We start from the raw sequence: 115343 nt of genomic DNA, 5'->3' as shown, positions 1-115343 counted from the left end.
CGAAAGGCATAAAGCTAAAAGCTATTGTAGCGAATAACCAGCGCGTATATAATGCCGCCTGCGTTATTCGCTACAATAGCTTTCAGCTTTTCCCTTTCTATCGTCAATTTTTCTTTTTTTATTCATCAATTCCCACGTAAAACAATGAAAGCATTAACCGCGTTTATTGCACTCCTGATCCTCGCCGGCACTTTTTCTGTGCAGGCAAAAGATAAAAACAAACACAAGACTAAAAGAGTACTCGTGTTTTCTAAAACAATGGGCTTCCGCCACGACTGCATCCCCGCTGCCAAACTAGCGATTATGCAACTCGGCAAGGAAAACGGCTTCGACGTAGATACGACAGAAGATGCCAGCGCATTTACGGCCGACAACCTGAAAAAATATGCAGCCGTTATTTTCAGCTGCACCACCGGCGATGTGCTCGATGATGCACAACAGGTGGCCTTTCAGAACTACATCCACAAAGGCGGCGCCTGGATGGGTATCCACGCAGCTACGGATACGGAATACGACTGGCCCTGGTACAACAAACTGGCCGGCGCCTGGTTCCTCAGCCATCCTCATCAGCAACAGGCAACACTGAAAGTAGTAGACCACAATCACCCCGCTACCAAAGACCTGCCAGACGAATGGGTCCGCAAAGATGAATGGTACAATTTCAAAGACCTGAATCCCGATGTACATGTGCTCATCAAAATCGATGAAAGCAGCTACACCGGCGGTAAAAACGGCGACAACCACCCCATGTGCTGGTACCACAGCTTTGAGGGAGGACGCGCGTTCTATACTGAAATGGGCCACGTGAAAGAAGCCTACCAGGACCCTGTTTACCTGAAACATTTACTCGGAGGCATTGAATACGCCATCGGCAACTGGTCTCCCAAAAAATAATCCGCTATATCATGAAACATACCATAAAACTTATTTTGCTGCTGGCCCTTGTAATAGGCATGGCGGCGTGTAAAAAGTCGCGTCCGGGCAAACCGAAAGTACTCGTGTTTACCAAAACATCCGGCTTTCATCATAGCTCTATTCCTGCCGGCATCGCCGCCGTACAAAAACTGGGCGCCGAAAACGGATTTGAAGTAGATACCACTACCAATGCCGAAAAATTCAATGAAGACACCCTGCAAATGTACTCTGCAGTCATCTTCCTGAATACTACCGGCGATGTACTCAACAACTACCAGGAAGCCGACTTTGAAAGATATATTCAGGCAGGCGGCGGATACGTAGGCGTACACGCAGCTGCAGACACTGAATACGAATGGGGCTGGTACAACCACCTCGCCGGCGCATGGTTCCAAAGCCATCCTCCAGGCGTTCACAAAGCCATCGTAGACGTGATTGTAAAATCATTCCCGGCTACCGAAGGCCTTCCTGAAAAATGGGAACATACCGACGAATGGTATAACTACAAAAATGTAGATACCACCACAACGGTGTTATTGAAGCTGGATGAGAAATCTTACCAGGGCGGTATCATGGGCGCTAATCACCCCATCAGCTGGTACCATGACTACGACGGCGGCCGCGCCTTCTATACAGGTCTTGGTCATACAGAAGAATCTTACACGGATAGCCTGTTCCTGAAACACCTGGCAGGTGGTATCAAATACGCTATCGGTAAAAACCAGGTCCTGGATTACAGCCTGGCTAAAACCCTGCGTGTACCGGAAGAAGATCGCTTCACTAAAAATGTATTGGTATCCGGTGAGTTCTTCGAACCAACGGAAATGGCTATACTCCCTAACCTCGACATCCTCGTGGCACAACGCCGCGGTGAACTGATGCTCTACAATGCAGCAGAAAAGAAATTGTCGCAGGTAGGTTTCCTGAAAGTATATCACCATACCGATGTTCCTAAAGTGAATGCAGAAGAAGGATTCCTCGGCCTCGCCGCGGACCCCGACTTCAAAAACAATCACTTCATCTATGCCATGTATTCACCGGCAGATACGTCTGTAAACCGTTTGTCCCGTTTCAAATTTGAAAACAACAAACTGGATATGCAGTCTGAAAAAGTAATTCTCCAGTTCTACTCCCAACGCGATATCTGCTGCCATACCGGCGGTTCTATTGCCTTTGGACCAACCGGATTGCTGTATTTATCTACCGGCGACAACACCACACCATTTGATGAACCCGGTCAGAAATATGTAAGTAAAGGTTATGGCCCAACAGACGATCGTCCAGGTCACCTGCAATACGATGACCTCCGCGGATCAGCCAACACCAACGACCTGCGCGGAAAAATCCTGCGCATCAAAGTAGAAGCGGATGGTTCTTACACCATTCCGGAAGGTAACCTGTTCCCGAAAGGCACGAAAGATACCCGTCCGGAAATTTACGCTATGGGTACCCGTAACCCTTATCGAATGTCGGTCGACCAGAAAACAGGTTGGGTATATTGGGGAGAAGTAGGTCCTGACGCCAACAACGACGACTCTCTCCGCGGACCACGCGGATACGATGAAGTCAACCAGGCGAAAAAACCAGGTAACTACGGTTATCCTATGTTTATTGGCAACAATAAACCATACCGTAAATACAATTACGAAACCGGTGAAACCGGACCTTACTACGATCCGAAAAAACCAATGAACGAATCCCGTAATAATACCGGTTTGAAAGAACTGCCTCCGGCTACTTCTGCCCTTATCTGGTATCCTTACGGCAAATCAGATGAGTTCCCGATTGTAGGTAGTGGCGGACGTAATGCAGAAGCAGGCCCTGTTTACCACAGCGAATATTATCCAAAAGAAACCCGTTTCCCGGATTATTTCAACGATAAATTATTTATCTACGACTGGATACGTGGTTGGATTATGGCCGTTACGCTGGATAAAAACGGCGACTTCTCCAAAATGGAGCGCTTTATGCCTCACACCAAACTGAATGCTCCTATTGATATGGAAATGGGACCAGACGGCAGATTGTATGTGCTGGAGTATGGTAATGGCTGGTTCAGCAAAAATGTTGATGCAGGCCTCTCCCGGATCGATTTCAACGGTGGTAACCGTGCGCCGGAGGCTAACATCCACGCCGATCGTTTAACCGGCGGATTGCCCTTTAAAGTGAAATTAAGCGCAGAAGGATCTGTTGATCCGGATGGCGACAAAATCACTTACCTCTGGAACTTCGGTAACGGTACTAAAAAAGAAACCACCGAACCTACCGTTGAATATACCTACACTACCGCCGGCGAATACCAGGCGTATGTAGAAGTAGCAGACGACAAAGGCGCTAAAACAAAGAGCAAATCCATCGATGTTTACGCAGGTAACGAAACACCTGATGTGAAGATTGCTATCACCGGCAACCAGATGTTCTACTTCCCTGGCAAACCCGTACAATACACCGTGAACATCAGTGACAAGGAAGATGGTAACTCCGCAGATGGAAAACTCGATGCCAACAACATCTTTGTAAAAGCAGATTATATCCAGGGCCGTGATAAAGCAGCAGCGCCACAAGGCCACCAGATTATCACCGGCGCTATTGCAGGTAAAAATATCATGGAAGTATCCGACTGTAAAACCTGCCACAAACCAGATGAAAAATCTATCGGGCCTTCTTTCAAACAAGTAACCGAAAAGTATAAAAATGATCCTTCAGCAGCGGAAACACTGGCTAAAAAGATCATCAGTGGCGGTGGTGGTGTATGGGGAGAAACAGCTATGTCTGCCCACCCTGGTATTTCTTTGGGAGAAGCCAAACAACTGGTGGAATACATTTACTCCATTGGTGGCAACGCCCCGAAAGTAAGCTCTCTGCCTATTTCCGGTAGTATCAGCCCGACTATGGGTGGTGAAGCCAAAGATAACGGTGTACTGTATATGCTCGCCAGCTACACCGACAAAGGTGGCCCCGGCATTAAGCCTATCACCGGTACCGCACAAACAGAACTGATCAGTCCTGTATTACCAGCGGCAGACTACAGCAAAGCTGATGGCGTATCTACCTTCGCGGTTGACGGCATGAAATTCCTCATTCCTTCCAACACAGAAGGATGGGTAGTGTACAACAAGCTGGATCTTACAGACGTGAAAGGTATGGAGCTGACTTACATGGTACAGGAAACTCCTCAGCAGGGTTATGTAGTGGAAGCTTTTGTGGATGATGCTAATGGCACCCGTTTGGGAGAAGTGACCATCGGACCTGGCGCACAGCCTAAAACCGCTAACAAAGTAAATTTCAACTTTGCACCGGTAACAGACGGTAAAAAACATAATCTGTATTTCCGTTTCAAAGCAACAGATGCGACGCAGAAAGTACAGTTAGGAATACTGTCATTTACATTGCATTCGTAAGTGTAAATCTCTAATAAAGAAGAAAGGGTGTTTCTGGAAACAGAAACACCCTTTCTTCTTTTAATTCGCATCCCACCATACGCGATCATTCAGTGTCACCTTCTGATCAGGTTGTGGATTGGTCAGCGGCTCGCTGGCCGGATAAGGCCATCTGCGGGGGATGCTGCTTACCACTTCATCCTTATATGGCTTTAACACCGGAAAACCTGTACGTCTCCAGTCGTTGTATACTTCGGGAGATAGGAAATTCGCGATATACTTTTCTGTAATAATCTGTTCCATGGCGTTGGCAGTAGTTAACGCTGGTCTGGAAGCGATATAGGTTTGCTGTGCTTCCGGAGAAATGCCGAGCATAGTCATATGCTGTGCAATGGCATTCTGGTATATTGGCCCAGCGGCAGCAGCGCCCTGCTTAATTAAAGTAGCTTCTGCTTTTATAAATAATGCTTCGCTGTAAGTAGCCAGATAGAGGCTTGCAGCAGCACCAGCATAAAATTCATTCACGCGGGAATAAGATTTAGGATTAGGCGCTGGTACATCTCCTACTTTTCTTCCTACATAAACACCATCCTTACTTTTGCCGGCAATCACTGCCAGACGTGGGTCCTTTCTCGATACCAGTGAATCAATAAATGACTTGGCCATTACCACGCCACCGGCAGCATCCTGCGTATTTACATACCAGGGGCTCTCTGCCTGACCACCACCGGTATAGGCTATTGCAGCATTATCTTTATTATCACTAAATCCGCTTGCCAGGGCAGCCAAAGCTTTATCTGCCTGCTGAGCGGCAGTATGGCCCGGCGCTTTGCTCAGGCGCAGGTAATAACGCGCTTTGAGCATATACACAAACTTCTTCCACTGGTCCATATTACCACCATAAATGTAGTCTTCTGTACCTGGTACTGCCACGCCTGCAGGCTGCGCCATGTAATATAACGCACTGTCTAATGTTTGATCAATCAAAGCGTAAATCTCCTCCTGCTTGTCATAAGGCGTTTGCTTCACCGTTGTTACTTTAAACCCTTTTGAAAAAGGGATATTGCCCCAAAGGTCAGTAGTAATAGCCATGTTGTATGCCATCAGGGTTTTACCAATGGCCACATACCTGTTGTTATGCCGGCTCCTGGCGGAGTCAATCATCGAATTCAGGTTGTTGAAAACATGCGGATATAGGGCCCAACTCCAGGTATTTTCTACGTCTACGGGGGTAACGTTGTAAGATTCTACGCTGGGAGAAGACTGGTTCAGCGACAGCTGTTGCATCCAATACGATGATATAATCCCACAATATCCACCTACTACCCAGGTGCTGGTAGAAACTTCTACCGGCCCCAGAATCATCGACTCCTGTACACTGGGTGGATTATTAGGGTCATCATTGATATCCAGGAACTTTTTACAACCGGTACCCAGCAAAACACCACTGGCCACCAGGTATATCATCAGTTTATTTTTCATGTTGTTTCTTTTGACGTTATTTAAAATGTAACCTTTACACCGGCAATAATGCCTCTGTTGGATGGTACAGGGAAGTTGGTAAATCCTTCACCGTTGCCGCTTCCATACAGTCCCACTTCAGGATCTGATCCGGAGTATTTCTTCTGCAGAATAAAATTGGTACCCGTGAGCGTAACCGTAGCCGACTGAAAGAAAGAATTTTTCAACAGACTGGCGCCCAGGTTATAACCCAGCGTTACCTGCCGCAATTTCAGGTAAGATCCATCCTCTATACTATTTTCACTTACTGCAGAATAATAAGTCTTGTAGTAGGTTTCATCCAATACAATTGATTTAGTGTTAGGCGCCCCTGTTTTCTGGTTTACACCAGGCAATACCACCGAGCCACCTCTATTTTCCGTGCCTTTAGCAGTACCGTAGTAATAGAGAGAAGAGTTATCGAGATTAATAACATCACCACCGTGTTTAGCAGCCAGTACAAAAGAGAAAGTAAATCCTTTGTAAGTGAGATTACTGGTAAGACCGCCGGTCCACTTGGGAGTCGCATTACCAATAGGACCGAAGTCATGGCCCACAATAGGATAGCCGTTATCAGTCAGCACCAGTTCATGCTTATCGTTACGCACGAAACTATTCCCGTAAATAACATTGTATGGCTGATTAGCATAAGCAAAAACACCCAATCCGGTAAATCCGGCCAACTGGATGTAGTTCACGCCATCGGCCAGGTTTAATACCTTGTTATCAATTTTCGTATAGTTGATACCGATAGTCCAGGTCAGGTCTTTTGTTTTCACAGGTGTGTATCCAAGAGATACCTCAAGTCCCTTGTTCTGCATGGCGCCAGCATTCAAAGAGGCTCCATTGTAACCCGTAGCAGCAGATAATGGAGAGCCTGGCGTTATCAGATCACTACTGCGTCTGTTGAACCATGAAACCTCCAGTGAACCTCTGCTTTTCAGGAAACGCGCTTCAAATCCTACTTCAAATTCCTTCAGGGTTTCATTCTTTAACGGGAAATTATACGTAGTATTCAGGGTATATCCGTTTGCTCCATGGAAAGGGAAAAATACGTTACTGATACTATTACCTCCGGCTGCCTGGAACCAGTTGTTGCTCAGTGAATAAGGCTGCACGTTATCATTACCTACTACAGAATAAGATACCCGCACTTTACCAAAATTCAGGATAGGATTATCCTGCATATGCAGCGCTTCTGTAAAAACAAATCCTGCACTGACAGAACCATACGGATAAAACTGTTTATCCTTCGACAATACGGAACTACCATCATAACGACCAGTGAGCGCCAGTGTCAGCATACGCTTATACTCCGCATTGGCCTGACCATAAAAGCCTACCTTCCGGCTTCTGTAATAGTTGTAAGTAGAAGTAACTTTATCTGCATTGCCAATGTTATAGAACTTATTCACGGATAAGCCTACGCCTTGTACAAAGTTATTGTCGTTGTAGTTAGTGAGAATATTATTTCCCAGGAGGACACTGGTGTACCAGTCTTTTCCAAAATCCTTCCGGGCTTCTACCATCAGATCATTACTGAACTGCTGGTATCTGATATCTCTTTGATACACCTGTCCAATGTCGGGGGTAGAACCATTATTTCCCCAACCGATAGCTCCGGGTGCTTCGTGATAGTTGGTACCATTCACATACATATCTGCACCAGCTCTCTCTGTAATGGTGAGCCATGATTTTGGACTATAACTGAGCGATATTACCGGAATAATACGATTGTTTTTGTCTGCCAGTCCGGTGTTATCCAGGATCCAGTAGGGATTGTTACGGGAACCGCGGTATAAACGCTGGCTGCCATCTTCATAAGTAGTTGGGAACGGGTCCCAGGAAATAGGTGCACCATATACAGTCCAGAGCGGATTCACGAAGTTGTTTCCCTCCATGTAACGATGGTTATTGGTCTGGATGTAGTTGAACTGCGCAGAGAGTTGCAGGTTATCCATCAACTTCACACCATAGCGGGTAAACAGGGAATGTCTGGAATAATCCGTGTTAGGAATAGTACCGTTGGTTTTCAGATAAGAATAAGAAACGATATAATTTGATCTATCTGAAAAGCCACTTACATTGACGTTATTATCTGAGGTATGTCCTGTTTTGAAAAACTCTTTCATGGGATTGTGCTTCTGCACCGGCTTCCCATTTACTTTAAGGGTGTCGATCAATGGCCCCCAGGAAGAGGAGCCAAGGTCCCCGTTATTTCCATCTACATATTCACCGCCGGTTCCCTGGGCATATTTATCCTGGAACTCCGGTAATATAGGTGTCTGGAAGGAATAGCTACTGCTGAAGGACACTGTAGGCTTTCCTTTGCCAGATCCCGTTCCATTTTTAGTAGTGATAACGATCGCACCTCTCGCAGCAGCAGAACCATAAATAGCAGTGGCAGCAGCGCCTTTCAATACGGTCATGGTTTCGATGATATTAGGATCAATATCACTGCCTCTGTTGGAGGTACCGCCATTATATTCCGCTCTGTTAGGGTTACCTGCTTCTGAGTTGTCCATAATCATACCGTCTATTACGAACAAGGGCTGGTTATTTCCTACCAGTGAAGTACTACCACGAATCACAATTCTGGCAGAACTACCCGGTACACCGCTGGAGTTATTCACTTGTACACCGGCTACTTTTCCGGCCAGGGCATTCACAACGTTGTCTTGCTTCGCTTCTGTGAGGGTAGCGCCTTTTACTTCCTGTACACTATAGGTAAGCATTCTTTTATCGCGCTTAACACCCAACCCCGTCACTACTACTTCAGTAATGTCTTTGGAATTATCTACCAGAGAAATGGTGATAGGTGCTTTACTATTGGCTTTTACGGTAGTGGTAGTAAACCCGATGGCTGTGATCAACAGTATTTCGCCATCTTTTGCTTCAATTTTAAAGGAGCCATCTGCTGCGGCTGCCACGCCTGCATTACGGCCTTGCACGTGAATAGAGGCGCCGGGTACAGGCGTCCCTTCTTTAGTCAACACCTTCCCGGTAATCACCGGCGATTGGGCGTAGGCAAAAGCTACCGCGAACAGCAGCCATGCTGCCATTGCAATTGTTTTTTTCATAAGTGTTAAATTGTTGAGATTAAACCGCCACTGATGCTTACAAACGAAGCCCATTCAGCATTGTAAGGAATGCAGAAAAACGATTAATGAAAAATGGTAAAGATTTTGTGTCTGATAATTTATATTCGCCTATTGGCCTGTTCATAACATGTACTCTGGTTGATGCGCGCTACTTGTCAATACCGATCACTCTTTTAGCGGAAACAGGATACATAACTTGAGTTTGATGTAAAAGTAAAATTAGATCACATTCCCCGATGTGGTCACACCAGAATTAACCAATTTAATGCAGATATTAACTTGGGGAAAAAATTAAAAACAAGAAAACAAAGTAGGAAAAAGATGCCGCAAAAGCATTGACAGCAGCAATAAAGGTGGGATTAAACGGCCATAAATATTCACATAAGCGTTACAACAAATAACGAAAGCATCACATTCTTATCTCCACTATATTCATCCTATCACACAATAACCCATGTTAAAATTTGCGCACTTTCAATTAAAATATGCGTGTGCGACCTTCATTCATCGCACACGCAAACACCACCGCTATGCAGTGATAAACGCATAATTCTTAATGAGAAACTGATCCTCAAAACCCATTTTCAAATAAATCCCAATCCCCATTTTAGACGCCTGCAACGTAGCATAAGTGGCGTTTAAACCAATAGACTCATTCAATACATATTCCATGATCTCATTGGCAAATCCTTTCTTCCTCATTTCAGGAATCACCCCCACACCATGAATACCCGCAATGCCATCGGCACAATGCAATATCGCCGTACCAATGGGCTGATCGCCCAAATAAACCAGGTAAAAACGAATATCCCGCCAGGTTCTTTTCAGTATTTCACCGCTGATCTGATAACCGAACGACTGCGGATATATAGCAGCCCAGGCATCCGCCTGTTCATTACTGCTCACCAGCTCATAACGAAGGTTTTGCGCACCGGTAAACAGCCGCTCTAACTTCAGCGACATACCCGCCTGCTCAAATGATTTTACGCCGCCCTGTGCTATCATATACTCGTCTGCGTTAGTACCGTAAATATCCCAATAAGGAATCGTCATTTTTCCGCTGGGTAATATTGCCAATGCAGTGGTTAGCAATTCTGGTGTAACATCCTGCTTAAACCACAACCGGTTAGGCCAGTCTGAATCTGGTATTTTACAATAATTGTAGGCGGGTGTTTCTACAAAACCATTAAAAGGAATACCGACCGTTTTCCACAAAGAAGTGAGATTGTCAAGATTGGTTTTAATAATATCAATAGGTGGTGTCATATTTTACGCGATTAAATAACGATCGCAATATCGCTTATCTCCTGCAAAAAAATGGGCCGCCTCCGGAACTACCGGAAACAGCCCTGTCTGATCACTGTTTATAACTACTTCTTAGGCTTTGCCCCCATATAAAAAGTAAGGGTACCGCCATTCATAATATCAGCATGTGTAATATACAACCGGTTTAATGGCGCACCATTCAGTAATAACCGTTGCACATATACGTTTTTATCACTTTGATTCTTCACATCTACCACAAATGTTTTTCCATTCTCCAGCTGCAGCGTAGCCTTATCAATAGCCGGACTACCCAGCGCATACTGATCGCTACCCGGGCAAACAGGATAGAAGCCCAGTGTAGTAAAAATGTACCATGCACTCATCTGGCCGCAGTCGTCGTTACCGCCTAACCCATCCGGGCCGGGATGATACATCTTCTTCAAAATCATGCGTACCCGTTCCTGTGTTTTCCACGGATAGCCGGTCCAGTTATACAGGTAAGCCACATGGTGCGAAGGCTCGTTCCCATGTACGTAGTTGCCGATGATACCGTCGCGGGTAATATCTTCCGTTTCTGCAAAATATTTATCGGGTAATTCCATGGTGAACAATGAATCCAGGTGAGCGGTGAATTGCTTCTTACCTCCCATCATGGCAATCATTTCATTTGGATCATGTGGTACATATAAACTGTAGTTCCAGGCGTTGCCTTCAATAAAGCCCTGATCATGTGTTTGCAACGGATCGAAGCTGACTTTAAAAGTACCATCATTCAACCGTGGGCGCATAAATCCGGTGTTGCCATCGTATACGTTTTTATAGTTGGTAGATCGTTTTATAAACTCTTCATAAATAGCCGTTCTGCCTAACTTCTTCGCCACCTGCGCAATACACCAGTCGTCGTACGCATACTCCAGCACTTTGGAAACGGAAGAACCATTCCTATCTTCCGGAATATAGCCCCGATCCATGTAATACTCCAGCCCATCATAGCTGCGGTGGCGGGCAGTGGTCACGCAGGCATCCAATGCTTTGTTGACATCAAAGGGTGCATTGCCTTTCATGATGGCATCGGCAATAACCGATACACTGTGGTAACCAATCATACACCAGTTTTCATTGGCGTAATGCGCCCATATCGGCAACATATGCTGCGCACTTTGTTCATAGTGGTGCAGCATAGACTGGATCATATCTGCATTGCGCTGTGGCTGAATCACGTTAAACAACGGGTGTAATGCCCGATAAGTATCCCACAGAGAAAAAGTCGTATAATTCGTGTATCCGTTAGCGGTATGAATGTTCATGTCCAGTCCACGGTATTGTCCGTCTACATCCATATAGGTAATAGGATTGATAAACGCATGATACATGGCGGTGTAGAAATTCTCCTTCTCCTCGCGGCTGCCGGACTCAATATGAATTTTATTCAGCTCTTTACTCCACAATGCCTGTCCTTCGCGTTTCACCTGCTCAAAATCCCAGCCGGGGATTTCTGCGCGCAGGTTTTTCAACGCCCCTTCTGTACTCACCGGCGACAACGCCATTTTTATTTTAATCTTTTCGCCGGGTGCAGTTTTAAAATCGAAGTAAGCTCGGATTTGCCTGCCTGCCATTTCCGGGAAGTTCTTTGTCTGATCAAACTTTCGCCAGAAACCTTTGTACACATCCTTAGCATTGTTCTGCTGACCGTATGCTACAAACGGCTTAGAGAACACCATCGCAAAATATTCTATTCTCGTACGTGCCCAACCGTTAGTTTGCCGGAAGCCGGTTACCAGGGTATCATTCTCCACACGAATAAACGTCCATACATTTTTATTCTCGTAGTTATAAATCCCTGACATCATATCCAGGATAATATGCGCCTGATCAGTTCCGGGAAAAGTATATTGATGGAAACCTACGCGGTTGCTGGCTGTCAGTTCCGCCAGAATGTTTCCATCTTCCAGCTTCACTTTATAATACGCGGGTTCCGCAACTTCTGTGCTATGAGAAAAAGGAGAGCGGTAGCCACTTTCCGGATGATCGGCGGTACCAGGGTTTAATTGCAGGGCGCCAACGGTGGGCATAATTAAAAAGTCGCCCAGGTCAGAGTGCCCGGTTCCGCTGAAGTGCGTATGACTAAACCCAACAATGGTTTTATCTTCATATTGATAACCTGCACAATACTTATATACATCCGGGTTATACTTACCATTCATTTCATAGGGAATGGTATCGGTTTCAGGGCTGAGTTGTACCATGCCGAATGGCACGGTAGCGCCGGGATAGGTATGCCCCATTCTCTGGGTGCCGGTAATCGGCTTCACATACTGTATAACGTTCTCCTGCGCCATTGCTGAAGTTGCAGCAAGAAGGAGAACGGGTAATAAAATTTTTCTCATCTCGGTTGATTTAGCTGTTAGCAGTTAGCTATTAGCTGTTAGATAACTATCCGCTGCATTACTAACAGCTAACGGCTAGCAGCTAAAAGCTAAAGAGAGTACATCCCGAAGAGTCGGGATGAAATATTTCAGTGAACAATGAAAATCGTTTACAGATCTATTTGTTCGCGGTAGGCGAATAAGAATATGGATAATCTGCAGTGTTCGCACCTCTTGATTTCTCAGGAGTAGCGCCCATTTTGAACTCCAGGGTACCGCCTTTCTGCAGGTCCTGGTGGCTGATCCAATTCTTAGAATAAGGTTGTCCGTTTAAAGACGCACTTTGTACGTACAGATTAGTATCGCTGTTGCCTGGTGCATTAATCACCATTTGTTTACCATCTTCCAACGTCATTGTGAGTTTGGAAAACAGGGGAGTACCTAACACATACTGTTGTGTACCGGGACATACAGGATAGAAGCCCATCGCGGAGAAAACGTACCATGCGCTGGTTTGGCCATTGTCTTCATCACCACAGTATCCATCGGGAGTGGCTTTGTATAAACGGCTCATCACCTGGCGTACCCAGTATTGGGTTTTCCATGGCTGACCTGCATAATTATATAAGTAGATCATGTGTTGAATGGGTTGGTTGCCATGTGCATACTGTCCCATGTTCATGATCTGCATTTCGCGTATTTCGTGGATAACGGTGCCGTAGTAGCTTTCATCAAAGATAGGCGGCATGTTGAAAACAGAGTCCAGCATATTGGTAAACATTTGCTGACCGCCCATCAGTTTCGCGAGGCCTTGTACATCGTGGAATACAGACCAGGTATAATGCCAGCTGTTTCCTTCGGTGAAAGCATCTCCCCATTTGAATGGGTTGAAAGGTGTCTGGAATTTGCCGTCTTTATTTTTACCACGCATCAGTTTTGTTTCCGGATCAAAGAGGTTGCGGTAATTCTGAGCGCGTTTTTCAAACAGCGCAATTTCACTTTTAGGACGGTTCAATGCTTTCGCCAACTGGAAAATGGTGAAGTCATCGTATGCGTATTCCAGTGTACGGGCGGCGTTTTCATTGATGTTAACATCATAAGGTACGTAGCCGAGTTTATTATAGTATTGCGCTCCTAATCTACCCACAGAGCTCATAGGCCCTTCGTTTTCGGTATTTTTCAGGATGGCTTTGTACAAGTTGTTGATATCATAACCACGGATACCTTTCAGGTAAGCGTCGGCGATGAGGGAAGCGGAGTTGGAGCCGATCATACAGTCGCGGTGACCGGGGCTGGCCCATTCTGGTAACCATCCGCTTTCGTTATACGCGTTAGACAATCCTTCCATGATATGCGCGCTCAGTGTAGGATACATCAGTGTGAAGAAAGGATGTACGGCGCGGAAAGTATCCCAGAATCCGTTGTCGGTGAACATGTAGCCTGGTAATACCTGGCCGTTGAACGGACTGTAGTGTACTATTTCGTTTTTAGCATTGATTTCATAGAACTTCCGGGGGAACAGCATGGTACGATACAGGGAAGAGTAGAAAGTACTCACCTGTTCGCTGGAACCGCCTTCTACAGACAGTCTGCCGAGTTCTTTATTCCAGATATCTTTTGCTTTTTTGCAGGTGGCATCAAAGCTTTCGTTACCTATTTCGCGTTGCAGATTCAGTTCTGCCTGTTCAAAGCTGATAAAGGAAGAAGCAGTTTTGATCCCTACCTTTTCTCCTTTGGAAGTTTTGAAACCTACTACGGCGCCGGTGTGATCGGCTTGTAGTTCCAGCTGACCTTTCACCAGTACGCTGTCGTGCCAGATATTAGCAACGGTAAACGGCTTATCGAAGGTGATAACGAAGTAGTTCTTAAAGTTGGAAGGTACGCCACCGCTGTTTTTGGTGGTGTATCCGATGATTTTCTTTTGCTCCGGTAATATTTTAATGTAAGAACCGTGATCAAAGGCATCTATCACGATGTAGGCGCTGTCAGTAGCTGGGTAGGTAAACCGCAGCTGGGCGGCTCTTTCGGTAGGCGTAATCTCTGTGGTTACATCCGGATCAGCGAGGTATACACTATAATAATAAGGTTTGGCTACTTCTGATTTATGGGAGAACCAGCTGGCGCGGGCATTCTGATCAAACTTCACGGCACCTGTTACCGGCATGATGGCAAACTGTCCATAATCATTGATCCAGGGAGAGGGTTGGTGTGTTTGTTTGAATCCCCTGATTTTATCAGCGGTATATTGATATGCCCAGCCATTACCCATGGTATTGGTTTGCGGCATCCAGAAGTTCATACCCCATGGCAGGGCAATAGCAGGGTAGGTGTTACCATTTGACAGGCTTACTTTAGAATCAGTTCCCATCAGGGTGTTTACCCACTCCGCCGGTTCAGCTACTTTAAGCACTGTTTGGCTGAAGGCGCCATGCAATGACAATAAAGCGGCTGCTAACAGTCCAACTTTTTTCATGAATCAGATATTATAAACAACAAAAATGATCTCTTCGCTAATAACACGCAAAGCTTGCGTAAGTTAACATGAAATTTTCACAAAATCGATTTAGCACAGGTATAGAAAAAAAAGATTCTGCGAATCCTTTCTTCTGTAATCAAAAGCTGGTACTAAAATTATAATTTTTTTTATCATTTGCAAGTATTTAACGCTTTTTTCACGGCGCAGCTTCCCGGAGCCGTCTAACCGCGTTAATACCGCATTTGTTAAGCTGATCCCCGCAAAATAAACTTGCCAGGCAGCTCAATCGCATTTTTCTTCAAAGGCCCGCTGTTTTTATCTAACTGATGCATCAGCAGGTCTATGGCCGTTTTGGCGATGCCCTCAATCGGTTGTTCTATCACGGAGATACCGGGAGGGTATAAACGAAAAATGTCGTGGTCATCGAAGCATAGCACCGCAATATCATCCGGCATCTTCAGTCCCATACGGGCCAGCACTTCCAGTCCCAGGATGCCCAGGTAGTTGGTAGAAAAGAAGATGGCTTCCAGCTCAGGATTAGCTTCTATAAAGTCTTGCAGCTGTTTCAGCGATTCCTCGCGCTCTCTGTGATATTGCAATTGCAGGATATATTTTTTCCGGGAGGGGATCTTATGGTCTTTCAACGCTGTCACATAACCCCGTAGCCGTTCTTCTATCTGTATCAGCTTCACATCTACCATTACAAAGGCAATCTTTGTAAATCCTTTCCCTATCAGATGTTTCATGCCCTGCTGTACCCCGTCGAAATTATTGATGAGTACATAAGGCGTTTTAATGGAAGGGAAGAAGCTATCCATCAGTACTACCGGCTTATGCTGTTGTACCAGGTGCTGAATTTCCTTTTCCATGCCCGGTGCAGGGGTAATCAGGTAGCCATCCACCATTTGGCGGCCTAACATCCGGATCAGCTCTCCGCCTTTCTGGGCATTATTTTCAGTACTGCAGTATACTACATTATAACCCCGGCGCTCCGCTTCGGTTTCAATGGTTTTAGCTAAACTGGCAAAGAAGCTCCCGGAAATACTTTCTACAATAAGGCCCAATGTTTTGGACTGTCCGGTACGAAGATTCACCGCCATACGGTGGGGTTCATAACCCGATTTCTCTGCCACCTGCATAATATGCGTAGCCACTTCATCCCTGATGCGCATTTGCTTCCCCTTTCCGTTCAATACGAACGAAACCGTAGAAGGGGCCACCCCGGCCATTTTCGCAACATCTTTGAGGGTTAATCTCTTCATGTATAGTGATTGGTTTTGGCAACTGTGAAATGGATATTACAGGAACATTTCAACGAACCGGCCAGTTATATAATTTAAGCGCGCCTTGTTTTTCGACAGATTCACTAAAACGGAAATTACAAAAATACCTGTAATTACTACCCGGGAAGAAAAAAAAGGCTATCTTTCGGATAACGTGTACAGTATAATATATCTACCTGGGCCGCGTTATTGTAATTCACCGGCTCCGTTTTGCCAACATTCTTACAACTGTAGTAAATACTCAAGTGCGTATGAAGTCTCTTTCTCAACTAACAGATCCAGTTTACGTAAAACCTGACCATGAAACAGCACTCGACCGGCTTTTCAAAAGCTGGATACGGGATGAGCGCGATCTTCCGTTCGTATACCTGACGGTAAAAATTACACTAACACTATGGCCACTGGCTATTATCCTCTATATCCCTGGTATGAATAACTGGATATGGTGGACGGCAGCCATTGCTTACCAGTTTCTCAACAACCTTACTTTTAAAGGACCTTTCGGATTAATGCTGCATTGTACCAGCCACCGGCAGTTCTTCATTAAAAAATATCAGTTCTGGAATAGTTACCTGCCCTGGGTGATAGGCCCCCTGTTTGGCCAAACCCCGGAAGGCTATTATTCGCATCATATCGGCATGCACCACCCGGAAAATAATATGCCGGATGACGACAGCTGTACCATGATGTATCAACGCGACTCCCTCCGGAGCTTCCTTTTATACCTGTTTAACTTTGTTACACAAGGCGTGTGGGACACCGCCCGTTATCACCTGCGCAGAAAAAGAACAAAACTCATGGTGAAGCTGGTCAGGGGAGAATTCTTATTCATTGCCGCCTGCGTGGGCCTGTCGTTCATTAATTTCCCGGCCACCTTTGTGGTATTTATATTGCCCTTCCTGATTTCCCGTGTTATTATGATGGTAGGCAACTGGGCGCAACACGCCTTTATAGACGCCACCGATCCGGAAAATTCTTACAAAAACAGTATTACCTGCATTAATACAAAGTATAACCATAAATGTTGGAATGATGGCTATCATATCAGCCACCACATCAAACCCAGCATGCACTGGACCGAACATCCCGTATATTTTACCAAAACACTGGACGAATACATCAGCAACGATGCCATCGTATTTGAACACATTCACTTTCTCCATGTATGGGCTTACCTGATGGGAAAACGGTACGACTTGCTGGCAAAACATTTTGTCAACATCGGCGGACGCTTCCAGACAGATGCGGAAATTATCTCGTTCTTAAAACAACGTACCCGTAAAATAAGCACGGTGCCGGTGGCCATAGCCGTTGCTGCTGCCTGATAATTTTATATAACTATAGGTAGATGAATAACAATTTATTCATCTACCTATACACTTGTTTCCCCTTTTATTCTCCTCACAATTTTCCTGCATCACCACATTTTAATGAAATAAATACGTAAAAAGTCGTAAGAAAACTGTCACTTCCATTCTACACAACCGCACAAACCCTTTACTACACTACATTTCAAGGTAAAGTCATAAAAGTTATATTATATTATCTTAATGAATATGCTTAATCATAACAATAAGTAACTAAATTTGCGCTCTAACTTTTTTTATTAAAGTAAAAAATATGCGTACTGTTACACTGAAAAGGGTTGTGGTTACCGGCTTGGGAGCATTAACACCTATCGGGAATGATGTAAATACTTTTTGGAACAATATGAAGGCAGGCGTTAGTGGCGCTGGTCCCATTACCAAATTCGACACCACAGAGTTTAAAACAAAATTCGCCTGTGAAGTGAAAGGATTTGATGTGGAAAAATATATGGAAAAAAAGGAAGCCCGCAAAATGGATTGTTTCACGCAGTATGCCATGGCAGCTGCTCAGGAAGCCGTGCTGGATGCTGGTCTCAACAAAGAAGGAATTGACAAAACTAAAGTAGGTGTCATCTGGGCTTCCGGCAATGGTGGAATGCTCACGTTCGAAGAACAGATCGTTGAATTTACACAGGGTGGCTTTATTCCTAAGTTCAACCCTTTCTTTATACCTAAATTAATATGTGACATTGCAGCAGGTCAGATAGCCATGAAGTACGGCTTTATGGGTATTAACTTCTGTACCGTGTCGGCCTGCGCTTCTTCTACCAGTGCACTGGTGGATGCTTTCAACTACATCCGTTTGGGTAAAGCCAACGCCATTGTAACCGGTGGTTCTGAAGCCCCTGTTACCCGTGCTGGTATTGCTGGTTTCAATGCCCTCAAAGCATTGTCTACCCGCAACGAAGATCCTACCCACGCTTCCCGCCCGTTCGATACAGAGCGTGATGGATTTGTAATGGGCGAAGGCGCTGGCGCCATCATCCTGGAAGAATACGAGCACGCCATCGCCAGAGGTGCTACTATCTACGGTGAAATGATCGGCGGCGCTATGACCTGCGATGCTTACCACCTCACAGCTACCCATCCGGAAGGCCTGGGCGCACGCTTAGGTATGGAACAAGCCCTGGAAGATGCAGGTCTTGCTACTACTGATGTGGATTACGTAAACTCTCACACTACTTCCACGCCAGTAGGAGATCTCAGCGAACTGAAAGCCATCGTAGCTGCTTTCGGTGACCATGCACCAAAACTCAATATCAGTGCTACCAAATCCATGACAGGTCACCTGTTAGGAGCTGCCGGCGCTATTGAAGCCATTGCATGTATCAAAGCTACCCAGGAAGATATCATTCCGCCTACCATCAACACCTCCGTGCTGGGCGAAGGTATCCCTACCAATCTGAACCTGACACTGGGTACTGCACAGAAACGCGAAGTAAATGTTGCGATGAGCAATACCTTCGGTTTTGGTGGCCACAATGCCATCGTAGTATTCAAAAAATATAAAGCTTAATAAATACCAGGGAGATTGTTTTAAACATTCACCGGAATTATTTTTTAAGATTTTAAAAGAATTTTAGCGAAGATTAAAGCACTTTACGGGCTTGATCTTCGCTAATTTTTTTAGCTAAAATCCACCAAATCCTTGTCCCGGTTTGCTCCCAAAAAACCAAAATTCGCAATTATGGTGTAGCTTAGTAGTTTAATATTATGGCAAAGAAAAAAGAGAATGTACCCGCTACTTCCGTTGCGCAAGCCCCGGCAGATGAACAAATAGCCATCTTTGGCGCACGGGAGCATAACCTGAAAAACCTGGACCTGGAGTTGCCCAAAAATAAACTGGTGGTAATCACTGGCATCAGTGGCAGTGGTAAATCATCACTCGCATTTGATACCATTTATGCCGAAGGACAACGCCGCTACATGGAGAGCTTTTCCGCTTATGCCCGCCAGTTTATCGGCGACATGGAAAGACCCGATGTGGATAAAATCACCGGCCTTTCTCCCGTTATTTCTATCGAACAAAAAACTACCAATAAGAACCCGCGTTCTACGGTGGGTACTATTACGGAGATATACGACTTCCTGCGCCTGCTATATGCGCGTGCCGGCACCGCCTACTCCTATAATACCAATAAACCAATGACGCGCTTCTCGGAGGAGGAAATACTGGCGCATCTTTTCAAACATTATAACAATAAAAAGCTCGCCATCCTCGCCCCATTGGTACGCGGCCGTAAAGGCCACTACCGCGAACTGTTTGAACAGGTACGCAAACAAGGCTACCTCAAAGTGCGCGTAGACGGCGAAATACAGGACCTGAAAGAAAGAATGCAGGTGGATCGCTACAAAATCCACGATATTGAACTGGTGATAGACCGCATACAGGTGCAGGAAAGCGCCCGTACCCGTATCAGCCAAAGCGTTCAAAAAGCGCTCACCATGGGCAAAGGACTGCTGTTTATCATGGACCACGATACCAACAAAGTGAGCCAGTACAGTAAACAACTGATGTGTGAAGATACCGGCCTTTCCTACGAAGAGCCCAGTCCCAACACCTTCTCCTTTAACTCGCCCTATGGCGCCTGCCCACGCTGTAAAGGTCTTGGTAGCATCTACCAGATCAATATGGATGAAATCATTCCGGATTACAGCATATCCATCACCGATGGAGGCCTCAAACCACTGGGCGAAGCCCGCGATACCTTTACCTTCAAACAGGTACAACAACTCGCTAAAAAATATAAGTTCTCCTTAACCAGTCCCATTTCCACCATCCCACAAAAAGCCCTCAACGTACTGTTGTTCGGCGATGAAAACGGAAAGCTGGAAGTAGACATGAACTACGACGAAGGCAGCGGCAACACAGAATACGCCACCGAATACGAAGGCGTGGTGAATATGGTACGCCGCTATTTCAATGATACCTCCTCCGATCACGTGCGCAGCTGGGCCGAAGGCTTTATGCAACTCAGCACCTGCCCTGAATGTAACGGCGCCCGCCTCAAAAAGGAAAGCCTGTTCTTTAAGATCGATGAGAAAAATATCTCCGAACTCGGAAACATGGACCTGGATAAGCTCCTGGCCTGGTTTGGGAATATCGAAGACCGTCTCGAGAAAAAACAAAATGCCATCGCTAAAGATATCCTCAAAGAAATCCGCGAGCGACTCGGCTTCCTGCTCAATGTAGGCCTCAATTACCTGACACTGAATCGCCCTACCCGCTCCCTGAGTGGTGGCGAATCTCAGCGTATCCGACTCGCTACACAGATCGGATCTCAACTGATGGGGATTACTTATATCCTCGATGAACCCAGTATAGGCCTGCATCAGCGCGATAACATGCAACTGATAGATGCCCTCCGTAACCTGAAAGACATGGGGAATACCGTGATTGTAGTAGAACATGATAAAGACATCATGCTCCACGCCGATCACCTCGTAGACATTGGCCCAGGTGCTGGTAAACACGGCGGACAAATCATTGCACAAGGCACACCCGCTGCCATACTCAAACTCAATACACCTACCGCTGGCTACCTCAATGGTAAAACCGCTGCGGAAATACCTGCCCGCCGCAAAGGCAATGGCAACTTCCTGGAGCTGAAAGGCGCTTCCGGCAACAACCTGAAGAATGTAAACCTGAAACTGCCCCTCGGCACTTTCATCTGCGTTACCGGCGTTTCCGGCAGTGGTAAATCTACCCTGATCAACGAAACCCTGTACCCCATTCTCTCTAAACATGCGTACGACTCCAAAGCCGTACCCATGCCTTATAAAAGTATCAAAGGACTGGAGTTTATAGATAAAGTGATTGAAATTGATCAATCGCCCATTGGTCGTACGCCACGTAGCAATCCCGCCACCTATTGCGGCTTCTTCACGGATATCAGAACCTTGTTCGCGTCCGTGCCCGAAGCCAAAATCAGGGGTTATAATGCAGGCCGCTTTTCGTTCAACGTAAAAACCGGTCGCTGTGATGTTTGTGAAGGCGGCGGCATGCGCGTCATAGAAATGAACTTCCTGCCCGATGTATACGTACATTGCGAGAAGTGTAATGGTCGCCGTTACAACCGCGAAACACTGGAAATACGCTATAAAGGCAAGTCTATCTCCGATGTACTGGATATGACAGTAGATGAAGCCGTAGAGTTTTTCCAGCCAGTACCCTGGATTTACCGCAAAATAAAAACCCTGCAGGATGTAGGACTAGGCTACATTACGCTGGGACAATCGGCGGTAACACTCTCCGGAGGAGAAGCACAAAGGGTAAAACTGGCCACCGAACTTTCCAAGAAAGATACCGGCAAAACCATTTATATCCTCGATGAACCTACCACAGGACTACATTTCCAGGATATACAACTGCTCCAGAAAGTATTGAATAAACTGGTAGATCGTGGCAACACCGTACTGGTCATAGAACACAACCTGGACGTCATCAAAATGGCGGACTATATTGTGGACCTCGGACCCGAAGGTGGTGGCGGAGGCGGTACCATCTTATGTACAGGTACCCCCGAACAGGTAAGTACCTGTAAGGACAGCCATACCGCCCGATTCCTCAAAAAGGAGCTGGGAATTTAATATCTTGCCAACTTGTAAGCAATCAATGAAAAGGATTTACCAGATATTACTCACAGGTTTCATTTTCGCCGGCGTCATCGCCTGCGAAAATGAAACCAAAGTATGCGATCAGACACTGCGCAATGATCTGCATACCCACTTTAAGCGTGATAGCGCCAATGGTGCTTTTATCAGGGATACCATTATGCCCAAAGTAACGGCATATGCCCTGACAAGAGATACGATTTACAAGAAACAACCGTTGTCTGATATATTCTTTCAACTTTCACCGGTGTCAGATAGCAGCAAGTTTTACCTGCAGGTAGATTCTACTGCAGTAGCGGATACTCTCACTTTCAAGTATTCGCGCGTGAAACACTTTATCTCTCCGGGTTGTGGGTTTGGTACCTACTTCAACCTGGATACCGTCCTTACTACCAAACATACCATCGGGTATATTCAGATTAATAATAAGTCCGTAACCAGCAGCAATGACACGCATCTTCTATTATATTTCATTGTCAGTCAGTAGTATTCTCTTTACTGTTGCTGCTGTTGCTCAAAATAAGCCGGCAGCCATTAAACCGGATACCCTGCACAAAACTATTAAAGCAGATACCACCCATAAAATGGTGATGGATACTGTACATAGAACATTTATACCCGTTAAAGACAGCTCCTGGTACATTCCCGGTGGTATACGCATAGGCGTGGATCTGAGCCGCATCGTTTCTGCCATCTACTATCCTTACCGTAAAGAAGTAACAGTAGTAGCTGACGCCCGCATCAACAGTAACTTATATGCCGCCGTTGAAGTTGGATTCACCAGCACTCCGTATAAAGACACCAACTATACCTACAAAGGCAGCGGTATATTTATGACGGCAGGCGTAGACTATAACTTCCTGAAAAGGCAATACCACTCAGAGAAAAATATGTTCTATGGTGGTATCCGTTATGGATTCTCCCACTTCTCCTACGAAGTGCCTACCTATAAAATGAAAAGTGCCTATTGGGGCGATCAACTGACTGGTAGCGTGCCCAAAACAAATGTAAACGCACACTGGATAGAACTGGTAGTAGGTATGAAAGCAGAAGTATTGAAAAACTTCTTCATGGGCTGGAACATCCGGGAACGTATTCTCATCAACAATGTAAAAACAACGGACTTTACCCCACTGGTCATCCCCGGTTTTGGTAATGGCTCTAAGCGGTCCGTATTCGATGTGCAATACACCGTTTCTTATGTAATTCCTTTCTATCGCCTGAAAGAACATGCTCCCAAAACGGAGGTTAAACAGAAAAAAATACCCAAACGATAAGCTGAAAGCATAAAGCGGAAAGCAAAAAGCTATTATAGCGAATGATTAGCGCGAGTATTTAAATTATTTATCCGCTTTGATCATTCGCTATAATAGCTTTTTGCTTTCCGCTTTATGCTTTCAGCTCCTCAACATCTCAATATGCGGAATCCCATCTTCCAGATAAGTATCACTGGTTTGCTCAAAGCCCAGCGAAGTATAAAACCGCTGTAAATATTGCTGCGCACCTATCTTAATAGGCACCTTGCCATAATGCCCCTGCAACTCCAATATAGAGCGCTCCATCAGCTCCCGGCCTGCTCCCTTGCCACGTGCCAGCGGGGAGGTAACTACGCGCCCAATAGAGGCTTCTGTGTACTTGATACCCGGCGCAAAAAGGCGGGTATAAGCCAGCAATTGCCCCTGCTCATCTGTTCCCATCAAATGCAGCGCTTTCTGATCCGTATTATCTAAATCCTGGTAGGCACAATTTTGCTCTATAATAAATACTTCGCTCCTCAAACGCAATATGGCATAGAGCTCTGCTACCGTTAGTTCCTCAAAGGTTTTTATCTTCCAAATCATACCCTCAATTTGCACATAAATTTACTGGATGCTTTCAATAATACTATTATTTTTATACCGACAGACGAATATTTAGCCCAATCGTGCAAACCATGACAGACAAGCAAACGCCGTTCCTCTCCATGGAACATATCACCGTAAGGTACCTCGACAAAACCTTATTCGACACCCTTACCTGGCAGATCAACAAAGGAGAGCAATGGGCCATTACCGGCCCCAGTGGCTCAGGTAAAACAGCCCTGCTAAATACAATACTTGGTAAATTCAATATTATTAATGGTAGCATTCATTACCATTTTTATGATGACTATTGCAGCCAACATACCATCACTGATCCCTGGTTCAATTACCGCAACCTGATGGCCATGGTAGGCCACCACCATACCTTCCGGAACCTTTCCAATACTACCACCGACTTCTATTATCAGCAGCGCTTCAACAGCATGGACGCCGATAATTCTCCTACGGTGATGGAATACCTGGAAATAAGCACCGTGCCCGCACTGGTACAGGCATTGCGCATTGAGCCACTACTCGAAAAGCGACTCATCAAATTATCTAATGGCGAAACCCGCCGCGTGATGATCGCCCGCGCACTCCTGCAGCAACCACAACTGCTGATGCTGGATAATCCTTACATCGGCCTGGATGTACAAGCCCGCAAGGACTTCAGCCGGATGATCAATGACATCATTGCCGCCGGTACCACCGTTTTGCTGGCTACTACGCCCACCGAAATACCAGACCACATCACCCACGTACTCACACTGGAAAATGGCGCCATCACCGGGAAATATACCCGCGAAGCGTTTTTACAGCTACCATTACCTGCTCTTGTAACCGCGGCACTGCCTACTATGGCAACAGACAAAATCGCGGCACTGGTACAAAACAGCACCAGTAATACGTTTGAAACCATCGTCCGTATGGAAGATATCCATATCAAATACGGCGAAAACACCATCCTCCATGGCATCAACTGGACAGTGAAGCCCAACGATAAATGGGCCTTACTCGGCCCCAACGGCGCCGGCAAATCCACTTTGCTTAGTCTGATCAACGGCGATAATCCACAGGCATACGCCAACAAACTATGGCTGTTTGATCGCAAACGAGGCAGCGGGGAAAGCATCTGGGACATCAAAAAGAAGATAGGCTTTGTGTCACCGGAACTACACCAGTACTTCACTTCCCGCGATAACTGCCTGAAAGTAGTATGCTCCGGTTTTTCCGATGTGATAGGCAGCACCAAACCTGCCACACCGGAACAATTGCAAATTGCCAACGACTGGATGAGCGTACTCGATATATCTGAACACGCCAACACGCCTTTTAAACAAGTGTCTGAAAGCGCCCAGCGTATTACACTATTGGCACGCGCCCTCGTAAAAAATCCTCCGCTGTTAATTTTTGATGAACCTTGCCAGGGATTAGATGCTCACCAGAAAATACACTTCAAACAAGTCATAGAACAACTCTGCGCCCACATGMCTGTTACCCTCATCTTCGTTACCCACTACGAAGAAGAACTGCCCAACTGTGTAGATAAGTTCATTCGCCTGCAAAAAGGCGAAATGGTGTAATAGCTTTTAGCTTTTAGCCATTAGCTTTTAGCAAAATGCAGCAAAGACCAACAGATGATGATCTTTGCTGCATTTTGCTAAAAGCTAATAGCTAATGGCTAATAGCTGCCTCAATCCCTCATGTCAATAAATTTCCCGACATTCGCACCTAATAGTTAATCACCCTAACATCCTTACTGATGCACCCATCAAAACGGCTTACTGTTGTAGCAGCCTTATTTCTTTTCATGGCCACCCTGTTGATTGTCAGTGGTTGCCGTACTACCCGAAAAGAAATGAATCCGGAATTTGCCCGGTATATTGAGGCGTACACCGCTGGTATCATTTCCAAACAAAGTGCTATCCGGGTTCACCTGACCGGACAAACAAATGTCACACATACCCAGAACGAAGCCCTGGACAAAGAGGTATTCGAATTCTCTCCCTCCATCAAGGGTAAATCGTACTGGATTGACGCGACTACCATTGAATTCCGGCCAGATGAAAATCTGCAACCTGGAAAAACCTACCAGGCCAACTTTAAGCTGGGGAAAATCATCGATGTTCCTAAAGACCTGAAATCTTTTGATTTTGAATTCAAGATTATCAAGCCTTCTTTTTCTTATGAAAATTTCGGGCTGAAAGCCAGTAGTAACAACACCCTGGACCGTATGACCTTTACCGGCGCTGTATATACTGCCGACGTAGAAGATCCGCAGTCCATCGAGAAAGTACTCACTGCCCAATATGGTGGTAAAAACCTGCCCATCACCTGGCAGCATAATGCCGCCGAACGCACGTCCCGATTCACCATTGCCAATATTGCCCGCGCTAATATTGCCCGCAACCTGGAACTCAACTGGAATGGCGCTCCACTGAAAGTAGACAACGTCACCGAAAAAAAGACCGTCGAAGTGCCTGCCATCGGCGACTTTAAAGTATTAGACGTGAAAGCCCTCTCTGATCCGGAACAACACCTGTTGGTACAGTTCTCCGATCCGGTGAGCATGGCCCAAACGCTGGAAGGACTCATTGGTATCAGCGGTCAAAGCGATCTACGCTACACCATTGATGGTAGCGAAGTAAGCGTTTATACTCCCACCAGACTGGAAGGCAACTATAATGTATTGATCAATGAAGCCATAACAAACATTACGGATAAACGCCTGGGCAAATCTTTCAGCGCCAACGTCAACTTTGAAAATACGCTTCCTTCTGTMAGCATTCCTGGCAAAGGCGTTATCCTGCCGGAAAGCAATAAACTGGTGATGCCGTTTGAAGCCGTCAACCTCAACGCGGTAGACGTTACCATCGTCAAAATTTTTGAAAACAACGTACCACAATATCTGCAACGCAATAACCTCGACGGCAGCGAAGAATTACGTCGTGTAGGCAAGCCCGTAGTAGAGAAAACGATTCGCCTCGATGTGGATAAATCAGTGAACCTGCATAAGAAAAATCGCTTCTTCCTCGATCTCGATAAAATGCTCCGCACCGAGCCTGGCGCTATTTATCGCATCACCATCGGCTTCCGGAAATCGTATGCCATAACCGCCTGCTCCGCAGACACCACCGGCGACAAAACAACATCCGCCTATGCAGATGAAGGCGACGAAGAAGATTATTACGGCGGCGAAAAAATTGACGAAGATGATTCCTTCTGGCAGCGCTACGACAGTTACTATCCTTATGGATATAACTGGGATCGCCGCAATGACGCCTGCTCCAACTCCTACTATAGCAGAGACAAATGGGCTTCCCGCAACATCATTTCTTCCAATATTGGCCTGATTGCCAAAAGAGGCAATGATAACAGCATGGTAGTAGCGGTAACGGATATACGCGATACCAAACCCATGATAGGCGTGGAACTGGAACTACTCGACTATCAAAACCAGGTAATCTATAAAACCAAAAGCGATGGAGAAGGAATGGCTTCCTTTGATCTGAAACGCAAACCTTACCTCCTCATCGCCAAAAAAGAAAATGAAAGAGGCTACCTGAAACTGGATGACGGAAGCTCCCTGCCATTGAGCCGCTTCGACGTAAAAGGAGAAGAAGTACAAAACGGTATCAAAGGCTTCCTCTACGGTGAACGTGGCGTATGGCGCCCCGGTGATTCTGTTTATCTCACCTTCATCCTGGAAGATAAAGGCGCGAAACTACCTGCCGATCACCCGGTAACCATGGAGTTATATAATCCAAAAGGACAACTATACAAACGCATTAATCAACACGAAGGCCTCAATGGCTTCTACAGCTTTGCTACTGCCACCCAACCGGATGATCCTACCGGTAGCTGGGTAGCGAAAGTAAAAGTAGGTGGCGCCACCTTCCAGAAAAATGTTCGCATAGAAACGGTGAAGCCTAACCGGCTTAAAATAAAAATGGATTTCGGCACTAATATGTCGTTGTCCAAAGGCAGCTCCACTGGTACCCTGTCGGCCATGTGRCTGTTTGGCGCTACTGCCCAGCATCTCAAAGCCAAAGTAGATGTGTCGCTGGTACAAAGCAGCACCAGCTTCAAAAACTTTACGGACTACTCTTTCGATGATCCGGTAACACATTTCGACGCAGAAAATAAAACCATCTTCGAAGGACCACTCAACGAAAATGGTACCGCCCCTGTAAATGCCGACCTCCAACTGGGTAAGGTAGCACCGGGACAACTCAAAGCTAATTTCGAAGTAAAAGTATTTGAGCCGGGAGGCGATTTCAGTATCGACCATTTCTCCATGCCTTATAATCCATTTACTTCCTATGCCGGCTTACGCATGCCAGCAGGTGATCGTACCACCGGCATGTTACTCACCGATCAGCCACATACCATTGACCTGGTAGATGTGGATGACAACGGTAACCTTACCAGAGGCAGCAAAGAAGTACAGGTAGAACTGTATAAAATAAAATGGAGATGGTGGTGGGATGAAGGGTCCGATGACGACTACTCCAACTTTACACAAGACAGCTACAATCAGTTGCTGACTAAAGAAACCGTGACCCTGCACGACGGGAAAGGCAAATGGAACTTACAAATAAACTCTCCCGACTGGGGCAGATACCTGGTAAGAGTAAAAGACCTGCAAAGTGGCCATACCGCTGGTAAAGCAGTGTATCTCGACTGGCCGGGCTGGGCGTCAAGAATGCAGAAAGAAAATCCTGCAGAAGCATCCATGCTCGTGTTTACATCAGATAAACAACAATACAAAACCGGCGACGATATTACCCTCACCATCCCCAGCAGTGAAGGCGGACGCGGACTGGTCAGCATCGAATCCGGAAGCAAAGTATTAAAGACCTATTGGATCTCCACCAAGCAAGGACAAACCTCTTTCAAATTCAAGGCGGAGAAAAACATGACGCCTAATATATACGTGAACGTTAGTTTGCTGCAAAAACATGCACAAACGCTCAACGATTTACCGATCCGTATGTATGGTACCATTCCTATTTCTGTAGAAGATCCGGGCACGATTCTTAAACCGGTGATCACCATGTCCGATAAGCTGAAGCCGGAAACAGAAGCCAGCATTGCCGTGAGCGAAAGTAATGGCAAAGCGATGACCTATACCATCGCCATTGTAGATGAAGGCTTGCTGGATCTTACCCGCTTTAAAACACCGGACCCGCATAGCTCCTTCTATGCAAGAGAAGCGCTGGGCGTAAAAACATGGGATCTCTATGATTTCGTGATCGGCGCATGGGGCGCTGATATGGATCGTATCCTCAGCATTGGTGGTGACGAAGGACTGGACAAAAATGCCGGTGGCGCTAAAGCCAATCGCTTTAAGCCCGTGGTAAAATACATGGGTCCTTTCTACCTGAAATCAGGACAAAAACAAACCCATAAATTCAAACTGCCGCCATATATCGGTTCCGTAAAAGCCATGGTAGTAGCGGGTCAGGATGGTGCATACGGCTTTGCTGAAAAAGCCGTGGCCGTGAAGAAACCGCTGATGTTGCTCACTACCGCACCGCGTGTACTGGGCCCATCAGAAACCATTCAGGTACCGGTAACCGTGTTTGGTCTGGAACCCAATATCCGCAGCGCTAACGTGACCATCAGTACCAGCCCATTACTGGAAATAGTAGGAGAACGAACTAAAACAGTGACCTTCTCTCAACCAGGAGAACAACTGGTATACTTCGATGTAAAAGTAAGACCACAAACAGGCGTTGCTAAAATAAAAGTAGTGGCTACCAGTGGCGCTGAAAAAGCAGAAGAAGACATAGAACTCAATGTGCGTAACCCGAATCCGGTGATTACCAACATCATTGAAAATACCCTCGAGGCTGGCAGAAACTGGGAATCCGCTTATAGCCCGGTGGGCATGGCGGGCACCAACAGCGGTACACTGGAAGTATCTACCATTCCATCCCTTAACCTGGGCAAGCGCTTACGTTTCCTCATTGAATATCCACATGGATGTATTGAGCAAACTACTTCGGGCGTATTCCCGCAGCTGGTACTGAATCAGCTGATGGATGTGAAAGAAAGTCAGCTGGCAGAAATTGACCGTAATGTAAAAGCCGGTATCAATCGTCTGAAGAGCTTCCAGACCTCCGACGGTGGCTTCAGCTACTGGCCAGGCGGCGGCAACTCCGATGAGTGGGGTACCAACTATGGCGGACATTTCCTCATAGAAGCACAGGCACAGGGCTATACATTGCCTCCGGGATTACTGGATCAGTGGAAGAAATTCCAGCGCAACAAAGCCGGTACCTGGGCGCCTAGCACGCTCAACTTCTATGGCGGTGATCTTACACAGGCTTATCGTCTGTATCTGCTGGCATTGGCGAAATCACCGGAATTAGGCGCCATGAACCGGTTAAAAGAATTCAAGTATTTGTCTGTCCCAGCCAAATGGCGACTGGCAGCTGCTTATAAACTTTCTGGTCAACCGGAAGTGGCGAATTCACTGGTGCAAAATCTCCCAACTGACGTGAAACCATATACGCAGTTAGGCGGTACCTTCGGTTCTGATCTGCGCGATAAAGCCATGATACTGGAAACCATTACCATCCTCGGACAACGCAATCGCGCCAACGAACTGGCAAAACAAATTGCCGCACAGTTATCGCAAAACGACCAGTGGTATAGCACGCAGACCACAGCGTACGCTTTAATTGCCGTTGCCAAGTTCTGTGGTAACAATAAAGGAGGCAGCAAGATGAACTTTAACTACACGCTCAATGGTGTTAAAGGCAGCGTAAATGGTCAATCGTTTGTGACGCAGATTCCTGTTAGCTTTAACAGCAATGCAGGCAATATCAGCATCCAGAATAACGGACAGAATGTATTGTATGTACGCCTCATTCTGCAGGGACAACCTGATGCAGGCCAGGAACCAGTAGCCACCAACAATCCGGAAATATTAGGTATGCAGGTGAACTACAGCACCCGCGATGGTAAACCACTGGACCCGGCCACCCTCAAACAGGGCAGCGACTTCATGGCAACCGTTACGATCATCAATCCGGGTAAACGTGGTTATTACGAACAAATGGCCTTGTCGCAGATCTTCCCGTCAGGTTGGGAAATACTCAATACCCGCTTAATGGAAAATGACAGCGCATTCCATTCTTCCCCATCTACGTATATGGATATCCGTGATGACAGGGTATATACTTACTTCAACATTGAGGAAGGCAAGAAGCGTACGTATAATGTATTGCTGAATGCGGCCTACCTCGGCAGATACTACCTGCCGGCTACCGCCTGCGAAGCGATGTATGATAATACCATACATGCCTTCCAGCCAGGCAAGTGGGTGGAAGTAACGAAATAGCAGCTAATAGCAGCCATAAAAAAAGCAAAGGAGATAAACGGTCATCTGTTTATCTCCTTTGCTTTTTTACTAACCCTAATCACTAAAAAGATTCGCTAAAATGTTTAACCGTTCTTACTAACTGCGATACATAGCTCATTTCATTATCGTACCAGCTAACCGTTTTCACGATCTGCTGATCACCGGTAGTTAATACTTTTGTTTGTGTGGCATCAAAGAGCGAACCGTAGTGGATGCCAATCACGTCACTGCTTACTATTTCATCGGTATTGTACCCAAAGCTTTCGTTAGCAGCTGCTTTCATAGCAGCGTTCACTTCATCTACTGTTACTTTGCGTTGCAGCGTTACCGTTAGTTCTGTTAATGAACCGGCAATAACGGGAACACGTTGAGAAGTACCATCCAGCTTTCCTTTTAACTTAGGCAATACCAGACCTATGGCTTTGGCAGCGCCGGTGCTGGTAGGAATAATATTTTGTGCAGCGGCTCTGGCGCGTCTCAGATCTCCTTTACCATGAGGGGCATCATGGGTATTCTGATCATTCGTATAGGCGTGTATGGTAGTCATCAGTCCGTTAACGATACCAAACGAATCATCTAATACCTGTGCCATGGGGGCCAGGCAGTTGGTGGTGCAGGAAGCGCAGCTGATAATGGTTTCCGTACCATCCAGTATATCATGATTCACATTATAAACGATGGTTTTGATGTCGCCGGTAGCAGGTGCAGAGATCACTACTTTTTTGGCGCCGGCTGTAAGGTGCGCGGCCGCCGTGCTTTTATCGGTGAAAAAGCCGGTACTTTCCAGTACCACATCTACCGAATGTAATCCCCAGGGGATCTCCGCTGGATTTCTCTTCGCATATACTTTTATCTCTTTTCCATTTACCAGAATAGCATCTTCTGTAGCAGTAACCGTAGCGTCAAACCGGCCCTGGGCAGTATCGTATTTCAGCAGGTGGGCCAATACAGCAGGACTGGTTAAATCATTGATGGCCACTACTTCCGCGCCTTGCTGATTAAATATTTCACGGAAAAACAATCTTCCAATTCTTCCAAATCCATTGATAGCAATTTTCTTGTCAGACATAGATAAATATTTTAAGTGGTTATAATTTTTTCAAAAAGTCATGTATCAGGGAGGCTACTTCTTCATGGTATTCTTCCAGCATGAAATGGCTGCCATCCAGTAAATGAACCGCGGCATTGGGTACATCGCGTTGATAGGCGACTGCACCAGGCCAGGTAAAGATCTCATCATTCTTTCCCCATACCACTAATACGGGCGGTTGCTGGGTGCGGAGATATTGCTGCCATTCCGGGTATTTCGGGAAATTGGTACTGTAATTCAGGAACAGCGCGATCTGTACTTCCTGCACGCCCGGCCTGTTCATGTAGAAATGTGCCAGCTGATAGCTGTCAGGGCTTATGAGCTCGGCATTGGCGGCGCCTAACAGGTGTTCCTTCTTTATATACTCCAGTGTTAGTTTTTTAGCAATCGCATCCAACAGCGTATCTCCTGCTAATGTGCCCAAAATCTGCACTTCGGGACCTAGTCCATCGTCATAGATATTGGCATTCTGTATCACCAATGCCTTCACCAGGTCAGGTCTTTTGGTAATAATGCGGAAGCCGATAGGGCCGCCGTAGTCCTGTAAATACCAGGTAAATTTTTTCAAGCCAAGCGTATCAATAAACTGCTCTATGATCAGTGCCAGGTTATCGAAGGTATAGTCGAAAGCGGTCAGCGGGGGGATGCTACTAAGCCCAAATCCGGGGTAATCCGGCGCAATAACATGATACCTGTCCGCCAGGTCATTTATCAAATCCCGATACATATGTGAGCTGGTAGGGAAACCATGTAACAGCAGGATTGTTGGTGCCTCTGGTGCGCCTGCTTCCCGGTAAAATATGTCTTGATGATTTACGGTAACGGTCTTATGTAATACGTTGGTAGCTTTCATGTGATAAATTTTGTACTAATTGGTACAATACTGTTAAAAAAAAGAGTGATGGCAAGCTGAAAAGAAAAGGAAGACTATGTTGGATTATTTGGCTTGTGTAGCATGTGGAATGATTTACTGAGATAAAGATATGTATATTTTACCAAATGGTACAAATATTTTTAAAAAAATTTAAAAACTATTAAATCAATTGATTTTCAATAAATTAAATTTAATTCTCTACTAGTTTGCTACGTTTCCGGTATTCAAGCGGACTTTCCCCGCTGTGCTTTTTGAACTGTCGTCCTAAATGACTTTCATCTGTAAAACCCAGTTCGCCGGCAATCTGGCTAATCGTTAAATTACTGAATGCCAACCGCTGTTGCACCATCTTCACCTTATATTGCGTGATATAATGCTGCAAACTTTCGCCGGTAAGCTTTCGGAAATATTCGCCTACATAATTAGCGGAGAGATTAAAGTGCGACGCCAGATAATCGACTCTCAACTTATCTGCATCACTGATATGCTGCCTGATATGAATCAGCATACGGTTAATTAATGGCTCGGCTTCACATTCAGCTGAACCAGCAGTAGGGGCCGTACTATCAGTGACATTACGCGATAGAATATTCAGCAATAAAGTCACGAGGTGCTGCAAATTCTCTTCATGATAAGCCGCTTTGTTTTCATACTCCTGCATCACCAGGTTCATTAAGGTAATAATCTGCTGGCAGTCGCCAGGATCTTTTACCAACAATTGCTGAAAACGGTTATGATGGGAGAAGATATGCTCCAGCTGTTTTAACCATTGCACAATCCTTTCCCGATCCTGCGCATTTTTATATTGCCCCAGAAATACCTCGGAGAAGCGAATAGAACAAAAACGGGTAGGAGTGGTGGCATTAAATCCCCTGCAATCCAGTGGCGTAAACAGGAAAATGCTTCCCTTTTCATAGGGGAAATCATTCCAGTTGGTTCTGCGAACACCCGTCCCCTCCATGATTTGAACGATTTCGAAGAAATGGTAAATCAACGCCCGTTCTTTCCAGCATTCCAGGTCTGATACATATAATTCAAACGGCTGATGTAATACTTTATGCTCCATAGCTGACTGTCTTTATGGGATAACGCCCGTTTCCAACCTCTAAAGTTACAAAAGAAACCCTTCTTTATCACTGTTCCACCGTAACTGCCGCCAGTAATTTTGTATTCATAAAACAGTCCGCCATGAACACACCTGAAAAATTATTATCGCCGCTGATAACGCCTGCTATTACATTTAAAAACCGTGTAGTGATGGCGCCTATGAGCAGACGCCGCGCTGAGCAGGCCATTCCCAGTGCATCCGCGCCACTTTACTACGGCCAAAGAGCAGGCGCCGGTTTAATCATTGCAGAAAATAGCGCAGTGGCGCCTAACGGTGTCGGCTATCTGAATGCACCCGGTATTTATAACGCGCCACAAAAAGCTGCCTGGAAAAAAGTAGTGGATGAAGTACATGCGAGAGATGGGAAAATCTTTGTGCAGTTAGTACACACCGGTCGTATTGGCCATGCACTTAACCATGAAGGTCACCTCCCTTTAGTAGGCGCCTCTTCGCTGAAAGCAGCAGACATCATACGTACGCCCAACAATGAGCACCATCCCATGCCGGAACCGGAAGTGCTGACTACCGAAGGCGCCGCCGCCCTGGTAGACGCCCACATACAAGCCGCTATCACCGCCATGGATCTTGGTTTCGACGGTGTGGAAATACACGGCGCCCATGGATTCCTGCCTGCTCAGTTCCTGCACCCCGTCACCAACCAACGCACCGATCGTTATGGAGGCAGCATCGCTAACCGCAGCCGCTTCCTGCTGGACATCATGGAAGGTGTTACGGCCGCCATTGGCAAGGAACATACCGGCATTCGCCTGTCGCCTTTCGTAGGCATCAACGACCTGCCCACCTATCCGGAAGAAACCGCTACTCATCTGTATCTCACGGATGCTTTACAACAACTGGGCATCTTCTATATTCACCTGTCTGGCATGCCGGTAAATGGCGCTTATACGCTGTCTGCCGATTACCTGCAGCAAATACGCCAACGCTTTAAACAACTGCTGATAGTAGCAGGCGGGTATACCGCCGATTCCGGTGAAGCCCTGCTGCAAGCCGGCCTGGCAGATATGATTGCTTATGGCAAACCATTCATTGCCAACCCGGATCTGGTAGACAGATTCCGTCACCGCACGCCTTTAGCCGTACCTGATCCTGCCGTTTTTTATGAAGGTGGAGATACCGGATATATCGATCTCCCCATTATACATCCGCAACCGGAAATAAAGGCAATGGCGATTAACAGTTGAGATGAATTAACGCGCCGGTGATGGCTGTAACGCTGCTACTGCCTTTTGCAGCGTTTTTCGGGTAGAAGCTGACCGTGTAAGGGCAATGGCTTTATGGTAGTAGTCAATCGCTTTATATACGGCTGTATCAGCCCATAAATAAGCCAATAGGGCATAATAGTAATCATGTTCCATCAACTGTAGCTTTTCTACTTCTCTGATACCCGCTTCATGGCCATGTACTTTTGCATACGCAAAGGCCCTGTTTAGTGCGGTAACAGGCGTATAAGCCACCTGAATCAGTTGATTATAGAGCTGTAAAATATGCTCCCATTTGTGCTGGTCCGTAGGTGTGGTATGCCAATAAGCAATACCGGCCTCCAGGTGATACTGCGAAATAGCTTCTCCGGAACAGGCATTCACCAGGTAGTAATTGCCCTTTTCAATCAGTGGCCTGCTCCACAGGCTACTGTCTTGCTGCTCATATAAAATAGCTTCTCCCATATCATTTTCGCGGGCATCCAGCCGGGAGCTTTGATAACACATTAACGCCAACAGCGCATTGGTGGTGGTAGTACCTGCCAGTGGACTTTCGGTTAAAATAAGTGTAAGCCGCATAGCTTCAGAACAAAGGTCTTTACGAATAGCATGGTTATGAGACGTAGAAAAATAACCTTCGTTAAATAGTAGATACAACGTTTTTAAAACGGTATCCAGTCGTGCTGCAATCATGTTTTCATCCAGCACCTTAATTTGAAAATGATCTTCCCGAAGCTGCGCCCTGGCTCTCAGTAATCTTTTTTTGATGGTTTCTTTTTTGGTGAGAAAGGCGGCCGCGATTTCCTCCACACTAAATCCACAAAGGATTTGCAGGGCCAAACATATTTGCGCTTCTTTAGAATTGGCAGGATTGCAAACGGCAAAAATCATCGCCAATTGACTATCTGTAATAGTTTGAGGAGAGAAATCGAAGTCGGGGTCCTTAGTGGCTTCGCTTGTTCCGATTGCAGGCTTTACCCGTGTTTCAAATACAGACAAGCGTTTAAGATAGTCTTTGGTTTTATTCTTCGCCACGGTGTACAACCAGGCGGCCGGGTTCTCCGGAATACCATTTACTCCCCAGGTTTCTGCTGCCCGCAAAAAAGTTTCGCTGGCAATATCTTCTGCGATGGCAATATGTTGCAAGCCAAAATGACGGCATAATACCGCCGTCATTTTAGTGTATTCCAAGCGGAATAAGTGAGGTAAAAGATCGGAATGTGTGGCGGCCTGTTCTGCCATGGATCACTAGTTTTTTCCAGGTACTGTTAATACCTCTCTGATTTCTATATTTCCGCCCATTTTAATCATGGGATTTTCCTGTGCAATGGCCACTGCCTCGTCGATAGTGGCCGCTTTCAGCAGCATATAGCCGGTAATAAATTCTTTTATTTCTGTGTAAGGCCCATCCGTTACCAGATTGTTGGGCTTTACCGTTTTAGCCCCGGTGGCCGACAGCCGGTTCCCTTTGTCGACCAGCAGATTGCGGGCAGCCACGCCTGCCATCCAGTTCATCCTTTCCTGCAATTGTGCAGGCGATGGGTTGTCATGTGCATCTTTACTGTTTCTGAAAATTAATACGAATTCTTTCATGATCATTCAGTTTTGTTGATTCATCCTCATAACGACCCAACTTGCCGAAAGGGGACAAATAACTTTTCTCAGATACACATCACTTATAAAGTTAACCCTATCTTTGGACACATAAAATTATTACCGGATTCCCTGATGAAGCTATATCGTCTCAAACAATGGTGCCTTAAAAGGAAGTGGTGGCTTGGTGCTGCAGGTATGCTACTCATCGCCTACTATTTTTGTTTACCCAAACAGCTGTTTACTTCTGCTACTTCTTATGTGATAGAAGATAGCAATGGCGACCTGCTGAATGCCAGCATCGCACCAGACGGGCAATGGCGCTTTCCTTACAATGCCCATGTACCCGAGAAGTTTGAGAAATGTATTGTAGCCTATGAAGATAAACGCTTCTATTACCACTGGGGACTTGATCCACTGGCCATGGTACGGGCCGTGAATCAAAATATCCGCGGTAAAAAAGTGGTAAGTGGAGGCAGTACGCTCACCATGCAGGTAATACGGTTATCGCGCAATCAATCCCGTAATATCTGGCAAAAAGTAGTGGAAGCAGTATTGGCTACGCGACTGGAATTTGCCGCCTCTAAAAAGAAAATTATTGCCTTGTATGCTGCCAACGCGCCTTTCGGTGGCAACGTGGTGGGCCTGGAAGCTGCGGCCTGGCGGTATTATGGCCGTAAAGCAGATTTATTATCATGGGGAGAAATGGCGGCATTGGCTGTTTTACCAAACAGCCCTGCGCTCGTGCACCCCGGACGCAACAGGGTAACGTTATTGAATAAACGTAATCAGCTGCTCACCAAACTATACCGGCAGCATACCATCGACAGCATTACCTGTCAGCTGGCCAAGCTGGAGCCTTTACCAGATCAGCCTTTGCCGCTACCACAAGATGCGCCGCATTTACTCGATCTTTTCCGTAAAGAATACCTGCAACAACAATCGGATGCACCTACGCGTATCAAAACCACCGTACTGGCCGATCTCCAACGCAATACCGCCGCTATTGCGGAACGGTATCACAGCACCTATAAAGCCAATGGCATCAATAATGCCGCCGTGTTGGTGCTCGACGTAGAAACCGGTAACACCCTTTCCTATGTAGGTAACATCTATCATCCTGCTGACCCTGAACTGGAAAGCCATGTAGATATTATTCAGGCAAGAAGAAGTCCCGGCAGCACGCTCAAACCCGTGCTATATGCGGCCATGCTCAACGACGGTCTCATATTGCCCAATACCCTCATCCCGGATATCCCTACCCAAATTGCCGGCTATTCGCCACAGAACTTTGATCTCGGCTATGATGGCGCTGTACCAGCCTCCCGCGCCCTGGCCCGGTCGCTGAACATACCTGCAGTACGTATGCTGCAACAATACCGTTACGAACGGTTCCATGCCCTGCTACAAAAAATGGGCATCACCACGCTCAATAAACCGGCAGATCACTATGGCCTATCGCTGATCCTTGGTGGCGGAGAAACCACCCTCTGGGAAATGTGCGGCATGTATGCCAGCATGGCGCGTACACTGCTGCATATGGAGCAATACAAAGGGAAATACAACATGGATGATATCCATCCACCTAATTACCGCCAGGATATACAACGCCCATCCAAATATGGTTTAAGCAGAGATGGACTACTCGACGCCGGCTCCATCTGGTACGCCTTTCAGGCTATGACAGAAGTAATGCGCCCCGGTGAAGAACTCCTCTGGCAACAATTTTCCTCCTCACAGCGTGTGGCGTGGAAAACCGGTACCAGCTTCGGCTTCCGCGATGGATGGGCCATTGGCGTAACACCGCAATATGTAGTAGGTGTATGGGTAGGTAATGCCGATGGAGAAGGCCGCCCGGGATTGATTGGCGTAGCTACGGCTGCTCCCATTCTATTTGATGTGTTCCGCCTGTTACACACCAGCGGCTGGTTTAACACGCCTTACGCACAATTGCGAAAAATAGAAGTATGCCGCAAAAGCGGCTTCCGCGCCAGCGATCTATGTGATGAAAAAGATTCTATCTATGTACCCGTAGCGGGTATGCGGGCCGGTATTTGTCCTTATCACCAGCTCATTCATCTTGATAGAACCGGGCAGTGGCGCGTAACAGAGAGTTGCGAGTCGCCACAGTTCATGCAGCATAAATCCTGGTTTGTATTGCCGCCATCTCAGGAATATTATTACCGTAGTAAAAATTATTATCAGCAGCTACCTCCTTACAAACCTGAATGCCTCGCTTCTCTGGGACAAGATAAAGCGCCGATGGAGCTTATTTATCCACGACCGGATGCACGCATATTTGTACCGATAGAAATTGACGGAAAGCCCGGCCAAACCATCTTTACGGCTACACATCGCAATAGCACAGCTAAAATATTCTGGCACCTGGATAATAATTTTATCGGTACCACCATAGAATTTCATCAGATGGCGTTACATCCCGCAGCGGGGAAACATACGATTACATTGGTAGATGAAAATGGAGAAAGGATAGAGCAGCGGTTTGAGATTTTGGCGAAAGAAAGGGAGTAAAAAAAGAATTACAAATTACGAATTACGGATTTGTGGGTAGATATAAGCGAAGCCGATCTTCGCGTTTACCATCTACCCACAAATCCGTAATTCGTAATCCGTAATTGCTAATAATTATATTTCTCTTTCCACAAATTCTTTAAATACTTCCTCAATTCCTCTTCCCGCGGGTTATTCCCGGGTTCATAAAACTTCATGCCTTTAATCGCATCCGGCAAAAACTCCTGCGTCACAAAATTATTTTCATAGCTATGTGCATAAGCATATCCTTCGCCATAACCCATATTCTTCATCATTTTCGTAGGGGCGTTCCTGATATGCATCGGTACCGGCAAATCACCGGTTTGAGATACGACTGATTGTGCCGCACTGATAGCCGCCACTGCCGCATTGCTTTTTGCGGATGCCGCCAGATAGGTAACACACTGCGACAAAATAATTCTCGACTCCGGAAAACCGATGAGGTTCACAGCCTGGAAACAGCTGGTAGCCAGCAACAACGCGTTGGGATTGGCATTGCCAATATCTTCTGATGCCAGGATCACCAACCGGCGGGCGATGAATTTTACATCCTCTCCACCATCAATCATTCTGGCGAGATAATACAAGGCAGCGTTAGGATCACTACCACGAATAGATTTAATAAATGCGGAAATGATATCATAGTGTTGTTCACCGCTTTTATCGTAAATGGCTACACGCTGTTGTGCAATGTCCATTACTTTGCTATCGGTAATCACAATAGGATCTTCCTGTAGTGTGGTCACCACCAGCTCAAAGAGGTTCAATAATTTGCGGGCATCTCCCCCTGAAATATTAAACAGGGCGCTGGTTTCCTTTAATTCAATATGCTTGCTGCGCAGCCATTCATCCCGTTCCATGGCTTGCTGCAGTAGTGTCATTAGCTGTTCCTTTCCCAATGGCTTTAGTACATACACCTGGCTACGGGAGAGTACCGCCGCATTTACTTCAAAGGAAGGATTCTCTGTAGTGGCGCCAATGAGGGTAATAATTCCTTTTTCCACCGCGCCTAACAGGGCGTCCTGCTGGGACTTATTGAAACGGTGAATTTCATCGATGAATAACACCGCATGCCGTTGTTTCTTCGCCATTTCAATCACTTCCCTGACTTCTTTTACACCGGCGGAAATAGCGCTCAGTGTGTAAAACGGGACCTGCAATGTATGGGCAATAATATTGGCGATGGTGGTTTTACCAACACCGGGAGGGCCCCACAGGATCATGGAGGGGATCATGCCTTGTGTAATGGCTTTTCTTAAAATGCTGTCTTTGCCAGTAAGGTGTTCCTGCCCCACCAGTTCATCTAATGTTACTGGCCGTAACCGCTCTGCTAATGGCTGCATACTACACTGATTATTTAATGGTTAACTGCCTGGGTTAATAAGCGGAATCTTCTTGTTATTGTCGTCGGGATGATTAATCTGGTTCATTTTATAGGCCATGATATCCTTGATGGATCTGGCGCGGGTAATGGCCAGATCTGCGTTTTCGCCTTTGAACAACTCGTTCACGGTACCTTCAAACAAGGATATCCAGCGGTCGAAGTGAGCTGATTCCAGCGGGATCAGTTGATTGATCCTGAAATGAGGCGCCATGCTGTTGCCGCGGTAGTTGCCGCCTTCCAGCAGCAAGCTTTCCCAGAAATCATACATGGTAGGCAGATGCTTGCTCCAGTCTACTTTGGCGATGTCATTAAAAATATATCCGATCCGGTCGTCCACCTGTACTTTTTCATAAAAGCGGTCTACCAGCAACTTGATGTCAGCTCTGTTGGTTATTTCCTTTTTCTCCATAACCGTTTATGTTTGTTATTCTTCCGGGTTATTATGCTCCTGCCGTTGCTGCCATTGACGCAGTATACCGAACGACAACACCGCATTGAGGATCAGAATAATACCAGGTATCAGACAAAATACGCCCGCCACTTGTATCGCGGCTGGTGTGATGGCCTTTTGCTCTTCCGGTGTTGGCAACATGGCGCGTACATCGTTGATAATATTGCCCGATAAGGTGATCAATACTATTCCTACAATGATCATTAAAGAAGAAAAGAGCACTTCGATGACGCCCATAATACGAATTCCTCCAGGGGTATTTTCTTTCAATGGTACTTCCGGCAGCAACATGCTACGTTGCAGATATAAGGATAAAACGCTATGAATGAAGCAAGCCCCCCAAAATAAAAGGCTCATTAAAAACATGGTGCTGATACCCTTGAACAAAATAACAGAAAGGCCTGTGAACACAAAAAAACCTGAAATCATCAACGATAGCGACGTAGTGATTCTGTACAATTTAAACCTGAAATCCATCTATCTCCTAATTTTCGTAATACAAACCTACCTAATTATTTAGAGATTATCCGATTTGATCCTGTCGGCCACCACTACAGAGATTGCCGCTTATAAAAAACCTTTGTAGCAACTTCCTCCCTTTTCCATAACTTTAAATACTAAACCTGTTTTATATATGAAGAAAACCAATGCGGTAAAACTACCGTTGCTGGCTGCCATGGTTACTTTTGCAGCTTGCAATTCCGGCAACTCCTCACACCAGGGAGAAGCAGCAGACACTGTAAAGGTGCCGGCATTCAACCTCGCCGACCTCGACACCACCCACAAAGCCTGCGATGATTTCGACAATTACGCAAATGGCAACTGGAAGAAAAACAACCCTATTCCATCTACAGAAAGTCGCTGGGGAGCATTCAACATCCTCGATAAAGAAAACAAAGAAGTTCGCCTGAAAGGTATTATTGCTGATATCACCAGCAAAAAAGACCTGAAAAAAGGTACCGAAGAGCAGCAAATCGCAGATTACTACACCTCTTTCCTGGATACCGCTACCATTGAACAACGCGGCATCACTCCATTACAACCTTACCTCGATAAAATTAATGCCATCAAAACCCTGGCCGACTGGGCCAGCGTAACCGGCGAATTGCAAAAAATCGGTGTTTCCAGCTTCACCGGATTTGGTGCAGATGCAGATGCGAAAAACAGCAAAATGAACGTGCTGTACCAGGGTCAGGGCGGCTTGAGCCTAGGTGAAAAAAGCTACTACGAAAGACAGGATTCCGCTACCAAAAATGTACGCGATGAATTCGTTGCACACGTAGATAAAATGTTTAAACTGGCCGGCTTTACTGAAGCTACTCCCGGTAAAACGATCCTGGAATTTGAAACCAAACTGGCTAACATGCAGCTCTCTAACGTAGAACTGCGCGACCCGGTTAAAACGTACAATAGAGCAGCGTTTGCTGAACTGAAAAAACTGGCGCCGGATTTCGACTGGGATAACTTTGCTGCGAAACAGGATATTAAAGCAGATACCATTGTACTGCAAAACAAAGAATACCTGACCAAAGCAGGCAACCAGCTGAGAGTTACGCCTATTGAAACACTGAAAACATACACCAAATGGCAACTGCTCACCGGGTTTGCGGGTTATTTACCTGCCTCTTTTGATGCAGAAAATTTCCACTTCTATGGTACCGTGATGACTGGCAAGAAAGCACAGAAAACCCGTGCTGAACGTGCTATCCGCTCTACCGACGGAAAAATGGGCATGCCACTGGGTAAACTGTTTGCCAAGAAATACTTCCCGGAAAGCAGCAAACAGAAAGTATCTGAAATGATTGAAAACGTGCGTAAAGTATATGGCGAAAGAATCGACAAACTCACCTGGATGGGCGATTCTACCAAACTGATGGCACATAAAAAATTATCTTCCTTTACTTACAAGATCGGGTATCCTGACAAATGGAAAGATTACTCTTCTATCAATATCGACAAAGGCAAACTGCTGGAAAACGTAGTAGCAGCCAGCTTATATGAGCACAAAGAAAATATTGATAAAATAGGCAAGCCAGTAGATAAAAGCGAGTGGGGTATGACTCCTCAAACCGTAAACGCTTACTACAATCCGTTAAACAACGAAGTAGTATTCCCTGCCGGTATCCTCCAACCTCCTTTCTACAATCCAAATGCAGATGATGCCATCAACTATGGCGGTATCATCGCGGTAATTGGCCACGAGTTTACCCACGGCTTTGATGACCAGGGTTCTCAGTTTGATGCAGAAGGTAACCTGAAAAACTGGTGGACTGCTGCCGATCGCGCTAATTTCGATAAGCTCACCAAACGTTATATCGATTACTTCAGCTCCCTGGAAGCTTTACCTGGCTTCAAAGTAAATGGTGCGCTGACCATTGGCGAAAACGTAGCTGACCTCGGTGGCTTAACCCTGGCTTATCATGCACTGGTAAAATCTTTTGAAGGTAAAGGTGAACCTAAACCTATCGACGGATTTACCTGGCAGCAACGCTTCTTCCTGGGCTGGGCGCAGGTATGGCATGGTAACATTACCGATGCTGCCCTCCGCAACCAGATTCAAACAGATCCACACTCTCCCGCAAGATTCCGCATCAACGGACCATTACCTCACCTGGCTGAATTCCAGGCAGCATGGGGTTGTGCAGCCGATAGCAAAATGGCGTTACCTGCAGATAAACGTGTAGTAATCTGGTAATAAACATTTTCTCACCATAACATTACGGATTTGTAAGAAGAGCTCCTTCTCGCAAATCCGTAATTTTTTTTATCAATACCTTCGCAAAAAAAACAGCATGAAACATATATTCGTAATTGGTAGCGCATTATTCCTGTTTGCCTGTGCACAACAAAATAAACCAGCTGAAAATAATACCATGCCGGCCACACCAGCTGCGGCTACAGAAAAACTGACCGCAGATGCCAATGGCAAATTACCTGATCCGGTATGCGAAATGCCTTATGATACCAGCTATAAAGAGTGGACTGTATATAAAGGAGATACCCTTCATTTCTGTTCTCCTACCTGCAAAGGGGTGTTTGAAAAAGCGCCGGAAAAATATATGGCCAAACTGGGCAAATAAAAATATTCCTTTAAAAACCGTCCGGGTAAAAACCCGGACGGTATTGGGTTCAGTTTATGAATCTATTGATAAAAAATACCAGAATTGTTGATAAAAGTGAAAGTTACCGGGTGAAGGAGAGCCATACGCATGGTATTGTGTTTCCGCTGCAGGTGATAATGGGTTCCGTGTCGCAAAAATAGGGACCACATATTACCTCATGGTTAAGGAAATATTACCAGCATGTTAATTGATAAAGCATTTACGGAAGGGCTAACAATAATAAGGTTTCGGAGAACAGGATATCGGTACAGGGCTGAAAAGCAGGCCGGAAGTATATATCTCCCGAAAAACAGGATAAAAAATTACCACATATTTTGTTGAGGCGATTGCCGGTTATTATTCGTCAGCATATCCAGGGAAATGTCCAACTGATAATTACGTTCTTCCCTTCTATCAGGCGTAGCACAGGCCAGCTGAAATAAATGCTGACTCTTGTTCATAAAAGGTTTATTGTCTTTGTTACATAACTCCAGCGAAAAGTTAAACCGTTCTTCTACTTCTTCCTCAAACTCACGCAGGCTCAGTGTTTCGTCGATAGGAAATTCTATCAGCACTTCTTCTTCAAAACCGGCTTCTTTAAGGGTATCAAAAGTATTGGCCAGGGAATTACGCACATATACTGCCACATTGCAAAAGAGCAAACGCTGTATTTGCATTTGCAATAGGGAGATAGTCATTAAAGGATGCAACTTCAATACTTTCATCTAGCTTTTTTTCTGCTTTTTAAGACACACTTTATTATTTCTCTGGCAAACTTAACAGTCTACTTTTAATTTAATATTAAGCGCTTGTTATGATTTTGTGAAAATAATATTTAAATATAAATATATAATAAATATATAAATATAAATATGTTTACCTGTTTACTCTTACTGTTATTACGGAACAATGCCCGCTGCTATTGCAAAGTAGCGGGAGCAAGGAGTCATCCGGCAGCATCAGGTTCCAGGGAAAGTAATGATGCGGGTAGGGTCCCAGTCGTTGGTACTATCCTCCTCATCTTCTGCCAGTACAATTTTGGATTTGGTAACCGGATGTTGGTATAGGGTCCATTGTTGATTGGTATATTCGAGAGAAGTAAGACTTTCTACCCAGTCACCAGAATTCAGATAGGTCACGGTTTTATCGCCTACCTGCATTTCTTTAATCAGGGGTTGGTGAATATGGCCACAGCACACTACATCAAATCCTTTATCTACGGCTATTTCGGCTACCGTTTGTTCAAAATCAGAAATAAATTTAACCGCAGATTTTACGCCCTGCTTTACTTTTTTGGAGAACGACATCTTTTCCCGGCCCATACTTTCGAGGGCATTATTCACTAACCGGTTCAGGATAATCAGCAGATCATACCCCTTTCCGCCCAGTTTAGCCAGCCATTTGGAGTTTTTCATGGTTACATCGTATACATCGCCATGAAAGAACCAGTGTTTTTTTCCATTTACTTCCAGTACCAGCTTATTATCAATGGTAAAGTTACCTAGCTCAAAGCCGGCGTACTTGCGGAGGGCTTCATCGTGGTTACCGGTCAGGTAATACACGTCGGTGCCTTTCCCGATCATTTTCAGGATTTTCCGGATTACTTTGGTATGGGCTTTAGGGAAATAGCGTTTGCTAAACTGCCAGATATCGATAATATCCCCGTTCAGTACCAATATACGCGGATCAATGCTATCAAGGTACTGGATCAATTCTTTAGCGTGACAACCGTATATCCCAAGGTGTACATCTGAGATTACGGCTATATCTAATGGGCGTTTGTCTGACATCTATAGGTGGTATGTGCAGGTTGTAGGCAGCCTGTTTATGAGTATAATTTTCAATACAAAGGAAAAATCGCTATATTACTTTTATATTAATCCAGTGTTAAGGAATTATTAATTCGCTTTTTTTGCTGGTGGGAACAGGTCGAGAAAGCTATTTTTGCGGCAAATTATAAACTCAAACGTATGGGAGGCTTCAATTCTTTTGTAAAACTATTCATGCCGAAAGACCGGGTATTTTATTCTTTGTTTGAAGATGTGGCTTCCAATCTTGTAGAAATGGCGACCGTGCTCAACGAGCTGGTAGCGACTACTGATCTGGCTGTGAGAAAAGATAAAGTGCATCTGATAGAGCGCCTGGAGCACAAAAATGACGACTACACCCACCGCATATTTGTAGAACTCGGACAAAACTTCATTACCCCATTTGACCGGGAAGATATCCACTACCTGGCTGCTACACTGGATGATGTTGCTGACTATATCCACGGTTCCGCAAAAAGAATGGACCTGTACAAAGTACATTACATCAATGAGAGCATTCGCAAGCTGGCCGAATTAATCCACCTCGGCGTACTGGAGCTGGCAAAAGCAATCCCAGAATTGCGCAATATGCAGAATATGCGCATCATTACCGATGCCTGCGTAAAAATCAACAGCCTGGAAAACCACGCTGATGACATTTACGACATGGCCATCGCCGATTTGTTCGACACGGAACAAAATGCGGCAGAACTGATTAAAATGCGTGAAATCTACCAGGCCCTGGAAATCGCTACGGACAAATGCGAGGACTGCGCCAATGTAATAGAAACCATTATTATCAAGTACTCCTGATAAGGGGAATACTGTTCTGAACGCATAATTCTCCCTAAGTCATGACATTATTAGTAATAATTATCATACTGGCATTCATATTTGACTATATCAATGGTTTTCATGATGCCGCCAACTCTATCGCCACAATTGTGTCGACCAAGGTGCTGACACCTTTCCAGGCAGTACTTTGGGCCGCAGTATTCAACTTTGCGGCTTTTTTTATTGCCAAATACGTTATTGGTGAGTTCAAAGTGGCCAATTCTGTGGCCAGCTCTGTATTTGAACAATTCATTACACTGAAAGTAATCTTTTGTGGCCTCGTGGCTGCTATTATCTGGAACCTGTTTACCTGGTGGCTGGGGATTCCCTCCAGTTCCTCGCATACACTGATTGGTGGCTTCATTGGCGCCGCAGTTACAGCTTCTGGTGGTAGCATTGACGTTATCAACTTCCACAAAGTATTGCCTACTGTATATTTCATTGTACTGGCGCCGCTGATAGGTATGTTTGTGGCCTTTGTCATTACGCTCATCATCGTAAATGTTTGCCGCAAAGCCAATCCTTATCGCGCAGAAAGCTGGTTCAAACGCCTGCAGCTGGCATCATCCGCTGCATTGAGCCTTGGCCACGGTAGTAACGATGCCCAGAAAGTAATGGGGATCATCTCTGCTGCCATGGTATCTGCCGGCTATATCCAAAATATTAAGGCCATGCCAGACTGGGTGCCACTGGCCTGCTTTACCTGTATCGCCCTCGGTACCATGAGTGGTGGTTGGAAAATCGTTAAAACCATGGGTACCCGTATCACCAAAGTAACTCCACTGGAAGGGGTAGCAGCGGAAACATCCGGCGCCATTACGCTTTTCATCACTGAACACATGGGAATCCCTGCCAGTACCACACACGTAATCACTGGTGCTATCATGGGGGTAGGCGCTACTAAAAGATTGTCAGCTGTTCGTTGGGGTGTAACCGTTTCCCTCCTCTGGGCATGGGTATTAACCATTCCCATCAGTGGATTGCTGGCCGCTTTCACTTATTTTATTGTGAATCTGTTTATATAAAATAACCGACAGAAAGGAAAAAGTAAAAAGCTATTTTCGGGGATATCCACACGAAAATAGCTTTTTGCTTTTTCCTTTCTGCTTTCTGCTTATTTTTGTGCGGCTTTGTGATAATTTAAGAAGCCACAAGCTAGTGACCATCAAAAATTGATCTTGCAAATGAAAGGAATTATCCTGGCCGGTGGATCCGGCACCCGGTTACACCCCATTACGTATGCTATCAGCAAACAGATAATGCCGGTGTATGATAAACCAATGATCTATTATCCGCTGTCTACATTAATGCTGGCGGGAATAAAGGATATTCTGATCATTTCCACACCGCATGACCTCCCCGCTTTTCAACGTCTTTTTGGTAACGGCGCACAACTCGGTCTGAATCTCAGCTATGCAGAACAACCCAACCCTAACGGACTGGCACAGGCATTTGTGATCGGAGAAGAATTTATTGGCAAAGATAGCGTGGCCCTGGTATTGGGCGACAACATCTTCTACGGCGCAGGCCTGGGAACCCAACTCTCCCACAATGCCAACCCCGAAGGCGGTATCGTATATGCTTACCAGGTATCTGACCCCGAAAGATATGGCGTAGTAGAATTCGGAGAAGATATGAATGTACTATCTATAGAGGAAAAACCACAGGAGCCAAAATCCAATTATGCGGTACCTGGCCTCTATTTCTACGATAACTCAGTAGTGGAAATTGCAAAAAATCTGCAACCCAGTGCCCGCGGCGAATATGAAATTACCGACGTCAATAAAGAATATTTAAAGCGTGGAAATTTAAAAGTTTCTATCTTACCCCGCGGTACAGCGTGGCTGGATACCGGTACCTTTGACTCGCTGATGCAGGCATCACAGTTTGTACAGGTGATTGAACAAAGACAAGGAATAAAAATTGCCTGTATCGAGGAAATCGCCTACCGCAAAGGATTTATTAATGCCGACCAGCTGAAAGAACTGGCCAAACCATTACTCAAAAGTGGCTATGGAGCTTATCTTCAATCGCTGCTGAATCAAAAAAATACTTTGAAATAACTAATAAAAGTAAATCTGAAATATCATGAAGGTTCTTGTTACGGGTGGATGTGGCTATATCGGCTCACATACTATAGTAGATCTGATCAATAATGGATTTGATGTAGTGTCTGTTGACAGTAACATCAGGAGTACCACCCAATTATTAGATGGTATAGAAAAAATTACCGGAAAAAAGGTACGCAATTACAAAGTAGATCTTTGTAACCTGGAAGATACCAATGCTGTATTTCATGAAAACAGGGACATTGTGGGGGTTATCCACTTTGCGGCACTGAAAGCAGTGGGAGAATCTGTTACAGAACCCCTGATGTATTTTCAGAATAACCTGACTTCTCTGATCAACGTACTGAAATGCGTAAAAGAGTATAATATCCCTAACCTGGTATTCTCCTCTTCCTGCTCAGTTTACGGCAATGCCAAAGAATTACCGGTGGTAGAAACCACACCTCTTGGTGACGCGCAATCACCTTATGCACGTACCAAACAAATCGGAGAACAAATTATTGAAGATTACAGCCGGGTAAACGATACACAGTCTATCCTCCTGCGCTACTTCAATCCGGTTGGTGCGCACCCTTCTGCACTCATCGGCGAACTGCCACTGGGCAAACCAGACAACCTGGTACCCGTGATCACCCAAACGGCCATCGGAAAAATCCCTAAATTGACCGTTTTCGGTACCGATTACGATACCCGTGATGGCTCCTGTGTACGCGACTATATCCACGTAATGGATATCGCCAACGCACACACGAAAGCATTACAATACCTGCTGGAACACCGCAATGAAAGCAACTGCGAGATTTTCAACCTGGGCACCGGCAATGGCGTTACCGTACTGGAAGCCATCAAAGCATTTGAGAAAATATCCGGCATTAAACTGAACTACACCACCGGCCCACGCCGCGAAGGAGATGTGATTTCTATTTATGCCAATAATACCAAAGCCAAAGAAAAACTCCGCTGGTTACCTGAAATTGGTATAGAAGACAGTATGCGTACTGCCTGGCAGTGGGAGGTGAGTCTCCGCAATAAAGTGCTGAGTAACTAGGATCATCTCTTTTTAATGTTTACTTTTATTCTTCAATTTTAAAAAGACCATAATGGTAAAAGATATTCAACCGCTAAATGAAAAAGAAACCCGTGGAGGGTTTGGTGAAGGGATATTGGAGGTAGGTCGCAAGAACCCCAATGTAGTGGCGCTGACAGCCGACTTACTCGGTTCCATGAAACTCAATGCATTTATTAAGGAATTTCCAGACCGTTTTGTACAGGTAGGTATTGCTGAAGCCAATATGATCGGCATCGCTGCTGGTTTAACCATTGGCGGTAAAATCCCATATACCACTACATTTGCCAACTTCTCTACTGGCAGGGTATATGACCAGATCCGTCAGTCTGTAGCCTATTCCAATAAAAATGTAAAAATATGTGCTTCCCACGCAGGTCTTACCCTGGGTGAAGATGGTGCTACCCACCAGATCCTGGAAGATATTGGAATGATGAAAATGCTGCCTGGCATGACTGTTATCGTACCTTGCGATTTCAATCAAACCAAAGCTGCTACCATCGCTATTGCAGATTACGAAGGCCCGGTATACCTCCGTTTCGGCCGTCCGAAATGGCCTAACTTCACACCGGAAGATCAAAAATTTGAAATAGGTAAAGCACAAATCCTGCACGAAGGAACAGATATTACCCTCTTCGCCTGTGGCCACCTCGTATGGATCGCAGTAGAAGCAGGTAAAATACTGGAAGAGAAAGGCTATAGCGTGGAAATTATCAATATCCACACCATTAAGCCACTGGATGAAGCAGCTGTAATTGCCTCCCTCACCAAAACAGGTTGCGCGGTAACTGCCGAAGAACACAATGTACTCGGTGGTTTAGGCGACAGCATTGCACAGGTAGCTTCCCGTCATATCCCCGTTCCTATTGAATATGTAGGTACTAACGATACTTTCGGTGAAAGCGGTAAACCACTGGACCTGCTGAAAAAATATGGCCTGGATGCAGATCATATCGTAGCCGCAGCCGAAAAGGCAATGGCACGGAAGAAAAAAGCATAAAACACCTATTGTCTACATCAGCATAGTACTGATACAGGTAATTTTTGTTTTGATGATATAAAAGTTTAGCGAAGATGGCAGCAATACCCGCTGCTGTTTTCGCTAATTTTTTTTATACCAATTATTAAAATCGGTATAATCCTGCCACAAGACAAAAGATCGCGTTAAACTTTCCGCTCATTCGTTTGTCTTATCAGCAGGTTTTTATTTACATTCAACTAATTAAAACCTGTCAAGAACCATTTAACCTATGGCCGTTTCACAGGACGATAAAACATTATTGGCATTATACCGCGCAGCTGATACCAAGGAGAAGGGATTTACCCTTATTATCCAGAAGTATCAGGAACGGCTCTACTGGCACATCCGCAGAATGGTCATGGATCATGACGACGCGAATGATGTACTGCAAAATGTATTCATTAAGGTGTGGAAAAACCTGGAAAACTTCCGGGAGGACGCGCAATTGTATACCTGGCTATATAAGATAGCCACCAATGAAAGTCTTACTTTCCTGGAACAACAAAAGCGTAAAACATCCATTTCCCTCTCTGAAGTGGAAACCGGTTTAAGCAATAAGCTCAAGGCAGATCCCCAGTTTGACGCCAACAAACTGGAATGGAAACTCCAACGGGCCATACTTAGTTTACCTGATAAACAAAGGATTGTCTTTAACCTCCGCTACTATGATGAAATGCCATATGAGGAAATGAGCAAAGTGCTGGAAACCTCTGAAGGCGCATTAAAAGCATCTTACCATCATGCGGTAAAAAAGATAGAAGAATTCATCCGGAAAGGAGCTGATATCTAGCCTACAAATATATATTTTAAGTGATTTTTAAAGAATCTTACGAAAAGATTAAAATCGCATTAAACTATTAAATCCCTTCACTGTCTAAAAAACAGTATATGAACAAGCGGACCGACATAGCGAGTGAATTAATGCAAATAGCGCCAGACGCCAACTGGCCAGCTGACGTACCTTTTACGGTACCGGCCGGCTACTTTGAACAACTACCGGCTGCTATTCTGCTGCAAATTCAGCTGGACACACTACGTTCCGGCACACCTGCTGTTCTACAAAACCCAGCCATTCCTGCCGGCTATTTTAGTGAATTGCCCTCAGTCATTATGCAACGAATTAAGGCCGAAGAAGCCTCCACCGTTCCATCAGAACTGGAAGCACTTTCCCCTTTCCTTGCTGCACTGCCCAAGCAGTCCCCTTTTACCGTGCCCGAAGGTTATTTTGAATCCCTTCAAGTCAACCATCTGTTGCCAGCCGCCCCATTGCGGATAGCACACCGGAACCAGGCAAGTACCTGGATAAAATGGACAGTAGCCGCCTGCCTCGCTACCCTAATAGGCAGTAGTACTATCCTCTTTATTACCAGTAAGCATGTTGACATAATAGAAAGAAAACTGGAAAACTTTAACGACCAAGATATCGTTGAATACCTGCAAACCCACACTGATCCTTTTGATAATGATGCTATTTTTGCATCGTCCGCTTCTGTGGAAGCGGCCCCTGTGCAAAATCAGCTAGACGAAGCTGTTCCAGTGGAAGCCATCGAAAAATACCTGCAACAAACAGATTTATCAAAGGAAGTGTTACCTGAAAAGAAATGATGAAACGTCTTAGCTTTATATGGATTACAATGTTTGTCCTACTCTATCCATACGGTGTGAGCAGCGCACAACAGCCTCCATCCGATGACCCCGCCGAAAAAATTAAAGCCATTCAAATAGAATATCTGTCTAAAAAATTGGACCTCACATCCGAAGAAGCACAGAAATTCTTACCCGTATATAATAATTATACCCATGAAGTAGAACAACTCATTGCTGAACGTCATCAGAAAAAAGACCTCGATAAGTTATCTACCGATAATGCCGATGATGCCGCCCGTAGAAATATGGACAAGGAACTGAGCTATGAAAAAAGAATGCTGGACATTCGATCCCGCTACAGTAGTGAATTTCAGCGGGTATTACCTGGAAGAAAGGCTGGTATGGTATTTAAAACAGAAAGAGAATTCCGGAATATCATGATCAATCATGTGAATAAACAACGTATGAATAGAATGGGACAAGGCGGCGGCCCCCGGAGAAGACCATTCTAGCAGTCAGCCATTAGCTGTTAGCGGCCCGTAATTGCTAACAGCTAATGGCTAAAAGCCAACGCTATTTGTAGTGCGCCCTTACTTCACTTACTAACCCTTTTTCATTTAATACCATCATCTCTGCACTCAACAAATTATTTACACTCTTATAGTACAACACTACTGAATTCACTCCCTCCAGTATATGGTACAATTCAAAATGTAATTCAGGATAAGCTACCAACGCCTTACTAAAATAAGCCCGCAGATTTTCCTTTCCCCGGATACACCCGTTGGGATCATTATTTATTTTTTTGATAAAGGGAGAATAAAAAACGATGTTATCATCATAATGAGATAATACCTCTTCGAGGTCGTGTGCATTCCAGGCCCGCACCCAGGCTTCACCAAAGTTGGTCAGATTTTCCATGACTTTTTTTTTGCAATGTAGCGCATTACCACTTCCGGCTATTTGCTAAAAAGATCACTTTCCATTTTGCGCCATTGCAACGGCGTTAATTTAAAACATCGCCTGAACTGGCGATAAAAGTGGGGGATATCTTCAAAACCAACACTGTAGGCTATTTCAGGGATAGATTGCTCAGTGGTTCTTAACAGGAATCCTGCCATTTGCAATCGCTTCGTCCATATCCATTCCATCGGACTACAATGATAAATATTACGAAAACGACGCTTTAAGGTAGCTGTACTCATATGCCCCATGGCCGCCATTTCTTCCAGCAGCCGTACTTCCGGCAAATGAATACTTAGTTTTTCCATCACCTCCGGCAAAGGATACTTCACCGCTCCGGCCAACATGGCACTAATACCTGCATCCTTATTAATCAAGTGGAGTGTATGCGAAATAATTTCATGGTAATCCGGCCCGGTATAGTCCTCCGCAAAGCGCGGCAACAACCATTGGGCAAAGTTTTGCCATTGCTGGTCGGCTGGCAGCGTTGTCAAGGCTTTGGAACAGGCAGCGGATTGCCGGCCTCCTGACTTCAACTCCGCCAGGATCATTTCATCAGGTATCACCAGATTAATGCTCCGATATTGCTGCTGCGGCGGCAGTATCTCCGAACAAAGCAGCGTTCCTGCCGGAATCAACAACGCATCGCCGGCACGTAGAAAATGTACCTGCCTGCCATCATACATCCTTTTCTCTCCCTGTAATACCAGGTTCAATATAGTATGCGGTACATATAGCTCATGCGCCGCCTGCTCACGGTAAAGACTATACGAAGCCCATGCATGGCCTTCCTGCTGCCATGTTTTAATAGCATACTGCCCCGTAAGCGTCAGATTATCAAACAGGGAATACATGGAAATAGTGATTAGTTAGTAAACTTGGTAAAAGGTTCTTTGGTATCGTGGTAGAAAAGGAAAGTCCAACCTTCCTGCTTGCCACGCTCCAGGAATTCCTGCCGTAGCTCCATACTGCGCTTGCCATCATAGTCGTACTTGGCAGCAAAGCGGCTTTTCATCTGGGATATCTGCGGTGCCACATCTCCCCCAAAAAATACCTTATCTTCTCCATCATCTACCAAAAACACCTGGTGGTAAGGACAGTGGCCGCCCGTTACCTCATAATGAATATAGTCATCAATAGTACCATTACCACTGGTAAACACCACATTATCACGCTGCTGCAATAAGATAATATCTTCGGCGAGATATGATTTACCAGAATGCTCCAGTGCATACAACATCTCCTCATTATTTACATAATACGTAGCTCCGGGAAACGTAAGGGTACGCTCCTTTGTAATGGGATCTTCCACAGATACGCCACCAGAATGATCCTTATGCAAATGACTCATCAACACCTTGGTAATCTCCATAGGATTAATACCATGATCAATCAAATGCTGATGGATCTGCAATACCCCATCCGGATTACGGAAACCCAAACCAGTATCGAATAAAATATAATCGCKGTCGGTAATCACCAGGAACGGCTGTATTTCAACCAACAAAGAGCCATGCGGGCGATCCTGCATGCTATCTGTTTCCCGGTTAAAAGGAAGAAATTTCTTGGTCCCGTCTACGGTAAATGACCCTTCGGATAATGGAATAATTCTCGCCATACCGCAAAGATAGCAGAAAGCAGAAAGCCGAAAGCAAAAAGCTATTGAGGCGAATGACTAGAGCGGAAAATAGTATTCGCTTAGATCATTCGCCTCAATAGCTTTTTGCTTTCGGCTTTCGGCTTTCTGCTATCTTAAAACCATCTGCCGGTCGGCATCCAGGCGAAGCAGGATAAATATCATCATCGTAAAGGTCATGAGCGAGGACCCGCCATAACTCACCAGTGGCAATGGAATCCCGATTACGGGCGCCAGACCAATGGTCATCGCAATATTGATAGCCAGGTGGAAAAAGATAATACTGGCTACCCCATAGGCGTAGACTCGCGTAAAGGTCGATCGCTGTCGCTCAGCCACAAAAATAATCCGGAAGAGCAACGCCACATATAACCCCAGGAAGAGCACACTGCCAAAGAAGCCAAAGTCTTCCCCTATGGTGCAAAAGATAAAGTCAGTACTTTGTTCAGGCACAAAGTCGTACCGGGTTTGGGTGCCTTTCAGGTATCMCTTACCCCAGAAACCACCAGAGCCAATAGCAATCATACTCTGGCGGGTGTTGTAGGTCGCTTTCGGATCATTTTCCTTGCCCAGCATTACTTCAATACGGCGTACCTGATAGTCTTTCAACACTTTGGTAAATGCAAAAGGCACCACAAACATGACGAAGAGTCCACAGAAGGCATACACTCCTAAAATCAACGCCAGTCTCGATCGCTTTCGCTTTATTTCGCGCCGGCTGAAATAGATGACCAGCGCCGTGATGACCGTAAATATGGCAAATAGTATATTTCGGTCCACCAACAACGCCGACAATACCAACACAATACCGGAAAATGCAATCACCAGTAACACGCCTGGTAAGCCCTCACGGTACATGACCAGGAAGAAAGAGAAATACACCAGCGCCAATCCCGTTTCATCCTGCAGGATGATGATACCTGCCGGAATCAGGGCTATGGCAGCAGCGATTAACCGCGATCGCAGCTTGTTAAAATCTGTTTCCTGCGACGATAAGTATTTAGCTAAAGCGAGATTCGTACATAGTTTGGTGAGCTCTGCTGGTTGAAACTGGAATCCTCCAACTACCAGCCAGGAATGCGATCCCTTTACATCTTTACCAATCCCCAATACCAACAGCAACAGCAGCAACCCTCCCGCATACGCCAGGTTCGCCGTGGCTGTAAAAAACTTACTGTCTGTAAGCCAGATAACCGATGCCAGGACCAACGATATTCCCAACCATATTAACTGGCGTGAATAGTTTTTCCCCGGATGCAGAATATCCTGCCATACATTATCGTCCCCCCGGTACTCCGCAGCAAAAATGGACATAATGCCGATGATCACCAATGCGAGGTACAGGCCAACTATTGGCCAGTCTATCCCTTGTGTCAGTTTGGCTTGCGAGCGGTTCATTATAAATTATTCGGTTTATTCGATGATTGGGTTAAGGTTTTTTCTTTTTGATAATAGCATTACTATTCAATGAATCCAGATGTGATTTAGCCAACATCGCCGGGTCTATGGTAACTGTTTCCATTACGGTCTTCAATAACGGCTGACGCTTGGTAGAAATACTATCTTTCAGGTATTTCTCCATCATCAAACTGGCTATTGGCGCCGCATATTTAGCTCCAAAACCAGAGTTTTCCACTACTACGGCAATGGCTATACGTGCATGTTCTGCCGGGGCAAATGCCACAAACATCGCATGGTTCTTCAATTTGGTTCTCACACCATTTACAATACCATAGTTTTCCGCAGTACCGGTTTTACCACCAATGGTAATCCCTTCAATCTGCGCAACGCGGCCGGTACCGCTTTCCACCACATCCGTCATCCCGTGAATTACTGCGCTATACGCAGTATCGGAGATTTGAGCTCCCTGGTGCTTTTGCTTGTACTTGTCCAGCAAATGACTATTATCATTATCAATGCTGGCCACAAAGTGCGGAATATAATACGAGCCTCTGTTAGCCACAATACACATGGCGTTGGCCATCTGCAATGGCGTTAACAACAGCTCTCCTTGTCCGATACCCAGGAATACAGATGTACACGAGTTCCAGCTGCCTTTGTAGCGGGCATCATAGTATTTTTTATCAGGTACCAGTCCACGGCCTTCACTGGGAATATCCACACCTATCTTATGCCCGAAGCCAAAGTTGTTCATATAATCGGCCCATTTCTGCATACCACCTACCTTGATGCCGCCAAATTTGCCAGCATCCACGCTCAGGCGATATACGTGCGAGAAGTAGGAGTTACAGGAGTGGGAGAGTGCCAGTCGCAAGTTGGCTGCGTGTCCTGCATCATGGTGCTCACATTTGATAGGGCGGGAACAGCCATAGTAGGCGCCTCCGCAGGGGTAGCCAAAACTTGGTGTAATCACCCCCTCATCCAATCCTACCAGTGCTATCATCGGCTTAAATGTAGAGCCTGGCGGATAAGTTGCCTGAATAGCGCGGTTAAAGAGCGGTTTAGTGGTATCTGTATAGAGTTTGCTGAAGTTAGCACTTCTGTAAGGTCCTGTCAGCAGGTTAGGATCAAAGCTAGGGCCACTCACCATGGCAAGGATACCGCCTGTTTGCGGATCTATGGCCACAATGCTACCCGATTTACCTTTCATGAGCTTTTCTCCGAGCACCTGTAATTCAATGTCCAGCGACAGGCGCAGGTTTTTACCTGCAATAGCGGCGCTATCGAATTCCCCATTTTCATAGGCGCCCTGGGGCCTGTTGAGGTTATCTTTGATCAGGTATTGGATACCGCGCTGTCCCATCAACACCCCCTCATAGGTTTTCTCCAGGCCGGTAAAGCCGAGATAATCACCAGAGTTGTAGGAGTTATAGTTGGCGGTATCTTTCAACATTGCCGGAGAAATTTCCGCGATATACCCAAGGATATTGGCGGCCGCAGCGTAAGGATAGGAGCGGATTTGCCGGGGTACCAGTTCAAAGCCGGGAGAAAACAGGTACATACTTTCCTGTAGCTGACCGAATACTTCGGGTGCGAGCAGGGGAGCAAAAACGGATTGTCTTACCCGGCCATTTTTGATGATGGCGGTAAGCACACGTTTTCTGAATTCTTCCTTATCTATTTTTAAGATATTACAGAGATAGGCGGTATCAATATTTTTTACGCTGGCAGGAGTTACCACGAGGTCATATAGCACGTCATTGCCGAGGATGCTACGGTTCTGCCGGTCATAAATAATCCCTCTGCTGGGATAGATAACCTTACGCAGTACGGCGTTGGCATCCGCCAGCTTGGCGTACTTCTTCTCCACAATTTGCAGAAAGAATAACCGGGTGATGATCAGAACTACCATCCCCAGTATAATCATCTGTATTACTCTCTTCCTGGGCTGATTAAATACTGACAAGGACGGACATGTTTTAGTTCAAAAATAAATCGGGCAGCGGCTTTGAGCTAAAAGCATAAAGCTGAAAGCACAAAGCTATTATGTTTTGTTGTTAGCAGAAAGCTTTGCGCTAAGTAATCTATGATGTTCCCTCTATTCTCCGCTTATATCTACGCTAAAATAGCTTTTTGCTTTGTGCTTTAAGCTTTCTGCTATCCATGATTACATTATTTCCTCGAGAAGAATAGCAATTCATACAGTACAATCAGGAAAAGACTGGCTAACGTTGAAAAAACAATCTTCATTAAGAGGTACAGTATATTGCCTGCTCCGAAAACTTCCAGAGAAAAAAACACGGCGTGATGTAAGAATACCAGGATGGCGGCGTAGATGAGAAATTGCGACACGCCCATGCTGGTCATGGACGGTGTTTTCTGGGTGGTTTCAAATCCGCCCTGTGGCGATAGGATATTTATAATAAACGGGCGCAGATAAGCAATGAATACGCAGGCTGCAGCGTGCATACCTGGAGTATCCATGAACACATCCAGAGAAAGCCCCATTACCAGTCCCAGCAGCATAAGCACGGGGCGTGGCAGGTTAAAGGGCAGCACCAGAATAAAAAGCATGTAAAGATATGGGCTCACCAGCTGGTGCAGCAATATTTTATTGAGCACAAACACCTGTATCAGGAGCAGGAGTATGAAGCGGATTATATTTCTTAACAGTATACTCATTTAATCAACTTATACGTTGAGTCTTCCAATCGTTGTTGTTCGTCTTTCAGCAGGTTTTCTATCACGTACACATATTGCAGGTTAAAGAAATTGGTGGCCAATTTCAAACGGATAGTAAACGAAGTGCTGGCTTTATCACCTATAGCGATGTTTTCTACATAGCCAATAGGAATGTTTTCGGGAAACAGGGCAGAGAAGCCGCTGGTGACAACCGTATCGCCTTTATGGATTTTTGCACTTTTCGGTACATCTTTCAACAGGGCGTAGCCGGCATCTTCACCGTCCCAGTGTACAGAACCCATCTCTTTTCCTTGTCCCAGGCGGGCGCTGATAGATACGGAGTTGGATTTAGACAACATAGACAGTACTACGGCGTAGTTATCACTTACACTTCTTACCACTCCTACCACGCCGCTGCTGCTGATAACGCCCATATTAGGCCGGATTCCCTGCAGGCTGCCGCGGTGAATAGTAATGTAGTTAACAGGCTTATTGATAGAGTTGTTGATCACTTTGGCGGAGAAGTACTCGTAGCGGCGGATCTGTGTGCCGATTACTCTATGGGCGGTGTCATCACTATACTGACGCACGGTATCCACTTTTATCCCGTTGGTGGTGATCATGCTGTCGTAGCTGGTTCTCAGGGCATTATGCAGTCGCATATTTTCATTCACCAGGCTATCATTGGTAGATTTCAGGTGAAAGTAGTACTGCACATTATTATACTTGTCATATAATTTACCACTGACGTCGTTGGCGGAGCTAAGGTAGGCAGTGCGCTGAAAATTGTTATGCTGGAACACCAGTACCAGACAAATCACTTCCAGCAGCACAAATAAGAAGAAGTTAAAGTATCGCCTAAAGAAAATGATTAAATTTCGCACAAGCGCGCACTGGTTTTTAGATTTAGGCGTTTACGGATTTTTCAATGGTGTTACCGGCATTTCCAAATCCGTAAACGTCAAAATAGTTTTATTGCATCAGGAACGGATACTTACCAACATGCTTTAACGCAATACCAGTACCTCTTACCACAGCGCGTAACGGATCATCAGCTACATGCACCGGCAGTTTGATTTTTTGGGTAAGACGTTTATCCAGTCCGCGCAGTAAGGCACCGCCGCCGGTCAGGTATAAACCTCTGCGATAAATATCTGATGCCAGCTCCGGAGGCGTTGTTTCCAGCGCTTTCAGAATGGCTTCTTCGATCTTAAAGATAGATTTGTCGAGGGCTTCCGCAATTTCCTGGTAAGATACCATGATTTGTTTGGGGATACCAGTTACCAGATCTCGTCCGTTAACAGGAATATCATCTGGTGGGTTATCCAGTTCTTTCAGGGCAGATCCGATATGTATTTTAATCTGTTCTGCGGTTCTTTCACCGATCAGCAAGCTATGATAGCGGCGCAGGGCTTCCATGATATCAGCAGTGAATTCATCACCGGCAATACGGATACTCTGGTCACAAACAATACCTGCCAGGGCGATCACTGAAATACCAGTGGTACCACCGCCTATGTCAATGATCATGTTACCTACCGGTTCTTCCACATCGATACCAATACCCAGGGCTGCTGCCATTGGTTCATGGATCAGATATACCTCTTTGGCGCCTGCCTGCTCAGCAGAGTCACGTACCGCTCTCTTTTCCACTTCCGTAATACTGGAAGGAATGCAGATAACCATACGCCAGCTGGGTGCAAACAGTGGCTTTTTGGGGTAAATCATTTTTATGAGTTCCCTGATCATTCCTTCAGCGGCATTAAAATCCGCTATCACGCCATCTTTCAGGGGACGTATAGTACGAAGATATTCGTGTGTTTTTTCGTGCATCATCATGGCCTTTTTTCCAACAGCCACAATTTTGCCACTAGCCCGTTCTATCGCTACAATGGAAGGCTCGTCCACTACCACCTGGTCATTATGAATTATCAGCGTGTTCGCTGTACCAAGATCAATCGCGATTTCCTGCGTTAAAAAATTAAAAAATCCCATTGTTGATACGGTCAAAAATTAGAATGCAAAAATGAATAATTCCAACGAATATACGATGCAAAAAATGGATATTCTTGCAATAATACAGCTAAATATTAAAAAAAGTTATTTGTTGTGCAAACGGCATAGTAACTGCTCTCTTTATGCTCCGACCAGATGAACGGGATTAACCCGTTTTAATTGTTCCTACTGCCTAAAATTGCGCCTTTACAAGTCCCGCTTTTCAAATGTCCTGTACCAGTCCTCCCTACTGTAGATAACTTCTAGCCTTTAGCTATCAGCTGTTAGCCTATCCGGATTCGCTTAAATCCCTAATAGCTAACAGCTAATGGCTAAAAGCTACACAAATTCATATCCGATATCCCGGCGATATCCTTTCCCGTCAAATGTAATCTGCTCGGCTGTTTGTACAGAGTGAGCCAGTGCCATCGACAGGTTGGCGGCCAGTGAAGTAATGGCCAGTACACGGCCTCCATTGGTCAGCACCTCGTTGCCATCCTGCCGGGTACCGGCATGGAACACAATCTGGTCGCGGCCCGGAGCCGGAATACCATTGATTACCTTATTCTTTTCATACGCTTCCGGATAACCAGCCGATACCAGCATAACGGTAGCGGCCGCACGCTCATCAGCGTAAATTGTTTGTTCATTCAGCTTTCCAGCTGATACAGCATTAAACAACTCCAGTAAATCATTCTTTAAACGAGGCATTACTACCTCCGTTTCCGGGTCACCCATGCGACAGTTATACTCAATTACAAACGGCTCCCCTCCTACATTAATCAAGCCAAAAAAGACGAAACCGTAATATACAATTCCTTCTTTCGATAAGCCGTCAATAGTAGGTCTGATCACTTTATCTTCTACTTTCTTCATGAAAGCAGCATCTGCAAAGGGTACAGGAGACACCGCGCCCATACCACCCGTATTCAGACCTTTGTCGCCTTCGCCAATACGTTTATAGTCTTTTGCTTCCGGTAATATTTTATAAGAATGCCCGTCAGTAATGGCAAACACCGATAATTCTATACCTGTAAGGAACTCCTCTATCACCACCGTTTTGCTGGCATCCCCGAATTTGGCAGACTTAATCATCTGCTGAAATTCTTCTACTGCTTCTTCATAAGAGGTAGTGATCACTACACCTTTACCAGCTGCCAGACCATCGGCTTTCAATACAATTGGTAAGGAGTGCTGTTGAATATACGCCAATCCTTCCTCATAATTGGAGGCATTGAACTCGCGATAGCCCGCAGTAGGGATCTTATGTCGCTCCATGAAAAGTTTCGCATACGCCTTACTACCTTCCAGCTGGGCGCCTTCCTGTGAAGGTCCCATTACCGGGATATGCTGCAGAGCAGGGTCTTTCTTGAAAAAGTCGTAGATCCCGTTTACCAGGGCTTCTTCAGATCCCGGCATCACCAGATCAATAGCGTTGTCCAGGCAAAAGGACTTTATCTTCTCAAATTCACTCACGCCCATGTTTACGTTCTGCCCACATTGAGCGGTTCCGGCGTTACCCGGCGCAATAAACAGTTGACCGCAAAGCGGGCTTTGTGACATTTTAAGGGCCAGTGCGTGTTCCCGACCACCACTTCCAAGTAATAGTATGTTCATATGAATTGCCTATAAATGCAGATGCGAAAGAAAATGCAAAGAAAGATCAAAAAAGCGCAAAAAATGAGCATTTATACCATTTTTTTACGCGAATAACTGATTTTATTTAACTTGCCACATTTAAAGGTTCTCGAAATCTAAACAACTATTGCTAAAACTAACCAATTTATGATGCAAACTGCTGTTGCACAAGAGTCCCCTATTGCCTCGGAAAAGGGCCACCCTAAAGGTCTTAGGGTATTATTTGCCACGGAGATGTGGGAACGGTTCAACTTTTATGGTATGCGGGCGTTATTAACGCTCTTCCTGGTAAACGCACTGGCTTTCTCTGAAAAACAATCTTCCATTATGTACGGAGGATTCCTCGGTTTATGTTACCTGACCCCAATGCTTGGCGGATACATCTCCGATAGGTACCTCGGAAACAGGAACTGCATTATATTAGGAGGTTTTACAATGGGTGTGGGACAACTGCTGATGGTATTAAGCGGTATGCTATACGCCACCGACATTGCAACAGCTAAATTAATCGTGTGGCTGGCACTTTTTGTCATCATCATCGGTAACGGCTTCTTCAAACCCAACATCTCTTCTATGGTGGGTCAGCTGTATCCTAAAAACGACAGCCGCCTCGATTCTGCCTTCACCATCTTTTACATGGGTATCAATATGGGCGCCTTCCTGGGTATGTCCATTTGCCCGATCCTCGGCGATGTGAAGATTGAAGCAACTGGTGTTAGAATTGTAAGCGCCTTCAAATGGGGCTTCCTCGCTGCCAGTATCGCTATGTTCCTTGGTACTGTGCTCTTTTACTTCCTGAAAGACAAATACGTAGTAACGCCTGCCGGCCAGGCTATTGGAGGTAAACCTGACTTCTCCAAATCTACCGGTACTACCGCTACCGGTGAATCAGACAAAGCCAAATTCACTTCCGGCGCTATCCTCAGCGTACTGGGTTTATTGGTGGTCCTCTTCGCAGGTATCCACTACCTGTCACTCTCCGACGACCACGATGTCATTAAAGAATGGGTATACCCCTTTATCTATGCCTCCGGTATCAGCCTTGCTGTATTGATCCTGACCGATAAATCTATTACCAAAGTAGAAAGACAAAGAATCACGGTGATCTACTTTGTGGCCTTCTTTGTGATCTTCTTCTGGGCTTGTTTTGAACAGGCTGGCTCTTCCCTCACCTTTATTGCTGACTATCAAACAGATCGTCGCCTCCTTGGCTGGGACATGCCACCAAGCCTGGTACAAAACGCCAACTCTATCTTCATCATCGTATTTGCACTGCCTTTCAGCTGGTTATGGGTGAAATTGCAGAAACGCGACCTCGAACCTATCTCTCCAATTAAACAATCACTGGGACTCGCTTTACTGGCCTTTGGCTTCTTAATTATTGCCTGGCAGATGAAGAGCCTGGGTGCCAACGAAAAGCTCGGTGTAAGCTGGTTAATCCTGATGTACCTGTTCCATACGCTGGGTGAATTGTGCTTGTCGCCTATCGGTTTATCACTGGTAGCTAAACTGGCGCCTCACCGTTTCTCTTCCCTGCTGATGGGGGTATGGTTCCTGGCGAATGCCGCTGGTTATGCACTGGCTGGTACGCTTGGCGCTTTGCTGCCACCTACTATGGATAAATACGCACTGGCTACCAAAAACGGTATTGACCTGAAAGGCATCCTGGATGGTACTATCACCGCTACTGCCCAGCAACTGGATAAATTAAAAGACCTGAAACTGGATGCGCATTACCCTACTTTCGCAGGCTTTACCATTCACAACCTCTATGAGTTCTTCATGGTATTTGTGATCCTGCCAGGAGCGGCTGCCGTATTGCTTTTCCTGTCTTCCGGCTTCCTGAAAAAATGGATGAACGGTGTCAGATAAGCAACAGTTTATATTATATCATTAAAAAGAGGGAAGCAGGTATTATCTGCTTCCCTCTTTTATTTCATCCGCGCCGATGGCGGATGTACCATACCGGTTATCCTACTATTTAGTATCATTGCACAGCCAAAACAGTATCTTTCACTAAATTATAGACCAGAACATTCCACTGTAATTTATAAATACATTTATGTCTGACATTAACTTTAAGCCGTTCGTTCCACCGGGCGCACAAATGAAGGAGTTCACCCTCAAATCCATTTTACTGGGTTGTATCTTCGGTATTATCTTCGGCGCTGCCACCGTATACCTGGCGCTGAAAGCAGGTTTAACGGTTTCTGCTTCTATCCCTATCGCCGTTATTGCCATTACTTTAGGAAGAAAATTTTTCAACACCACCATTCTTGAAAACAATATCATCCAGACTACCGGCTCTGCGGGTGAGTCTATTGCGGCAGGGGTGGTGTTTACATTACCTGGCTTTCTGTTCCTCAGCGATGGGGGCGGCGCCCAGTTCTTCAATTACTTCACCATCCTGATCCTCGCCATCTTCGGTGGTATCCTGGGTACACTGATGATGATTCCCCTGAGGAAATCATTGATTGTAAAAGAACATAAAACCCTGCCTTATCCGGAAGGTACCGCCTGTGGTGATGTACTCATTGCCGGAGAGAAGGGAGGGGACTTCGCCAAAACAGCTTTCTACGGACTGGGCTTCGCTTTCGCCTACGCCGCTTTTCAAAAGATCTTTCATGTGATTGCGGAAACCCCGGAATACATGACCAAACAGGCCAGCAAATTCTTTCCTTCTGCCAAACTCAGTGGTGATATCACACCAGAGTATATGGGTGTGGGTTATATCATCGGTCCCCGCATTGCGGGCGTACTGGTAGCTGGTGGGGTACTCTCCTGGCTGGCGCTCATTCCTTTGCTGGCTTCCCTGTTGCCGGCAGATATGGTGGCTACCCAACTGGTGAAAATAGGCTATCTGGCCAACCTGCAAACACCCGGCGGACAAGGAAACTGGGACCCGCTCACGCATACCTTTACAGATTATTCCGCAGCCATTTATTATGCGTACGTACGACAAATCGGCGCTGGCGCAGTAGCAGCCGGTGGTTTCATCACGCTGTTGAAAACTATTCCTACTATTATTTCTTCTTTCAAAGGCAGCATTGGCGCTGTAAAGGGTAGTGCCGACAGTACCGGTACCCAAGGCAGTGTACCAAGAACAGAGAAGGACCTTAGCCTGAAAGTGGTATTATTTGGTAGTATTGCCCTCATCCTGTTGATGGCTTTCCTGCCACAGCTGCCAGGCGATTCTATCAGCAAAAAATTACTGGTAGGTTTACTGGTGGTGGTATTCGGTGCATTCTTTGTTACCGTATCCAGCCGCATTGTAGGCCTGATCGGCTCTTCCAACAATCCTATTTCTGGTATGACCATCGCTACGCTGATKGGTACCTGCCTGGTGTTTATTGCAGTGGGCTGGACCGGAAAAGTATATGAGCCAATGGCACTGGTAGTGGGTGGTATGATCTGTATTGCTGCCGCTAATGCAGGTGGTACTTCACAGGATCTGAAATCCGGTTACATTGTAGGCGCCACGCCTATGTATCAGCAGCTGGCATTATTTATTGGCGCCATTGTATCTTCTATTGTTATTGGTTTAACGGTGAAGTTTTTGGATAAGCCTACGGCAGATATGATTGCACATGGTGTAAAAGATCATGCGATCGGCACCTCCTACTATCCGGCACCTCAGGGCACGCTCATGGCTACACTGGCAAAAGGTATTCTGTCGTTTAACCTCGACTGGCAATTTGTATTGGTAGGCGTATTCTTGTCTGTTGTGATGGAGCTGTGCGGTGTAAACTCATTGTCTTTCGCCGTAGGTGCTTACCTGCCACTGTCTACTACGTTGCCCATCTTTGTAGGGGGCGCTATTCGTGGAGTGGTGGATTACAAACAAAAGAAAGCAAATAAAACAGTTTCTCCGGAAGAAGAAGAACTGGGTAAAGGCAACCTCTTTGCAACGGGGTTGGTGGCCGGAGGAGCCGTGGCAGGCGTTATCATTGCCATCCTCGCCGGATTCGACTCCTCTTCGGAAGTGTTGGCCAAACTGAATATGCAGGGATTCCTGAGTAATATGTTGGGACAAGGAGGATATTACATAATAGGTTGTGCCTTTTTTGCGTTTATGGGCTGGTATTTATACCGTACCGCACGTAAAGCATAATTAGCCAACTTTTCAAGTTATGAGGCGATGCCGGTAAGTGGGTGTAACAATCCTTTACCGGCATCCGTTTTTGTATTTAAATGATTAATTTAGTCGCTGAATAATTAAAACTGTTTATAATATAACCTATGCGTATATTAGTCACGGCGCTGCTCAGCTCCATTGTATTGCTGACCGTTTCCTGCTCGAAAGATAAAAAAGATGATAGCCGCAACCGTAAATATGTGTCAATGAAACTGGATAACCGGATTTACCTGGGAGAAACCCCTAAAGGCATTATCTATGTTCCAAACTTTACGGATAATGATCCTAACAATGACTACCCCCGCATGGTTATTTCCGGACAAACTTATGGAGGCGATCAAATGTCTTTTACACTGGCCACCCCCACATTGCCTTTTACACCTGGCACTTATCCGGCCACCAAAAAAGGAAACAGCCTGCTCATCATGTTGAATAGCAGCTATGCCACCCTCACCTCCGAAGGCAGCACAGATTTCTATATCACCATTACGCGTATCGATAATATGATGGTGGAAGGCACGTTTAGCGGCACGTTGAAAGAGACCACTGGTGTAGGCGGCCCACGCGGCGTGAGAGACGGTTCTTTCAGAACAACTATTACACAGATAAGTCAATAAGCATAAAGCTGAAAGCACAAAGCATAAAGCTATTGAGGCGAATGACCTAAGCGATTATTTTTCGCTTTGATCATTCGCCTCAATAGCTTTATGCTTTGTGCTTTCAGCTTTATGCGCTAAACAAATTCCATATGTGGATACTGTTGTCGCAAAATAGCCCTGTCATCCGCTCCCAGCCACTTATTTAACAGGGTCGCATATACGCTCTTAAAATCAACTTTATACTGCAAATCCCCTTCTCTCAAATTCATCAAATCCGGTCCATCATTAATAATACCGGGCTGCTTTAAGCCGCCACCTACGAGAAACATGTTGTTGGCCGTTCCGTGATCAGTGCCACCACTGGCATTCTGACTCACCCTGCGTCCAAATTCTGAGAACGTCATTACCACTACATCCTGGAAGCGGTTATTCTTTTTGAGGTCACCGGTGAATACCGTCAACGCATCACTCAACTGGCCAAAGAGGCGTGTCTGCTGGTCCTGTTGATTGACATGGGTATCAAAACTGCCATGCGATACGTAGTACACTTTTGTATTGATGTCAGACATGATGAGGTTGGCAATGGTGCGCATGTTCTTTCCCAGCTCAGTGTTGGGATAGGCTTCGGTAGATTTATATGTCTTAAACTGTTGTTGAATATAAGCAGCCGAAGAAATGGTTTCTCCCATTGTTTTATACAGGTAATCCACATTGCTGTGGTGATCATCCGCAGGCTTGCGCTGCTGCATAAGATCCTTGAAATACTTGTCGTTGCTGGTGCCGAAAAGCCGCGCCGGATCAGTAACCGCCAATCCTTTATCATTATCCCCCTTCAATGCGAGGCTCAACGTGTCATCTATTTCAAGCGCCTGTGTAGGCTTATCACAGCCTTTACATTGCGCATCCAGATAACGGCCTATCCAGCCATCAGACCAGTATTCGTTGGACTGGCTGGCAGAATGCCAGATATCCATGGAACGAAAATGCGACCGGTCCGGATTAGGATATCCTACGTTGTTGAGAACACCCAGGCAGCCATCATCATACAATCCTTTCAATCCCTTTAGTGCAGGATGTATGCCCAGGTTATCGTCCAGCCGCAACGCTGCGTCTTTCTTGATCCCCAATTGCGGGCGCATCATATAATAGATATCATTCCGGTAAGGAATAATGGTGTTCAAACCATCATTACCGCCAGATAACTGGACAACTACCAATACTTTGTTGCCGGGAGGTACGAGTTCTCCGCGTTCCAGCGCTTTCAGAAACTTAGGCATCATCACGGCTGCCGAGGCCAATGAACCTACCTGTAAAAAACGACGCCTATTGAGAATTAACATAGCTTTTAGCTTTTAGCTATTAGCTGTTAGCATTTAACTCTTCGCTTGCTAAAAGCTAAGAGCTAATGGCTAACAGCTAACACAATTGATATTCCGGTGTGCTCATTACATCAATGGTCACCGTTTTAATATAGTTTTCACGACTGCTGCTATCCGCATATTTCTCCAGCATGGGCCGGTTAATCTGATTGGATTGTTGCAGCAGAATACCCGCAATTTCATTGGCCAGATTTTCACGCGGCACCTCGCTGAATCCCTGTATATAAGGGTTCCAGTCGATGGTAGCTTTCACTTTTTTCGAAAATTGATTCTTGAGAAAATCATTGATTTGCAGGGTCATCTTATAATTACTGCCTTCGCCCATTTCGGGTGTTAGTTCTTTTGGCATCACATTAAATGCCTGAGAATATAAAATAACCTGTGGCACCCGCAGCCGGAACATCAGGCTGGAGCTATCAATCCAGTTACGCCCGCCGGGCCACCCGGCTACGTTAGGCGGATAAAAAAGCAGTTGTCCCAACACCCGTTGAAACAGCAGCATGGTTTCTTCCTTCTCGAAAGTCATGGGAATGGTGCGGCGAATACCCACCAGCAGCTCTATCGGCGATTTAATACGATTCCCTACAATACTGCTGTCGTAAAACCAGTCGGCCATAAATATTTCCCGCATCAAAGATTTGATGTCGTAGCCGGAGTGATAGAACTTCTCCGACAGGTCCTGCACCAGCAGCTGATCCACGTTTTCACTGACGAAGTACTGGTAAATTTTTGTGGTAATAAACCTGGCGGTCTGCTTTTGCTCTAATAGTATTTTCAGTACATCATCTCCATTAAAATTCCCCTGTTTACCAAGGAATGTTTTAACGCCATCATCGTGTTGTTTGTCGCGGAATACGAAATTACCCTGCTCATCAAATCCCCATCCGGTGAAGGCTCTGGCGCCTTCTTTCACATCTTTTTCAGAATAATTCCCTCTGCCTAATGTGAATAATTCCATTACCTCACGGGCGAAGTTTTCATTGGGATGTTGTTTGCGGTTTTGTTGATTATTCAGGAACTGCAGCATCGCCGGGCTTTTGGATACGGCGCTTAACAGATCGCCGAAATCGCCCAGGGCATGGTCTCTGATAACACCCAACAGCTGTTGATTGTACAATATATCTTGTGTGCGGCAAGCAAAATGCCCGTGCCAGAAAAGGCTCATTTTCTCACGCAGCGGATGTTCTGTATTGATCATGGAAGTTACCCAGGCCACGTTGAGGTCTTTGATACCCTGGTTGTTCATTTCCTGCACTTTCTTCCTTTCTTCCGGCGTCATATTTTTACGCTTCTTCGTATCCGGAAAATCATCCGCATCCATGACGTCCACGGATGTCATGTGTTTCCTGGTGTGGCCAATGAGTACTCTATTCACGAGTTCTTTTCGTCTACGGCTGTCCCATTCTGAGATAACGGGAAGGGTTTCTCCAAAGCCAGCGCGCCAGGCAAGGTGTTGCAACTGAATTTTGTGGGCAACTTCTGCCATAAGCATTTAATTTATAATAAGACTATTAAATGAAGGACGGGTTTAACGGGTGAAGGACGCGCGCGCAGAAACCAGCGACTGCGGAATATTTGCGGTGTTAACGTATATGCCTGACTGTTGTAAATGAAATACCGCTCAGCGAAATTTCCACACTTGATAACTATTCCCTTTTTCAAAAATATTGTCTTCCAATGGCAAGGTTAAAAAGGCATCGGCTTTTAACAAACTGGCCAGATCGCCGGAACCCTGGTAGGGCTGCGGAATAGCCATCATCCTGCCATCTGGGGACGATTGCAGCTTTACGGGCAAATAATATTCCAATGCCGCATCAAAAGTCACTTTCTCCGATAGCTGTGCATAGACGGGCGCTGGTAAAGTAGCGCCCATAGCGGCGTTTATCCAGGATTGTACATAGCGGTAAAAACACATAAACCCTGATACAGGATTACCGGGTAAGGCAAACACTACCGGACCATTGCTGAAATGCCCGAACAGGAAAGGTTTTCCCGGCCGCTGTTGTACTTTATGAAATACCTGTTGCATGCCCAACTGTTGTAATACCGTGGGGAGATAATCAAATTTACCGGCACTCACTGCACCGGAGCTAATCCAGATATCTGTTTCGGCCAGCAATGCCTGCAGCTGTTCCTGCATAGCGGCTTCCTCATCCGGCAGGTGTATGTAGCGGGCTTTGATGCCCATTTGTTCCAGCGAAGCCAGCATACTGTACACGTTAGACATCCTCACCTGGTGCAGCGCGGGCGTGGTATGTACCGGCACTAACTCGTTCCCGGTGGCAATAAGTACCACCCGGGGCTGTTTACTCACCTGTACGGTAGTTTTCCCTACAGTAGCCAACACACCCGCTTCAGCGGGACCAATGAGCGTACCGGAGGGGATGAGTACCGCACCTGTAGCGATGTCTGATCCTATTCTGTGAATGTTTTGTCCCTGCTTCACCGTTTTATGCACCGTGAACCGCCGAAACCCTTCATGCTCGGAAGCGGTCAGGTGTTCGTAAGGAATAACGGTATCTGTCATATCCGGCAATATGGCGCCGGTCATCACTTCTATGCAGTTGGCGGTATTAGAAAGCTGTAACTGCGGTGTACCCGCAGCTTGTATATCTTCCACCCCAAAAATATGTTGCCCCCGTGCAAAACTTTCGTAGTTCACGGCAATGCCATCCATCGTAATCCGATCAAACGGCGGGAAAGGCCTGTCGGCCAATATAGGCTCCCGCAAAATACGGCCGGTGGCGGATTCGAAAGGGATCGTTTCCGTACCCAGATCCCGCACAGTTTGCATAACGGCTTTATATGCAGCAGCAACAGTCAACATCATTTTAAATTACTTTTGTAAAAGGTGAATTGCTTTAAATTTAGGCTTTTATGTCCAATGAATCAAGTGGTGGTTTTTCTCACCTGAACGAAACCGGTCAACCGGCAATGGTAGATATTAGCGGCAAACTGGATACTTATCGTATAGCCATTGCCGAGAGTCGTGTTTTTTTACCGCAGGTAGTGCGTGATCAATTTCAGGGGCACGACATCCAAACCCGCAAGGGTGGCGTATTTCAAACCGCCATCATTGCAGGTATTATGGCCGCCAAAAAAACACCGGAACTGATCCCGCTTTGTCATACCTTACTGCTGGACGGCTGCGATGTAAACATACAACTGGAAAACACAGAAGCAGTGATCCGTTGTACCGTAAAAACTACCGGCAAAACAGGCGTGGAAATGGAAGCGCTCACCGGCGCCAGCGTTGCCGCACTCACGATTTATGATATGTGTAAAGCGCTGACACAAGAGATGGTAATACGCGAAACCAAACTGATCAGCAAAACCGGCGGCAAACATGACTATACAAGATAAAGCACCCTTAAAAGGTTTAGTGCTCTGCGGTGGCTTTAGCACCCGTATGCAGGAAGATAAAAGCAGCATTGCCTACCACGGCATGCCGCAATGGCGATACCTGGTGCATCTGCTACAATCCCTGCTGCCTGAAGTATATATTTCCTGTAGAGAAGAACAACGGGAGAATTTTAACGCCCATCCTTATCTGATACCTGATACAGTTCCCTATGGTGGCCCTTCCGCCGGGTTACTGAGTGCGCATGCGCTCCAGCCCAATACTGCCTGGCTCGTGATTGCCTGCGACCTGCCACTGATCAGCCAACAAAGCCTGGCATTACTCGTCCAATCTAGAGATACCAGTAAGGCCGCCACTACTTTTGTAAGCCCCTTTAACCAGCTGCCAGAGCCATTAATCGCTATCTGGGAACCTGCCGGATTAACACTGCTGGCGCAGAATGTAGCTGCCGGCAAAAATTGTCCGCGCAAAACCATGCTGAACACGGAAATTGCCCTGCTGGAAAATCCTTATGCCACAGAGCAATTCAATGCCAATACACCCGAAGAAAAAGCGACTATATTTTTAAATTTGGGATTATAKGGAGACAGTATCCTTTTTATGCAGGATAGTATTTAGTTGAAACATCGCGCCGGGTACGTATTCCAGCTTATGCGCCGATTTCTCCATCTGCAAAAAACTCTTTTTTCCAGATAGGTACTGTTTCTTTCAACGTATCTATTACATATTCACAGGCGTCAAACGCAATACCGCGATGCGCAGACGCCACAGCGATTACTACGGCAATATCTCCGGGGTATTTATCTCCTACAGCATGCAGCATGGCCAGTTTTTGAATGGCCCACTTTTCTTTTACCTGCGCCGCAATTTTTTCCATTTCAGAAATGGCCATTGCTTCATAACACTCGTAAAACAGTTTTAGTACGGCTCTTTGCTGCGTATGATTCCGTACCGTGCCGCTAAAAATCACCTGGCCGCCACATTCCGGCGATTGTATAAAATCCAGTGCTTCCTGCACGGTAATCACTCCTTTGATATTGATTAATACATCCATTTTTTTGCTGCTAAAACTACTAACTACTTGTACCTGCCATGGTTGCCTCAACCACCGCTTACCGGCGGAATGACGGCTATTTCATCCTGATCGCTGAGGACCTGCACATCTGTAGCATAACTACGATTCACCGCTATCATCATGGATTTCAGTTGTTGCAGGGAAGGATATACTTCATAGAGCCAGGCTTTCAACGCCGCTACATCATTGATATGCGCGGGTTTTTCCAACACCGGTACACCGGCAATGTCCTTTGCTGCCCCAAACAATAATATCCCCATAGTCGTTAAATTGTTGGTTAAAACTACAATATAGCCCCGATAAAGTAGTAATTTTAATACCGGCGCTTAAATCATTTTTTATGAAAATACGGCTAAGAGGCAACAGCATCAGGTATCGCCTGGATAAGACGGATATAGAACTACTGGAATCCACTGGTAAAGTGGAATCTATCACCCACATAGGTGCGGGTACCCTGCATTTTTGTGTTCGTGGAAAAGACATTACTGATCCGGTGATTAAACTGGAACATGATGGTGTGCATCTGTTGCTACCCAACACCCGTCTTACCGAATGGTATGCACCCGATCAGGTTGGATTTGAACTGATACTACCCAATACCGACGGATCAGAACTGAAAATCCTGGTAGAAAAAGATTTCAAATGCCTCACTGAAAGAAACGAAGACGAAAGTCAGTCGTTCGATAACCCAATGGCTGGCCAAAATTGCTGATAAAATGCTCACAGATGCCCATCATCGCACCATTGATTACGTCAGACTATCGGTAACAGACCGGTGCAATCTCCGCTGCACCTACTGTATGCCGGAGAACATGCGTTTTGTACAGCGGGCATCTCTGTTAACAGATCAGGAGATCATTTCCCTGTTGCAAATACTGGCGGCGGCAGGCATCTCCAAAGTAAGAATTACCGGCGGCGAACCTTTCCTCCGTCCGGGTTTGATGGCCTTGCTGGAAAAAATAAAGTCAATACCCGGCATCCGTGAAATTGCCATTACTACCAATGGCGTGCTCACTCAGCCATTTATTCCTGCACTGCAACAGTTGGGTATTACCAACATCAACCTGAGCCTGGATACCTTGCAGGCAGAGCGTTTTACGCAAATTACCCGGCGCAACCGGTTTACTACGGTCATGGATACACTCCAAAGTTTACTGCTGCATAATATGCACGTAAAAATCAACGCCGTAGTAATGGAAAATGTGAATACCGATGAGCTAACGACGTTCGCTGCACTCACCCGCGACAATGCACTGGCGGTAAGATTTATAGAAGAAATGCCTTTCAACGGCCAGGGACATAGCTTTTCCGGCATCACCTGGAACTATCATAAAATATTGGATACTATCAGCGACGTATATACGCTGCAAAAATCAGATGACGCCCCACACGCCACTTCGCTCAACTACAGCATTCCAGGGCATAAAGGCACTATTGGCGTAATTCCCGCTTATAGCAGAACATTTTGCGGTACCTGCAACCGTATTCGTATATCCGCCACCGGTAGCGTTAAAACCTGCCTCTATGGCAACGATGTATTACATGTAAAGGAACTACTGCAACACGATATATCAGCAGTACTACCTGCAATACAAGCGGCCATCCATGGCCGGTTTGCAGATGGATTTGCCGCAGAGCGGCATCATACCGAAAAAAATATGGAGAGCATGTCTGTTATAGGAGGTTAACTTACTTAATCAACATTCTCACACCGGCATATAAAATTAAAATCGCCGTAGCACCAGCCACCCATCTTGGTTTCAATATTTTTGCACTGAGTAGCGCGCCTATTTGTCCGCCGGCAATGACCGCCAGCAGTAAGGGTCCCGTAAATTTCCAGTCAAATATAATTGCATGTTTGGCAGCTTGTCCGGCTAAACCGGCAATAGAGTTCACGAGTATAAAAAAGCTGCTTAACCCTGCTATATTTTTTGCCGTATCATACTTACCTAAACGCAGTACCGGCGATAAGTAAATACCGCCGCCAATGCCCGTCATACCTGATAACAAGCCAATGGCGCCGCCGATAATACCATAAGCCATTCCTTTTTCTTTATCCGCCGGAATAATCGGCTCTTCTTTTTCAAAAAACAACCGATAACACATGACCAACGCGGCCAGCGTTAATGCAATACCTAATACGAGGAAAAAAGTGGCCTGCTTCATCGGCAAATAACTTCCCAGGAAAGCCAGTGGCACACTTACCAAAGATAGCTGCCAGGCCTTTTTCAGCGGTAGATGCCCACTTCTGTAAAAATGATATACACCACCAATCACTACTGCTACGTTACATATCAGCGCCGTGGATTTCATTAGCTGAAAATCCACACTCCACAAAGCCAGGATAGCGAGATAGCTGGAACCACCGCCAAAGCCTGCTGCTGAATAAGCCAGGGCTACCAGAAAAAAAAGTAAACAGAGTTCTGTGATCACCGTTAATAAGTTTGCATCTGATCGTCAATAGTACTAGCCCAGGCATGAATACCGCCTTCTACATTGTATACCTGATTGAAACCCAGGTCTGTTAAACGCTGCGCTACCGCGCGGCTTCGCATACCATGGTGACAAAGCACCGCGATAGGGGCATCCGCCGGCAAAGCGGCTGTTTGCTGTAATACACGTCCCATTGGGATATGCACCGACTGCGAAATATGGCATATTTCCCATTCATCATCTTCCCGTACATCGAGCAGCATAAAGCGGGTATCTTTTTGCAGCCATTCGGCCAATTGTTCTACAGATAAGGATTGTACGCTATTCACTTCGCAAACTGTTTGTTGATAATTTTGTTGCAGCATAGTTATCTGACGATTGGCTGCTATCGGTGTAATATTAAACACCATTTGGGTATTATGCAAGGTATCGATGGTCAGGAGTTGATTACGCAGTGGCGTACCTATGCCGGTGATCACTTTCACGGTTTCGTTGGCCTGGTAGCAACCAATAAGCCCGGGTAACACGCCCAACACGCCAATGTCGTTGCAATTCAGCATTTCCCCGCTTTCCGGCGCTTCCGGGAAAATACAACGATAGGTGGCGCCTTCCTGATAGTTAAATACACTTACCTGTCCTTCATACTTGTAGATAGCGCCATACACCAGCGGTTTGCCGGTGATCACGCAGGCATCATTCACGAGGTAGCGGGTACCAAAATTATCAGAGCAATCCACTATCACATCGTAGGCACGGAACAAGTTCAACGCGTTATCCGTAGTCAGCCAGGTGTCGTGTATAATATGTTTTACTTCGGGGTTCAGTTGTTGCAGGCGGGCAGCAGCGGTTTGTACTTTAGACGCGCCCTGATCGGCGGTAGTATACAGCACCTGCCGTTGCAGGTTGGTCACATTCACGGTATCATGCTCTACTATTCCGATAGTGCCCACGCCCATGGCGGTGAGGTATTGCAGCACCGGTACGCCGAGGCCACCAGCGCCGATTACGAGTACTTTCGCCTGTTGCAGTAATGCCTGTTTCTGTGGTCCAAATCCTTCCAAACGGGTCTGACGGTCATATCGATCCATGCTGATTCATTTAGACGTTAAAATTAATCGTATTCGGGAGAAATTATGGCAATGGTTTTATTTGCAGGTACATCGTTACCAGGTCAGCATAAGCGCCATTTTTCAGCAGAATAGCTGCAGGCTGCCGTCCGCACTCCTGGAATCCGAAGTTGCGGTACAATTGCATCGCTTTTTCATTGGGCGAAAAAACATGGAGATAAATCATGGCCAGTCCGGGGCGACCTTCGGCCCAACGCAACATAGCGGTGATTAACCGGCGGCCGATACCCATATTCTGCCAGGGACGTTCTACGGCGATTCCCATTTCGGCGGTGTGGGCTTTCTTATGCAAACCGCTGTGGTTCACATTTACAGAGCCAATAATGCGGCCTTTAACGGTGGCTACCAGCAGTAGTTGATGCGGATTATGGAGATAGGATTCAATGTAATCTTCTTCAGAGTGGGTATCCAGCTCCAGGGATTCGGAGTGGGTAAAAAGCAGGTTCTCCGTTTCCGCCGTCAGGCGTTGAAAGCTGGCTAGCAAAGCGGCGGCATCATTGATTTCGGGAGGACGAATGATGAGTTCATCGCCGTTGGGCAGGAAATGTTTCATAAAAAGGCTTTGACGGGCCATTGGAAAAAGCAGTACGGATTTATAAACAGATAACAAGAGATCAATATCATCCCATTACTATCTGCCCACAAATCCGTACTAACAGCTAATAGCTAGTAGCTAGCAGCTATCTATATCATATGGCTACCATAATAGCTCTGCAGCGCAGTAGGTATCTGTATGCCTTCAATAGTCTGGTTATTTTCCAGCAGGCAGGCCAGAATGCGCGGCAATGCCAGGGAGCTGCCATTCAGGGAATGCGCCAGCTGTGGTTTACCATTATTTTCTTTGAAGCGTATTTTCATGCGATTTGTCTGATATGCCTCGAAGTTGCTCACAGAGCTTACTTCCAGCCATTTCTGCTGCGCAGCGCTATATACTTCAAAATCGTAAGTGATCGCAGAAGTGAAGCTCATATCGCCGGCGCATAAACGCAGTATACGATAAGGCAGCTCCAGCTGATTCAGCAGTTTTTCCACATGTGCAATCATTTCGTCCAGTGCCTCAAAAGACTTATCCGGATGTACTAACTGTACAATTTCTACTTTATCAAACTGGTGTACCCGATTTAATCCGCGTACATCTTTACCATAAGATCCTGCTTCACGGCGGAAACAAGGCGTATAGGCGGTCATTTTGATAGGCAGATCTGTATCTTTTACGATTTCATCGCGGTAGATGTTCGTTACCGGTACTTCCGCTGTAGGAATGAGGTAATAGTTATCCTCTGTGGCATGATACATCTGGCCTTCTTTATCCGGCAACTGACCGGTACCATAGGCAGATGCTTCATTTACCATGTAAGGCGGTGCATACTCGGTATAACCATTAGCAGTGTTATAATCCAGGAAATACTGTATCAGTGCACGTTGCAAACGGGCGCCCTTGTTTTTGAATACCGGGAAACCACTACCAGTGATTTTATTACCCAGCTCAAAGTCAATCAGGTCGTACTGTTTGGCCAGGTCCCAGTGAGGAACGGCGCCATCATACAGCTCGGGGATTTTGCCACCGCCACGCACTTCCACGTTTTCTTCCGGTGTTTTACCGGCAGGTACCATGGAAGCTGGCAGGTTCGGGAGTTTTACCAGTGCCTCATGCAATGCTTTTTCTGTAGCATTCAGTTCTTCATTCACTGGTCCGAGACGCTCTTTCAAAGCGGCTACAGCAGCGCGTTGCGCTTCTCCTTCTTCCTTTTTACCCTGGCCCATCAGCTTACCTATTTCTTTGGATAAGCTATTTACCTGCGCCTGTGTATCATCGTATTCGAGGGTTAATTTTTTGCGCTTGTCGTCCAGTGCCAACACTTCTTCCACTACATCGAGGTCCTTAAAGTTTTTAAAGGCCAGACGCTCTAAGACAAACTCTTTATTTTGACGTATAAACGGTACTTGTAACATGTGATTTTGTTCAAATTTTAGCAAAGATAATAAAAGAGCAGAAGGCAGAAAGCACAAAGCATAAAGCTATTACCGCGAATGATTAATGCGATAACTATCCCAGGGCAATAGCTTTTTGCTTTCGGCTTTCTGCTTTCAGCTTAACTCAGATATTTACCCACTATCGGCATTCTCCTTCCTACACCAAAGGCTTTGGAAGATACCCGGATAATAGGGCAGAATTGATTCCGCTTGTATTCATTGGTATTTACCATTTTTAAGGCCCGCGAAACCAATGCCGAGTCAAAGCCCTTTGCTACTATTTCTTTAGGCCCCTGACGGCGCTCTATGTACTGATAAAGGATTTTATCGAGTATAGCGTAATCCGGTAAGCTGTCGCTGTCTTTCTGATCAGGGCGCAACTCCGCAGATGGCGCTTTGTCAATGATATTCACTGGTATAATTTCCTTTTGCCGGTTAATATACCGGGCCAGAGAATATACCTGCATTTTGTACACATCTCCCAAAACAGACAATCCTCCGGCCATATCTCCATATAAGGTACCATATCCGGTAGACAACTCACTTTTGTTAGAAGTATTCAGCAGGATATACCCGAATTTATTCGATAAGCCCATCAGCAGGTTACCACGGATGCGGGACTGTGTATTTTCTTCCGCCACGTTAAACGGTAATCCTTTGAAATACGGCTCCAGCGTGGTTAAGAAACTTTCGTAAATATCATTGATCCGAATAATGTCGTAAGGGTTGCCCAGGTTCTTAGACAAGGCTACGGCATCATCTACAGAATGTTCAGTAGAGTAGGGAGACGGCATCAGCACGGCCCTTACATTGTCTTTACCCAGCGCATCGCAGGCAATAGCCAAAGTAACAGCGCTGTCGATCCCGCCTGAAGATCCGAGGATGGCTTTGGTAAAACCCATCTTCCCAAAATAATCCCGGATACCCATTACCAGGGCATCATAAATGCGATCAATATTATGATCAAACAGCAACTCCGTTAATGGAGCCGCTTCCCGGGGCTGTATAGGCGGCAATTGGCTGTGTGTCAGCTCTTCCAGCGTAATGGCGCCCATAGCCTCCTCAAAGTAAGGTAACTGCTTTACGATATTACCCTTTCCATCATAGATGAGGGAACCGCCGTCAAACACAATTTCCGTTTGGGAACCTACGGTATTGCAGTATAGCAATGGTAATTTATACTTTAATACATTAGCCAGAATGATGGACTTTCTATCTTCATCATGCTCATAGTCAAAGGGAGAGGCAGACAGGTTAATCATCACATCCGGCTCCTGCGCAATCAGCTGATCCATCGGACAGATGCGATATAGCGGGTTATCACCCAGGTTCCAGATGTCTTCACAAATCGTTACTGCCAGCTTTTTACCTTTGAAAGGAATGATGTTCCACTCGTACGCAGGTTCAAAGTAGCGATATTCGTCAAATACATCGTAAGTAGGCAGCAGTGTTTTGTGCACTACCTGCTTTATTTCTCCTTCATATAAAAACCAGGCAGCATTAAACAGGTCCTTGCCCTCCCGCTGGGGGTTATGGGCAGGGGCGCCTACTAATACGGCGATATCTTTTGTATGTGCTTTAATCACATCAATGGCATGATGGCATTGTGCGATAAAATCTTCAAATTCCAGGAAATCGCGTGGAGGGTATCCACAAACAGATAATTCGGAAAACACCACCAGGTCAGCGCCCTGTGCTTTAGCAGCGTTAATCCCGTCAATGATTTTGGCCGTATTTTTCTCAAAATTGCCGATATGATAATTCTGTTGTGCCAGTATAATTTTCATAAATTTTTTTTTAGCAGAAAGCATAAAGCGAAAAGCAAAAAGCTATTGAAGCGAATATCTAATAGCTAACAGCTAATGGCTAACAGCTAGAAAAACACCCCTAATCTGAGTGCAAAGCTATTCATATTTACCCTTCCGTCGTTCCATTTTGCGTTGCGGGTTACATCTACAAATCCGTTCTGATACGTGATACCAGCCATGCCTTTCAGGTTATTGCCCAGTGGATATTCTACCCCTGCACCCAATAACATTCCTACATTGATCCGGTTCATTTCCGGTAATATATTTACGCGGTCGTAGGTGGAACCCATAGATACCACGTTAGCCCGGCCACTCACCGGAAAATCAAAGTAGGTACCAAATTCTCCCCAGAAGTCAACCCCTTCCTGTTCTGTATTGGATTTCAACTTCAGCGCCACCGGAATTTCAATGTAGGTGAGCTTCATATTATATTCAGCCGGATTGGCTTTATAATCATTGAGTCCTTTTCCCGCATCATACTTGAGTTTGCTGCCGGCCAGCAACACCTGGAAGCCCGACGACAGCGCATAGGTGCCTCTATCGTTCAGGTTTAAATCAGCCATCAGCCCGAAATTCAATCCTGCTTTGGCAGCACTGCGATTTACACCGGATTCCTGCGGTTTCAGAATAGACACCAGCGGACTTACCGTAAAGCCCAACTTTATTGTTTTGTTCCTGAAAGTCCGATAGCCTTCCTGTGCCATACCTGCCTTCGCTATGCCCATAATAGTCAGCAAAATGATGATCTTCTTCATAGTATGATGCTAGTTCGTAATTTTTTATAATACAAGGTAAATAATAATTTTACCTTAGATGAGTTTTAAGAGCGATGCAAAGTTACATTAATAAATATACCCTGCTGATAAGTTGCTTCGTGGCCCTGTTAGCCACTGCAGCCTGTAATTCCGGTAAAAAAGCACCGGATGTAAGTCATATACCCATGACCGTTAGTTGGTCGCGCTTCGACTCCGCCCTGTTTACCATTGATACCAACCAGATGCAGCCCGGACTGGCAAAGCTACATGCCGCTTATCCCGTGTTCCTGCCCCTGTATGTAACGGATATCATGAACCTGGGCGCCTATTCCGACAGCAGCGCAGCGGTACAACAGCAATTACATCTTTTCCTCACCACACCAGATTTTCGTCAGCTGGAAAAAGCAGTGGCCGCCAAATATGGTACCGGCGACAAGCTGAAAGCTGAGCTGGAACAGTGTTTCCGGTATACTAAATACTATATTCCTTCGTTTCGTACCCCTAAAGTGGTCACCTTCATTTCCGGAATAGCCAATTATGGTGCCATTACAGTAGATTCTATACTCGGTATCGGACTGGATATGTATATGGGAGAAGACTTTCCTCCTTATGCCATGATCCCTGACTATCCGGATTATATGATTCATCGGTTTACCCCACAATATGTAACCGTGAACTGTATGCAGGTGATTCAGCAACAAATGTATCCACCTGCCCGGAAAAACGGCAACCTCATTGAACAGATAATGGAAGCCGGTAAGCAACAGTATTTCCTGGATAAAGTATTACCGGAAACGCCGGATACTATCAAGCTGGGATATACGAAAAGTCAGCTGGACTGGTGCCGCGACAACGAGCAAATGATCTGGCAGTTTTTCATACAAAATAACCTGGTATACTCCACCGATTGGCAGCAGATCACTCATTTTACAGGTGACGGCCCGTCTACACAAGGAATGCCCGAAGGATCACCTGGTAAAATTGCCAATTTTGTGGGCTGGCAGATTGTGAAAAAATACATGGAAGATCACAAGGAAGTTACCTTGCAGCAATTGATGGAATCCAAAGATGTAATGGAATTGTTCAAAGCCTCAAAATACAGGCCCCGATAGATTTACAGGCTAAACGAAGACAGGAACTAGTTTAATTTGAATGGAACCACCATCTGGAACTCCGGAATTTTAACTTCCAGTATCTTCTTATCCAGTTGGTTTTCCATTTGATAAGTACCGTACATCTTACCGATCTCCGTGCGAAGATTCGATCCCGAGACGTATTGGTATGTTTCACCGGGGGCCAGCAATGGTTGTACACCTACCACACCTTCTCCCTCCACCTCGCGGTGTGTTCCGTTGGAATCGATAATATACCAATGCCGGCGGAGCAGTTTAATAGGGAAAGTGTTATTGTTTTCGATGGTAATACGGTAAGCAAACATGAATTCGCTTCCAATAGGATTAGAATAATCCGGCTGGTAGAATGTTTCCACGCTGATGGTGATGCCCTCTGTTACCTTCTTAACCATAAAATCAACCTTTAACGTAAAAATAAGAAAAATAAAACCAGTGGTTGGAAAAAATATACCGGAACCCCTACTTTAACGATTCTTTAAACTATTTCAATATCGTTGAGTATGTCGGGATCTCCTTCCGAAGCTCTTGCCGCCACTTCCAACTCGTTGTTATAATAGCCTTTACGCAGGTATTGTGCCAGATATTTCCATAAAAAACCATAAAAGCCCAACTGCTGGTACTGTTTCACATGGCAGGCTTCATGTCTCATCCAGGAAACATCTGATAAAAAGCGTTCCCGGGACGCTCCATACAAGTGGATGGTGCGTCCCAGGACCATGGCTACAGACTGCACCCGCATGGAGCGGGCCGCAATTTTGGCTAACCAGGAATTTTCATGTATGCGGCATCTTATTTTTTCCAATCTTTCTTCCCGAATAACGTAAATCTACGGGAAATATTGAATCCCCAGCGGAATTGTCCCTGCAGCCAGGAGGTAGTAGTAGCAGGAATAAACTGGTTTTCCAGGATAGCAGTGGAGTTGGTAAAGGTAATACTGAATACGTGGCCGCCGGTTTCTATTTCCAGGCCCAGCCCCAGCGGGTTATAGAACTTGGTACCCTGGGATTTAAAGTAGTCCTTGCTTTCAGATGTCCGGAACGGATAATAATATTCCGCCAGTAAACCCAGGCGCTTGCTGAGTTTCAGACGGCCGGCAGCCCCCAGCGCAAACATATTATTCATATCCAGGTAACTCACATGATTGCGATGTACATAAGTAGGCATCAGCGTAAGCGATAACCGGTCGGCAAACTTCCGGGATACCAGGGCCTGCGCCACGTACATCAACCGGTCTGACCCATCCGCGAAGTGCGCGGCAGACGTAATATCCGCATTAGATGGCATTCCGCTGATCACCGCATTACCAAATACCGCCAGCGATACCGGAATGTGATTATCCGTTGTTTGTTGCAAAAACCGGTACTTCACCAGTCCTTCATATAACTGCTGTAAGTCCCCGCTGCCCTTGCTTCTACTGATACCCACCATCAGGTTATCACTGATACCATATTCAAAAGCAATGCGGATATCCGTAGAATTATCGGTGCCGAAAAATGTTTTGGAGCCTCCAAATTCGCCACCAGCGTCGCCGAAGCGGTGTGCCACCCGGAAATCCAGCTCATGTTTGCGGAGCATTTCGGTAGATTGTCCCTGTACAATACGGGTAGATTTGTACGTGTCCCGCACTTTGGTATGGGTAACACCGGTAGAATCGAAGAGTTTGTCGAGGCTGCCTTGTGCGGATGCCTGCCAGCTGATCATGCAGCCTAACAATATGATGGAGACTATTTTCATAGAAAAAACTTATTTACTGTAAGGAGTGTAAATGGCATTCACCGTTACGGCTACTACTTCTGCCACATTTTGTATGACTAAAGACGGAATCTTAATACCGTGATCGGCTACACGTACATTGAAGTTAGAGATGACGGTAATGGTATTGCCTTTGGTAACCATTGAACCTTTGGCAGTATACGTTTTTTCCACCCCATGAATATTTAGTGTACCCGTTACCGTAACAGGGTAAGTGCCGTCCTTATTGAATTCCGTCGATTCGTTGATTTTTCCCTTAAATTCAGCAAAGGGATATTTATCACTTTCCAGGTAGTTTTCATTGAAGTGTTCCTGCATCAGCTTCTTTTTGAATTGAAAGCTGCTGATAGGCACCTTAAAGAAAATATCTTTAGTTTTTAGGTTGATGGCAGCCGCCCCTTTATCTGTCTTTGCTTCAATATCTTCCAGGGGGGAGGAGGAAAAAAAGGATAGCCGTGCATTTTTACAGGTATACACATCCTGTGCAGCGGTGGCAGATGCGCACAACCACGCACATATAAAAAGCAGCCAATGTTTCATGCGATTCTGTTTAAGGTTATTGATCCGGCAATCCGTGTGCAATCCAACAGGCGATGGAGTCCTTCATTCCCTGCGACAGTGCCGGGAACGCCTGCGACTGTGGCATATCTGCCTGTGGGCCTGTAACACGCAAGTCGAACATAGCACGGTGGGTGTTGATGTATCCTTTCAATTTGTCGGCAGTGGAAAAATCAGCCACGACCGGAGAATTTCCACCCGGATGACAATTGCGGCTGGTGCAATTAGCCTGTATCGCCCCCAGCACGTAGGTGGTGGTGATTTTGGCTACATCACAATTAATACCACCGCTTACTGGTGGTGGCGCCTGCTCATTTTTACAGGCGGCGAAAGCCATGCAGGTCAATAAGAAAAGAGAAATGCGTATCATAGGTTTTTCCATCATTTGATTGCTGAAGGTGATATACGGGATAGTATTAAAATTGGTTGCTTTATTTCGAAGATAAAATTCTGCTATATTACATGATTAACCACTTATTTTTGCACTAAATAAGATTAGACCGTGAATATTGAACAATTATATAGCATCTATGAGCAGCACCGCTCGGTACAAACGGATACCCGTAAACTGAAGGCCAATGATATTTTCTTTGCGCTAAAAGGAGGGAACTTCAATGGTAACGAATTTGCCGCCCAAGCCCTGGAAATGGGAGCTGCCTTCGCCGTAGTGGATGAAGCAGCTTATTTCACGGTACCAGAAAAAATGATGCTGGTAGAAGATGCCCTCACAGCCCTGCAACAGCTGGCCTTACGGCATCGTCAACAGTTAAATATTCCTTTCCTCGCCATTACCGGTACTAACGGTAAAACCACTACGAAAGAACTGGTCAATGCCGCCTTATCTGCCGGCAAGAAAACCTATGCTACCATTGGCAATCTCAATAATCATATTGGTGTACCCCTTACTATTTTAAGTATACAGCCGGATGTGGAAATTGCCGTCATAGAAATGGGCGCCAACCACCAATTGGAAATAGCCGCTTACTGTAAAATAGCATTGCCAACGCATGGTATTATTACCAACATCGGAAAAGCCCACCTGGAAGGCTTCGGCAGCGAAGAAGGGGTGAAGAAAGCCAAAGGAGAACTATACGACTTTTTACGTGCTAACAACGGTACCGTGTTCGTGTGTAACGACTACGGCTATCTGATAGAAATGGCCACCGGTATTCCACATATCATTACCTATGGCAGCAAGGAAGCCAACTTTACAGGTGAAGCCATCACCGATAGCGCTTTCCTGGCCGTAGAAGTAAGAGGCGATAGCCAGGTAGGATTTATACAAACCCAACTGGTAGGCGCTTATAACTTTCCTAACGTAATGGCAGCAGTAGCGGTAGCCACTCACTTTGGCGTACCTGAAAAAGATATTGCTCCTGCCATTGCCCATTACGCCCCCTCCAACAACCGTTCCCAGGTGATACAGCAGGGCAGTAACACCATCATTATGGACGCTTACAATGCTAACCCATCGAGCATGAAAGCCGCCATCGAGAATTTTGCCAGTATACAGGCGGATAAAAAAGTGTTGCTACTGGGCGCCATGATGGAATTAGGAGCAGACAGCGTAAAAGAGCATACTGATCTCGTTCACTTACTGGAACGCACACACTGGGATGCCGTGGTATTGGTAGGTGGAGATTTTAAGAAAGTAAATCACCCTTATATCTTCCTGGAAAATGCTACAGAAGCCGGAAAATGGTTACAGCAGCAACAATTCGAGCACACACACTTATTAATTAAAGGCTCCAGAAGCACGGGTATGGAAAAGGTATTGGCGTAAACATATCTAGCTCGTCATGCGGTACTAGAAACAAATAGTTCAAATAATTTGTTAACGATTTTATAATTGTATTAATTTTAATACTTGAATCTGTCCTTTGAACTTTGCACAAAATCTGAATCGCATGCACAAAAAAGTCTGGTGTTACCTCATTTGTATGCTTTGTTGCGTACTGGTATTACCTAATGCCCTGTTTGCCCAGGAAACTACCGCCGACATCGCCGGAACCATTGGCAGTAAAGAAGGCCCTGTACCCGGCGCCAGCATTGTGGCCACACATCTCCCTACTGGAACAAAGTACAACACTGTATCCCGTAAAGATGGTCGCTTCAACTTACCCAACCTTCGCGTTGGTGGTCCTTACACCCTGACCGTTTCTTACATCGGCTTTAAAGATGAAAAACGGGAAAACATTAGCCTGTCACTGGGGCAGGAATACAAAGCAGATGTAACGCTGCAACCCAGTACCAGCACCTTAACGGAAATAGTGGTTACTTCTGTTGCACAAAACAAAGTAATCAACAAAGCCCGCACTGGTAGCCAGGAAGTAATTACCCGCTCACAAATGGACAGACTGCCTACTATCAGTCGTTCTATGCAGGACTTTACCCGACTGACCCCTTCCGCCAATGGTCTTAATATTGGTGGCAGAAGCAACCAGTTAAACAACATCACCGTTGATGGCGCCAACTTCAACAACTCTTTTGGTTTGCAGGCTACACTTGGCTCCCAGACCTCTTCTCAGCCTATCAGTCTCGAAGCGCTGGAGCAAATCCAGGTGAACGTATCTCCTTATGACGTAAGACAAGGCGGCTTTTCCGGCGCCGGTATCAACAGCGTTACCAAGAGCGGTACCAACACCTTTAAAGGGTCTGCGTACACTTACATCCAAACACCTGGTTTGCAAGGCCGGAATGTTGGTACTGTAACTGTTCCTAAACCGAACTTCGATTACAACATGCGCGGCTTTTCTGTTGGTGGCGCTTTCATTCCCAACAAACTGTTCTTCTTCGTAAGTGCTGAACAGGAAAGAATTAAAGCCCCTGCTACCAGCCTTGTTGCCAACAAACCTGGTGGCGTACCTGGTGGTAACGTGTCTGGCGCAGTAGCTGATACCCTGGATGCCCTGAAGCAATTCCTGATCAACAAATTTGGATACAATCCAGGTGACTACCAGAACTATACTTATCGTACACAGAGCGATAAGATTACCTTCAAAGTAGACTGGAACGTAAACGATCGTAATACGTTTACCCTGAAATACAGTTACCTGAAATCACTTAGGGATATTGCCGCCAGCAACAGTGGTGCTCCTGGCCCTTCCAGTGTTGGCCGTCAGCCTAGTTCTACTGGTCTGCCTTTCAGCGGTAGTGGTTACACCATCCATAATGATTTCAACATCTTTATTGCGGAGTTAAATACCCGTATCAGTAACCGGGCTTCCAATAAATTCCAGGTGGGATTCTCTGCCATGCGTGATTACAGAGCAGCGCTTTCTCAGGGTAATTTCCCGCTGGTTGATATCATGAACGGACAAGGCGGCAGCTATACTGCCTTTGGTTATGAACCATTTACCTACAATAATAAGCTCAATACCAATGTATACCAGTTGTCCGATATCTATACCATGTATAAAGGCAAACATGAAATTACCATTGGTACTCAAAACTATTATAAAACATTCCTGAACGGTTTTGCACCTAACTACAATGGTAACTACCGTTTCAATACCCTGCAGGATTTCTATGCGAGCGTGAATAATAATAGCTCCACCGCTATCCGTTATGCTTTATCCTATGCTACCACTAAGGATAAGTCCTTCCCATATGCAAAAATAAATATGCTGGAACTGGGTGCGTTCATACAGGATAAATGGAGTGTGAGTAACTTCTTCACCCTTACTTATGGTGTTCGTATAGACTTACCAATTATAGGCAGCACATTTGATAAAAATGATTCACTGACTACTTTAGCCAACTTCAGAGATGGTGTAAGACTGGATGTGGGTCAGGCGCCTAAAACTACGCCGCTGATTTCACCAAGAATTGGTTTCAACTGGGATATCACGCATGATGGTAAAACACAGTTACGTGGTGGCGCCGGCTTATTTGCAGGTCCTCCTCCGGCAGTGTGGATCAGCAACCAGGCGGCTAACAACGGCGTACAGTTTGGATCATTCGTAGCAGCAAACAGTGATAATTCTCCTATCGCCAATTATCCTTTCAACCCTAATCCGGACACTTACCGCGATAACTCCGGACAGCTGTCTAAACAATATAATATAGCCGTTACCGATAGGAACTTTAAATATCCACAGGTAATGAAAGTAACCCTGGCTATTGATCGTCAATTGCCATGGGGTATCATTGGTACATTGGAAGCCAACTATTCCAAAGATATCAATGCCGTATACTTCCAGAACGTGAACCTGCCAACAACAGGATTCCAGCTGGACAGCACTCCTGATAACCGTACCCGTTACAGCAGCACTAAAATATATGGCGCTGGTACCAGCCTCGGTAACCCGAATATCAGCGATGCTATCCTGATGCGTAACACCAACAAAGGTTACTCTTATTTTGCCACTATACAGTTCCAGAGAAACGTGAATAACCTTTACCTGAGTGCAGCCTATACTTATAGCAAATCACGCAGCGTAAATGATGGTGGTACTATTGCACAGAGCAACTGGCGCGATCGTCCGGTACAGGGAGATCCTAACGCCAATGTATTGGGTTATTCCAACTACTACATGCCTCACCGTGTGGTAGCAGCTGCTTCTTACCGCTTTACCTGGGCTAAACATTTTGCTACTTCCGTGGGTATGATTTACGAAGCAGCACCTAGCGTAAACGGTTTGTACAGCACTACTTCCTATACTTATAGCGGAGATGTAAATAATGATGGTTCCGGCGGTAACAACGACCTGATCTACATTCCAAGAAATGCCAGTGAAATCAAACTGGTACCGGTAGGTTATGGTGATAAAACCTATAACCCTGCTACCAATGCAGATAAACGTACCGCTGCTATTATCTGGAACCAGGTAGATAATTACATCAAGCAAGATGCTTACCTGAACAGCCACCGTGGCGAATATGCAGAGCGTAATGCCGTAGTATTACCTTTCGCTAAAAGAATGGACGTGAATATTACACAGGATATTTTTGTGTATAGCGGTAAAGAAAGAAACAAACATACGATCCGTATCAGCTTCGACATTATCAACTTCGGTAACTTCCTGAACAAGAACTGGGGTATTTCCAAAATGCCTAATTCACCTTCTTTCCTGAAGTACGAGGGACAGTTTAAAGATCCAAGTGGTGCTACAACACATGCTGCTGCGTTCTCTTTCCCTTACCTGGATGCTAATAACCAAATTCCGGTTACCAATACCTGGAAAGATAATACCAACGTTATTTCCCGTTGGCAAGGTCAGATCGGTATTAAGTACCTGTTCAACTAATAAAACGAACATATCATAAAAAAGAAAAGTCCGGATAAATGATCCGGACTTTTCTTTTTTAACAAACATGACATCATTTTCTATAATGAAAAAAAACATTCACGTGATATCTTCCACAATAAGCAAATAAGATCAACCCAGCACAACTCCCCGAAATAAAAATATACTTATCACAATTTGTTCGGTACCCTAAGCGTTAATAGCGGTAGCAAATAAGTATAGCATCTGTACTATCCCTCCCTGAAATTATTTTTCTGATTCATCTTGTGCAGCGCTAGCTTTAAAAAAAAGACCTGCAAGCTAAAAAACCCGCAGGTGTTCATAACCTATGCCAACTTTAGAGTAATCGTTAAAACTTAAACCGTTAAAATCTATAAAGCTTAAGTCTTGTAATATTTTGAGTATTGTTCTTTTTTGTATTTGAGTGTTTGTAGATATAACGTTATGGAAAATCTATTTGTTCAGTTTTTTTATAAAATTATTTTGGTTTTAACTTTTTGTGCCCTTTTGGGGGGTGTTTCATAATTACTTACGAATACATAATTCCTTTGGATTGCTAAAATGGAAAAAAAATAAAAAAATTTATTATTATTTAATTTCAATATATATAAGTAAATGTTTACTTGATCTCCTGGCAAATTTCTATCAAAACTCCGTTACTGTGCTTAGGATGAAGGAAACAGATCAGTTTATTATCCGCTCCCTTTTTCGGTGTTTCCTGTAATAAAACAAACCCTTCTTCCTGTAATCTTTTCATTTCTGCATAGATATCTGCTACCTCGAAAGCGATGTGATGCATTCCTTCTCCTTTTTTCTCCAGGAATTTGGCAATAGCACTACCCGGACCAGTAGCTTCCAACAGCTCTATTTTACTTTCTCCCTGTTGAAAAAAAGCCGTAATCACTTGTTCACTGCTGACTTCCTCCTGTTTGTAACAGTTGGTGTTTAAAAGCTTTTCAAATAATGGAATGGAATCCGTCAATGAATTTACCGCAATACCAATATGTTCTATCCTAAGCATGTTTATGATTTTATCAATGTACCCGAAATGCAGTATCCGCAAGACATTTTCGGGGAATGCCTCACCCGGTAAAAATAGAACTTATGTTGTAAATTTGTTAAGTCAGCTATTAGATACCTTGAAACAAAGACACATATGCTACAATTACCTGTTTACCTTGACAATAACGCTACCACGCCCTGCGACCCAAGCGTAGTTGCCGCCATGTTACCTTATTTCACAGAGGTATATGGCAATGCTGCCAGTCGCAGCCATCCATTCGGGTGGGCAGCTCAGGAAGCAGTAGATTATGCCAGGGAACAGGTAGCCAAACTGATTGGCGCCGATACCAAAGAAATTATATTTACCTCCGGCGCAACTGAAGCGGTAAACCTGGCCATTAAAGGCGTATATGAGATGTATGCGACCAAAGGCCGTCATATTATTACCGCGGCCACCGAACATAAAGCTGTACTGGATACCTGCAAACACCTCGAAAAACAAGGCGCTCAAATTACCGTACTGCCGGTAAACAACGAAGGACTGATTGACGTCGCGGCGCTGGAAGCAGCCATTACGCCGCAAACCATCCTGATCAGCATTATGTACGCCAACAACGAAACTGGTACCATACAGCCTGTACAAGCCATCAGCGCCATTGCCAGGAAGCACGGCGTATTGTTTATGTCTGACGCCACACAAGCCGTGGGAAAAATTCCGGTGAACGTAAACACCGACGGTATAGACTTGCTGGCCCTAAGCGCGCATAAATTATACGGTCCCAAAGGAGTAGGCGCCCTATATGTACGCAGACGCTCGCCCCGGGTAATGCTCACCGCCCAGATAGACGGGGGCGGCCACGAACGCGCCATGCGCTCCGGTACCCTGAATGTACCCGGCATAGTAGGCCTGGGCAAAGCCTGCGAACTTTGTGAAACAGCAATGGCGGCCGATAGCGCCAGGATCAGCGTGCTGAGAGATCGACTGGAAAACGCGCTACTACAGCTGGAACAATCATATGTGAATGGGTCCCGCATCCATCGCCTGCCACATACCACCAACCTCTCTTTTAAATATATAGAGGGAGAAGCCCTGATGATGAGCTTCAATAAAAAGATCGCCCTCTCTACCGGTTCCGCCTGTACGTCGGCCTCCCTGGAACCCAGCTACGTGCTGAAAGCACTGGGAATGAGCGACGACCTGGCGCGTGCGTCCCTTCGGTTTGGGCTGGGACGTTTTACCACGGAAGAACAAATTGATTTTACCATCCGTACCATTACAGATGCGGTAAATAAGACGAGAAGTGAAAGCCCAATATGGGAAATGTATAAAGATGGAGTAGACCTGGATACAATAGCCTAAAAGGTAATAGCGTTTAGCTATATTTGTATCTTTACTAATATCCTAATCCTTACAAACTGTTCATGCTAGCCATCTTTAAGAAAGAGATAAACCAGTTCTTCAGCAGTGTTACKGGCTATGTGGCCATTATCCTGTTTTTGCTGGCAAACGGATTACTACTCTTCGTTTTTCCGGAAACCAGTTTGCTCGATACGGGTTATGCGAACCTGGACCCGCTGTTCAACCTGGCCCCCTTCATTTACCTGTTGCTGATACCGGCTATTACCATGCGCTGCTTTGCAGACGAGTTTAAAAGCGGCACCATGGAATTGCTCAGCACCAAACCCGTTACCGGCTGGCAAATAGTGATGGGTAAGTTCTGGGGGAGTATGGTCATTGTACTCATTTCGTTATTACCCACCATCGTATATTATTTTGCCATTCAACAGTTAAGTGTAGATACCCAACAACCAGACACCGGCGGCATTATTGGCTCTTATATAGGCTTACTGCTGTTGGGCGCCTCTTTTACGGCTACTGGCATCTGGTCATCTTCCTTAACCAACAATGCCATGATTGCCTTTCTCATTGCCATTTTTACCTGTTTCATACTGTATAACGGTTTTGACGCTATCAGCAAAGTGCCGGCCTTCACCGGCGGCGCCGATTATTACCTGCAGATGGCGGGCATCAAATTTCACTACGCATCTGTAAGTCGTGGTGTGATTGATAGCCGGGATATCGTTTACTTCATCAGCATCATCGGTCTGATGCTCTATCTTACTAAATTATCCCTCCAAAGAAAACTCTGGCAAAACGGGTAAAAGATTTCCCTTACTAAATGTTATGGCTACACGAAAAAAATACATACAACGTGCAATAGCAATCGTACTGCTACTCACGGGCATCAATATAGCAGCCGCTTACTTTCATGGCAGATGGGATCTGACAAAAGAAAAAAGATATACACTCACCAGCCACACGCGCCAAATGCTGCGTCAGCTGGATAGTCCGGTAGATATTGAAGTATTCCTGAAAGGCGATTATCCCGCCAGCTTCCGTCAGTTGGCACAAGCCACCTCCGAATTACTGGAAGAATTCCGGGAATATGGCAAACAAAATATCCGGTTTACATTTATCAATCCCGGACAGGGCATGAGTGATACCGCCCGCATGAAATTCCTTGGAGAGCTGACCGCCCAGGGTATTATGCCCTTTAACATGCAGGTGCAGCAGGAATCCAACGACGGCTTCGCGCAAAAACTCATCTTTCCCGGTGCACTGGTGCATTACAAAGGGAAATCCGTGGGGGTAAACCTGTTGAAAAATCAGGGTGGACAAGATCCCATGCAGACGATGAATAACTCTGAAGCCCTGCTGGAATACCAGTTTGCCAACGCCATCAACAAACTGCAACAAAAAGAAAAACCACTCATTGGTTATATGCTGGGCCATGGAGAATCCTTAGGCGCTGAGGTATATGACGCCCTGAGCACCCTCCAAAGCAATTACGCCCTGGATACACTTACGTTACAGTCGGCCTCCTTTATTTCGCCCGAGTTCAACGTAATCCTCTTTGCCAAGCCTGCCGGCGCTTTCAGCGATGCAGACAAGCTGAAAATTGATCAATACGTGATGAACGGTGGTAAAGTGTTGTGGTTTATTGATGAATCCAGCGCTTCCATGGACAGCCTCCATCAACAAAATGCTTTTGTGGCGGTAGACCGTGGACTCAACCTGGAAGACCTCCTGTTCCGTTATGGCGTGCGCATTAACCAGGACCTGGTGATGGACCTACAAAGTGATGTAGTGCCGCTGGTAGTAGGCAACGTAGGCAACCGGCCACAAATACAGCCGGTACCTTTTCCTTACTTTCCTATGCTCATGCCTACCAAAGCACATCCTATTGTAAAAAATCTGGATATGCTGCTGAGCCGGTTCGTTAGTTCTATGGATACCATAAAAAATGACGCCATCCGTAAAACGGTGCTGCTGACCACTTCCCGCACCAGTCGCACCATGCGCCTGCCTACCGAAGTGAGCTGGGACGTAGTAAAAACACAACCCAATCCGCGCGAATACCGGCAACAGTACCTCCCGGCGGCTGTTTTACTGGAAGGACACTTTACCTCATTATTTCATAACCGTCAGGACCCATTAGTGGTAGAAGCGCTGCAACGCGCTTCCGGCAAGCCTTTCCGGGACGCAACGGATACCATCAACAAAATGATTGTAGTGAGTGATGGCGACCTGATTGCCAACGCAGTATCCCGTAAAGAAGGCCCACTACAAATGGGGATCAACGAATTTAATCCGGGCTTTGCCTTTGCCAATAAAGAATTTTTCCTGAACTGTCTGGAATACCTCAGTGGTAACAGCGGTATCATGGAAGCGCGCAACAAAGAATTGACGCTGCGCTTGCTTGATAATGGAAAAATAAAGCAGGAAAAAACCAAGTGGCAGGTGATCTGTTTCCTTGTGCCTATTGGGCTGATCCTGTTATTCGCCGTGATTTTCCAATTTATTCGCCAACGGAAATTTGCCGATTAAACTGTTGACAATCTGCTTTCCCAAATACAGCGAAGATTAATATAATATGATCTCCGCTGCATTTTGCTACTGGCTAAAAGCTAAATGCTAATAGCTGTTTCACTATCTTTGCTCCTTCATAAAAAAAATCAACTACATGACCTCCATACAATGGACCTATCTCATATTCTTTATTGTGGTAGTCATTGCATTAATTTTTGACCTGGGTTTATTCAGCAAAAAAAACGAGAAAACAACAATGAAAACTGCCCTATGGCAGAGCATTTTCTGGGTAGGCCTTTCTGTTTTATTTTTTGGATTCATGTGGATAGTAGATGGTTCTGACAAGGCCGTCAGTTTTATGAGTGCTTATCTGATGGAGAAGTCGTTATCCATGGATAATATTTTTGTATTCATCCTCATATTTGGTTTTTTTAAGATAAAAGAAGAAAATTATGCCAGGGTATTACTGATTGGTATTGTGCTGGCTATTATTTTCAGGGCTATCTTTATCAGTGTCGGCGTGGTGTTGATACAGCGGTTTGAGTGGATACTGTATATTTTTGGCGCGTTTCTGCTATATACAGGCTACAAAATGTTTACCGCCAACGCTGAGGATGAATTTAAGCCGGAAGAAAATTTTGCTTACCGGTTTATGAATAAATATATGCGGGTAACAACAGAAGAGCCAAAAGGGCGTTTTGTTATTCGTAAACATAATAAGGCGTATCTCACCACCTTATCACTAGTGGTAGTAATGCTGGCGGTCACTGATATTATATTTGCACTGGATTCCATTCCCGCTGTATTTGCCATATCGAAAGAACCAGTAGTGGTGTATACATCCAATATATTCGCGGTATTAGGACTCAGGTCCTTATTCTTTTTACTGAGGGGAGCGGTAGATAAATTTGATTATTTGCCCCAGGGTATTGCTATTGTGCTTATTTTCATAGGACTGAAAATGCTCATAGAATCTTTTGTTCACATACCCTTATTGGCAAAGTATTATATTCACGTGCCAGTATATGTATCGTTGATAGTGATTATACTATGCCTCGGAGGTTCCATCCTCTATTCCCTCTATCATCAGAAGAAAGAATTGCCGGAAGCAGAAGAGAAGTAAAAAGCAGCTGTAGATAATGTTTTTGCGGCCGCTAAGTGATTATTCAAACCTGATAAACGTGTATAACGCAGCAAGCATCAACAAGACTTTGAAAGGGGAATTGTTGCAAGAGACTGGATTTTCTGAAATTGACCATCTTTTATTGGATAGCAGGAAGCTAAGCTTCCCGGAATCATCGCTGTTCATTTCTTTGGTTAGCCCAAGGCGCAATGCGCACCAATACATTGAAGAACTGTACCGCAAGGGAGTCAGCAATTTTGTGATCAGTGAACCTGTGCCATTGGAAAAATATCCCAAGGCAAATTTCATTTTAGTAAAAGATACCCTGCAGGCGTTGCATACGCTGGTGGCCTTTCATCGCCACCATTTTAATATTCCTGTGATTGGCATTACCGGCAGCAATGGAAAAACCATTGTGAAAGAATGGCTGTATCAATTACTGGAAAAAGATTATAACATAGTACGCAGTCCTAAAAGTTATAATTCCCAGATAGGCGTACCCTTGTCGGTATGGCAAATGAAGCCGGAACACCAACTTGCCATTTTTGAAGCAGGTATTTCACAACCTGGTGAAATGGTGAACCTGGAAAAGATTATCCGTCCTACCATTGGCATTTTCACCAACATCGGAGAAGCCCATAGTGAAGGATTTTTGAATATCCGGCAGAAGATCAATGAGAAGCTGGTGTTGTTTGCCAAAAGTGATATCCTCATTTACTGCAAAGACTACCTGGCCCTCAATGAGTGTGTGCTGGCCTTTCACAACCAGGTAGGTAAAAAAGAAAATCAGGAAGGCGGCGGGCCAGAATTGTTTTCCTGGTCCCGGAAAACAGATGCTGATCTGCGGGTGATCAGTATAGATAAAAATGATAACCACACGCGCATAGACGCCTTGTATAAGCAAGAGCCGCTTCATTTCACCATTCCTTTTGTAGATGAAGGCTCTATCGAAAATGCCATTCACTGCGCTGCCCTCATGCTATACCTGGGTAAGGATGAAGCCGTGATTCAACAACGGATGGATCAACTGAGCAATATTGCCATGCGCCTGGAACTGAAGCAGGGTATCAATAACAGCTCTGTTATTAACGATGCGTACAACCTGGACCTGGGCTCTTTAACCATTGCCCTGGACTTCTTACAGCAACAGCAGCAGCACGCTACCCGCACCGTGATCCTCAGTGATATCCTGCAAAGTGGTAAAAGTGATGCTACCCTGTATGAAGAAGTAGCCGACCTGTTACAGAAGAAAGGCATTAATAAATTAATTGCCATCGGGAAAAACATTGGCCGGGAAAAGAAAAGCTTTCAACAGGTAGAAGGGCTGAAAACACAGTTCTTTACTACTACTGATGAATACATACAACAATTCAACGCAGACGATTTCCAGAATGAAACCATACTGGTAAAGGGTTCCCGCATATTTCAGTTTGAGCGTATCGGCAAATTACTGGAACAGAAAGCGCACCAAACCATCCTGGAAATTAACCTGAGTGCTATTTCACATAACGTGAAGCTGTATCAGTCGCTCCTGAAGCCTGATACCAAATTAATGGCCATGGTGAAAGCATTTTCCTATGGAAGCGGTAGTTTCGAAATAGCCAACCTGTTGCAGTTTCACGGAGTAGACTACCTCGCGGTAGCCTATGCCGATGAAGGCGTGGAGTTAAGAAGGGCCGGTATTACCATGCCTATTATGGTGATGAATCCGGAGCCTGCCAGCTTTGACGCCATTTTGCACTGGAACCTGGAGCCGGAAATTTATTCCATGCAGATATTATTGCAGTTTATGGAAGAAATCACTGCAGCGGGTAAAACAGATTTCCCTATTCACATCAAGCTGGATACGGGTATGCACCGGCTGGGCTTTGTGAAAAGTGAAATTGCGGAACTGGCGCAGTTGCTGACTGCCAGCCCGCTGATGAAAGTACAATCTATTTTCAGCCACCTGGCTGCCAGTGAAGACCCGGCAAAAGATGCCTTTACGCAGCAGCAGGGACGCTTATTTTACGATATGAGTCATGAGCTGCAGAAAGCACTGGGCTACGCGGTAATCCGTCATATTGCCAATAGTGCGGCCATTACACGCCATCCGGATTTACAGCTGGATATGGTGCGGCTGGGTATCGGTATGTATGGCATCGACAGCAGCAATGGTACACAAGACCAACTCCGCAACGTGAGTACCCTGAAAACCACCGTGGCACAGCTGAAGCACCTGGATACCGGCGACTCCGTAGGCTATGGCGCCAAATGGGTAGCCAATGGCCCCTCAGTTACTGCCACCGTACGTATTGGCTATGCGGATGGCTATCCCAGGAGATTGGGGATGGGCGTAGGTAAAATGCTGGTTCGTGGCAAATTAGCCCCTGTAGCGGGCGTTGTGGCCATGGATATGCTCATGCTGGACGTATCMCATATTCCGGACGTGGAAGAAGGAGATGAGGTGATTGTTTTTGGCCAGGACTTGTCTGTACAGGACCTTTCAGCCTGGGCCGACACCATTCCATATGAAATATTAACAGGAATTTCACAGCGGGTAAAAAGGGTATATTTCCAGGAATAATGATATTGCAGGCTTCGACTTTGAAATAAACTATTATTTTTGATAAAATTTTAATATCAGTTGAAATATCGTCACGTAGTATTTATCGTTATCCTGATTCTGATCATTGATCAGACCCTGAAGTTTTGGATCAAAACGCATATGTTTATGCAACAGGAGTTTGTGATCTTCCCTAACTGGTTCCGTATCCACTTTATTGAGAATGAAGGAATGGCCTACGGGCTTAAGTTTGGAGGCGACTTTGGTAAAATTTTGCTTACCATGTTCCGCCTGGTGGCGGTAGTAGTAGGCTTTGTGTACATGAAGAAGCTGATCAAAGAAAAGTACAGTACCGGTTTGCTGATTTGTGGTTCATTGATCCTGGCTGGTGCTGCCGGCAACCTGATAGACAGTATGTTTTATGGCCTGATCTTCAATGATAGCGTAGGTTATGACGTAGCGAAGTTCCTCCCTGCAGGCGGCGGCTATGGCAGCTTCTTACACGGCAGGGTAGTAGATATGCTGTATTTCCCTATCTATGAAGGCTACCTGCCAAGCTGGGTACCGTTCAAAGGAGGCGATTACTTTGTGTTTTTCCGCCCGGTATTCAACGTAGCTGATGCGGCTATTTCAACAGGTGTAGTAGCTATTCTGCTGTTCCAGAAACGTTTTTTCGGCAAGCATATGCAGCCTAAAGAAATAGAACAGCCCGTAGCAAAAGACCATGTAGCGTAATTATTTTTTAAAATATTTATAGGGAGAAGCGTTCGCCAGTGGCGAGCGCTTTCTTTTTTAGGTATGCGGGTGGGAGTCCCCGATATCTGCCCGAAGCACCGGGTGAACGCGGCGGAACATATCTCCCGAAAAAAACTAAAAAAGATAACCACCACCTATTACCTCATTCCCAATGACTTAAAGCCCCAGCTGCGGCTTGTTTACCGGTTACATGACTGCAATTTTCGAACAAATACGCCCATTTGCTTTGAAATAAAAAATATCCGGACTACATTTGTCTACTAATTCTATAGACTATATGATAATAACATTTACCAAACAGCCTATTTATAACCGATGTTGAGGCACGACAACGGTTTTCACATCCCCTTACAATTTTATCTTTCCAGAATCTTATAATGTTAACAACACTATGCAAAAGTTCTTACCTATACTGGCCAAATACCTCTTTGCCATTTTGGTATTCAGTCCGGTACTAGTACAGGCCCAACTCAATGGCTCCTACGTCATTCAGGGAACCATTACAGATGACCATGGGACCGCACTTCCCGGCGCTTCCGTACAAATTAAAGGCACTTCCTTTGGCTCGCAAACAGATGCACAAGGCCATTTCGAAGTGACTACCAACGCTAAATTCCCCCTGAAACTGGTATTCCGGCTGATCGGCTATCAGCCACAGGAATTTGAAGTAAAAAGCACCACCAGCAAACTGGCCATACAGTTATTCACCCAATCATTACTCGTAAATGAAGTAGTGGTATCCGCTTCCCGGCAGCAGGAAAAAATACTCCGCTCCCCGGTAGCCATCGAAAAACTGGATATCCGCGCCCTGAAAGAAACCCCGTCCTCTACTTTCTATGATGCATTGGGTAACCTCAAAGGCGTACAAATGACCACTGCTGGTCTTACCTTCAAAGTATTCAATACCCGCGGCTTCAACGTTCCCAACAACTTCCGCTTTATGCAGCTGGTAGATGGTGTGGATAACCAGGCCGCTACCTTAGGCGTACCTTTGGGTAACGCTATCGGCCCTACGGAGTTGGACATCTCCACCGTAGAAGTAACGCCAGGCGCCTCTTCTGCACTGTATGGTATGAATGCGATTAATGGTATGTCAAACCTCATCACTAAAAATCCTTTCCAGTATCAGGGTGTAAGTGTATACCAAAAAGTAGCCGTCAACCATGTTGGCGACGACGGCGGCGCCAAATTACTCACGGAAACGGCTGTACGCTACGCACAAGCTTATTCGCCCTGGTTTGCGTGGAAAATTAACCTTAGCTACATGCAGGGTACCGACTGGTACGCCGATAACCACACCGACTTTTCCCCACAAACCAAATCCAACCCTGACTTTCCACAGCTAAGCGGCCCTAACAACATCGCCAACGACGCCTGGAATAAATATGGGGATAACTCCAATTTACAGGTAATTGATAAAGATGGTCGCGCTTATACCGTACACCGCACCGGCTACTGGGAAAAAGACCTCGTAGGTGATTATACCGTAAAAAATAAAAAAGCCGACATCTCCCTCAACTTCCGCATGCCCCGTAAACTGGAGCTTTCCGCTTCTTACCGCTATGGTGAAATGGATGGATTCTTTCAACGTGGTAACCGTATTGGCTTACGCGGTGTGACTGTACAAAACGCCAAACTGGAACTAACACATCCGGATTTCACCGTGAGATCTTATATCTCCATCGAAAACACCGGTAACTCATACAACATGAACCCGCTGGCAGATAACCTGGAAAAATCTTTTAAGCCAGATAAAAAATGGCTCTCTGATTATACCGCTGGTCTGAATAACGCCCTCACCGCAGGTTCTGATCTGGTAGCCGCACATCAGGCCGCCCGCTCCTTTGCTGACGCCGGCAGATGGACACCCGGCACTCCTGCATTTGACGCACAGGTAGCTAAAATTAAAAGTATCAACGACTGGGACATTTACCCTACTTCCAAGAACCCCGAAAACACCAGTGGTGGCGCCGCGCTCCTGCAAAAAAGCCGCTTCTATCATACAGAAGGCACCTGGAACCTGCGTAAATACATCCACTTCGCCGATGTATTGGTAGGCGCCGACTATCGCACCTACGAAATTATTCCCGACGGCAACAACTTCGTAGACTTCTCCCGCCCTGCAGATAAACGGAACACACCAGGTGGAAAACACATCTGGTACGGCAAATACGGCGGCTTCGCACAAATCAGTAAAACATTCTTCAACGATGCGTTGAAACTCACCGGCTCCCTGCGCTACGATAAAAACGAGCAATTCGATGGTAAAGTAAACCCACGTATTGCCGCCGTATACAGCATCAAAGACAAACATAACTTCCGTATCTCCTGGCAGAATGGGTTCCGTTTCCCGTCCCTGTTTGAAGCTTACTCCTTCGTAAACAACGGCCAGGTAAGACGTGTAGGCGGTTTGGCGTTCATTGAACAAGGGTTGGGCTACTTTAAAAACTCCTTCCTCACCAGCACCGTAGATGCGTTCGGGGTAGCGGTGAATAAAACCATCAACGCAGAACATATCTCCAAAGATGCTGCCGCCGCTAAAAACGCAGGTATCCTGAAAGTGGCTAACCTGGACCCTATTGTTCCGGAACAAATCACTTCCTTTGAAGCCGGCTATAAAGCAGTGTTACTCGAAAATAAACTGTTCATCGACCTGGATGCATATTATAGCTCTTACAAACATTTCATCGGACAGATAGAAGCTGTAGTGCCTAAAACCGGTAATGTCAACAGCCCCGATCAAACCGTGTTAAATCAGATGCTGGATAAAGCACAGCAAGACCGCTACCGTGTATGGACCAACAGTAAATCTACTGTTAACAACTACGGTTTAGCACTGGCTGTTACTTATGATATCTACAAAGGATACACGGTGAGTGGTAATGCTAACTATAACAAACTGGCGCAGGATAAAACCAAAGATGATGCGTTGATTCCCGGATTTAACACGCCGGATTGGTTCACCAACGTGAGCGTGGGTAACCGCAATGTTTACAAAAATGTAGGCTTCAACGTAGTATGGCACTGGCAGAATACTTTCTACTGGCAGAACCTTTTCGGTAACGGCGATGTGCCTTCTTACAATACGGTGGATGCGCAAATCACCTATCGGGTGCCTAAAATCAATACTTCCTTTAAACTGGGTGCTTCCAATGTGCTGAACAGTAAATACTTCCAGTACGTAGGTGGTCCTACTATCGGCGGATTGTACTACTTAGCTGTAACATATGATAATGTGTTCAAGAAGATCAAATAGCTTGTTTCAATCATAAAAAAAGGAACGGAGAACATGTCATGTTCTCCGTTCCTTTTTTATAAAAAGCGAATCGCTTATTTTATTTCTCCTACCATGTGTGCAGGTACTACCCATTCATCAAATTCAGCAGGGGTTACATAACCCAGTTTCACTGCCATTTCTTTGAGGGTGGTGCCTTCTTTATGGGCTTTCTGTGCAATTTCAGCCGCTTTGTAATACCCAATTTTGGTATTCAGCGCGGTTACCAGCATCAGGGAATTTTCTACGTGTTTTTGGATATTGGCTTCGATTGGCTCAATACCTTCTGCACATTTATCATTGAAGCTTACGCAGCCATCACCAATCAGGCGGGCAGAGTGCAGGAAGTTGAAGATCATCACTGGTTTGAACACGTTCAGTTCAAAGTGACCGTTAGCGCCGCCAATGCTGATGGCTACATCGTTACCCATTACCTGTGCAGCAATCATAGTGAGTGCTTCACACTGTGTTGGGTTTACTTTACCTGGCATGATAGAAGATCCCGGCTCATTGTCAGGGATATGAATTTCGCCAATACCTGCGCGTGGGCCGGAGCTTAACATGCGGATATCGTTGGCTATCTTCATTAAACTTACTGCTACTGTTTTCAGTGCACCATGCGCTTCTACGATAGCATCATGTGCTGCCAGTGCTTCAAATTTATTTTCTGCTGTAACAAAAGGAATACCGGTTAACTGCGCGATATTTTTAGCTACGTTTTCAGAATATCCTTTAGGTGTGTTGATACCAGTACCTACGGCAGTACCACCCAATGCAAGTTCGCTCAGATGCGGCAGGGAGTTGTTGATGGCTTTCAGGCCATGGGTCAGCTGTGCTACATAGCCACTGATTTCCTGACCGAGGGTGAGCGGGGTAGCATCCATGAAGTGGGTACGACCAATTTTCACCACGTGTTTAAAAGCTTCTGCTTTTTTAGCGAGGGTATCGCGGAGCTTTTGAATACCGGGAATAGTTACTTCCAGCAGCATTTTATAAGCAGCGATGTGCATCGCAGTAGGGAAGGTATCGTTAGAGGATTGTGATTTGTTCACATCATCATTAGGGTGAACGAATTTATCCTTGTCGGTGAGCTGACCGCCGTGTAATACGTGTGYGCGGTAAGCCACTACTTCGTTTACGTTCATGTTGGACTGCGTACCGGAACCGGTTTGCCAAACTACCAGTGGAAACTGGTCATCCAGTTTACCTTCCAGGATTTCATCGCATACCTGACCAATCAGATCACTTTTTTCTTTCGGCAGCACGCCTGCTTCCACGTTGGTGATAGCGGCGGCTTTCTTCAGATAAGCAAATGCCTTAATAATTTCTTTCGGCATTTTGTTGATATCCTGCGCAATCTTGAAATTTTCAATGGAGCGCTGTGTTTGAGCGCCATAATAGGCATTTACAGGCACTTTCACCTCGCCCATCGTGTCTTTCTCTATTCTGAATTCCATGACTTAAACTTTTAAGGGTACAAAAGTACGGCATTACGGATAGGGCAGCAAGCTATTCTCCCTTAAAATTCGGTTGTCTTTTCTGTATGAAGGCAGCTGCGCCTTCTTCGAGGTCTTTGGTGGCAAAGCAAGCGCCGAATTCTTTGAGTTCCAGCTCAAAGCCATCCTGGTCTTTATCCAATGCAGCATTGGCGCATTTAATTACGCGGGCAATGGCCAGAGGGGCTTTTGTTTGTATTTTTCGTAAGATGGATACCGCTTTGGGGAGCAATTCTTCAAGTTTTACCACATGGTTCACGAGACCCCAGGCCTGTGCTTCCGCAGCGGTAATCATGTCGCCGGTCATCATCAGCTCCATGGCTTTGCCTTTGCCTATCAGCTGGGTAAGGCGCTGGGTGCCGCCATATCCGGGAATGAGGCCCAGGTTTACTTCCGGCTGACCGAATTTGGCGTTTTCGCTGGCAATGCGGAAATGACAGGCCATAGCCAGTTCACAACCACCGCCGAGGGCGAAACCGTTTACTGCTGCAATAATGGGCTTAGGGCAGCTTTCTATGCGTTTAAAAATAACATGTCCTTTTTTAGCCAGTTCTTCGCCTTGCTTATCTGATAAGGTAAGGAACTCACTGATATCTGCACCTGCCACAAAAGCCTTTTCACCGGAGCCGGTAATCAGGGCGCCTTTAATTTCCCGGTTGCCATAAATCTCATCTACCACCAGTGCCAGTTCCGCCAGCACCTGCTGGTTGAGCGCATTCATTTTTTCCGGGCGGTTGATCGTGATCGTCAGAATATTATTATCCAGTTGTGTGCTTAACGTCTGATACATGAGCTGTATTTTTAGTTTATCAATATTAAGCAATATTCAATAACCTAACGAATCAGGCCGGCAATAGCAGTCCATTCCAGCATTTGCACAAAAAAGCCGGTACTCCGCAATATGGAGTACCGGCAGGATTATACTAAAGCTGTGCTATGCTAATAATTTACTTCAAACTCTGTCTTCCCGCTCTTCATCTTCATATAGTGTCTTTTCTTCTTTACTTTAAAATAATTGATACCGTTGAAATTGTAGCTCAGCGTAACAAACATCAGGTTAGCTTCCAGATTTTTGTAGGGATACACCGTATTTCCTTTAACGGTAGTTTTAAAGTCCTGGTTAAAGAAGTTCTGCGGGTAATACTGCACCTTTAGTCCAAATCCGGGATGGACGCGGAATCCGGCAAACAGGGAGGGCATTAACAACGGCGTACGATCGCTGAACCATTCGTTGAATTTGTGCTCTTTTTTTCCGTTTATGAACTGTTTTTCCTTATAGTTGATGGCCAGGTCTATTTCGCCGCCGGCAAAGAAGAAGAAGCTACCGCCCGATAAATCGCCGATTTTGAAGCCCAGCGGTATACCGATGGTATACACCCGTTGCTTCACTTTCAACGAATCATATGGTTTGGAAATCAACCCAATATTCTTGAGATTCAGGCCCGTAAAGAAGCCCAGGTGCCGGCTGACATCTTTATTGAAGTTAGTACCAATGTTGAAAAACAGGGTAAAGCGCGGGATATTCCGCAGATGTTCCCCGTTATCCTTCATGTTGGCAAAAGATAATAACGCGCCCTCACCGCCACGGGTTACGTATATCCCTTGCCGGTGTTTGGGGTATTTGCCAAAAATAATGGAGAAGGAAGTAGTTCTCTCCGTGGAATGGTTTACCGTAGTATCAGTGGCAGCGGTGCTGGCCGAATCTTTCTTATCCTGTGCAAAAGCAAAAACACGACAACTCATCAGCAGCAGTACCAGGAATAGCGGGCGTAACGTACATTTCATAATAACGGGTGTTGTGGTTTTTTAGACTTGGTGGACTATTTCACCTAAAGACGACCCGGTTAAAGAAATGTTACGACGATTTCAGAAAAATTTTAAAAATTTCTGTGAGAGGCCACCCAGTGTGTGATATATTCGGAAATATCTTTGGTATTGGTACCGGGAGGGAACAATTTACCTACCCCCATTTCCTGGAGGGCTTCCATATCGGCATCTGGGATAATACCGCCGCCGGTTAGCAGCACGTCATTCATTCCTTTTTCCTTCATCTGGGCAATTATTTTAGGGAATACGGTCATATGAGCTCCGGAGAGGATGCTCACGCCAATAGCGTCCACATCTTCCTGCAGTGCGGCATTTACTACCATTTCGGGCGTTTGACGGAGACCAGTATATATTACTTCCATACCAGCATCCCGCAACGCGGCCGCAATTACTTTTGCCCCACGATCATGGCCATCAAGGCCCACTTTAGCTACCAAAACACGAACAGGACGATTTAACGGGTTGACCATACCAATTATCATATTAAGGAAGTAAATGTACGAAAAAGCGGAAAGCATAAAGCATAAAGCAAAAAGCTATTGTAGTGGCGGTTAGAGCGGATTTTGTCTTTGTTCAGGATTAAACTGATTTTACTGATTTTTATCTTTTGATTTTAAGTAATAAAGGAAGATATCTGCTATCATCCACCTAAATCTTTAAAATATAATCATCAAAATCAGTTTAATCCTGAACAAAGACAAAATCCGCTCCGGTCATCCGTTTCAATGGCTTTTTGCTTTATGCTTTATGCTTTCCGCTTTTTCGTACATTTGTCCTCCAAGATAAAAAGCATTATGAGCGAAGAAAGATCCCTCAACTTTATAGAACAAATTGTTGAAGAAGACATAGCGAACGGCGTTAATGATGGTCGTGTACTGACGCGTTTCCCGCCGGAACCGAATGGCTACCTGCATATCGGGCATGCCAAATCCATCGTTCTGAACTTTGGTCTGGCCCAGAGATATAACGGAAAAACCAATCTTCGCTTCGATGATACCAACCCGGTAACAGAAGACACAGAGTATGTGGAGTCTATCAAAGAAGACATCCGCTGGCTGGGATTCGAGTGGGAAAAAGAACTGTATGCCTCCGATTATTTTGAACAGCTCTACGCTTTTGCAGTAAAACTGATTGAAAAAGGCCTGGCCTATGTAGAAGATGCTACCGCGGAGCAAATTGCCGCCGCCAAAGGTACACCTACTACTCCTGGTACCCCTACACCCGCCAGAAGCCGCTCTGTAGCGGAAAACCTGGACCTGTTTGCCCGTATGCGCGCCGGTGAGTTCAAAGACGGAGAAAAAACACTCCGCGCCAAAGGCGACCTGGCCGCTCCCAACATGCATATGCGCGACCCGCTGATGTATCGCATTAAACATGCCCATCACCACCGCACCGGCGATGCATGGTGTATTTACCCCATGTACGACTTCGCCCACGGCCAAAGTGATAGCATTGAAAATATTACCCACTCCATTTGTACACTGGAATTTATTCCTCACCGTCCGCTGTACGACTGGTTTATCAAAGAACTGGATATATTCCCCAGCCACCAATACGAGTTTGCCCGTTTAAACCTCACTTACACGGTGATGAGTAAACGTAAACTGAAACAACTGGTGGAAGAAAAACATGTACGCGGCTGGGATGATCCCCGCATGCCTACTATCAGCGGCTTACGCCGCCGTGGCTACACCGCCGCCAGCATCCGTATGCTCTGCGAGCGCGTAGGTGTTCAGAAACGCGATAACATGATTGAACTGGGACTACTGGAATTCTGCATCCGCGAAGAGCTGAACAAAACTGCTAATCGCGTTATGGCCGTACTGGACCCGGTTAAACTGGTGATCACCAACTATCCGGAAGGACAAGTAGAAGAACTGACCGCCGAAAACAATCCGGAAGACGAAAACGGCGGCACCCGCACCCTTCACTTCAGCAACACCCTGTATATTGAGCGGGAAGACTTCATGGAAAATCCTCCTAAGAAATTCTTCCGTTTAGGCCCTGGTAATATGGTGCGCCTGAAGAACGCTTATATCATCAAAGGAGAAAGCTGCGATAAAGATGCAGATGGTAACATCACCACCATCTACGCTACCTATCTGCCAGAAAGCAAGAGTGGCGGCGATCAGAGCGGTTTAACCGTTAAAGGTACCATCCACTGGGTGAGCGCTGCACATGCCGCTACCGCTGAAGTACGTATCTACGATCGTTTATTCACCGCAGAAAATCCTGCTGCCGAAGAAGGAGATTTCAAATCACTGATTAATCCGGACTCCTTACAAATAATAGAAAAAGCATTCGTAGAACCAGGTCTGCTGCAAGCTAAACCAGGTGAACGTTTCCAGTTCCTGCGTAAAGGATACTACTCCGTTGATCCGGATAGCACGCCTGAAAAAGTGGTATTCAACAGAACCGTGACGTTGAAAGATGCGTGGGCGAAAGAAAACGCAAAAGGGAAGTAAGATTTTATTTAGATAAGTGAAAGCCGGGCAGTTACTGTCCGGCTTTTTTTTGTGTATAGGGATTAGAGTTTAAAAATATTTTTTATGGCAAAAAAGAAGACCCGTATTAAACAAATAGATGTAGCAAAGTTAGATCCTCAATTGATGAAGGAAGCGATGAAACTCAAAAATGTAAAAGCTCTTGAGGATGTGATCAATTCAGCGTTGAGTGAATATATCGTTCGTGCTAAAAGACGAGAATCACTGAACTTAGATAACTCCCAAAAAATCTTTTGGGATGGATATCTGGAGCAATTGTATGGCCTATGATTCAGCACATCTCATTTTGCAAAATCAAGAATGATTTTTCTCAAAATTAAATCACGAATAGGCAATATTTCCGGGCCTTCTATAGATTTTATTCTTTAAATTTATTACTCACTAAAACCATATTTTTTATGTCAAAGACTAGTATTGATTTAGACGACAAACTTATAAATGAGGCTATGCGCCTTTGCAAAGGGAGGACCAAGAAAGAGGTAGTAAATATGGCACTTCAAAAACTTATTATGGGCATCAGTCAGCAAAAGTTTTTAAAACTACGGGGAAAAATTAATTGGGAAGGAGAATTAGATAAAATGCGCAGCTAATGAAACAGCCACTACTTTTTGACTCATCTATCTGGATTGATGGATTTCGCAATAATGAAACTCCTGAAGTCGATTTGCTAAATTACTATATTCAAAACAACTTTGAAATCCCGCTTGTTCCTACTGTAGTCCAAGAAGTCCTACAAGGGATAGGGAATGATCACGAACACAGGAAGATGAAAGAAACGTTTCGTGGATTTACTCAACTGGAAATTCCTTCTATGGTAGCTGCACATGGGGCTGCCGAACTATTTCGGTTACTCCGTAAAAAGGGCGTTACTATTCGCAAAAGCCATGATTGCCTGATCGCTTTCTATGCTATGAGTTTCGACTTGGAACTTGTTCACAAAGACAGTGACTTTGATTTAATTAGTTCTCATTTCAGTCTAAAAACGTGGAAAAACAACAAAGGCTAAACGATTCTCACCGCCTAGCCTTTATCTATGTAACTACTAACAATTCTACTTAAACGCGTCCACCCCTTTAGCTATCCTGTTGCGTGTTTCCGCCACACCTAATGTAGCCACGATATCAAATACTGGAGGTCCAAATTTACCACCGGTCAGCATGATACGGAAAGGCAGTTGCACATCTCCCATTTTCAGGTTCTTTTCTGCAGCCAGTGCTTTGAAGGCCGCTTCCAAATCCGCTGCAGTAGCAGTAGCTAAGGATTCCAACTGTGAAGACCAGGCTGTGAAGAACGCTTCTTTATCTGCATTCCACTTTGGTTTCACTGCTGCTTCATCATAACTTTCAGGGCCCTGGAAGAAGAAGAAACCGTGATCCCATATTTCATTTACAAAGTAGCAACGTTCTTTTACCAGTCCTGCTACAGTAGCTACATAAGCAGGATCAACGCTGAGGCCTTTTTCTGCCAGGATAGGCAGGAAGAGAGTAGCGAGGGTTTCATTGTCTTTGTGATGAATATACTGGTGGTTAAACCACTTGGCTTTTTCGTAATCGAATTTGGCGCCTGCTTTATGAACACGGTCCATAGAGAACTTTTGAATCAGTTCTTCCAGGGAGAATATTTCCTGTTCGGTACCATCGTTCCAGCCCAGCATGGCCAGCATGTTGATAAAGGCTTCCGGCAGGAATCCTCTTTCGCGGAAACCTTTGGTGAGGTCACCGGATGCAGGATCTGTCCAGTTCATGGCATATACGGGGAAGCCTAAACGATCTCCATCGCGTTTGCTGAGTTTACCATTACCGTCTGGTTTCAGGATCAGTGGCAGATGCGCCCATTGTGGCATATCTGCTTCCCAACCCAGGTATTTCCAGAGCAGCAGGTGAACAGGCGCTGATGGCAACCACTCTTCTCCGCGGAAGGCGTGAGTGATTTTCATCAGATAATCGTCTACTACCACAGCGAGGTGGTAGGTAGGCATTCCATCTGCTTTCAGCAATACTTTATCATCTACCTGTGAGGTATGGAAGGTCACTTCACCGCGTACCATATCGGTAAAAGTGATTTCTTCATTCGCAGGCATATTAATACGGATCACGTGCGGGGTATTCTTTGTCAGCAGCTCCTGCACCTCTGCATCGGGGAGGGTGAGAGAGTTACGCATTTTTGCCCTTATCACGTGGTTGTATTGTGGAGAAGGATTTTCCGGAGTTTTCAGCGTTTGACGCATATTTTCCAGTTCCTCCGGGGTATCAAATGCATAGTAAGCGTGACCGGCTGCTACCAGCTGCTCAGCATACTGGCGGTATAACGGTTTACGCTCGCTCTGGCGATAAGGACCATACGGACCGCCTACAGCAGGGCTTTCATCCGGCTTAAGGCCGCACCAGCTTAAACATTCGCTGATGTATTCTTCCGCGCCGGCTACAAAGCGGGTTTGGTCGGTATCTTCAATACGCAGCACAAAATCGCCTTTGTGCTGTTTGGCAAATAAATAATTGAACAATACAGTGCGTACACCTCCAAGATGTAGGCCACCAGTAGGACTGGGCGCAAAACGCACTCTTACTTTTTTGTGTTCCATAGGCGGCAAAGATAAGGATTTAGTGTTTAGCTATCAGTACGGAATGTCCGGAGATGAATGGAAGATTAAAATTTTTTAATGCAATTATGTGCGATCGCATATGACGTATATTGCGGTATCAAGGTATATTGCATTATCAAGCATCGTATACGCTATGTTCTATCTTACTAAAACTCCCGGCATCCTGAAAGCCTTGTATAGCAGCTGCGTCTGGAATATGTCGCCTGCAGGCAATAAGGTATACCTCACTTTTGATGATGGGCCTCATCCCAAAGCCACCCCTTTTGTATTGGAACAATTGGCCAAATATGATGCGAAGGCTACTTTTTTCTGTATTGGTAAAAATGTACTGGAATATCCGGTTATTTATCAACAGATCCTGGAAGCGGGCCATACTACTGGCAATMACACCCACAATCATCTCAACGGATGGAAAACCGGTACTGAAAAATATATAGAGAATGTACTCGAAGCGTCCCAATATATTGCGTCTCCGTTGTTCCGGCCTCCTTACGGCAGGATCACACCTTTCCAGATCCGGCAGATAAAGAACAAGCTGCCAGGGGCTAAAATTATTATGTGGGACCTGTTGAGCGGAGACTTTGATACCGACCTGAATGGAGAAGCCTGTGTGCAGAATGTGGTATTCAAATTACAGCCGGGGTCCATTGTGGTATTTCACGATAGCACTAAAGCCTGGGACCGGCTGGAATACGCGCTGCCACGTGTGTTGGAGTACTGCAAAAAGCAAAAATACGAGCTGGCGGCCATCGTATAAAAGCAGAGGGGCCGATACGGTTGGTATCGGCCCCTGTGCTTTTATATAAAATGATTACAGTTGAATTTCTTTGGCTTTATCACCTACCGTAATGGTCGCTTTACTATCGCATAATCCATCTCCATAGTTAATTACACCGGTAACATTATTGAAGTCTACCTTCAGTTTACCCTTAGAAATCCACTGGCACTTCCATGCTTTGATCAGCGATTCCACTGTGGTAAAGGTAGCGGTAGCACCAGTAACCGGGCCTTGAACGTAGCTAATGGTAGCAGTACCGTCAATACTGAATACATCATTAGACGGGTCTGTAAAAGGTACCTGAAGGTCAAATCCGTCAATTTGTTTCACCGTTTTCTTGCTGGTATAGTTCACCACTGTAGAGTCATTCAACGTTACTTTACCTCTGGTTAATTCAGTGGTATACTGAATACCGGTGGCAGGGCTATAGCTGGCATTACTGATAACCAAACGGCCTTCTACTGCTTTACCATTAACTTTATAGTTAGAAGTCTCAATAACGATAGTAGACCCTGGCCTGAAGAGCAGGCCGTTGAAAATTACGTTCAGTTTACCACTGCGGTAGGCACCGTAACTATTAAGACAGGATTCTCCAAAATCGATCACTACCCGTTTAGGCCAGGTGGTACCTGTACCATCCAGCAAGTCGGCCGATGGACAGGAAGGGACGGGGACATCTGCCATGGAAGTACCAGGAGTAGCCTGACGCCCGTTCATCCCCTGAGTAATACCTATGGTGACTGCTGTTTCAAACAAATCACCGTACATGGCGCTTGCCGCTGCCTCATGTTGTACCACACCAATAGTCTTGTTGTCGGATTCGTTGTTGGGAGCGGTGTCAGTGGTTACTTCTTTCTTGCATGCAAAAAAAATAGTGGCTACGGCCACACCGGTGATGGTCCACGCCAGCACACGATTTGTACTGAAATAGCTTTTCATAGTTTAGGTTTTATTAGCAATTAGGTTTTTCGGTCTTTACCTTTGCAGTATAAAGATATCCTTTAAATATTAAAGAAATTACAAATTCAATAAATAAATTATTATGCACTGGATAGACACCCATACCCACCTGTATTCAGAAGAATTTGAGGCCGACAGGGAAGATATGGTAGCGCGTGCTATTGCCGCCGGGGTAACCCAGCTCTTTTTACCCAATATAGATGAAGACTCCATAGCAGGCATGCTGGCGCTGGAAGCCCGGCATCCGGATAATATTTATGCCATGATGGGGATACATCCCTGTTATGTAAAAGAAGACGTTGACACCCAGCTGAATCTGGTGAAAGCCTGGTTGCAGCAACGCAGCTTCAAAGCGATCGGGGAAATAGGGCTGGATTTTTACTGGGATAAATCCCTGTTAACGCAGCAATATCAGGCCTTCCAGGAGCAATTATTGCTGGCGCGGGAATACCAGTTACCGGTATCCATCCATAGCAGGGAAGCCACACGGGAATGTATCAACGAAGTTAAAGCATTACAGGATGGCCGTTTGAGTGGCGTATTCCACTGCTTTTCCGGCACATTGGAAGAAGCAAAGGAAATCATTGATCTGGGTTTTTACCTGGGCATCGGGGGAGTAGTTACCTTTAAGAAATCCGGTTTGGACAAGCTGTTGGAAGAAATAGACCTGGCGCACATCGTGCTGGAAACGGATGCCCCCTACCTGGCGCCGGTACCTTACCGGGGTAAACGCAATGAAAGCGCCTATCTTCCGCTGGCCGGAGAAAGGGTGGCAGATATAAAAAATCTAAAAATAGCAGACGTAGCAGATATAACAAGCAGCAATGCCCGGAAATTATTCAAAACGCTCTAACTGTTTAGGCAATACCTTTGCAGGCAATGGCTAATAGCACAATGAGTAAAATATTGATTATTTACACGGGCGGTACTGTGGGTATGATCTATGATGATAAGACCAAAGCACTGCGCCCAATCGGATTTAACGAGATACGGAATAATTTACCGGAACTATACCGGATGGGGATCGATTTCTATGTGTATGCATTTAATCCACCCATAGATTCATCAGATATGCAGCCGGAGATATGGGTAGAACTGGCCAGTATCATTGAAGATCGCTACGATCGATACGATGGATTTGTTATTTTGCATGGTTCCGATACCATGGCTTTTACCGCTTCCGCACTCAGCTTCATGCTGGAGAATTTGTCGAAACCAGTGATCTTAACCGGTTCCCAGTTGCCCATCGGCAAAATACGTACGGACGCCAAAGAGAACATTATTACGGCCATGGAAATAGCCTGCAGCAGGCATAATGGCACCAGTGTATCCATGGTACCAGAGGTATGCATTTACTTCGACTTCTCTCTGTTCAGAGGTAATCGTTCTAAAAAGTACAATGCGGAAAAATTCGAGGCTTTCTATACCATGAACTATCCGCAGCTGGCGGAAGCAGGCATTGATATTAAATTCAAACACCAGTTCATTTTGCCGCCACCAGTGAAACCACTGAAGGTGCATAAAGAACTGGAAACAAATATTACGGTGCTGAAGTTGTTCCCAGGCATCACCAGAAGAGCCGTGGAAGCCACTTTGAGCGTATCCGGCCTGAAAGGAGTGATCATGGAAACCTTTGGTAGCGGTAACACCAGCACACAACCCTGGTTTATTGAAAGCATTAAAAAAGTAATTGACAACGGCGCCGTAGTGGT

94 protein-coding genes (1 of these 94 only partly in view) are annotated in these 115343 nt (G+C 45.5%); 45 read left to right on the top strand and 49 right to left on the bottom strand.

Annotated elements, in window-relative coordinates; translation table 11 throughout:
• The first annotated feature begins 144 nt into the window (after nt 1–144).
• Both AC1DFM_RS25795 and AC1DFM_RS25790 read left to right on the top strand, forming a co-directional pair.
• Nucleotides 145–894: a ThuA domain-containing protein gene (locus AC1DFM_RS25795; protein ID WP_477079656.1), complete on the top strand. Its 750-nt coding sequence runs from the start codon at nt 145–147 to the stop codon at nt 892–894.
• Between the two features lie 11 nt (nt 895–905).
• Nucleotides 906–4316, top strand: a complete 3411-nt coding sequence (locus AC1DFM_RS25790) for a ThuA domain-containing protein (protein ID WP_477079655.1) — start codon at nt 906–908, stop codon at nt 4314–4316.
• Nucleotides 4317–4376: 60 nt separating this feature from the next.
• Here the strand turns inward: AC1DFM_RS25790 and AC1DFM_RS25785 are convergent, their stop codons facing one another.
• The 6 genes from AC1DFM_RS25785 to AC1DFM_RS25760 all read right to left on the bottom strand — a co-directional run bounded on the left by AC1DFM_RS25785 (nt 4377) and on the right by AC1DFM_RS25760 (nt 16266).
• The gene (locus tag AC1DFM_RS25785; protein WP_477079654.1) at nt 4377–5777 is read right to left on the bottom strand and encodes a SusD/RagB family nutrient-binding outer membrane lipoprotein; all 1401 of its coding nucleotides are present in this window, start codon (nt 5775–5777) and stop codon (nt 4377–4379) included.
• A 20-nt stretch (nt 5778–5797) separates the two neighbouring features.
• Nucleotides 5798–8875 carry a SusC/RagA family TonB-linked outer membrane protein gene (locus AC1DFM_RS25780; protein WP_477079653.1) on the bottom strand — a complete coding sequence of 1026 codons (3078 nt, stop codon included), beginning with the start codon at nt 8873–8875 and terminating at the stop codon, nt 5798–5800.
• A 549-nt stretch (nt 8876–9424) separates the two neighbouring features.
• Nucleotides 9425–10162: a GNAT family N-acetyltransferase gene (locus AC1DFM_RS25775; RefSeq protein ID WP_477079652.1), complete on the bottom strand. Its 738-nt coding sequence runs from the start codon at nt 10160–10162 to the stop codon at nt 9425–9427.
• 104 nt (nt 10163–10266) lie between these two features.
• Nucleotides 10267–12549: a GH92 family glycosyl hydrolase gene (locus AC1DFM_RS25770; RefSeq protein ID WP_477079651.1), complete on the bottom strand. Its 2283-nt coding sequence runs from the start codon at nt 12547–12549 to the stop codon at nt 10267–10269.
• Between the two features lie 157 nt (nt 12550–12706).
• Complete coding sequence (locus AC1DFM_RS25765) at nt 12707–15001, bottom strand: GH92 family glycosyl hydrolase (protein ID WP_477079650.1); 2295 nt, start codon at nt 14999–15001, stop codon at nt 12707–12709.
• 248 nt (nt 15002–15249) lie between these two features.
• Entirely contained in the window at nt 15250–16266 is a 1017-nt protein-coding gene (locus AC1DFM_RS25760) for a LacI family DNA-binding transcriptional regulator (protein ID WP_477079649.1), read from the bottom strand.
• A gap of 272 nt (nt 16267–16538) precedes the next feature.
• Here AC1DFM_RS25760 and AC1DFM_RS25755 point away from each other — a divergent pair, with 272 nt between their 5' ends.
• The 5 genes from AC1DFM_RS25755 (at nt 16539) to AC1DFM_RS25735 (ending at nt 23545) form a co-directional block, all read left to right on the top strand.
• On the top strand, nt 16539–17612 hold the full coding sequence (locus AC1DFM_RS25755; protein WP_477079648.1) for a fatty acid desaturase family protein: 1074 nt from the start codon (nt 16539–16541) through the stop codon (nt 17610–17612).
• Between the two features lie 295 nt (nt 17613–17907).
• Complete coding sequence (gene fabF / locus AC1DFM_RS25750) at nt 17908–19170, top strand: beta-ketoacyl-ACP synthase II (RefSeq protein ID WP_477079647.1); 1263 nt, start codon at nt 17908–17910, stop codon at nt 19168–19170.
• Between the two features lie 197 nt (nt 19171–19367).
• Nucleotides 19368–22244 (top strand): excinuclease ABC subunit UvrA, encoded by a 2877-nt coding sequence (gene uvrA / locus AC1DFM_RS25745; protein WP_477079646.1) that lies wholly within the window; start codon nt 19368–19370, stop codon nt 22242–22244.
• Between the two features lie 25 nt (nt 22245–22269).
• Nucleotides 22270–22755 (top strand): DUF6452 family protein, encoded by a 486-nt coding sequence (locus tag AC1DFM_RS25740; protein ID WP_477079645.1) that lies wholly within the window; start codon nt 22270–22272, stop codon nt 22753–22755.
• Nucleotides 22715–23545, top strand: a complete 831-nt coding sequence (locus AC1DFM_RS25735) for a DUF6048 family protein (protein WP_477079644.1) — start codon at nt 22715–22717, stop codon at nt 23543–23545. Before AC1DFM_RS25740 ends, AC1DFM_RS25735 begins: the two co-directional genes overlap by 41 nt.
• Nucleotides 23546–23665: 120 nt before the next feature.
• Here AC1DFM_RS25735 and AC1DFM_RS25730 read toward each other — a convergent pair whose 3' ends face one another.
• Nucleotides 23666–24109 (bottom strand): GNAT family N-acetyltransferase, encoded by a 444-nt coding sequence (locus AC1DFM_RS25730; RefSeq protein ID WP_477079643.1) that lies wholly within the window; start codon nt 24107–24109, stop codon nt 23666–23668.
• 92 nt (nt 24110–24201) lie between these two features.
• Between AC1DFM_RS25730 and AC1DFM_RS25725 the strand changes: the two genes are divergently transcribed.
• On the top strand, nt 24202–25692 hold the full coding sequence (locus AC1DFM_RS25725) for an ATP-binding cassette domain-containing protein (protein ID WP_477079642.1): 1491 nt from the start codon (nt 24202–24204) through the stop codon (nt 25690–25692).
• A 179-nt stretch (nt 25693–25871) separates the two neighbouring features.
• Nucleotides 25872–31460 carry an alpha-2-macroglobulin family protein gene (locus AC1DFM_RS25720; RefSeq protein WP_477079641.1) on the top strand — a complete coding sequence of 1863 codons (5589 nt, stop codon included), beginning with the start codon at nt 25872–25874 and terminating at the stop codon, nt 31458–31460.
• A gap of 82 nt (nt 31461–31542) precedes the next feature.
• Here the strand turns inward: AC1DFM_RS25720 and gap are convergent, their stop codons facing one another.
• The 3 genes from gap to AC1DFM_RS25705 all read right to left on the bottom strand — a co-directional run bounded on the left by gap (nt 31543) and on the right by AC1DFM_RS25705 (nt 34511).
• Nucleotides 31543–32550 carry a type I glyceraldehyde-3-phosphate dehydrogenase gene (gene gap / locus AC1DFM_RS25715; protein WP_477079640.1) on the bottom strand — a complete coding sequence of 336 codons (1008 nt, stop codon included), beginning with the start codon at nt 32548–32550 and terminating at the stop codon, nt 31543–31545.
• Nucleotides 32551–32569: 19 nt separating this feature from the next.
• The gene (locus AC1DFM_RS25710) at nt 32570–33424 is read right to left on the bottom strand and encodes an alpha/beta fold hydrolase (RefSeq protein ID WP_477079639.1); all 855 of its coding nucleotides are present in this window, start codon (nt 33422–33424) and stop codon (nt 32570–32572) included.
• 211 nt (nt 33425–33635) lie between these two features.
• Entirely contained in the window at nt 33636–34511 is an 876-nt protein-coding gene (locus AC1DFM_RS25705) for a helix-turn-helix domain-containing protein (protein ID WP_477079638.1), read from the bottom strand.
• Nucleotides 34512–34633: 122 nt separating this feature from the next.
• On the opposite strand from AC1DFM_RS25705, the gene AC1DFM_RS25700 reads away from it, so the two are divergent.
• Nucleotides 34634–35755, top strand: coding sequence for an alkene reductase (locus AC1DFM_RS25700; protein ID WP_477079637.1), 1122 nt, complete (start codon nt 34634–34636; stop codon nt 35753–35755).
• Nucleotides 35756–35761: 6 nt separating this feature from the next.
• Here the strand turns inward: AC1DFM_RS25700 and AC1DFM_RS25695 are convergent, their stop codons facing one another.
• Both AC1DFM_RS25695 and AC1DFM_RS25690 read right to left on the bottom strand, forming a co-directional pair.
• Nucleotides 35762–37015: an RNA polymerase sigma factor gene (locus AC1DFM_RS25695; RefSeq protein ID WP_477079636.1), complete on the bottom strand. Its 1254-nt coding sequence runs from the start codon at nt 37013–37015 to the stop codon at nt 35762–35764.
• A 6-nt stretch (nt 37016–37021) separates the two neighbouring features.
• A complete protein-coding gene (locus AC1DFM_RS25690) occupies nt 37022–37366 on the bottom strand; it encodes a YciI family protein (RefSeq protein ID WP_477079635.1) in 345 nt (114 codons plus the stop codon).
• A 135-nt stretch (nt 37367–37501) separates the two neighbouring features.
• On the opposite strand from AC1DFM_RS25690, the gene pbpC reads away from it, so the two are divergent.
• The gene (gene pbpC, locus AC1DFM_RS25685; protein WP_477079634.1) at nt 37502–39898 is read left to right on the top strand and encodes a penicillin-binding protein 1C; all 2397 of its coding nucleotides are present in this window, start codon (nt 37502–37504) and stop codon (nt 39896–39898) included.
• A gap of 107 nt (nt 39899–40005) precedes the next feature.
• Here pbpC and AC1DFM_RS25680 read toward each other — a convergent pair whose 3' ends face one another.
• Genes AC1DFM_RS25680 through AC1DFM_RS25670 form a run of 3 tightly spaced genes read right to left on the bottom strand, consistent with a single transcriptional unit; the run spans nt 40006 to nt 42045 of the window.
• Nucleotides 40006–41262: a replication-associated recombination protein A gene (locus tag AC1DFM_RS25680; protein ID WP_477079633.1), complete on the bottom strand. Its 1257-nt coding sequence runs from the start codon at nt 41260–41262 to the stop codon at nt 40006–40008.
• A gap of 21 nt (nt 41263–41283) precedes the next feature.
• Nucleotides 41284–41712, bottom strand: a complete 429-nt coding sequence (locus AC1DFM_RS25675) for a group III truncated hemoglobin (protein WP_477079632.1) — start codon at nt 41710–41712, stop codon at nt 41284–41286.
• 15 nt (nt 41713–41727) lie between these two features.
• Complete coding sequence (locus AC1DFM_RS25670; RefSeq protein ID WP_477079631.1) at nt 41728–42045, bottom strand: hypothetical protein; 318 nt, start codon at nt 42043–42045, stop codon at nt 41728–41730.
• A 343-nt stretch (nt 42046–42388) separates the two neighbouring features.
• Here AC1DFM_RS25670 and AC1DFM_RS25665 point away from each other — a divergent pair, with 343 nt between their 5' ends.
• Both AC1DFM_RS25665 and AC1DFM_RS25660 read left to right on the top strand, forming a co-directional pair.
• Nucleotides 42389–44449, top strand: coding sequence for a M13 family metallopeptidase (locus AC1DFM_RS25665; RefSeq protein ID WP_477079630.1), 2061 nt, complete (start codon nt 42389–42391; stop codon nt 44447–44449).
• A gap of 97 nt (nt 44450–44546) precedes the next feature.
• Nucleotides 44547–44834 (top strand): YHS domain-containing protein, encoded by a 288-nt coding sequence (locus AC1DFM_RS25660; RefSeq protein ID WP_477079629.1) that lies wholly within the window; start codon nt 44547–44549, stop codon nt 44832–44834.
• A gap of 344 nt (nt 44835–45178) precedes the next feature.
• On the opposite strand, the gene AC1DFM_RS25655 is transcribed toward AC1DFM_RS25660, so the two are convergent.
• Complete coding sequence (locus AC1DFM_RS25655; RefSeq protein ID WP_477079628.1) at nt 45179–45580, bottom strand: hypothetical protein; 402 nt, start codon at nt 45578–45580, stop codon at nt 45179–45181.
• Nucleotides 45581–45814: 234 nt separating this feature from the next.
• Nucleotides 45815–46645 (bottom strand): UDP-2,3-diacylglucosamine diphosphatase, encoded by an 831-nt coding sequence (locus AC1DFM_RS25650; RefSeq protein ID WP_477079627.1) that lies wholly within the window; start codon nt 46643–46645, stop codon nt 45815–45817.
• Nucleotides 46646–46825: 180 nt separating this feature from the next.
• Here AC1DFM_RS25650 and AC1DFM_RS25645 point away from each other — a divergent pair, with 180 nt between their 5' ends.
• The 8 genes from AC1DFM_RS25645 to AC1DFM_RS25610 all read left to right on the top strand — a co-directional run bounded on the left by AC1DFM_RS25645 (nt 46826) and on the right by AC1DFM_RS25610 (nt 53752).
• Nucleotides 46826–47476 carry a DUF47 domain-containing protein gene (locus AC1DFM_RS25645; protein ID WP_142684061.1) on the top strand — a complete coding sequence of 217 codons (651 nt, stop codon included), beginning with the start codon at nt 46826–46828 and terminating at the stop codon, nt 47474–47476.
• Nucleotides 47477–47517: 41 nt separating this feature from the next.
• Nucleotides 47518–48522, top strand: a complete 1005-nt coding sequence (locus tag AC1DFM_RS25640) for an inorganic phosphate transporter (RefSeq protein WP_477079626.1) — start codon at nt 47518–47520, stop codon at nt 48520–48522.
• A 159-nt stretch (nt 48523–48681) separates the two neighbouring features.
• Nucleotides 48682–49560 carry a glucose-1-phosphate thymidylyltransferase RfbA gene (rfbA, locus tag AC1DFM_RS25635; protein WP_477079625.1) on the top strand — a complete coding sequence of 293 codons (879 nt, stop codon included), beginning with the start codon at nt 48682–48684 and terminating at the stop codon, nt 49558–49560.
• A 25-nt stretch (nt 49561–49585) separates the two neighbouring features.
• On the top strand, nt 49586–50614 hold the full coding sequence (galE, locus tag AC1DFM_RS25630) for a UDP-glucose 4-epimerase GalE (protein WP_477079624.1): 1029 nt from the start codon (nt 49586–49588) through the stop codon (nt 50612–50614).
• 52 nt (nt 50615–50666) lie between these two features.
• Nucleotides 50667–51632, top strand: a complete 966-nt coding sequence (locus tag AC1DFM_RS25625; RefSeq protein WP_477079623.1) for a transketolase family protein — start codon at nt 50667–50669, stop codon at nt 51630–51632.
• Between the two features lie 250 nt (nt 51633–51882).
• Nucleotides 51883–52443, top strand: coding sequence for an RNA polymerase sigma factor (locus AC1DFM_RS25620; protein ID WP_477079622.1), 561 nt, complete (start codon nt 51883–51885; stop codon nt 52441–52443).
• A gap of 98 nt (nt 52444–52541) precedes the next feature.
• Nucleotides 52542–53258 (top strand): hypothetical protein, encoded by a 717-nt coding sequence (locus AC1DFM_RS25615; protein WP_477079621.1) that lies wholly within the window; start codon nt 52542–52544, stop codon nt 53256–53258.
• A gap of 29 nt (nt 53259–53287) precedes the next feature.
• Nucleotides 53288–53752, top strand: coding sequence for a hypothetical protein (locus AC1DFM_RS25610; RefSeq protein ID WP_477079620.1), 465 nt, complete (start codon nt 53288–53290; stop codon nt 53750–53752).
• 61 nt (nt 53753–53813) lie between these two features.
• On the opposite strand, the gene AC1DFM_RS25605 is transcribed toward AC1DFM_RS25610, so the two are convergent.
• From AC1DFM_RS25605 to purD, 9 genes are all read right to left on the bottom strand, one after another.
• Complete coding sequence (locus tag AC1DFM_RS25605) at nt 53814–54161, bottom strand: nuclear transport factor 2 family protein (protein WP_477079619.1); 348 nt, start codon at nt 54159–54161, stop codon at nt 53814–53816.
• 38 nt (nt 54162–54199) lie between these two features.
• Complete coding sequence (locus AC1DFM_RS25600) at nt 54200–55057, bottom strand: helix-turn-helix transcriptional regulator (RefSeq protein ID WP_477079618.1); 858 nt, start codon at nt 55055–55057, stop codon at nt 54200–54202.
• Between the two features lie 11 nt (nt 55058–55068).
• Entirely contained in the window at nt 55069–55821 is a 753-nt protein-coding gene (locus tag AC1DFM_RS25595) for an MBL fold metallo-hydrolase (protein ID WP_477079617.1), read from the bottom strand.
• 129 nt (nt 55822–55950) lie between these two features.
• Complete coding sequence (gene rodA, locus AC1DFM_RS25590; RefSeq protein ID WP_477079616.1) at nt 55951–57237, bottom strand: rod shape-determining protein RodA; 1287 nt, start codon at nt 57235–57237, stop codon at nt 55951–55953.
• 31 nt (nt 57238–57268) lie between these two features.
• Entirely contained in the window at nt 57269–59206 is a 1938-nt protein-coding gene (gene mrdA, locus AC1DFM_RS25585) for a penicillin-binding protein 2 (RefSeq protein WP_477079615.1), read from the bottom strand.
• Nucleotides 59207–59412: 206 nt separating this feature from the next.
• A complete protein-coding gene (gene mreD, locus AC1DFM_RS25580) occupies nt 59413–59922 on the bottom strand; it encodes a rod shape-determining protein MreD (RefSeq protein ID WP_477079614.1) in 510 nt (169 codons plus the stop codon).
• Complete coding sequence (gene mreC / locus AC1DFM_RS25575) at nt 59919–60806, bottom strand: rod shape-determining protein MreC (protein ID WP_477079613.1); 888 nt, start codon at nt 60804–60806, stop codon at nt 59919–59921. Before mreC ends, mreD begins: the two co-directional genes overlap by 4 nt.
• A gap of 88 nt (nt 60807–60894) precedes the next feature.
• On the bottom strand, nt 60895–61932 hold the full coding sequence (locus AC1DFM_RS25570; protein WP_245898627.1) for a rod shape-determining protein: 1038 nt from the start codon (nt 61930–61932) through the stop codon (nt 60895–60897).
• Nucleotides 61933–62256: 324 nt separating this feature from the next.
• Nucleotides 62257–63534, bottom strand: coding sequence for a phosphoribosylamine--glycine ligase (gene purD, locus AC1DFM_RS25565; RefSeq protein ID WP_477079612.1), 1278 nt, complete (start codon nt 63532–63534; stop codon nt 62257–62259).
• A gap of 168 nt (nt 63535–63702) precedes the next feature.
• On the opposite strand from purD, the gene AC1DFM_RS25560 reads away from it, so the two are divergent.
• The 3 genes from AC1DFM_RS25560 (at nt 63703) to AC1DFM_RS25550 (ending at nt 68307) form a co-directional block, all read left to right on the top strand.
• A complete protein-coding gene (locus tag AC1DFM_RS25560) occupies nt 63703–65427 on the top strand; it encodes a peptide MFS transporter (protein WP_477079611.1) in 1725 nt (574 codons plus the stop codon).
• Nucleotides 65428–65617: 190 nt separating this feature from the next.
• A complete protein-coding gene (locus AC1DFM_RS25555; RefSeq protein WP_477079610.1) occupies nt 65618–67666 on the top strand; it encodes an OPT family oligopeptide transporter in 2049 nt (682 codons plus the stop codon).
• Between the two features lie 128 nt (nt 67667–67794).
• Nucleotides 67795–68307 carry a hypothetical protein gene (locus tag AC1DFM_RS25550; protein WP_477079609.1) on the top strand — a complete coding sequence of 171 codons (513 nt, stop codon included), beginning with the start codon at nt 67795–67797 and terminating at the stop codon, nt 68305–68307.
• A 116-nt stretch (nt 68308–68423) separates the two neighbouring features.
• On the opposite strand, the gene AC1DFM_RS25545 is transcribed toward AC1DFM_RS25550, so the two are convergent.
• The 3 genes from AC1DFM_RS25545 to AC1DFM_RS25535 all read right to left on the bottom strand — a co-directional run bounded on the left by AC1DFM_RS25545 (nt 68424) and on the right by AC1DFM_RS25535 (nt 72498).
• Nucleotides 68424–69629: a DUF1501 domain-containing protein gene (locus AC1DFM_RS25545; protein ID WP_477079608.1), complete on the bottom strand. Its 1206-nt coding sequence runs from the start codon at nt 69627–69629 to the stop codon at nt 68424–68426.
• Between the two features lie 76 nt (nt 69630–69705).
• Entirely contained in the window at nt 69706–71154 is a 1449-nt protein-coding gene (locus tag AC1DFM_RS25540) for a DUF1800 domain-containing protein (RefSeq protein ID WP_477079607.1), read from the bottom strand.
• 135 nt (nt 71155–71289) lie between these two features.
• On the bottom strand, nt 71290–72498 hold the full coding sequence (locus tag AC1DFM_RS25535; protein WP_477079606.1) for a molybdopterin molybdotransferase MoeA: 1209 nt from the start codon (nt 72496–72498) through the stop codon (nt 71290–71292).
• Nucleotides 72499–72545: 47 nt separating this feature from the next.
• Between AC1DFM_RS25535 and moaC the strand changes: the two genes are divergently transcribed.
• Nucleotides 72546–73031: a cyclic pyranopterin monophosphate synthase MoaC gene (gene moaC, locus AC1DFM_RS25530; RefSeq protein ID WP_477079605.1), complete on the top strand. Its 486-nt coding sequence runs from the start codon at nt 72546–72548 to the stop codon at nt 73029–73031.
• Nucleotides 73015–73647, top strand: a complete 633-nt coding sequence (locus AC1DFM_RS25525) for an NTP transferase domain-containing protein (RefSeq protein ID WP_477079604.1) — start codon at nt 73015–73017, stop codon at nt 73645–73647. Before moaC ends, AC1DFM_RS25525 begins: the two co-directional genes overlap by 17 nt.
• Before the next feature lie 31 nt (nt 73648–73678).
• Here the strand turns inward: AC1DFM_RS25525 and AC1DFM_RS25520 are convergent, their stop codons facing one another.
• The gene (locus tag AC1DFM_RS25520; RefSeq protein WP_477079603.1) at nt 73679–74083 is read right to left on the bottom strand and encodes a molybdenum cofactor biosynthesis protein MoaE; all 405 of its coding nucleotides are present in this window, start codon (nt 74081–74083) and stop codon (nt 73679–73681) included.
• Between the two features lie 47 nt (nt 74084–74130).
• A complete protein-coding gene (gene moaD, locus AC1DFM_RS25515; RefSeq protein ID WP_477079602.1) occupies nt 74131–74364 on the bottom strand; it encodes a molybdopterin converting factor subunit 1 in 234 nt (77 codons plus the stop codon).
• A gap of 80 nt (nt 74365–74444) precedes the next feature.
• Between moaD and AC1DFM_RS25510 the strand changes: the two genes are divergently transcribed.
• On the top strand, nt 74445–74816 hold the full coding sequence (locus AC1DFM_RS25510) for a DUF7009 family protein (RefSeq protein WP_477079601.1): 372 nt from the start codon (nt 74445–74447) through the stop codon (nt 74814–74816).
• A gap of 4 nt (nt 74817–74820) precedes the next feature.
• Nucleotides 74821–75792: a GTP 3',8-cyclase MoaA gene (gene moaA / locus AC1DFM_RS25505; protein WP_477079600.1), complete on the top strand. Its 972-nt coding sequence runs from the start codon at nt 74821–74823 to the stop codon at nt 75790–75792.
• A 1-nt stretch (nt 75793) separates the two neighbouring features.
• On the opposite strand, the gene AC1DFM_RS25500 is transcribed toward moaA, so the two are convergent.
• The 6 genes from AC1DFM_RS25500 to AC1DFM_RS25475 form a co-directional block, all read right to left on the bottom strand.
• Nucleotides 75794–76537 carry a sulfite exporter TauE/SafE family protein gene (locus AC1DFM_RS25500; RefSeq protein WP_477079599.1) on the bottom strand — a complete coding sequence of 248 codons (744 nt, stop codon included), beginning with the start codon at nt 76535–76537 and terminating at the stop codon, nt 75794–75796.
• A gap of 2 nt (nt 76538–76539) precedes the next feature.
• Nucleotides 76540–77625, bottom strand: coding sequence for a ThiF family adenylyltransferase (locus tag AC1DFM_RS25495; protein ID WP_477079598.1), 1086 nt, complete (start codon nt 77623–77625; stop codon nt 76540–76542).
• A 43-nt stretch (nt 77626–77668) separates the two neighbouring features.
• Nucleotides 77669–78217 (bottom strand): N-acetyltransferase family protein, encoded by a 549-nt coding sequence (locus AC1DFM_RS25490; protein ID WP_477079597.1) that lies wholly within the window; start codon nt 78215–78217, stop codon nt 77669–77671.
• A 131-nt stretch (nt 78218–78348) separates the two neighbouring features.
• Complete coding sequence (gene serS, locus AC1DFM_RS25485) at nt 78349–79617, bottom strand: serine--tRNA ligase (protein ID WP_477079596.1); 1269 nt, start codon at nt 79615–79617, stop codon at nt 78349–78351.
• A gap of 140 nt (nt 79618–79757) precedes the next feature.
• A complete protein-coding gene (locus AC1DFM_RS25480) occupies nt 79758–81425 on the bottom strand; it encodes an NAD+ synthase (protein ID WP_477079595.1) in 1668 nt (555 codons plus the stop codon).
• Between the two features lie 86 nt (nt 81426–81511).
• The gene (locus tag AC1DFM_RS25475; RefSeq protein ID WP_477079594.1) at nt 81512–82201 is read right to left on the bottom strand and encodes a porin family protein; all 690 of its coding nucleotides are present in this window, start codon (nt 82199–82201) and stop codon (nt 81512–81514) included.
• Nucleotides 82202–82275: 74 nt separating this feature from the next.
• Here AC1DFM_RS25475 and gldB point away from each other — a divergent pair, with 74 nt between their 5' ends.
• A complete protein-coding gene (gene gldB / locus AC1DFM_RS25470) occupies nt 82276–83313 on the top strand; it encodes a gliding motility lipoprotein GldB (RefSeq protein ID WP_477079593.1) in 1038 nt (345 codons plus the stop codon).
• Between the two features lie 26 nt (nt 83314–83339).
• Here gldB and apaG read toward each other — a convergent pair whose 3' ends face one another.
• The 5 genes from apaG to AC1DFM_RS25445 all read right to left on the bottom strand — a co-directional run bounded on the left by apaG (nt 83340) and on the right by AC1DFM_RS25445 (nt 86014).
• Entirely contained in the window at nt 83340–83726 is a 387-nt protein-coding gene (gene apaG, locus AC1DFM_RS25465; protein ID WP_106526994.1) for a Co2+/Mg2+ efflux protein ApaG, read from the bottom strand.
• A gap of 83 nt (nt 83727–83809) precedes the next feature.
• A complete protein-coding gene (locus AC1DFM_RS25460; RefSeq protein ID WP_477079592.1) occupies nt 83810–84136 on the bottom strand; it encodes a DUF4157 domain-containing protein in 327 nt (108 codons plus the stop codon).
• On the bottom strand, nt 84124–85068 hold the full coding sequence (locus tag AC1DFM_RS25455; protein ID WP_477079591.1) for a DUF5777 family beta-barrel protein: 945 nt from the start codon (nt 85066–85068) through the stop codon (nt 84124–84126). The genes AC1DFM_RS25460 and AC1DFM_RS25455 overlap by 13 nt, the downstream gene beginning before the upstream one ends.
• A gap of 9 nt (nt 85069–85077) precedes the next feature.
• On the bottom strand, nt 85078–85626 hold the full coding sequence (locus tag AC1DFM_RS25450; RefSeq protein WP_477079590.1) for a YceI family protein: 549 nt from the start codon (nt 85624–85626) through the stop codon (nt 85078–85080).
• A gap of 16 nt (nt 85627–85642) precedes the next feature.
• Nucleotides 85643–86014 (bottom strand): hypothetical protein, encoded by a 372-nt coding sequence (locus AC1DFM_RS25445; protein ID WP_477079589.1) that lies wholly within the window; start codon nt 86012–86014, stop codon nt 85643–85645.
• A 132-nt stretch (nt 86015–86146) separates the two neighbouring features.
• Here AC1DFM_RS25445 and AC1DFM_RS25440 point away from each other — a divergent pair, with 132 nt between their 5' ends.
• A complete protein-coding gene (locus AC1DFM_RS25440; RefSeq protein ID WP_477079588.1) occupies nt 86147–87427 on the top strand; it encodes a UDP-N-acetylmuramoyl-tripeptide--D-alanyl-D-alanine ligase in 1281 nt (426 codons plus the stop codon).
• A gap of 124 nt (nt 87428–87551) precedes the next feature.
• A complete protein-coding gene (locus AC1DFM_RS25435; RefSeq protein ID WP_477079587.1) occupies nt 87552–90893 on the top strand; it encodes a TonB-dependent receptor in 3342 nt (1113 codons plus the stop codon).
• Nucleotides 90894–91512: 619 nt separating this feature from the next.
• On the opposite strand, the gene mce is transcribed toward AC1DFM_RS25435, so the two are convergent.
• Nucleotides 91513–91914, bottom strand: coding sequence for a methylmalonyl-CoA epimerase (gene mce, locus AC1DFM_RS25430; protein WP_477079586.1), 402 nt, complete (start codon nt 91912–91914; stop codon nt 91513–91515).
• Between the two features lie 135 nt (nt 91915–92049).
• Between mce and AC1DFM_RS25425 the strand changes: the two genes are divergently transcribed.
• The 7 genes from AC1DFM_RS25425 (at nt 92050) to AC1DFM_RS25395 (ending at nt 103446) form a co-directional block, all read left to right on the top strand.
• Nucleotides 92050–93255, top strand: a complete 1206-nt coding sequence (locus tag AC1DFM_RS25425; protein ID WP_477079585.1) for an IscS subfamily cysteine desulfurase — start codon at nt 92050–92052, stop codon at nt 93253–93255.
• A gap of 62 nt (nt 93256–93317) precedes the next feature.
• Entirely contained in the window at nt 93318–94058 is a 741-nt protein-coding gene (gene gldF / locus AC1DFM_RS25420) for a gliding motility-associated ABC transporter permease subunit GldF (RefSeq protein ID WP_477079584.1), read from the top strand.
• A 22-nt stretch (nt 94059–94080) separates the two neighbouring features.
• Nucleotides 94081–95784, top strand: coding sequence for a gliding motility-associated ABC transporter substrate-binding protein GldG (gene gldG / locus AC1DFM_RS25415; protein WP_477079583.1), 1704 nt, complete (start codon nt 94081–94083; stop codon nt 95782–95784).
• Nucleotides 95785–95920: 136 nt separating this feature from the next.
• On the top strand, nt 95921–96889 hold the full coding sequence (locus AC1DFM_RS25410; RefSeq protein WP_477079582.1) for a TerC/Alx family metal homeostasis membrane protein: 969 nt from the start codon (nt 95921–95923) through the stop codon (nt 96887–96889).
• Nucleotides 96890–96947: 58 nt separating this feature from the next.
• Nucleotides 96948–99455 carry a bifunctional UDP-N-acetylmuramoyl-tripeptide:D-alanyl-D-alanine ligase/alanine racemase gene (locus AC1DFM_RS25405; protein WP_477079581.1) on the top strand — a complete coding sequence of 836 codons (2508 nt, stop codon included), beginning with the start codon at nt 96948–96950 and terminating at the stop codon, nt 99453–99455.
• 60 nt (nt 99456–99515) lie between these two features.
• Nucleotides 99516–100169 carry a lipoprotein signal peptidase gene (locus tag AC1DFM_RS25400; RefSeq protein ID WP_477079580.1) on the top strand — a complete coding sequence of 218 codons (654 nt, stop codon included), beginning with the start codon at nt 99516–99518 and terminating at the stop codon, nt 100167–100169.
• A 412-nt stretch (nt 100170–100581) separates the two neighbouring features.
• Entirely contained in the window at nt 100582–103446 is a 2865-nt protein-coding gene (locus AC1DFM_RS25395) for a TonB-dependent receptor (RefSeq protein WP_477079579.1), read from the top strand.
• Nucleotides 103447–103520: 74 nt separating this feature from the next.
• On the opposite strand, the gene fumC is transcribed toward AC1DFM_RS25395, so the two are convergent.
• The 4 genes from fumC to AC1DFM_RS25375 all read right to left on the bottom strand — a co-directional run bounded on the left by fumC (nt 103521) and on the right by AC1DFM_RS25375 (nt 107257).
• Nucleotides 103521–104921, bottom strand: coding sequence for a class II fumarate hydratase (fumC, locus tag AC1DFM_RS25390; RefSeq protein WP_477079578.1), 1401 nt, complete (start codon nt 104919–104921; stop codon nt 103521–103523).
• A gap of 52 nt (nt 104922–104973) precedes the next feature.
• Nucleotides 104974–105750: an enoyl-CoA hydratase/isomerase family protein gene (locus AC1DFM_RS25385; protein ID WP_477079577.1), complete on the bottom strand. Its 777-nt coding sequence runs from the start codon at nt 105748–105750 to the stop codon at nt 104974–104976.
• Between the two features lie 149 nt (nt 105751–105899).
• Nucleotides 105900–106745 carry a hypothetical protein gene (locus AC1DFM_RS25380; protein ID WP_477079576.1) on the bottom strand — a complete coding sequence of 282 codons (846 nt, stop codon included), beginning with the start codon at nt 106743–106745 and terminating at the stop codon, nt 105900–105902.
• A gap of 92 nt (nt 106746–106837) precedes the next feature.
• Nucleotides 106838–107257: a cobalamin B12-binding domain-containing protein gene (locus AC1DFM_RS25375; RefSeq protein ID WP_477079575.1), complete on the bottom strand. Its 420-nt coding sequence runs from the start codon at nt 107255–107257 to the stop codon at nt 106838–106840.
• Nucleotides 107258–107581: 324 nt separating this feature from the next.
• Here AC1DFM_RS25375 and AC1DFM_RS25370 point away from each other — a divergent pair, with 324 nt between their 5' ends.
• The 4 genes from AC1DFM_RS25370 (at nt 107582) to vapC (ending at nt 110297) form a co-directional block, all read left to right on the top strand.
• Entirely contained in the window at nt 107582–109252 is a 1671-nt protein-coding gene (locus AC1DFM_RS25370; RefSeq protein WP_477079574.1) for a glutamine--tRNA ligase/YqeY domain fusion protein, read from the top strand.
• Between the two features lie 84 nt (nt 109253–109336).
• Nucleotides 109337–109561 carry a type II toxin-antitoxin system VapB family antitoxin gene (locus AC1DFM_RS25365; RefSeq protein WP_477079573.1) on the top strand — a complete coding sequence of 75 codons (225 nt, stop codon included), beginning with the start codon at nt 109337–109339 and terminating at the stop codon, nt 109559–109561.
• Nucleotides 109562–109689: 128 nt separating this feature from the next.
• Nucleotides 109690–109881, top strand: coding sequence for a type II toxin-antitoxin system VapB family antitoxin (locus AC1DFM_RS25360; protein WP_477079572.1), 192 nt, complete (start codon nt 109690–109692; stop codon nt 109879–109881).
• A complete protein-coding gene (vapC, locus tag AC1DFM_RS25355) occupies nt 109881–110297 on the top strand; it encodes a type II toxin-antitoxin system VapC family toxin (RefSeq protein ID WP_477079571.1) in 417 nt (138 codons plus the stop codon). The genes AC1DFM_RS25360 and vapC overlap by 1 nt, the downstream gene beginning before the upstream one ends.
• 45 nt (nt 110298–110342) lie before the next feature.
• Here vapC and gltX read toward each other — a convergent pair whose 3' ends face one another.
• Entirely contained in the window at nt 110343–111872 is a 1530-nt protein-coding gene (gene gltX, locus AC1DFM_RS25350) for a glutamate--tRNA ligase (protein WP_477079570.1), read from the bottom strand.
• Nucleotides 111873–111972: 100 nt separating this feature from the next.
• Between gltX and AC1DFM_RS25345 the strand changes: the two genes are divergently transcribed.
• Entirely contained in the window at nt 111973–112650 is a 678-nt protein-coding gene (locus tag AC1DFM_RS25345; protein WP_477079569.1) for a polysaccharide deacetylase family protein, read from the top strand.
• Nucleotides 112651–112704: 54 nt separating this feature from the next.
• Here AC1DFM_RS25345 and AC1DFM_RS25340 read toward each other — a convergent pair whose 3' ends face one another.
• Entirely contained in the window at nt 112705–113610 is a 906-nt protein-coding gene (locus AC1DFM_RS25340) for a hypothetical protein (RefSeq protein ID WP_477079568.1), read from the bottom strand.
• 103 nt (nt 113611–113713) lie between these two features.
• Here AC1DFM_RS25340 and AC1DFM_RS25335 point away from each other — a divergent pair, with 103 nt between their 5' ends.
• Both AC1DFM_RS25335 and AC1DFM_RS25330 read left to right on the top strand, forming a co-directional pair.
• Complete coding sequence (locus AC1DFM_RS25335; protein ID WP_477079567.1) at nt 113714–114484, top strand: TatD family hydrolase; 771 nt, start codon at nt 113714–113716, stop codon at nt 114482–114484.
• Between the two features lie 41 nt (nt 114485–114525).
• On the top strand, nt 114526–115343 hold the 5' portion of the coding sequence (locus tag AC1DFM_RS25330) for an asparaginase (RefSeq protein ID WP_477079566.1). 220 nt of this gene lie beyond the right edge of the window; the window shows 818 of its 1038 coding nt (coding positions 1–818); its start codon is at nt 114526–114528; its stop codon lies off the right edge, out of view.

The sequence above is a fragment of the Chitinophaga sp. 05T412 genome (assembly GCF_056396465.1).
The sequence above is the reverse complement of the archived record's forward strand: the minus strand, read 5'-3'. Positions and strand labels throughout refer to the sequence as shown.

Coding starts and splice junctions, on each gene's coding strand:
- AC1DFM_RS25480 (WP_477079595.1), bottom strand. CDS start 81,425: ATGAAAATTATACTGGCACAACAGAATTATCATATCGGCAATTTTGAG.
- AC1DFM_RS25660 (WP_477079629.1), top strand. CDS start 44,547: ATGAAACATATATTCGTAATTGGTAGCGCATTATTCCTGTTTGCCTGT.
- AC1DFM_RS25535 (WP_477079606.1), bottom strand. CDS start 72,498: ATGATGTTGACTGTTGCTGCTGCATATAAAGCCGTTATGCAAACTGTG.
- AC1DFM_RS25780 (WP_477079653.1), bottom strand. CDS start 8,875: ATGAAAAAAACAATTGCAATGGCAGCATGGCTGCTGTTCGCGGTAGCT.
- purD (WP_477079612.1), bottom strand. CDS start 63,534: ATGAACATACTATTACTTGGAAGTGGTGGTCGGGAACACGCACTGGCC.
- AC1DFM_RS25550 (WP_477079609.1), top strand. CDS start 67,795: ATGCGTATATTAGTCACGGCGCTGCTCAGCTCCATTGTATTGCTGACC.
- mreD (WP_477079614.1), bottom strand. CDS start 59,922: ATGAGTATACTGTTAAGAAATATAATCCGCTTCATACTCCTGCTCCTG.
- AC1DFM_RS25370 (WP_477079574.1), top strand. CDS start 107,582: ATGAGCGAAGAAAGATCCCTCAACTTTATAGAACAAATTGTTGAAGAA.
- AC1DFM_RS25455 (WP_477079591.1), bottom strand. CDS start 85,068: ATGAAAATAGTCTCCATCATATTGTTAGGCTGCATGATCAGCTGGCAG.
- AC1DFM_RS25625 (WP_477079623.1), top strand. CDS start 50,667: ATGGTAAAAGATATTCAACCGCTAAATGAAAAAGAAACCCGTGGAGGG.
- AC1DFM_RS25655 (WP_477079628.1), bottom strand. CDS start 45,580: ATGAAAGTATTGAAGTTGCATCCTTTAATGACTATCTCCCTATTGCAA.
- AC1DFM_RS25540 (WP_477079607.1), bottom strand. CDS start 71,154: ATGGCAGAAGTTGCCCACAAAATTCAGTTGCAACACCTTGCCTGGCGC.
- AC1DFM_RS25770 (WP_477079651.1), bottom strand. CDS start 12,549: ATGAGAAAAATTTTATTACCCGTTCTCCTTCTTGCTGCAACTTCAGCA.
- gldG (WP_477079583.1), top strand. CDS start 94,081: ATGGCTACACGAAAAAAATACATACAACGTGCAATAGCAATCGTACTG.
- AC1DFM_RS25790 (WP_477079655.1), top strand. CDS start 906: ATGAAACATACCATAAAACTTATTTTGCTGCTGGCCCTTGTAATAGGC.
- AC1DFM_RS25700 (WP_477079637.1), top strand. CDS start 34,634: ATGAACACACCTGAAAAATTATTATCGCCGCTGATAACGCCTGCTATT.
- AC1DFM_RS25450 (WP_477079590.1), bottom strand. CDS start 85,626: ATGAAACATTGGCTGCTTTTTATATGTGCGTGGTTGTGCGCATCTGCC.
- AC1DFM_RS25740 (WP_477079645.1), top strand. CDS start 22,270: ATGAAAAGGATTTACCAGATATTACTCACAGGTTTCATTTTCGCCGGC.
- rfbA (WP_477079625.1), top strand. CDS start 48,682: ATGAAAGGAATTATCCTGGCCGGTGGATCCGGCACCCGGTTACACCCC.
- AC1DFM_RS25755 (WP_477079648.1), top strand. CDS start 16,539: ATGAAGTCTCTTTCTCAACTAACAGATCCAGTTTACGTAAAACCTGAC.
- AC1DFM_RS25335 (WP_477079567.1), top strand. CDS start 113,714: ATGCACTGGATAGACACCCATACCCACCTGTATTCAGAAGAATTTGAG.
- uvrA (WP_477079646.1), top strand. CDS start 19,368: ATGGCAAAGAAAAAAGAGAATGTACCCGCTACTTCCGTTGCGCAAGCC.
- moaA (WP_477079600.1), top strand. CDS start 74,821: ATGCTCACAGATGCCCATCATCGCACCATTGATTACGTCAGACTATCG.
- AC1DFM_RS25645 (WP_142684061.1), top strand. CDS start 46,826: ATGGGAGGCTTCAATTCTTTTGTAAAACTATTCATGCCGAAAGACCGG.
- gltX (WP_477079570.1), bottom strand. CDS start 111,872: ATGGAACACAAAAAAGTAAGAGTGCGTTTTGCGCCCAGTCCTACTGGT.
- AC1DFM_RS25665 (WP_477079630.1), top strand. CDS start 42,389: ATGAAGAAAACCAATGCGGTAAAACTACCGTTGCTGGCTGCCATGGTT.
- AC1DFM_RS25675 (WP_477079632.1), bottom strand. CDS start 41,712: ATGGAGAAAAAGGAAATAACCAACAGAGCTGACATCAAGTTGCTGGTA.
- AC1DFM_RS25365 (WP_477079573.1), top strand. CDS start 109,337: ATGGCAAAAAAGAAGACCCGTATTAAACAAATAGATGTAGCAAAGTTA.
- AC1DFM_RS25695 (WP_477079636.1), bottom strand. CDS start 37,015: ATGGCAGAACAGGCCGCCACACATTCCGATCTTTTACCTCACTTATTC.
- pbpC (WP_477079634.1), top strand. CDS start 37,502: ATGAAGCTATATCGTCTCAAACAATGGTGCCTTAAAAGGAAGTGGTGG.
- AC1DFM_RS25395 (WP_477079579.1), top strand. CDS start 100,582: ATGCAAAAGTTCTTACCTATACTGGCCAAATACCTCTTTGCCATTTTG.
- AC1DFM_RS25380 (WP_477079576.1), bottom strand. CDS start 106,745: ATGAAATGTACGTTACGCCCGCTATTCCTGGTACTGCTGCTGATGAGT.
- AC1DFM_RS25795 (WP_477079656.1), top strand. CDS start 145: ATGAAAGCATTAACCGCGTTTATTGCACTCCTGATCCTCGCCGGCACT.
- AC1DFM_RS25710 (WP_477079639.1), bottom strand. CDS start 33,424: ATGAAAGCTACCAACGTATTACATAAGACCGTTACCGTAAATCATCAA.
- AC1DFM_RS25435 (WP_477079587.1), top strand. CDS start 87,552: ATGCACAAAAAAGTCTGGTGTTACCTCATTTGTATGCTTTGTTGCGTA.
- moaD (WP_477079602.1), bottom strand. CDS start 74,364: ATGGGGATATTATTGTTTGGGGCAGCAAAGGACATTGCCGGTGTACCG.
- AC1DFM_RS25670 (WP_477079631.1), bottom strand. CDS start 42,045: ATGTTGCTGCCGGAAGTACCATTGAAAGAAAATACCCCTGGAGGAATT.
- AC1DFM_RS25640 (WP_477079626.1), top strand. CDS start 47,518: ATGACATTATTAGTAATAATTATCATACTGGCATTCATATTTGACTAT.
- AC1DFM_RS25360 (WP_477079572.1), top strand. CDS start 109,690: ATGTCAAAGACTAGTATTGATTTAGACGACAAACTTATAAATGAGGCT.
- AC1DFM_RS25690 (WP_477079635.1), bottom strand. CDS start 37,366: ATGAAAGAATTCGTATTAATTTTCAGAAACAGTAAAGATGCACATGAC.
- vapC (WP_477079571.1), top strand. CDS start 109,881: ATGAAACAGCCACTACTTTTTGACTCATCTATCTGGATTGATGGATTT.
- fabF (WP_477079647.1), top strand. CDS start 17,908: ATGCGTACTGTTACACTGAAAAGGGTTGTGGTTACCGGCTTGGGAGCA.
- AC1DFM_RS25495 (WP_477079598.1), bottom strand. CDS start 77,625: ATGGATCGATATGACCGTCAGACCCGTTTGGAAGGATTTGGACCACAG.
- AC1DFM_RS25490 (WP_477079597.1), bottom strand. CDS start 78,217: ATGAAACATTTCCTGCCCAACGGCGATGAACTCATCATTCGTCCTCCC.
- galE (WP_477079624.1), top strand. CDS start 49,586: ATGAAGGTTCTTGTTACGGGTGGATGTGGCTATATCGGCTCACATACT.
- AC1DFM_RS25410 (WP_477079582.1), top strand. CDS start 95,921: ATGACCTCCATACAATGGACCTATCTCATATTCTTTATTGTGGTAGTC.
- AC1DFM_RS25510 (WP_477079601.1), top strand. CDS start 74,445: ATGAAAATACGGCTAAGAGGCAACAGCATCAGGTATCGCCTGGATAAG.
- AC1DFM_RS25705 (WP_477079638.1), bottom strand. CDS start 34,511: ATGGAGCATAAAGTATTACATCAGCCGTTTGAATTATATGTATCAGAC.
- AC1DFM_RS25340 (WP_477079568.1), bottom strand. CDS start 113,610: ATGAAAAGCTATTTCAGTACAAATCGTGTGCTGGCGTGGACCATCACC.
- AC1DFM_RS25775 (WP_477079652.1), bottom strand. CDS start 10,162: ATGACACCACCTATTGATATTATTAAAACCAATCTTGACAATCTCACT.
- gap (WP_477079640.1), bottom strand. CDS start 32,550: ATGTCTGACAAGAAAATTGCTATCAATGGATTTGGAAGAATTGGAAGA.
- mce (WP_477079586.1), bottom strand. CDS start 91,914: ATGCTTAGGATAGAACATATTGGTATTGCGGTAAATTCATTGACGGAT.
- AC1DFM_RS25620 (WP_477079622.1), top strand. CDS start 51,883: ATGGCCGTTTCACAGGACGATAAAACATTATTGGCATTATACCGCGCA.
- AC1DFM_RS25615 (WP_477079621.1), top strand. CDS start 52,542: ATGAACAAGCGGACCGACATAGCGAGTGAATTAATGCAAATAGCGCCA.
- gldB (WP_477079593.1), top strand. CDS start 82,276: ATGCAAAGTTACATTAATAAATATACCCTGCTGATAAGTTGCTTCGTG.
- AC1DFM_RS25445 (WP_477079589.1), bottom strand. CDS start 86,014: ATGATACGCATTTCTCTTTTCTTATTGACCTGCATGGCTTTCGCCGCC.
- AC1DFM_RS25610 (WP_477079620.1), top strand. CDS start 53,288: ATGTTTGTCCTACTCTATCCATACGGTGTGAGCAGCGCACAACAGCCT.
- AC1DFM_RS25385 (WP_477079577.1), bottom strand. CDS start 105,750: ATGTATCAGACGTTAAGCACACAACTGGATAATAATATTCTGACGATC.
- AC1DFM_RS25735 (WP_477079644.1), top strand. CDS start 22,715: ATGACACGCATCTTCTATTATATTTCATTGTCAGTCAGTAGTATTCTC.
- AC1DFM_RS25545 (WP_477079608.1), bottom strand. CDS start 69,629: ATGTTAATTCTCAATAGGCGTCGTTTTTTACAGGTAGGTTCATTGGCC.
- AC1DFM_RS25650 (WP_477079627.1), bottom strand. CDS start 46,645: ATGTCAGACAAACGCCCATTAGATATAGCCGTAATCTCAGATGTACAC.
- AC1DFM_RS25605 (WP_477079619.1), bottom strand. CDS start 54,161: ATGGAAAATCTGACCAACTTTGGTGAAGCCTGGGTGCGGGCCTGGAAT.
- AC1DFM_RS25520 (WP_477079603.1), bottom strand. CDS start 74,083: ATGGATGTATTAATCAATATCAAAGGAGTGATTACCGTGCAGGAAGCA.
- AC1DFM_RS25425 (WP_477079585.1), top strand. CDS start 92,050: ATGCTACAATTACCTGTTTACCTTGACAATAACGCTACCACGCCCTGC.
- AC1DFM_RS25375 (WP_477079575.1), bottom strand. CDS start 107,257: ATGGTCAACCCGTTAAATCGTCCTGTTCGTGTTTTGGTAGCTAAAGTG.
- apaG (WP_106526994.1), bottom strand. CDS start 83,726: ATGGTTAAGAAGGTAACAGAGGGCATCACCATCAGCGTGGAAACATTC.
- AC1DFM_RS25560 (WP_477079611.1), top strand. CDS start 63,703: ATGATGCAAACTGCTGTTGCACAAGAGTCCCCTATTGCCTCGGAAAAG.
- serS (WP_477079596.1), bottom strand. CDS start 79,617: ATGTTACAAGTACCGTTTATACGTCAAAATAAAGAGTTTGTCTTAGAG.
- AC1DFM_RS25680 (WP_477079633.1), bottom strand. CDS start 41,262: ATGCAGCCATTAGCAGAGCGGTTACGGCCAGTAACATTAGATGAACTG.
- AC1DFM_RS25730 (WP_477079643.1), bottom strand. CDS start 24,109: ATGATTTGGAAGATAAAAACCTTTGAGGAACTAACGGTAGCAGAGCTC.
- AC1DFM_RS25760 (WP_477079649.1), bottom strand. CDS start 16,266: ATGAAGAGATTAACCCTCAAAGATGTTGCGAAAATGGCCGGGGTGGCC.
- AC1DFM_RS25600 (WP_477079618.1), bottom strand. CDS start 55,057: ATGTATTCCCTGTTTGATAATCTGACGCTTACGGGGCAGTATGCTATT.
- AC1DFM_RS25785 (WP_477079654.1), bottom strand. CDS start 5,777: ATGAAAAATAAACTGATGATATACCTGGTGGCCAGTGGTGTTTTGCTG.
- AC1DFM_RS25765 (WP_477079650.1), bottom strand. CDS start 15,001: ATGAAAAAAGTTGGACTGTTAGCAGCCGCTTTATTGTCATTGCATGGC.
- moaC (WP_477079605.1), top strand. CDS start 72,546: ATGTCCAATGAATCAAGTGGTGGTTTTTCTCACCTGAACGAAACCGGT.
- AC1DFM_RS25475 (WP_477079594.1), bottom strand. CDS start 82,201: ATGAAGAAGATCATCATTTTGCTGACTATTATGGGCATAGCGAAGGCA.